Source organism: Pseudomonas aylmerensis (assembly GCF_001702265.1).
Lineage (GTDB): Bacteria > Pseudomonadota > Gammaproteobacteria > Pseudomonadales > Pseudomonadaceae > Aquipseudomonas > Aquipseudomonas aylmerensis.
Genome location: NZ_MAUE01000017.1, coordinates 1 through 115,343 on the forward strand (window position 1 = coordinate 1; position 115,343 = coordinate 115,343).

Annotated in this window: 78 protein-coding genes, 1 tRNA gene and 1 pseudogene (1 of these 80 running past the window's edge); 43 read left to right on the forward strand and 37 right to left on the reverse strand. The window is 61.3% G+C overall.

Annotated features, from left to right (window positions below):
- Nucleotides 1–71: 71 nt before the first annotated feature.
- From BBG20_RS33155 to BBG20_RS13500, 3 genes are all read left to right on the forward strand, one after another.
- The gene (locus BBG20_RS33155) at nt 72–374 is read left to right on the forward strand and encodes an IS3 family transposase (protein WP_065899480.1); all 303 of its coding nucleotides are present in this window, start codon (nt 72–74) and stop codon (nt 372–374) included.
- Nucleotides 371–1,207 carry an IS3 family transposase gene (locus BBG20_RS13495; RefSeq protein WP_065899479.1) on the forward strand — a complete coding sequence of 279 codons (837 nt, stop codon included), beginning with the start codon at nt 371–373 and terminating at the stop codon, nt 1,205–1,207. The genes BBG20_RS33155 and BBG20_RS13495 overlap by 4 nt, the downstream gene beginning before the upstream one ends.
- A gap of 1,043 nt (nt 1,208–2,250) precedes the next feature.
- Nucleotides 2,251–4,338 carry an LTA synthase family protein gene (locus tag BBG20_RS13500; protein ID WP_065904285.1) on the forward strand — a complete coding sequence of 696 codons (2,088 nt, stop codon included), beginning with the start codon at nt 2,251–2,253 and terminating at the stop codon, nt 4,336–4,338.
- A gap of 72 nt (nt 4,339–4,410) precedes the next feature.
- Here the strand turns inward: BBG20_RS13500 and BBG20_RS13505 are convergent, their stop codons facing one another.
- Nucleotides 4,411–4,563 (reverse strand): DUF3309 family protein, encoded by a 153-nt coding sequence (locus BBG20_RS13505; protein WP_015885095.1) that lies wholly within the window; start codon nt 4,561–4,563, stop codon nt 4,411–4,413.
- A 328-nt stretch (nt 4,564–4,891) separates the two neighbouring features.
- Here BBG20_RS13505 and BBG20_RS13510 point away from each other — a divergent pair, with 328 nt between their 5' ends.
- Together BBG20_RS13510 and csrA are read left to right on the forward strand one after the other, a co-directional pair.
- Nucleotides 4,892–5,713: an SDR family oxidoreductase gene (locus BBG20_RS13510; protein WP_065904286.1), complete on the forward strand. Its 822-nt coding sequence runs from the start codon at nt 4,892–4,894 to the stop codon at nt 5,711–5,713.
- A 163-nt stretch (nt 5,714–5,876) separates the two neighbouring features.
- Nucleotides 5,877–6,080, forward strand: a complete 204-nt coding sequence (gene csrA, locus BBG20_RS13515) for a carbon storage regulator CsrA (protein ID WP_065904288.1) — start codon at nt 5,877–5,879, stop codon at nt 6,078–6,080.
- 10 nt (nt 6,081–6,090) lie between these two features.
- Here csrA and BBG20_RS13520 read toward each other — a convergent pair whose 3' ends face one another.
- The 4 genes from BBG20_RS13520 to BBG20_RS13535 form a co-directional block, all read right to left on the reverse strand.
- Nucleotides 6,091–6,318, reverse strand: a complete 228-nt coding sequence (locus tag BBG20_RS13520; protein WP_003192759.1) for a YheU family protein — start codon at nt 6,316–6,318, stop codon at nt 6,091–6,093.
- A 60-nt stretch (nt 6,319–6,378) separates the two neighbouring features.
- Nucleotides 6,379–7,563, reverse strand: coding sequence for an osmoprotectant NAGGN system M42 family peptidase (locus BBG20_RS13525; protein ID WP_065904290.1), 1,185 nt, complete (start codon nt 7,561–7,563; stop codon nt 6,379–6,381).
- Between the two features lie 567 nt (nt 7,564–8,130).
- Nucleotides 8,131–9,879, reverse strand: coding sequence for an N-acetylglutaminylglutamine synthetase (gene ngg / locus BBG20_RS13530; protein WP_065904291.1), 1,749 nt, complete (start codon nt 9,877–9,879; stop codon nt 8,131–8,133).
- Between the two features lie 3 nt (nt 9,880–9,882).
- Nucleotides 9,883–11,655, reverse strand: coding sequence for an N-acetylglutaminylglutamine amidotransferase (locus BBG20_RS13535; RefSeq protein ID WP_065904293.1), 1,773 nt, complete (start codon nt 11,653–11,655; stop codon nt 9,883–9,885).
- Between the two features lie 311 nt (nt 11,656–11,966).
- Between BBG20_RS13535 and BBG20_RS13540 the strand changes: the two genes are divergently transcribed.
- Complete coding sequence (locus tag BBG20_RS13540) at nt 11,967–16,802, forward strand: NEL-type E3 ubiquitin ligase domain-containing protein (protein ID WP_065904295.1); 4,836 nt, start codon at nt 11,967–11,969, stop codon at nt 16,800–16,802.
- 8 nt (nt 16,803–16,810) lie between these two features.
- Here the strand turns inward: BBG20_RS13540 and mnmC are convergent, their stop codons facing one another.
- Nucleotides 16,811–18,808 carry a bifunctional tRNA (5-methylaminomethyl-2-thiouridine)(34)-methyltransferase MnmD/FAD-dependent 5-carboxymethylaminomethyl-2-thiouridine(34) oxidoreductase MnmC gene (gene mnmC, locus BBG20_RS13545; protein ID WP_065904297.1) on the reverse strand — a complete coding sequence of 666 codons (1,998 nt, stop codon included), beginning with the start codon at nt 18,806–18,808 and terminating at the stop codon, nt 16,811–16,813.
- Nucleotides 18,809–18,964: 156 nt separating this feature from the next.
- Between mnmC and pap the strand changes: the two genes are divergently transcribed.
- From pap to BBG20_RS13560, 3 genes are all read left to right on the forward strand, one after another.
- On the forward strand, nt 18,965–20,479 hold the full coding sequence (gene pap / locus BBG20_RS13550) for a polyphosphate:AMP phosphotransferase (protein WP_065904299.1): 1,515 nt from the start codon (nt 18,965–18,967) through the stop codon (nt 20,477–20,479).
- Nucleotides 20,480–21,146: 667 nt separating this feature from the next.
- Complete coding sequence (locus BBG20_RS13555; protein WP_065904301.1) at nt 21,147–22,331, forward strand: thiolase family protein; 1,185 nt, start codon at nt 21,147–21,149, stop codon at nt 22,329–22,331.
- 118 nt (nt 22,332–22,449) lie between these two features.
- On the forward strand, nt 22,450–23,406 hold the full coding sequence (locus BBG20_RS13560) for a DMT family transporter (protein ID WP_065904307.1): 957 nt from the start codon (nt 22,450–22,452) through the stop codon (nt 23,404–23,406).
- Here the strand turns inward: BBG20_RS13560 and BBG20_RS13565 are convergent.
- Nucleotides 23,403–24,785: a class II fumarate hydratase gene (locus BBG20_RS13565; RefSeq protein ID WP_065904309.1), complete on the reverse strand. Its 1,383-nt coding sequence runs from the start codon at nt 24,783–24,785 to the stop codon at nt 23,403–23,405. The two genes, BBG20_RS13560 and BBG20_RS13565, sit on opposite strands and share 4 nt — an antisense overlap.
- Nucleotides 24,786–24,978: 193 nt before the next feature.
- Here BBG20_RS13565 and BBG20_RS13570 point away from each other — a divergent pair, with 193 nt between their 5' ends.
- The 3 genes from BBG20_RS13570 (at nt 24,979) to BBG20_RS33320 (ending at nt 28,664) form a co-directional block, all read left to right on the forward strand.
- Nucleotides 24,979–25,497, forward strand: coding sequence for a DUF2059 domain-containing protein (locus tag BBG20_RS13570; RefSeq protein WP_025855033.1), 519 nt, complete (start codon nt 24,979–24,981; stop codon nt 25,495–25,497).
- 6 nt (nt 25,498–25,503) lie between these two features.
- Nucleotides 25,504–25,797, forward strand: coding sequence for a BolA family protein (locus BBG20_RS13575; protein WP_065904311.1), 294 nt, complete (start codon nt 25,504–25,506; stop codon nt 25,795–25,797).
- A gap of 158 nt (nt 25,798–25,955) precedes the next feature.
- Nucleotides 25,956–28,664 carry an RHS repeat-associated core domain-containing protein gene (locus BBG20_RS33320; RefSeq protein ID WP_083221390.1) on the forward strand — a complete coding sequence of 903 codons (2,709 nt, stop codon included), beginning with the start codon at nt 25,956–25,958 and terminating at the stop codon, nt 28,662–28,664.
- 57 nt (nt 28,665–28,721) lie between these two features.
- Here BBG20_RS33320 and BBG20_RS13585 read toward each other — a convergent pair whose 3' ends face one another.
- From BBG20_RS13585 to BBG20_RS13595, 3 genes are read right to left on the reverse strand one after another with little or no spacing between them, the layout of a single operon-like run.
- On the reverse strand, nt 28,722–33,251 hold the full coding sequence (locus BBG20_RS13585) for a SpvB/TcaC N-terminal domain-containing protein (RefSeq protein ID WP_065904312.1): 4,530 nt from the start codon (nt 33,249–33,251) through the stop codon (nt 28,722–28,724).
- Nucleotides 33,248–38,125, reverse strand: a complete 4,878-nt coding sequence (locus BBG20_RS13590) for a Tc toxin subunit A-related protein (RefSeq protein ID WP_319025201.1) — start codon at nt 38,123–38,125, stop codon at nt 33,248–33,250. Before BBG20_RS13590 ends, BBG20_RS13585 begins: the two co-directional genes overlap by 4 nt.
- A 29-nt stretch (nt 38,126–38,154) precedes the next feature.
- Nucleotides 38,155–40,677 carry a Tc toxin subunit A gene (locus tag BBG20_RS13595; RefSeq protein ID WP_226939938.1) on the reverse strand — a complete coding sequence of 841 codons (2,523 nt, stop codon included), beginning with the start codon at nt 40,675–40,677 and terminating at the stop codon, nt 38,155–38,157.
- A 255-nt stretch (nt 40,678–40,932) separates the two neighbouring features.
- On the opposite strand from BBG20_RS13595, the gene trhO reads away from it, so the two are divergent.
- The 5 genes from trhO (at nt 40,933) to BBG20_RS13620 (ending at nt 47,699) form a co-directional block, all read left to right on the forward strand.
- Entirely contained in the window at nt 40,933–41,874 is a 942-nt protein-coding gene (trhO, locus tag BBG20_RS13600; protein ID WP_028617236.1) for an oxygen-dependent tRNA uridine(34) hydroxylase TrhO, read from the forward strand.
- 36 nt (nt 41,875–41,910) lie between these two features.
- The gene (locus tag BBG20_RS13605) at nt 41,911–42,513 is read left to right on the forward strand and encodes a DsbA family protein (RefSeq protein WP_177343946.1); all 603 of its coding nucleotides are present in this window, start codon (nt 41,911–41,913) and stop codon (nt 42,511–42,513) included.
- On the forward strand, nt 42,506–44,320 hold the full coding sequence (locus tag BBG20_RS13610) for an ABC transporter ATP-binding protein (protein WP_065904319.1): 1,815 nt from the start codon (nt 42,506–42,508) through the stop codon (nt 44,318–44,320). The genes BBG20_RS13605 and BBG20_RS13610 overlap by 8 nt, the downstream gene beginning before the upstream one ends.
- Before the next feature lie 71 nt (nt 44,321–44,391).
- Complete coding sequence (locus BBG20_RS13615) at nt 44,392–46,854, forward strand: EAL domain-containing protein (RefSeq protein WP_065904321.1); 2,463 nt, start codon at nt 44,392–44,394, stop codon at nt 46,852–46,854.
- A 77-nt stretch (nt 46,855–46,931) separates the two neighbouring features.
- A complete protein-coding gene (locus tag BBG20_RS13620; protein WP_207200669.1) occupies nt 46,932–47,699 on the forward strand; it encodes a TenA family transcriptional regulator in 768 nt (255 codons plus the stop codon).
- 20 nt (nt 47,700–47,719) lie between these two features.
- On the opposite strand, the gene BBG20_RS13625 is transcribed toward BBG20_RS13620, so the two are convergent.
- The 4 genes from BBG20_RS13625 to BBG20_RS13640 form a co-directional block, all read right to left on the reverse strand.
- Entirely contained in the window at nt 47,720–48,646 is a 927-nt protein-coding gene (locus tag BBG20_RS13625; protein WP_065904326.1) for a GGDEF domain-containing protein, read from the reverse strand.
- 326 nt (nt 48,647–48,972) lie between these two features.
- A complete protein-coding gene (locus BBG20_RS13630; RefSeq protein WP_065904328.1) occupies nt 48,973–50,247 on the reverse strand; it encodes an MFS transporter in 1,275 nt (424 codons plus the stop codon).
- 55 nt (nt 50,248–50,302) lie between these two features.
- Entirely contained in the window at nt 50,303–51,457 is a 1,155-nt protein-coding gene (locus BBG20_RS13635; RefSeq protein ID WP_065904329.1) for an acyl-CoA dehydrogenase family protein, read from the reverse strand.
- A gap of 69 nt (nt 51,458–51,526) precedes the next feature.
- Nucleotides 51,527–52,396 carry an IclR family transcriptional regulator gene (locus BBG20_RS13640; protein ID WP_065904331.1) on the reverse strand — a complete coding sequence of 290 codons (870 nt, stop codon included), beginning with the start codon at nt 52,394–52,396 and terminating at the stop codon, nt 51,527–51,529.
- Nucleotides 52,397–52,646: 250 nt separating this feature from the next.
- On the opposite strand from BBG20_RS13640, the gene BBG20_RS13645 reads away from it, so the two are divergent.
- Genes BBG20_RS13645 through BBG20_RS13655 form a run of 3 tightly spaced genes read left to right on the forward strand, consistent with a single transcriptional unit; the run spans nt 52,647 to nt 56,223 of the window.
- Nucleotides 52,647–53,432, forward strand: coding sequence for an enoyl-CoA hydratase (locus tag BBG20_RS13645; protein WP_065904333.1), 786 nt, complete (start codon nt 52,647–52,649; stop codon nt 53,430–53,432).
- A gap of 2 nt (nt 53,433–53,434) precedes the next feature.
- Nucleotides 53,435–54,964, forward strand: coding sequence for a 3-hydroxyacyl-CoA dehydrogenase (locus BBG20_RS13650; protein WP_065904335.1), 1,530 nt, complete (start codon nt 53,435–53,437; stop codon nt 54,962–54,964).
- Between the two features lie 26 nt (nt 54,965–54,990).
- The gene (locus BBG20_RS13655; RefSeq protein WP_065904337.1) at nt 54,991–56,223 is read left to right on the forward strand and encodes a CaiB/BaiF CoA transferase family protein; all 1,233 of its coding nucleotides are present in this window, start codon (nt 54,991–54,993) and stop codon (nt 56,221–56,223) included.
- Here BBG20_RS13655 and lldD read toward each other — a convergent pair.
- Entirely contained in the window at nt 56,220–57,350 is a 1,131-nt protein-coding gene (gene lldD / locus BBG20_RS13660) for an FMN-dependent L-lactate dehydrogenase LldD (RefSeq protein WP_065904338.1), read from the reverse strand. The genes BBG20_RS13655 and lldD overlap by 4 nt on opposite strands.
- A 101-nt stretch (nt 57,351–57,451) precedes the next feature.
- Here lldD and BBG20_RS13665 point away from each other — a divergent pair, with 101 nt between their 5' ends.
- The 3 genes and pseudogenes from BBG20_RS13665 to BBG20_RS13675 form a co-directional block, all read left to right on the forward strand.
- Entirely contained in the window at nt 57,452–58,348 is an 897-nt protein-coding gene (locus tag BBG20_RS13665) for a LysR family transcriptional regulator (RefSeq protein WP_065904339.1), read from the forward strand.
- 60 nt (nt 58,349–58,408) lie between these two features.
- Nucleotides 58,409–58,484, forward strand: a tRNA-Asn gene (locus BBG20_RS13670).
- A 124-nt stretch (nt 58,485–58,608) separates the two neighbouring features.
- A pseudogene (locus BBG20_RS13675) lies at nt 58,609–58,896 on the forward strand (ParA family protein); the annotation flags it as partial.
- Between the two features lie 89 nt (nt 58,897–58,985).
- Here the strand turns inward: BBG20_RS13675 and BBG20_RS13680 are convergent.
- The 4 genes from BBG20_RS13680 to BBG20_RS13695 all read right to left on the reverse strand — a co-directional run bounded on the left by BBG20_RS13680 (nt 58,986) and on the right by BBG20_RS13695 (nt 63,862).
- A complete protein-coding gene (locus tag BBG20_RS13680) occupies nt 58,986–59,210 on the reverse strand; it encodes a hypothetical protein (RefSeq protein ID WP_065904340.1) in 225 nt (74 codons plus the stop codon).
- Nucleotides 59,211–59,317: 107 nt separating this feature from the next.
- Nucleotides 59,318–61,735, reverse strand: coding sequence for an ATP-binding protein (locus BBG20_RS13685; RefSeq protein ID WP_083221392.1), 2,418 nt, complete (start codon nt 61,733–61,735; stop codon nt 59,318–59,320).
- Nucleotides 61,736–61,737: 2 nt separating this feature from the next.
- A complete protein-coding gene (locus tag BBG20_RS13690; protein ID WP_065904342.1) occupies nt 61,738–62,397 on the reverse strand; it encodes a response regulator transcription factor in 660 nt (219 codons plus the stop codon).
- A gap of 160 nt (nt 62,398–62,557) precedes the next feature.
- Entirely contained in the window at nt 62,558–63,862 is a 1,305-nt protein-coding gene (locus BBG20_RS13695; RefSeq protein ID WP_065904344.1) for an EAL domain-containing protein, read from the reverse strand.
- A 468-nt stretch (nt 63,863–64,330) separates the two neighbouring features.
- On the opposite strand from BBG20_RS13695, the gene BBG20_RS13700 reads away from it, so the two are divergent.
- Both BBG20_RS13700 and BBG20_RS13705 read left to right on the forward strand, forming a co-directional pair.
- Nucleotides 64,331–69,316, forward strand: a complete 4,986-nt coding sequence (locus tag BBG20_RS13700) for a YadA-like family protein (protein ID WP_065904346.1) — start codon at nt 64,331–64,333, stop codon at nt 69,314–69,316.
- Nucleotides 69,317–69,527: 211 nt separating this feature from the next.
- A complete protein-coding gene (locus BBG20_RS13705) occupies nt 69,528–74,672 on the forward strand; it encodes a YadA-like family protein (protein WP_065904349.1) in 5,145 nt (1,714 codons plus the stop codon).
- Nucleotides 74,673–74,839: 167 nt separating this feature from the next.
- On the opposite strand, the gene BBG20_RS13710 is transcribed toward BBG20_RS13705, so the two are convergent.
- Together BBG20_RS13710 and BBG20_RS33325 are read right to left on the reverse strand one after the other, a co-directional pair.
- The gene (locus BBG20_RS13710; RefSeq protein ID WP_226939939.1) at nt 74,840–75,661 is read right to left on the reverse strand and encodes a helix-turn-helix transcriptional regulator; all 822 of its coding nucleotides are present in this window, start codon (nt 75,659–75,661) and stop codon (nt 74,840–74,842) included.
- A 219-nt stretch (nt 75,662–75,880) separates the two neighbouring features.
- Complete coding sequence (locus BBG20_RS33325; protein ID WP_256595071.1) at nt 75,881–76,015, reverse strand: hypothetical protein; 135 nt, start codon at nt 76,013–76,015, stop codon at nt 75,881–75,883.
- Nucleotides 76,016–76,289: 274 nt separating this feature from the next.
- On the opposite strand from BBG20_RS33325, the gene BBG20_RS13715 reads away from it, so the two are divergent.
- Nucleotides 76,290–76,748 carry an Hsp20 family protein gene (locus BBG20_RS13715; protein ID WP_065904350.1) on the forward strand — a complete coding sequence of 153 codons (459 nt, stop codon included), beginning with the start codon at nt 76,290–76,292 and terminating at the stop codon, nt 76,746–76,748.
- A gap of 81 nt (nt 76,749–76,829) precedes the next feature.
- On the opposite strand, the gene BBG20_RS13720 is transcribed toward BBG20_RS13715, so the two are convergent.
- Nucleotides 76,830–77,534, reverse strand: a complete 705-nt coding sequence (locus BBG20_RS13720) for a 4-carboxy-4-hydroxy-2-oxoadipate aldolase/oxaloacetate decarboxylase (protein WP_319025202.1) — start codon at nt 77,532–77,534, stop codon at nt 76,830–76,832.
- Nucleotides 77,504–78,373: an NAD(P)-dependent oxidoreductase gene (locus BBG20_RS13725; RefSeq protein WP_065904354.1), complete on the reverse strand. Its 870-nt coding sequence runs from the start codon at nt 78,371–78,373 to the stop codon at nt 77,504–77,506. The genes BBG20_RS13720 and BBG20_RS13725 overlap by 31 nt, the downstream gene beginning before the upstream one ends.
- A gap of 172 nt (nt 78,374–78,545) precedes the next feature.
- Between BBG20_RS13725 and BBG20_RS13730 the strand changes: the two genes are divergently transcribed.
- From BBG20_RS13730 to BBG20_RS13760, 7 genes are all read left to right on the forward strand, one after another.
- Nucleotides 78,546–79,199 carry a GntR family transcriptional regulator gene (locus tag BBG20_RS13730; RefSeq protein ID WP_065904355.1) on the forward strand — a complete coding sequence of 218 codons (654 nt, stop codon included), beginning with the start codon at nt 78,546–78,548 and terminating at the stop codon, nt 79,197–79,199.
- Between the two features lie 186 nt (nt 79,200–79,385).
- Complete coding sequence (locus tag BBG20_RS13735) at nt 79,386–80,711, forward strand: MFS transporter (RefSeq protein WP_065904356.1); 1,326 nt, start codon at nt 79,386–79,388, stop codon at nt 80,709–80,711.
- 99 nt (nt 80,712–80,810) lie between these two features.
- Nucleotides 80,811–81,875 carry a hypothetical protein gene (locus BBG20_RS13740; RefSeq protein WP_065904357.1) on the forward strand — a complete coding sequence of 355 codons (1,065 nt, stop codon included), beginning with the start codon at nt 80,811–80,813 and terminating at the stop codon, nt 81,873–81,875.
- 53 nt (nt 81,876–81,928) lie between these two features.
- The gene (locus BBG20_RS13745) at nt 81,929–84,958 is read left to right on the forward strand and encodes a porin (RefSeq protein ID WP_065904360.1); all 3,030 of its coding nucleotides are present in this window, start codon (nt 81,929–81,931) and stop codon (nt 84,956–84,958) included.
- Between the two features lie 10 nt (nt 84,959–84,968).
- The gene (locus BBG20_RS13750) at nt 84,969–87,866 is read left to right on the forward strand and encodes a two-partner secretion domain-containing protein (RefSeq protein ID WP_065904362.1); all 2,898 of its coding nucleotides are present in this window, start codon (nt 84,969–84,971) and stop codon (nt 87,864–87,866) included.
- Nucleotides 87,863–89,695 (forward strand): peptide transporter, encoded by a 1,833-nt coding sequence (locus BBG20_RS13755; RefSeq protein WP_065904364.1) that lies wholly within the window; start codon nt 87,863–87,865, stop codon nt 89,693–89,695. Before BBG20_RS13750 ends, BBG20_RS13755 begins: the two co-directional genes overlap by 4 nt.
- Before the next feature lie 1,113 nt (nt 89,696–90,808).
- A complete protein-coding gene (locus BBG20_RS13760; RefSeq protein WP_065904366.1) occupies nt 90,809–91,732 on the forward strand; it encodes a LysR family transcriptional regulator in 924 nt (307 codons plus the stop codon).
- Here the strand turns inward: BBG20_RS13760 and BBG20_RS31805 are convergent.
- On the reverse strand, nt 91,635–92,339 hold the full coding sequence (locus BBG20_RS31805; protein WP_083221395.1) for a TetR/AcrR family transcriptional regulator: 705 nt from the start codon (nt 92,337–92,339) through the stop codon (nt 91,635–91,637). The genes BBG20_RS13760 and BBG20_RS31805 overlap by 98 nt on opposite strands.
- Before the next feature lie 121 nt (nt 92,340–92,460).
- Between BBG20_RS31805 and BBG20_RS13765 the strand changes: the two genes are divergently transcribed.
- Nucleotides 92,461–93,678, forward strand: a complete 1,218-nt coding sequence (locus BBG20_RS13765) for an MFS transporter (RefSeq protein WP_065904368.1) — start codon at nt 92,461–92,463, stop codon at nt 93,676–93,678.
- Nucleotides 93,679–93,771: 93 nt separating this feature from the next.
- Nucleotides 93,772–94,569, forward strand: a complete 798-nt coding sequence (locus BBG20_RS13770) for a DNA/RNA non-specific endonuclease (RefSeq protein ID WP_065904370.1) — start codon at nt 93,772–93,774, stop codon at nt 94,567–94,569.
- Here the strand turns inward: BBG20_RS13770 and BBG20_RS13775 are convergent.
- From BBG20_RS13775 to BBG20_RS13785, 3 genes are read right to left on the reverse strand one after another with little or no spacing between them, the layout of a single operon-like run.
- Complete coding sequence (locus BBG20_RS13775) at nt 94,520–95,788, reverse strand: MFS transporter (RefSeq protein ID WP_065904372.1); 1,269 nt, start codon at nt 95,786–95,788, stop codon at nt 94,520–94,522. The genes BBG20_RS13770 and BBG20_RS13775 overlap by 50 nt on opposite strands.
- A 4-nt stretch (nt 95,789–95,792) precedes the next feature.
- Complete coding sequence (locus BBG20_RS13780; protein ID WP_065904373.1) at nt 95,793–96,359, reverse strand: isochorismatase family protein; 567 nt, start codon at nt 96,357–96,359, stop codon at nt 95,793–95,795.
- A 28-nt stretch (nt 96,360–96,387) separates the two neighbouring features.
- The gene (locus BBG20_RS13785) at nt 96,388–96,840 is read right to left on the reverse strand and encodes a MarR family winged helix-turn-helix transcriptional regulator (protein WP_065904374.1); all 453 of its coding nucleotides are present in this window, start codon (nt 96,838–96,840) and stop codon (nt 96,388–96,390) included.
- A gap of 1,218 nt (nt 96,841–98,058) precedes the next feature.
- On the opposite strand from BBG20_RS13785, the gene BBG20_RS13790 reads away from it, so the two are divergent.
- Nucleotides 98,059–99,270, forward strand: coding sequence for a YeeE/YedE family protein (locus BBG20_RS13790; RefSeq protein ID WP_065904375.1), 1,212 nt, complete (start codon nt 98,059–98,061; stop codon nt 99,268–99,270).
- 1 nt (nt 99,271) lies between these two features.
- On the opposite strand, the gene BBG20_RS13795 is transcribed toward BBG20_RS13790, so the two are convergent.
- Nucleotides 99,272–99,433 carry a DUF2986 domain-containing protein gene (locus BBG20_RS13795; protein ID WP_065904377.1) on the reverse strand — a complete coding sequence of 54 codons (162 nt, stop codon included), beginning with the start codon at nt 99,431–99,433 and terminating at the stop codon, nt 99,272–99,274.
- 278 nt (nt 99,434–99,711) lie between these two features.
- A complete protein-coding gene (locus BBG20_RS13800) occupies nt 99,712–100,761 on the reverse strand; it encodes an alpha/beta hydrolase family protein (protein WP_065904378.1) in 1,050 nt (349 codons plus the stop codon).
- Between the two features lie 160 nt (nt 100,762–100,921).
- Between BBG20_RS13800 and BBG20_RS13805 the strand changes: the two genes are divergently transcribed.
- The 3 genes from BBG20_RS13805 to msrA all read left to right on the forward strand — a co-directional run bounded on the left by BBG20_RS13805 (nt 100,922) and on the right by msrA (nt 102,253).
- Nucleotides 100,922–101,224 carry a DUF7660 family protein gene (locus BBG20_RS13805; RefSeq protein WP_065904380.1) on the forward strand — a complete coding sequence of 101 codons (303 nt, stop codon included), beginning with the start codon at nt 100,922–100,924 and terminating at the stop codon, nt 101,222–101,224.
- Complete coding sequence (locus BBG20_RS13810) at nt 101,217–101,630, forward strand: hypothetical protein (protein WP_141697283.1); 414 nt, start codon at nt 101,217–101,219, stop codon at nt 101,628–101,630. Before BBG20_RS13805 ends, BBG20_RS13810 begins: the two co-directional genes overlap by 8 nt.
- Before the next feature lie 116 nt (nt 101,631–101,746).
- The gene (msrA, locus tag BBG20_RS13815; RefSeq protein ID WP_065904383.1) at nt 101,747–102,253 is read left to right on the forward strand and encodes a peptide-methionine (S)-S-oxide reductase MsrA; all 507 of its coding nucleotides are present in this window, start codon (nt 101,747–101,749) and stop codon (nt 102,251–102,253) included.
- A 48-nt stretch (nt 102,254–102,301) separates the two neighbouring features.
- Here the strand turns inward: msrA and BBG20_RS13820 are convergent, their stop codons facing one another.
- The gene (locus BBG20_RS13820) at nt 102,302–102,670 is read right to left on the reverse strand and encodes a hypothetical protein (protein ID WP_065904384.1); all 369 of its coding nucleotides are present in this window, start codon (nt 102,668–102,670) and stop codon (nt 102,302–102,304) included.
- Nucleotides 102,671–102,842: 172 nt separating this feature from the next.
- The gene (locus BBG20_RS13825; RefSeq protein ID WP_065904385.1) at nt 102,843–103,343 is read right to left on the reverse strand and encodes a septation protein IspZ; all 501 of its coding nucleotides are present in this window, start codon (nt 103,341–103,343) and stop codon (nt 102,843–102,845) included.
- 351 nt (nt 103,344–103,694) lie between these two features.
- Here BBG20_RS13825 and BBG20_RS13830 point away from each other — a divergent pair, with 351 nt between their 5' ends.
- Both BBG20_RS13830 and BBG20_RS13835 read left to right on the forward strand, forming a co-directional pair.
- Nucleotides 103,695–105,236 (forward strand): AAA family ATPase, encoded by a 1,542-nt coding sequence (locus tag BBG20_RS13830; RefSeq protein WP_065904386.1) that lies wholly within the window; start codon nt 103,695–103,697, stop codon nt 105,234–105,236.
- Between the two features lie 545 nt (nt 105,237–105,781).
- Nucleotides 105,782–107,608, forward strand: coding sequence for an NACHT domain-containing protein (locus tag BBG20_RS13835; RefSeq protein WP_083221396.1), 1,827 nt, complete (start codon nt 105,782–105,784; stop codon nt 107,606–107,608).
- Between the two features lie 718 nt (nt 107,609–108,326).
- On the opposite strand, the gene BBG20_RS13845 is transcribed toward BBG20_RS13835, so the two are convergent.
- The 6 genes from BBG20_RS13845 to BBG20_RS13870 form a co-directional block, all read right to left on the reverse strand.
- Nucleotides 108,327–108,659, reverse strand: coding sequence for a DUF6124 family protein (locus tag BBG20_RS13845; RefSeq protein ID WP_065904389.1), 333 nt, complete (start codon nt 108,657–108,659; stop codon nt 108,327–108,329).
- Between the two features lie 341 nt (nt 108,660–109,000).
- Nucleotides 109,001–109,495 carry a hypothetical protein gene (locus BBG20_RS13850; RefSeq protein WP_065904390.1) on the reverse strand — a complete coding sequence of 165 codons (495 nt, stop codon included), beginning with the start codon at nt 109,493–109,495 and terminating at the stop codon, nt 109,001–109,003.
- Nucleotides 109,496–109,716: 221 nt separating this feature from the next.
- Nucleotides 109,717–110,970 carry a flavin-containing monooxygenase gene (locus BBG20_RS13855; protein WP_065904392.1) on the reverse strand — a complete coding sequence of 418 codons (1,254 nt, stop codon included), beginning with the start codon at nt 110,968–110,970 and terminating at the stop codon, nt 109,717–109,719.
- A 44-nt stretch (nt 110,971–111,014) separates the two neighbouring features.
- Nucleotides 111,015–111,476, reverse strand: a complete 462-nt coding sequence (locus tag BBG20_RS13860) for a type II 3-dehydroquinate dehydratase (protein ID WP_065904393.1) — start codon at nt 111,474–111,476, stop codon at nt 111,015–111,017.
- A gap of 13 nt (nt 111,477–111,489) precedes the next feature.
- Nucleotides 111,490–112,470, reverse strand: a complete 981-nt coding sequence (locus tag BBG20_RS13865) for an NAD(P)H-quinone oxidoreductase (RefSeq protein ID WP_065904395.1) — start codon at nt 112,468–112,470, stop codon at nt 111,490–111,492.
- Nucleotides 112,467–112,889 carry a RidA family protein gene (locus BBG20_RS13870; protein ID WP_065904398.1) on the reverse strand — a complete coding sequence of 141 codons (423 nt, stop codon included), beginning with the start codon at nt 112,887–112,889 and terminating at the stop codon, nt 112,467–112,469. Before BBG20_RS13870 ends, BBG20_RS13865 begins: the two co-directional genes overlap by 4 nt.
- Nucleotides 112,890–113,071: 182 nt before the next feature.
- Here BBG20_RS13870 and BBG20_RS13875 point away from each other — a divergent pair, with 182 nt between their 5' ends.
- Nucleotides 113,072–114,046 (forward strand): LysR family transcriptional regulator, encoded by a 975-nt coding sequence (locus BBG20_RS13875; protein ID WP_065904400.1) that lies wholly within the window; start codon nt 113,072–113,074, stop codon nt 114,044–114,046.
- Nucleotides 114,047–114,358: 312 nt separating this feature from the next.
- Nucleotides 114,359–115,343, forward strand: the 5' portion of a protein-coding gene (locus tag BBG20_RS13880) for an amino acid ABC transporter permease/ATP-binding protein (RefSeq protein WP_065904401.1). Its footprint extends 533 nt past the window's final position; the window shows 985 of its 1,518 coding nt (coding positions 1–985); the start codon lies at nt 114,359–114,361; its stop codon lies off the right edge, out of view.

The window sequence follows — 115,343 nt, forward strand, 5'->3', positions numbered from 1 at the left end:
TGAACTGGCCTAATGATTTTGGACACCTCAATCGGGCGCTATGATGGCGTCCAAATCTGAGGTGTTTGGATATGCGTAAATCTTATTCATGTGAGTTCAAACTCAAGGCTGCCAGCATGGTGCTGGACGAGGGGCAGTCGGTTCCCGAGGTCTGTGCCAGCTTGGATATTGGCCCTACGGCCTTGCGCCGCTGGGTCGATCAAGTTCGCAAGGAACGCTTGGGCTCGACTCCGGTGGGAGCCAAGGCGATTACCGCGGATCAGCGAGAGATCCAGGAACTTAAAGCCTTGCTCAGGCAAAGAGACCGGGATATCGAAATCCTAAAAAAGGCCAGTGCTCTCCTGCTTTTGGACGCCAAAGATCACTCTCGTTGATCTGTGAGCTGGGCGAGCAGTACGGCGTTAACGATTGCTGTCGTGTGTTCGGAATAAACCGCAGTAGCTTTTACGCATGGCGTCAGCGCCAAGGCAAGGTGAGCCCTAAGCGAGAGAAACTCAAGGCTATGCTGGTCAAGCACCACAGGGCGTCGAGAGAGTCTGCGGGCGCTCGTACCTTGGCTAAACAGCTGCAAGCCGGCGGGCATGATGTCGGGCGGTTCATGGCTCGCAGCTTGATGCGAGAAGCAGGCATTGTCAGCCGTCAACGCCGGCGCCATAAGTACAAGTCACCTGGCGTGGAGGCTTTGGTGGCACCGCATGTGCTCAAACGCAAGTTTGATGTTGCGACGGTCAATCAGGTGTGGTGTGGGGACGTGACGTACATCAAAGTCGGCAAGCGTTGGCTGTATTTTGCGGCGGTTCTGGACTTGTTCGCTCGCCGGATTGTGGGCTGGTCGTTTTCGATGATCTCTGATGCCACGCTGACCTGCGAAGCCCTGCGCATGGCGATTGAACTGCGCGGTCGCCCAAAAGACGTACTGTTTCACTCCGACCAAGGTTGCCAGTACACCAGCCATAAATTCAGAAATGAACTGCTGGAACATGGACTCCGACAAAGCATGAGCCGTAAAGGCGAATGCTGGGATAACGCTCCGATGGAGCGTTTCTTTGGAAGTTTGAAATCAGAGTGGGTGCCAGAAGCAGGCTACGGGTCGGAACATGAGGCCCGAGCGGATGTGCAGCGCTATGTATCGCGCTACAACATCACCAGGCCGCATAGCTACAACGACTATCGGTCACCAGTCGCCAGGGAGAAGCTGGTGGCGTGAAACCTTAATCGGTGTCCAAGATTACTTGACCAGTTCAAGCCCGCTCCCACATTTGGGGTGTATTTCAAGGTTGGAACCGAGCTGTACCGTCCGCTCAAATGCCGCAGCACCCCGAATCCCAAGCCCGAGCAGCGATCAAAACTGTGGGAGCGGGCTTGCCCGCGAAAGCGGTGGGTCAGTCGCTGGAGAGGGTGGCTGATCTGGCGCCTTCGCGAGCAAGCCCGCTCCCACATTTGGGGTGTATTTCAAGGTTGGAACCGAGCTGTACCGTCCGCTCAAATGCCGCAGCATCCCGAATCCCAAGCCCGAACAGCGATCAAAACTGTGGGAGCGGGCTTGCTTGCGAAAGCGGTGGGTCAGTCGCTGGAGAGGGCGACTGATCTGGCACGTTCGCGAGCAAGCCCGCTCCCACATTTGGGATGTATTTCAAGGTTGGAACCGAGCTGTACCGTCCGCTCAAATGCCGCAGCACCCCGAATCCTAAGCCCGAACAGCGATCAAAACTGTGGGAGCGGGCTTGCTCGCGAAAGCGGTGGGTCAGTCGCTGCAAAGGGCGACTGATCTGGCACGTTCGCGAGCAAGCCCGCTCCCACATTTAGGGTGTATTTCAAGGCTGGAACCGAGTTGTGCCGTCCGCTTAAATGCCGGTGCAGCACCCCGAATCCCAAGCCCGAGCAGCGATCAAAACTATGGGAGCGGGCTTGCTCGCGAAAGCGGTGGGTCAGTCGCTGAAGAGGGTGGCTGATGTGGCGCCTTCGCGAGCAAGCCCGCTCCCACATTTATGTTTCGAAATATTCTGCGCACACAATTTTCACATCCCATCCAAGACAATTCGCCCGCTCAAACCTCCCAGCCAAAGGCTCTATCTCAACTGCCATTAAAGGCGGGGCAGGGGTGCACGTTCAGTAATTAATAGCCTTGCCGGCTTCGATCGGGCACCATTTGCGCCACCGCGTTAACCGCCTACCCCAGCCAGCCTGGGCGAGGGACGGACGCCACTGCATTATTTCGCAACTTAAACTTCCAATGGGTCCTGAAACGACATGGCAAACCCGGACGCCCTGAGTCAGCAGCGAGCTTCTAATCGCCTGCTGCAACCGACCGTCAAATCCCATCTGGCTTACACGCTGCTCTGCGCACTGGTCATGATGGTGATGTTCTCGCTGCTGCGCCTGGCGCTGCTGGTGTACAACCGCGAGATGATCCTCGACACCCCGGCCTCGACCTTCCTCGAAGCCTTCGCCAACGGCCTGCGTCTGGACCTGCGCCTGGTGGTGTACCTGATCATCCCATTGCTGCTGGCGCTGTTCAGCGTACGGGCGATGGCGGCACGTGGGTTCTTCCGTTTCTGGCTGACCGTAGCGTCCAGCATCGCGCTGTTCCTGGGCCTGATGGAAATGGACTTCTACCGCGAGTTCCACCAGCGCCTCAACGGCCTGGTCTTCCAGTATGTGAAGGAAGACCCGAAAACCGTGATGAGCATGCTCTGGTACGGTTTCCCGGTGGTGCGCTACCTGCTGGCATGGGCCGTGGGCACGTTGATCCTGAGCATCGCGTTCAAGGGCGCCGACCGCGCCACTCGCCCGCGCGGCCCGTTCAGCGGTGGCAGCATCGGCACCCGCCAGGTCGCACCGTGGTACAGCCGCATCGCGGTGTTCGTGGTCTGCCTGCTGATCGCCGTGGTCGCCGCACGTGGCACCCTGCGCCAGGGCCCGCCGCTGCGTTGGGGTGATGTCTACACCACCGAATCGAACTTCGCCAACCAACTGGGCCTCAACGGCACCTTGTCGCTGATCGCGGCCGCGAAGTCGCGCTTCTCCGAAGACCGCTCGAACATCTGGAAGGCCACCCTGGATCAGCCACTGGCGACCCAGACCGTGCGTGACATGCTGGTGCTGCCGCAGGAAAAACTGGTGGATGCCGACATCGCCGCCGTGCGCCGTGACTACACGCCACCGGCCGAGAAGACCCTGCCGATCAAGAACGTGGTCGTGATCCTGATGGAAAGCTTCGCCGGTCACTCGGTCGGCGCGCTGGGGCGTCCGGGCAACATCACGCCGTACTTCGACAAACTGTCCAAGGAAGGCCTGCTGTTCGATCGCTTCTTCTCCAACGGCACCCACACCCACCAGGGCATGTTCGCCACCATGGCGTGCTTCCCGAACCTGCCGGGCTTCGAATACCTGATGCAGACCCCGGAAGGCAGCCACAAGCTGTCGGGCCTGCCGCAGTTGCTCAGTGCGCGCAAGTTTGACGACGTGTATGTCTACAACGGCGACTTCGCCTGGGACAACCAGTCGGGTTTCTTCAGCAACCAGGGCATGACCAACTTCATCGGCCGCAATGACTTCGTCAACCCGGTGTTCTCCGACCCGACCTGGGGCGTGTCCGACCAGGATATGTTCAACCGTGGCCTGGAAGAGTTGAAAGCCCGCGAAGGCGGCAAGCCGTTCTATGCGCTGCTGCAGACCCTGTCCAACCACACCCCGTACGCATTGCCGACGCCGTTGCCGGTCGAGAAAGTCACTGACCGTGGCAGCCTCAACGAGCATTTGACGGCCATGCGCTATTCCGACTGGGCCCTGGGCCAGTTCTTTGAAAAGGCCCGCAAGGAGCCGTACTTCAAGGAAACCCTGTTCGTGATCGTCGGCGACCATGGTTTCGGCAACGAACAGCAAATCACCGAAATGGACCTGGGCCGCTTCAACGTGCCGATGCTGATGATTGCACCCGGCATGCAAGAGAAGTTCGGCGAGCGTGACCACACTGTGGGCACTCAGATCGACATCGTGCCGACCATCATGGGTCGTCTCGGTGGCGACACCCTGCACCAGTGCTGGGGTCGTGACCTGCTCAACCTGCCGGAAGGCGACAAGGGCTTCGGCGTGATCAAGCCGTCTGGCAGCGACCAGACGGTAGCCTTGGTCACCGCCGACCGGATCCTGGTATTGCCCAAGGAAATGCCGCCGAAACTGTGGGAATACGAACTCGGCGCCAACCCTACCGGCAAAGTGATCCCTGAATCGCCGGACGAGGCTGCACTCAAGCAGCGACTCGAGTCGTTCCTGCAAACCGCCACCAAGAGCCTGCTGGATAACACTGCCGGCGTGGTGAATGGTAAGCCGGACTAACTAACCGGCAATAAAAAAGAGGCCTTTTTCAAGGCCTCTTTTTTTTGCATCTTTTTTAATACCGGGTGGCGGTTATATCCGACCCAGCAGCAACAGCACCAACAGCACCACCAGCACTACACCGAGGATGCCCGACGGGCCATAACCCCAGTTACGCGAGTGAGGGAACACTGGCAGACCACCGACCAGCAACAGGATCAGGATAATGATCAGAATGAGGCTCATAGTTTTTTTCCTTATAGGCCTTCTGCAAAGACCGGTTATTTAACGAGAGGCCCGTCATTTAAATTCGGACGCCTTAACAACTCCGACTGCACCACGACGGAGAAAATTCCGTGTTTTTTTAAAGCATTTCGCACACAGGCTTATTTCTTTTAATGCGTTCGCAACTGCAGCTCATTAGTTGAAAAAGATTGAACTTAGGCTATACGCCGGCATCCGACCCGGCCTGCGGTTTGCCTGGGGCATTCATCAATCTGATGGTGCGTGGGTGCGGGAAAAACCTTCGCTACACTGCCGGTCACTTCTTCTGTGAACCACAAGGCTACTTCCTATGCAAAATCGCATGATGATCACTGGCGCCGGGTCCGGCCTGGGTCGTGAAATCGCTCTGCGCTGGGCCCGTGAGGGTTGGCAGTTGGCCTTGTCGGACGTCAGTGAGCCGGGCTTGCAGGAAACCCTCAGGCTGGTGCGAGAGGCCGGTGGCGAGGGTTTTATCCAGCGCTGCGACGTGCGCGACTACAGCCAGCTCACCGCGTTTGCCCAGGCCTGCGAGGTGAAGCTGGGCGGCATTGATGTGATCGTCAACAATGCGGGCGTGGCCTCGGGTGGGTTCTTCGCCGAGCTGTCGCTGGAGGATTGGGATTGGCAGATCGCGATCAACCTGATGGGGGTGGTCAAGGGCTGCAAGGCGTTTCTGCCGCTGCTGGAAAAGAGCAAGGGCCGCATTATCAACATCGCGTCGATGGCGGCGTTGATGCAGGGCCCGGCCATGAGCAACTACAACGTGGCCAAGGCCGGTGTGGTGGCCTTGTCGGAGAGCCTGCTGGTGGAACTCAAGCAGCAAGAGGTCGGGGTGCACGTGGTGTGCCCGTCGTTCTTCCAGACCAACCTGTTGGATTCGTTTCGCGGACCGACCCCGGCAATGAAGGCGCAGGTGGGCAAGTTGCTCGAGAGTTCGCCGATCTCGGCGGCGGACATTGCCGACTACATCTACCAGCGGGTGGCGGCGGGCGAGTTCATGATCCTGCCCCATGAGCAGGGGCGGATGGCGTGGGCGTTGAAGCAGAAGAATCCGCAGTTGCTGTACGACGAGATGACAGTGATGGCCGACAAGATGCGCGCCAAGGCCCAGGGTCAAAGCGCCAAGGCTTGACCCAGGCTGGCCGGTGAGGGCGCTACCGAAGGCAATATTTCGTCAGGTCTGTCAGGCAAATTACCAACGTTTGTAGGTGCTGGCTGATTTGTTTGCAAGCCATTGATGGCGCCCATCCATGCGCGCATGGTCAAGGTCCTGAGACTCAAAAAGGACAACGACCATGCTGGTATTAAGCCGTACTGTCGACGAAATCATTTCCATCGGCGACACCATCGCCGTGCACATCCTCGAGGTGAACGGTACCCAGGTGAAATTCGGGGTAGAGGCACCGACCGGGGTGCATGTTCATCGTGCCGAGGTCTATCAGAAAATCCTCGAGCGCCAAGGCGCTGCCACCCATCCGGTGCTGGTGCCCAACCCCTGAATAACCTCGGTCAGTCGAACAGATGCTTGGGCACATCGTGCTTGAGCATCAACTGGCACTGCTCGCTTTCCGGGTCGAACACGATCAATGCCTGGCCCTTGGTCAGCGCCTGGCGCACACGCAATACACGGGTTTCCAGGGGCGTGTCGTCGCCATTGTCGGTGCCGTCACGGGTGACGAAATCTTCGATGAGGCGGGTCAGGGTGTCGACTTCAAGCGCGTCGTAGGGAATCAGCATACAAGCCTCACATAGAGAATCCCGGCGATGCTACTGCGCCGGGACTCCAGTTGCCAGTCTTCAGGACTTGTTGCCCACCAGGCTGTCCACCGACGGCACGCGGGTATCGCTCTCCATCTGTGTTTCATGCTCGATCTGGTGACTGAACCGATCCAGTGAACCCTGGGCCGGCTGGGCGTCGCTGGCGAACACGGGCGGGCTGAGGATGTAGGCGCTCAACAGCCGGCTCAGGGCGGCGAGGCTGTCGATATGCGTGCGCTCGTAGCCATGGGTAGCATCGCAACCAAACGCCAGCAGCGCGGTGCGGATGTCGTGGCCGGCGGTCACGGCCGAGTGAGCATCACTGAAGTAGTAGCGGAACAGGTCGCGACGCACCGGCAGTTCGTTGTCGGTTGCCAGTCGCAACAGGTGCCGCGACAGGTGATAGTCATACGGCCCGCCGGAATCCTGCATCGCCACGCTCACGGCATGCTCGCTGGAATGCTGGCCGGGGGCGACCGGGGCGATATCGATGCCGACAAACTCGCTCACGTCCCAGGGCAGGGCAGCCGCGGCGCCGCTGCCGGTTTCCTCGGTGATGGTGAAAAGCGGATGGCAGTCGATCAGCAACGGCTCGCCGCTGTCGACGATGGCCTTGAGAGCCGCGAGCAGGGCGGCGACGCCGGCCTTGTCGTCCAGGTGGCGCGCGCTGATATGCCCGCTCTCGGTAAACTCCGGCAGCGGGTCGAACGCCACATAGTCGCCAATGCTGATGCCCAGGGAATCGCAGTCGGCACGGGTCGCGCAGTAGGCGTCCAGGCGCAATTCAACGTGGTCCCAGCTCACTGGCATTTCATCCACGGCGGTGTTGAACGCATGCCCCGAGGCCATCAACGGCAGCACGCTGCCACGGATCACGCCGTTGTCGGTGAACAGGCTGACGCGGCTGCCTTCGGCAAAGCGGCTCGACCAGCAACCTACCGGCGCCAGGGTCAGGCGACCGTTGTCCTTGATCGCGCGCACGGCGGCGCCGATGGTGTCCAGGTGTGCGGAGACGGCGCGGTCAGGGCTGTTTTTCTGGCCCTTGAGGGTGGCGCGAATGGTGCCGCGCCGGGTCATTTCAAACGGAATGCCGAGCTCTTCCAGGCGCTCGGCGACGTAGCGCACGATGGTGTCGGTAAACCCGGTCGGGCTGGGAATGGCGAGCATTTCCAGCAAGACTTTTTGCAGGTAATTGAGGTCCGGTTCGGGGATGGTTCGAGTCATGAAAACTCCTCGTGAGGTGAGCGCGCTATTGGAGCGAGCGGGCTGGTTGTGGCGTGGCGAGCGGGCTAATTGTGGTGACTGGGTTAATTGTGGTGAGCGGGCTTGCCCCGCGTTGGGCTGCGAAGCGGCCCCAAAACCTGCCAATGAGTTCTGGCTGGCAAAACGCGGCGCCTGGATGGGGGCTGCTTCGCAGCCCAACGCGGGGCAAGCCCGGTCGCCACAACAGCCCTGCTTGCCACAACAGTTCTGCCTGTGATGACAGTCCTGCCTGCCACAACAGTTCTGCCTGTCATGACAGCCCTGCCTGCCACAACAGTTCTGCCTGTGATGACAGTCCTGCCTGCCACAACAGTTCTGCCTGTCATGACAGCCCTGCCTGCCACAACAGTTCTGCCTGTCATGACAGTCCTGCTTGCCAAAACAGTTCTGCCTGCCATGACAGCACTGCTTGCCACACCAGTTCTGCCTGTCACAACAGCCCTGCTTGCCAAAACAGCCCTGCCTGCCAGACACAGCCTGCTTGCCACCACGCACATGCTCACCACAACAGCCCGGCTCTCCACTGGGTTATTGGGCGGTCGGCTGGCTATGGGGAAACAACAAATCCACAAACTTCTCCGCCGTCGGCTGCGGCTCATGGTTGGCCAGGCCGGCCCGTTCGTTGGCTTCGATAAATACATAGTCCGGTTGGTCGGCGGCGGGCACCATCAGGTCCAGGCCCACCATGGGGATGTCCAGGGCGCGGGCGGCGCGTACGGCGGCGTCGACCAGCGTGGGGTGCAGGATGGCGGTGACGTCTTCCAGGCAGCCGCCGGTGTGCAGGTTGGCGGTGCGGCGCACGGCCAGGGTCTGGCCCCGGGGTAGAATGCTGCTGTAGTCGTAGCCGGCCGCCTGCAGGGTGCGTTCGGTCTCGGCGTCCACGGGGATTTTGCTTTCGCCGTCGGTGGCCGCCTGGCGCCGCCGACTCTGGGCTTCGATCAATGCCCCGATGGAATGCTGGCCGTCGCCGGTGACTTCGGCAGGGCGGCGGATCGCGGCGGCGACCACCTCGAAGCCGATCACTAGGATGCGCAGATCGAGGCCCTGGTGGAAACTTTCGAGCAACACGCGGCTGTCGAACTGGCGCGCCGCTTCGATGGCCTGCTGCACCTCTTCAATGGTCTGCAGATCCACCGCCACGCCTTGGCCTTGCTCACCATCCAGCGGCTTGACCACGATGCGCTGGTGTTCGTCGAGGAACTCCAGGTTGTCATCGGCGCTGCCCGCAAGTTGCTGCGATGGCAGTTTCAATCCGGCAGCTTTCAACACCTTGTGAGTCAGGCTTTTGTCCTGGCACAGGGTCATGCTGATCGCGCTGGTCAAGTCGCTCAGCGACTCGCGGCAACGCACGCGGCGTCCGCCATGGCTCAGGGTGAACAGGCCGGCATCGGCGTCATCCACCTGCACATCGATGCCGCGTCGGTGCGCCTCTTCGACGATGATCCGCGCGTAGGGGTTGAACCCCGCCTGCGGACCCGGGCCGAGGAACAACGGCTGGTTGATGCCGTTCTTGCGCTTGATCGCAAAGGTCGTCAGCGCGCGAAAGCCGAGCTTGGCGTAGAGGTTCTTGGCCTGGCGGTTATCGTGCAGCACCGACAGGTCGAGGTAACTCAAGCCACGGCTCATGAAGTGCTCGACCAAGTGGCGCACCAATACTTCGCCGACGCCAGGACGCGTACAGTGCGGGTCCACCGCCAGGCACCAGAGGCTGCAGCCATTTTCCGGGTCGTGGAAGGCTTTCTGGTGATTGAGGCCCATCACGCTGCCGATCACCGCGCCGCTGTCTTCATCCTCGGCCAACCAATACACCGGGCCACCTTGATGGCGCGGGGTCAGGCGCTCAGCGTCAACCGGCAACATGCCGCGGCCTTGATAGAGCTGATTGACCGCCGCCCAGTCTGCCTCGGTCTGCACCCGGCGAATGCGGAAACCGCGAAACACCCGGGTGGCCGGACGATAGTCGCTGAACCACAGCCGCAGGGTGTCGGAGGGGTCGAGAAACAACTGCTGCGGATCGATCCCGAGGATCTGCTGCGGCGCGGCCACGTACAGGGCGATGTCGCGTTCACCGGGCTGTTCGTTGAGCAGTTCCTCGGCCAGGCTCGCGGGGTCGGGAAAGGTATGGCCGATCAACAGCCGGCCCCAGCCGCAGTGCACGGCAATCGGCTCGGCGGCCAGCGGGCTGCCATCTTCGGCCAGTCGGGCTTGCAGGCGCTCGTAGGTTGGCGCCTGGCCCTTGAGCAAGCGTTGGCTGTAAGCCGCTGCATGGGGTTTCATCAATCAGATTCCTTGTTCGCTGAGCCACAGGTTCAGCGCCGCCAGTTGCCACAGCTTGGAGCCGCGCAGCGGGGTCAGTTGGCCTTGCGGATCGGTCAGCAGGCGGTCGAGCATGGCCGGATTGAACAGGCCACGGTCCTGGCTCGGGTCGAGCAGCAACTCGCGCACCCAGTTGAGGGTGTCGCCTTGCAAATGCTTGAGGCCGGGGACCGGGAAGTAACCTTTCTTGCGGTCGATGACTTCGCTCGGGATCACCCGGCGCGCCGCTTCCTTCAACACTTGCTTGCCGCCGTCGGGCAGCTTGAATTTGCCGGGCACGCGGGCCGACAGTTCCACCAGGCGGTAGTCCAGGAACGGCGTACGCGCTTCCAGGCCCCAGGCCATGGTCATGTTGTCGACGCGTTTGACCGGGTCGTCCACCAGCATCACGGTGCTGTCCAGGCGCAACGCCTTGTCCACGGCCGCATCGGCACCGGGCATGGCGAAATGTTCGCGCACGAAGTCACCGGCGGCGTCGTTGGCGGTCAGCCATTTCGGCGCGACGGTGGCGGCGTAGTCGTCATAGCTGCGGTCAAAGAATGCTTCGCGATAGGCCGCATACGGATCGCTGGCGCCGTCGACCTGCGGGTACCAGTGGTAACCCGCGAACAGCTCGTCGGCACCCTGGCCGCTCTGCACCACCTTGCAATGCTTGGCCACTTCCCGCGACAGCAGGTAGAAGGCGATGCAGTCGTGGCTGACCATCGGCTCGCTCATGGCGCGGAAGGCCGCCGGCAATTGTTCGATGATCTCGCTTTCGGCGATGCGCAACTGATGGTGGCGCGTGCCGTAGTGCTTGGCGATCAGGTCCGAGTACTGGAATTCGTCGCCACGCTCGCCGCCGGCGTCTTCAAACCCGATGGAGAAGGTCGACAGGTCCTGCACGCCCACTTCACGCAGCAGGCCGACGAGCATGCTCGAGTCGACGCCGCCGGACAGCAGTACACCGACATCCACGGCGGCGCGTTGACGAATTGCCACGGCTTCGCGGGTGCTGTCGAGCACGCGGTCGGTCCAGTCTTCGAGGGTGAGGTTGCGCTCATCCTCGTGCGGGCCGTAGGGGAGGGTCCACCAGGTTTTCTGCTCGGTGGTGCCGTCGGCGTCGATGCGCATCCAGCTGGCCGGCGGCAGTTTTTCGATACCTGCCAGCAAGGTGCGCGGTGCAGGCACCACGGCGTGGAAGTTCAGGTAATGGTTGAGCGCCACCGGATCGAGGATCGGGTTGATATCGCCGCCCTTGAGCAGCGCCGGCAAGGCCGAGGCAAAGCGCAAACGCTGGCCGGTACGCGACAGATACAACGGCTTGACGCCGAGACGGTCGCGGGCGATGAACAGGCGCTGGGCATCGCGCTCCCAGATGGCGAATGCAAACATGCCATTGAGCTTGGGCAGCAGGGCTTCGCCCCAGGCGTGATAGCCCTTGAGCAGCACTTCGGTGTCGCCACCGGAGTAGAAGGCGTAGCCGAGGGCTTCAAGCTCCTGGCGCAATTCCGGGAAGTTATAGATCGCGCCGTTGAACGCCAGGGACAGGCCCAGTTGGGCGTCGACCATCGGTTGGGCGGAGCCGTCCGACAGGTCCATGATTTTCAGGCGTCGATGGCCCAGGGCAATCGGCCCTTGGGCATGGAAGCCCCACGCGTCAGGTCCGCGTGGCGCCAAGTGATGGGTGATTCGTTCCACCGCTGCCAGGTCGGCAGGTTGGTGATCGAAACGTAATTCTCCAGCTAATCCGCACATAGAGTCCTTACCGGTTTTTCCGTTGGGGAGGGATAGAAATGCACGCGCCAATTCAGCGGGTACCTAGGGACTGACCCCACGCCCATGTGCGGAGTTTTAGATCAATAAGTTATATGGCAAACGGCCGCCCCTGCCTGCGAAGTGCCCCCCGGCCCGCGTGGCGTGGGCTAACGTGGCGGTAACCAGATCACGTTCAGGTACAAAAACCAGGGCGCTCCAGTGCTTGAACGCGCAACTATTTGAACCCTTTGACGAGGAGGTTGGGCTTATCGTGCTGCGTCATTGTTCAACGCAATGAAGGAACGTTGTTAATGACGCAAACAGTTGATTTGAGCCAGGCCGTCGCGCCTGTGACTCAGGATGAAACGATGGCCGCGCTGCTGGGAGTCACCGGCGACCTGGACAAGGCGCAAGTGCTGTATGAGCAACTGCCGGCCTGGTTGGTCAAGGCTGATGCCGATGTGCTGCACGGCATCGAGCGGGCGCATGCGCTGAGTGAACGGCCGCGGGAAAAACTGCAGCGGCTGCTGCGCCGCCTCAAGCCCCTGGATCAGTTTTGCCGCGAACGGCTCGGCGCCTTCCTGGCGAGCAAAGGCCTGGCTGGACTGGACATTGATAATGACACCCTGGATCTGCCCCGGCGTTCATTCAGCGGTGTGAGTGCAGACCTTGGCGGCATGCTGATCGAGACCATCAACCTGGAGCGGCACAGCCTGTTGCAGGCCGCCATGCAGAACTTTTCCGACGCCTCGGCCGCGGCTGGCGGGCTACCGATCAACGCGGTCGTGCGTGTCGGGCCAAAGCGCGCGATTGCGCAATACCCCACCGCGCATACCTTTGTCGGTTACTGTCGCGAGTTGAACCTGGGCGCGGCTTATCAGGCGCATATCCGTGAAGTGTTCAACCTGCCTGCTCCCGGTGAGGGCCAACTGGACACTGGCCGGGGCTATAACCCGGCGGTCAGCGAGGTTGGCCAGCCTCGCTGCCTGGACATGCAGATCGACCTGCATGTGGCCTATGGCAAGGGCGATATCGACGCCCCCACCCGTGCGTTGTTGCTCGACGTGGTCAGGCTCGACCTGCCAGCCGCTGAGGTTCCAAACGTGTGGTTCAACCGCCAACCGTTGACCTGGCAGGGCTTGAACATAGACGGGGCTTGCTTGTGGGGCGTGCTGGTGTTTTCCAGCACGGCGGCCGAGGGTCTTTCCCGCGGCCCGATCGTGGTGTACATGCCCAATGAGCCGGTGCGCCCGTGGTACCGCTATGAGTCCCTGGAGCAGTTCAAGGTCTACCTGACGCTCAAACTCCAGGTCGGTTCCTATCGAACGTTTTTCACCGGCTATCTGGATGAGTCCGAGCGCTTCGATTTTTTTCAGCGCTTTGACCAGAACAAAACGTTGATACGGGTGGAGCCGCTGGCGGTAACCAGCAATGTGTCGACGTTTTTTTTCAATGCCTGTGTCGGCAAGATACGCCTCGATGCCCTGGTACTGGCGGTGCCCAACGCCCAGGCCGATGACGATGCGCGCAAGGAGCGCGTCCAGAATTACCTGGATATCGGCCTGACCCTGCTGAATGTCGCGGGGTTGATGGTGCCGGTCATCGGGCAACTGATGATGGGCGTGGCGGTCGGGCAGATTCTTGGGGAGGTCTTCGATGGGGTGGACGATTGGGTCCACCAAGACAAGCACGAAGCGCTCAGGCACCTGACCAACGTCGCTGAAAACCTGGCCGCCATGGCCTTGTTCGCGGCGGGGACGAGCGTGGTGGGGCGGCTGTGGCGATCTACCCCTGCCACGTCGCGGCTGTACGAGAAAGTCGAAGGTGTGCGCATGCCGGACCAATCCACGCGGTTATGGCGTACCCGTCCCGAGCCCTATCAGCAGTCCCTGTCACTGCACGGCCGGGTTGCCGGTCCGCGAGGGGTGTATCAGGTCGACGGCCAGTCCTACGTGAATATCGACGGTGCGGTGTATTCGATCACCTTCGATGCCCGTACCGGCCGGTGGAGAGCCGTGCACCCGCGACGTGCGTCGGCGTATCAGCCGCCGGTGAGCCACAACTTCCAGGGCGGCTGGCAGTTCTCGTTCGAGCGTCCCTATGAGTGGGAAAGTGTCGAATACATCCTGGGGCGGCTCGACCCGAGCCTGAAGTCCTTTACCCCGGAACAGTTGCGCCAAATCGCCGCCATCACCGATATGAACTTGTCCCGCCTGCAGCAACTGGCCAGGGACAACCTGCCATTGCCGGAACGGTTGCGCGATTGTGCGCAGCGCATGCGGCAGAACCAGAGTATTCGCGACCTGATCTGGCAAATGGACCATCAAGCCCCCTTCGACGAGACGACCTCCCACGTGCAGATGCAGGCGCTGCCGTTGATGGACGGCTGGCCCAAAGGGCGGTTTTTCGAACTGCTGGACGACGAAGGCTATGTGCTTGAGCGTCACCCTGACACTGCGCCTTTCGACTACGAAGACCTGAGCATCCACCTGACCACGCAGCAACTGAAAAGCGGGCAGATCCTGCCGACATTGCTGGCCGCCCTGGACGATGAAGAAAAGGTGACACTGCTGGGCGGCGCCTTTCAGCCAGGCGAGGCGCAAGCGATCCTGGCGCGGCGCCTCGCAGCATCGCTCAAGCAGCAACATCGAGCGGTGTATGAACGGCTGCGAGCGCATGCCGACTTCACCGAGCAGGCGGATCATGGGTTGCTCAAGGACCGTCATCCGCAGTTGCCTATTCGGCTCGCCTGGGAAGTCATGAGTGAAGCCTCCACCGCCGAGCGCCTGCGCTTGCGTCATACCCGGCGCGTGCCGCTGCGCCTGCGCCAATCGGCGCGCGCGACCGAGGAGGCGTTGGACGAAGACGAGGCCCTGATGGGCCTGTACGTACCGGAGGTGGCCACCGATGCCACCCGCCGCATCGCCACCGGCCTGCTGCGCGTGGTGCCGGGCTGGCCCGAGGACCTGGTGCTGCAAGTGCGCCGTGAGCGCTTGCGAGGCGACGTTCTCGCCCAGGTGGGCGATACAGAGGCTGCCGCCACGCGTGTGCTGGTTCAGTCGGCCAAGGGCTTTCGCGCCCACGATGGGCAGGGGGTGTCGCTGGGTGCGCTGGCCGGTGGTCCGGAAGGGTTTTACTCGGCCCTGCTCGACTGTCTGTCCGCCGAGCACATCGAGGCAATGGGACTCGACGGAAACGAAATGGCCAGTCGCTTGCGCCACACCCTTATCGGTAAGGCCGAGGATGAGCGCAGCCGGATGGCCCGTTACCTGTGGCCGGAACGGGCGCTGGCTGAGGAACCGGCCCTGTCGTGCGAGCAGGCCACGCCGATGGGGTGGCAGCAATATCCCCATGGCCTGATGCGCAAGGTCAGAAAGCTCTACCCCTTGTTTGATGACTCGCGCATCGCGACTTTCCTGCAAGCCCTGGGCTCCGATCACCTGTCCCGCGCCAAAGCCGTGCGTGCCCTTGAAGAACAATATGAGGCGTTGCATCGGGCCCTGAAGCTGTGGACCAAGGACAAGGTCGCACAATCCGACCAGGCCCTGCTTGACCTGCGCCTGGCGCGCCATCAGGCCGCAGAAGCGATCAAGCGCAGTTGGCAATACGCGACGTTGAGTCGGGATGTGGCGGCTCGCCAGGTCCCGATCCTGAATCTTGACGGCATGGCCGTTGGCGCCTTGCCGACCCTGCCGCCAGGTGTCCATTTCGGGCATGTCCGGCAGTTGTCGTTGAAGCGGATGGGGCTCAACGACGACGTCGGGTATTTCCTCAAGCACTTCAAGGGCCTGAATTTCCTCGAACTGACGGGTAACCGCATCACGCGGCTGCCGGAAGTGCTCCAGCAAATGAAGCAGCTCAGTCACTTGTACCTGGACCACAACCAACTGCAACTGACCGAGTACACCCGCACCAAACTCGCCGACCTCAAGGTGCTGCAAGTGCTGAACCTGAACGACAACCCGCTGCTGGACTCACCGGTGGTCTACAAGATGCTCGATCTGCAGACCCTGGCCTTGCGCAATTGCCGGCTGACAAGCCTGCCGACCGGCATTATGCGCATTCCCCACCTGAACCGACTCGACCTGCGCGCCAACGATATCGTCAGCTTGCCGCCGTGGTTGTTCGACACCGAGCAGCGCAAGCCCGAGAACATCCACCTGGAGCAAAACCCGCTGGATGCCGGCACCCGCCAGCTACTGAACCATTACCGCGACGAGACGGGGGTGGGCATGGGGTTTTTTGAAGATGACATTGGCCGGTTACACGAACAGCGGGCCAAGGCCCTGTGGCTGGGGGATGAACGGCTGGCGGGGCACGCGCAGCAAGCCGAGATCTGGCTGGGGCTTCGCGATGAGCCGGCTTGCGACGGACTGTTCAAGCTGCTGGCAGGGCTGAGTGATACCGCAGACAGCGTGCACGTGCGAGAGGACCTGCACCGGCGCGTCTGGAACGTGTTGGAAGCGACGGCAGAGGATGTCGAGTTGCGCGGCCAAGTGTTCGAACTCGCCGCCACGCCGTTGAACTGTGATGACAGCGCCGCCGACAGTTTCAGTAATGTGGAGGTACTGGTTCTGGTCCGCAAAGCGGTGCGACAGGTCGAAACGGGTGAGGCGCAGACCCGGCCGCTGCTGCGCTTGGGCAGGGGCTTGTTTCGTCTCGATCGGCTGGCGTCCATCGCCCGTCGCCATAGTGTCGCGCATCCGACGGTCGACCCGCTGGAGGTCAGCCTGGCCTATCGGACTGGCCTGGTCGAGCGCCTGCACTTGCCGGGGCAGCCTCGCCACATGCGCTATGCCAGCCTCGGCGGGGTCACCCAGAACATGCTCAGAATGGCCGAAGCGCAGGTCAAGGAGGCTGAGCTTTCGCCGCTGCTTCTGAAGTACCTGGCGAGTCTGCCGTGGTGGCAAAACTACTTGAAAAAGACCCAGAGCGGTTCGTTTGAAACCTTGAACGAACCGTTCATCAGCCGCTCGGACACGCTGTTCGAGCAGCGTGAAGCCCTGGATGACGCCACCTACAAAAAGCGTATCGATCAGATCAGTGACGACCGGCAACGGGCGGAGTCCGCCGAGCTTGAACGCCTGACCCAGGAGGCGTTGAGGCTGGATGACCTGGGTGGCTGTGCATTGCCAACGGTGCACTGAGCCTGCGCTCAGCGCGGATTTTTCACGGCGTTGCTGCGAATCAAGGCCCGCACCGCGAAGCGGTTCGGGTGGCAGGCCTCGGCCACACTGCGCGGCAGGGGCAGCGGCTCGTTGTCCAGCCAGGCTGCCAGTAGCTCGCCGGACAGCGGCGCGGTGATCAGGCCCCGCGAGCCGTGGCCGCTGTTGACGTACAGACCGTCCAGCCACGGGCAGGCGGCTTGCGGGGCGTGGCGGGCGTCCTTGCGCAGCGCATCGTAGGCCAGGTCGAAGGCCTCGGGATCGGCGAGCGGGCCGACAATCGGCAGGTAATCCGGACTGGTGCAGCGAAATGCAGCGCGGCCTTCCAAGGCATCCGGGGCGAGGCTGGCCGCCTGCAGGCGCCGGGCCAGGTCCGGGGAGATTTCCTCCAGCAGCTCGAGATTGCCGGCATGCTCGGCAGCAGTGGGGGCGAGGTCATCGCTGTGGAAATTGAAGCTGGCCCCCAGTGTGTGTTCACCCAGGCGTGGCGGCGCCACATAACCTTCGGCGCACACCACCGTCGCCAAGGCCTGGCTGTCGGCGGTCTGGGGCAACCGGGTGATTTGCCCGCGAATACGCTTGAGGGGCAACGCGGCGCTGGCAGCAAAACGCTTGACCTCGGCGGCACCGGCCAGCACTACCACCGGGGCACTGGCGAGCAACTGCTCACCGTCCCAGGCCTGCCAATGGTCGTCGACTTTGCGCAGCTCCAGCACCTCGTGATGGGCCAGCACATTGATCCCGGAGTGGCGTGCCTGCCACTGGCAGAGAGCGGGCGGGTGCACCCAGCCACCTTCGGGGAAAAACAGCCCGCCATGCTCCAGGCCAACCCCGGCGCGCACCTGGGCCTGATCCCGGTCCAGCAGGTGCAGCAAGTCCGGAGCGAACGCCCCGGCCAGTTGCGCCTGGCGTTCAGCCTCCTTGGCATTGAAGGCCAGTTGCAGCACGCCGCAGCCATCCCAATCCACCCCCCGGTGCAGGTGTTCCAGCAGGCGCCGGGTATGCCCGAAGCCGCTGACAATCATCTGCGACAAGGCGGTGCCGTGGGCGGACAACTTGAGGTACAGCACCCCCTGCGGATTGCCGGAGGCCTCCTGGGCCAGGGCCTCATGCCGCTCCAGCAGGCTGACCCGCCAACCGCGCGCGGCCAGGCTGGCGGCGCTGGCGCAACCGGCCAGGCCACCGCCGATCACCAGGGCGTGGCGCTCGCCATGGAGCGCGGGAGGGCGCGCGAACCAGGGTTTGACCGCAGCCGGCGCGGGCGTCTCGGCGGGCCAGCCGAGAAACTCACCGCGCAGGATTTCCCATTTATGACCGATGCCCGGCGTGCGCTTCATCTTGAAACCGGCGGCGTTGATCAGGCGCCGTACCCAGCCGGTGCTGGTGAAGGTGCTGATGGTCGAGCCGGGGGCTGCCAGGCGTGCCAGTTCGGCGAACAGCTCGGCGGTCCACATCTCGGGGTTTTTCGCCGGGGCGAAGCCGTCGAGAAACCACGCGTCGACCTGGGCGTCCAGTTGCGGCAATTGCTCCATGACATCGCCGACCAGCAGGGTCAGGGTCACCCGGCCGTTATCCAGCACCAGTTGCTGGAAGCCTGGATGAATGGCGATGTACTGGGCCAGCAGTTGCTCGGCGAAGGGCTGCAGTGGCGGCCAGAGGGCGAGGGCGCGCTGCAGGTCGGCGTGGCTCAGCGGGTACTTTTCCACGCTGACAAAATGCAGACGCGCACCGGCCACGGCGTGCTGTTCGAACAACTGCCAGGCGCAGAGAAAATTCAAGCCGGTGCCGAAGCCGGTCTCGCCAATCACCAGCCGCCCGCCCACCGGCAGTGCCGCAAAGCGTTCCTGCAGGCGGTTCTGCTCGAGGAACACATAGCGGGTTTCTTCAAGGCCGGACTTATCGGAGAAGTACACGTCGTCAAACGCCCGCGAGTGCGGGCGACCTTGGTCATCCCAGTCGAGCTGGGCGTTGGGCAATACGGGGGTCATGGGCGGCTCATCATCAACGAAGCAGGCAACGGCAAGGCGGCCATTCTAGCCGATCAACTACCAACGCATTGATCCATGGCAAGCGGCAGTGGAATTTCCTCCCGCGTGTCGTTGCCCAATCCGCTAGTCTTGCTGAATTCTGGAACGGAGCCGCCCATGTTCGAATCTGCCGAAATTGGTCACGCCATCGACAAAGACACCTACGACGCCGAAGTCCCGGCCCTGCGCGAAGCGTTGCTGGAGGTGCAGTACGAGCTGCAGCAGCAAAAGCGTTTTCCGGTGATCATCCTGATCAACGGCATTGAAGGGGCCGGCAAGGGCGAGACGGTCAAACTGCTGAATGAATGGATGGACCCGCGCCTGATCGAGGTGCGCACCTTCGACCAGCAGACCGACGAAGAACTGGCCCGCCCACCGGCCTGGCGCTATTGGCGCCAATTGCCTGCCAAGGGCCGCATGGGCATCTTCTTCGGCAATTGGTACAGCCAGATGCTGCAGGGCCGGGTGCATGGCGAGATCAAGGACGCGCGGCTCGACCAGGCCATCGCCGGGGCCGAGCGCCTGGAGAAAATGCTCTGCGATGAAGGCGCGCTGATCTTCAAGTTCTGGTTCCACCTGTCCAAGAAGCAAATGAAAGCGCGCCTCAAGGCCCTGGCCGACGACCCGTTGCACAGCTGGCGCATCAGCCCGCTGGACTGGCAGCAGTCCGCGACTTACGACAAGTTCGTGCATTTTGGCGAGCGCATCCTGCGCCGCACCAGCCGCGACTACGCGCCGTGGCACGTGATCGAAGGCGTCGATGCGCACTACCGCAGCCTTACCGTGGGCAAGATCCTGCTCGAAAGCCTGCAAAATGCCCTGAAGCAGGCCAAGGGCAAGGCCAGCGGCATGAACCCGGCGCCGCTGCTGGCTTCGGTGGACCAGAAGAGTCTGCTCGACAGCCTCGACATGACGCTGAGCCTGGACAAGGACGATTACGAAGAACAGCTGATTACCGAGCAGGCCCGCTTCTCCGGCCTGATGCGCGACAAGCGCATGCGCAAGCACGCCCTGGTGACCGTATTTGAAGGCAATGACGCGGCGGGCAAGGGCGGCGCGATCCGGCGTGTCGCGGCGGCACTGGACCCGCGTCAGTACCACATCGTGCCGATTGCCGCGCCAAGCGAGGATGAACGCGCCCAGCCTTACCTGTGGCGGTTCTGGCAGAAGATCCCGGCGCGCGGCATGTTCACTGTGTTCGACCGTTCCTGGTACGGCCGCGTGCTGGTGGAGCGCATCGAAGGCTTCTGCACCCCGGCCGACTGGATGCGTGCCTACGGCGAGATCAATGACTTTGAAGAGCAACTGCGCGATGCGGGCGTGATCGTGGTCAAGTTCTGGCTGGCGATCGACAAGCAAACCCAATTGGAACGCTTCCAGGCCCGCGAAGAAATCCCGTTCAAACGCTTCAAGATCACCGAAGACGACTGGCGCAACCGCGAAAAGTGGGACGACTACCGCGCCGCCGTCGGCGACATGGTCGACCGCACCAGCACCGAGGTCTCGCCCTGGACATTGGTGGAAGCCAATGACAAGCGCTGGGCGCGGGTAAAAGTGCTGCGCACCATCAACCGCGCGCTGGAAGAAGCATTCGAGAAAAGCGACAAGCACGACAAGAAGAAAAAGAAATAAGCGCGAGGCAGTCGGCTTGGGGTGGAGAGCTGGCTTGTGGTGGACAGCTATGGTGGACAAAGCTGGTATTTAGTGGAGAGCCCGCTTTTTTGTGGCGAGCGGGCTTGCCCCGCGTTGGGCTGCGCAGCAGCCCCAAACCCTGCCCACCTCTTCTGACTGAAGCCCAGCAGTGCCTGGGGTCAGGGCCGCTTCGCGCCCCAACGCAGGACAAGCCTGCTCACCACAAGGGCTTGGCCGTACAAACTCTCTGCACTACAAACCCGCGTGGTGGAAGCCAGCTTTTAGTGGACAGTGGAGAGCCAGCTTTTTTGTGGCGAGCGGGCTTGCCCCGCGTTGGGCTGCGCAGCAGCCCCAAAACCTGCCCACCCCTTCTAACTGAAGCACCGCACTGCCTGGGGCCGGGGCCGCTTCGCGCCCCAACGCAGGGCAAGCCTGCTCACCACAAGGGCCTGGCCATCCAAACTCTCTGCACTACAAACCCGCTGCACAACAACCTCCCGCACAACTAGACTTCTGCACAACAACCCCACTGCCCAACAACCCCCCCATTACAAACCCGCGCACCACCCCATGCTTTTGTATATGCCAGGTGAATGATCGTCGCGGCCGGGCGGGCGCGGATCTATCCTCGATTGATCTCCCAACAACGACAAGATCGAGGTAGCCCATGCGTGAAGTAGTGATCGTCGACAGTGTGCGAACCGGCCTGGCCAAGTCCTTTCGCGGCAAGTTCAACCAGACCCGCCCGGATGACATGGCGGCCCATTGCGTCAACGCACTGCTGTCCCGTAACGGCATCGACCCGGCCAGTGTCGAGGATTGCATCGTCGGCGCCGGCTCCAACGAAGGCGCCCAGGGCTACAACATCGGTCGCAATGTGGCGGTGCTCTCGCAGCTGGGCACCGGCACGGCGGGCATGACCCTCAACCGATTCTGCTCGTCGGGCCTGCAGGCGATTGCGATTGCGGCCAACCAGATTGCTTCGGGTTGCAGCGACATCATCGTCGCCGGCGGCGTCGAGTCCATCAGCCTGACCATGAAAAGCGTCAACACCGACAACCTGATCAACCCGCTGCTCAAAGAGCAGGTGCCGGGCATCTATTTCCCCATGGGCCAGACCGCCGAAATCGTCGCGCGCCGCTACCACGTCAGCCGCGAAGACCAGGACCTCTATGCGCTGCAAAGCCAGCAGCGCGCGGCCCAGGCGCAGGCCGACGGGTTGTTCGACGATGAAATCGTGTCGATGGCGGTCAAGTACAAGGTCGAGGACAAGAACACCGGCGCGGTGCAGGTCCTTGATGGCGTGGTCGATCGCGATGATTGCAACCGCCCGGACACCACCCTGGCCAGCCTCGCCGGATTGAAGCCGGTGTTTGCCGAAGACGGCTCGGTGACGGCAGGCAACTCCTCGCAGTTGTCCGACGGGGCCTCGATGACCCTGGTGATGAGCCTGGAAAAAGCCCTGGCGCTGGGGCTCAAGCCCAAGGCGTTTTTCCGCGGCTTCACCGTGGCCGGTTGCGAGCCGGACGAAATGGGCATCGGCCCGGTGTTCTCGGTGCCCAAGCTGCTCAAGGCGCGTGGCTTGCAGGTGGCGGACATTGACCTGTGGGAACTCAACGAAGCGTTCGCCTCCCAGTGCCTGTATGCGCGCAATCGCCTGGAAATCGATAACGCCAAGTACAACGTCAACGGCGGCTCGATTTCCATCGGCCATCCGTTCGGCATGACCGGTTCGCGGCAAGTCGGGCACCTGGTGCGGGAACTGCAGCGGCGCAACCTGCGCTACGGCATCGTCACCATGTGCGTGGGCGGCGGCATGGGCGCCACCGGTCTGTTCGAGGCCGTCCGCTAGATCACCCGCCAATGTAGGCGCCGGCTTGCCGGCTCCTACAATTGAATTGCGCCGTAGCCCAATCCTTCTGCTTGCCCCTAGAATGCCCGTTCCACTTCCTCTGGCATCTGGGGCACTCATGCACATCTCTTCCGGCCGCTGGGTCTACGGTTTCTGCCTGACCCTGTTGACCGCGCTGCTCTGGGGCATCCTCCCGGTCAAGCTCAAACAGGTCTTGCAAGTGATGGACCCGGTCACCGTCACCTGGTTTCGCCTCACCGTAGCCGGCAGTTGCCTGTTCCTGTACCTGGCGGCCACCAAGCGCCTGCCCAGCCGCAAAGTGCTCGGCCCCAAGGGCGGCTGGCTGGTGGCGATGGCGGTGTGCGGGCTGGTCGGCAACTACGTGTTGTACCTGGTGGGCCTGAACATGCTCAGCCCCGGCACCGCACAGTTGGTGGTGCAGATGGGGCCGATCTTTCTGATGATCGCCAGCGTGTTTGTGTTCAAGGAGCGTTTCAGCCGGGGGCAGGTGCTTGGGTTGGTGGTGTTGATCGTGGGGTTTGGGCTGTTTTTCAACCAGCGCCTGGAGGAGTTGCTCACGTCTGTCGGCACTTACACCGCCGGCGTGCTGACCATCCTGCTCGCCACCTCGATCTGGGTGTTCTACGCCCTTGGCCAGAAGCAGTTGCTGACGGTGTGGAATTCGCTGCAGGTGATGATGGTGATCTACCTGTCCTGCGCGGTGCTGCTCACCCCCTGGGCGCATCCGCTGGAAGCGCTGGACCTGAGCCCATTGCAAGGCTGGCTGTTACTGGCGTGCTGCATGAATACCTTGGTGGCCTACGGCGCATTTGCCGAAGCCCTGGCCCATTGGGAGGCCTCGCGGGTCAGTGCGACGCTGGCGTTGACGCCGCTGGTGACGTTTGTCGCGGTGGCGCTGGCAGCCTGGCTGTGGCCGGACTACGTGCAGGCAGAAGAAATCAACGCGCTGGGATATTTCGGCGCGCTGGTGGTGATGCTCGGTTCGGCGGCCGTGGCGCTGGCCCCCTCGCTGCTCGCCGGGCTCAAGGCCCGGCGGCTGCGCATGGCGTCTTAGGCGCCCAGCATGTTTTCCGGGCGAACCCACTGGTCGAACTCTGCGTCGGTGAGGTAGCCCAGTTCAAGGGCGGCCTCGCGCAGCGTCAGCCCTTCGGCGTAGGCCTTCTTGGCAATCTCCGCCGACTTGTCGTAGCCGATGTGCGGGTTGAGCGCGGTGACCAGCATCAATCCGCGCTCCAGGTGCTCGGCCATTTGCGTGGCGTCGGGCTCCAGGCCGGCAATGCAGTGCTCCTGGAAGTTGTTGCAGCCGTCGGCCAGCAGGCGGATCGACTCCAGCAGGTTGTGGATGATCACCGGCTTGTACACGTTCAACTGCAAGTGCCCTTGGCTGGCGGCAATGCCGATGGTCACGTCATTGCCCAACACCTGGCAGGCCAGCATCGACAGCGCCTCGCACTGGGTCGGGTTGACCTTGCCGGGCATGATCGAACTGCCGGGCTCGTTCGCCGGCAGCTTGACCTCGGCCAGCCCGGCGCGTGGGCCCGAGCCCAGCAGGCGCAGGTCGTTGGCGATTTTCATCAGGGCCACGGCCAGGGTTTTCAGCGCGCCGTGCAGGGTCACCAGTGGCTCGTGTCCGGAAAGCGCGGCGAATTTGTTGGGCGCCGTGACAAACGGCAGGCCGGACAGCGCGGCCAGCTCGGAGGCAATCGCCTCGCCGAAACCATGCGGCGCATTCAGCCCGGTGCCGACGGCGGTGCCGCCCTGGGCCAGCTCGCACACGGCGGGCAGGGCGCTGCGGATGGCGCGTTCGGCGTAGTCAAGCTGGGCGATAAAGGCTGACAGTTCCTGGCCAAATGTGATCGGCGTGGCGTCCATCATATGGGTGCGGCCGGTCTTCACCAGTTTCATGTGCCGCGCGGCGAGTTCCGCGAGGCCACCGGACAGATTGGCGATGCCCGGCAGCAACTGGGTGTGTACCGCCTGCACGGCCGCAATGCTCATGGCCGTGGGGAAGCAGTCGTTGGAGCTTTGCGAGCGATTGACGTGATCGTTGGGGTGCACCGGGCTCTTGCCGCCGCGGGTCTTGCCCGACAGCTCGTTGGCACGGCCGGCGATCACCTCGTTGGCATTCATGTTGCTCTGGGTGCCGCTGCCGGTCTGCCAGACGACCAGCGGGAATTGGTCATCATGCTGGCCGGCGAGCACTTCGTCGGCGGCCTGTTCGATCAGGCGGGCGATGTCGGCGGGCAAATCGCCATTGCGGTCGTTGACCCGCGCGGCGGCCTTTTTCACCAGGGCCAGGGCGTGCAGCACCGCCAGTGGCATGCGCTGCTCGCCGATGGCGAAATTCACCAGCGAACGTTGGGTCTGGGCGCCCCAGTAAGCGTCATCCGGGACGGCGACTTCTCCCAGGCTGTCGGTTTCGATACGGCTCATCGGGCACACTCCTTCAGGTTCGTTTGCGCAGTTTAGGCCTTGATGGGCCTATGGGGTTCCCTAAAAGACTTTTCATCGGATTCATCCCGTGCCAATCCAGGCCGTACAAGGCCCGGGGTTGAGCCGCAGCGTTTTTTAGGCGCAGAATGGGCGCCCTTGGGGTCTTACCTCGCCTGCTAGAAAAGGAAACTCGATGACTCGTCTTCGTGCCATCTGTACCGCGGTTGCTCTGGTTTGCGCCAGCGGCCAGGTTTTTGCCGATACCGCCAGCCACAACGCCAGTGCCGAAGCCTTCCTTACCCTGGCCCACGCCGACAAGCTGGGTACCCCGGTGTACATGCAAGTGCAGCAAATGTTCGCCCAGCGTTTCGAACAGACCAAGGCGCCTGCCGCCAAGCAGTCCGTACTGGACAGCTACCAGGCCAAGGCCAACGCCGCCCTCGACCAGGCCATCGGCTGGCCGAAGCTGAAACCCGACATGGTCAAGCTCTACACCAGCAACTTCAGCGAATCCGAGCTCAAGGACCTGGTCGCGTTCTACCAGTCGCCACTGGGCAAGAAAGTCCTCGAGAAAATGCCGCAGCTGACCCAGCAATCGGCCCAGATGACCCAGGAAAAACTGGAAAGCGCCGTACCGGTGGTGAACAAGCTGTTGGAAGACATGACCAACGAGCTGACGCCAAAAGCCGCCGCACCGGCCAAGAAGAAGTAAGCAGGAATGAGCATGCAACAGCGTATCGAAACGGCACTTGCCGCCCTGGGCCCGGACCACTTGAGCGTGCTGGATGAAAGCCACATGCACAGCCGTGGGCTGCAAACGCACTTCAAGGCCGTACTGGTCAGCCCGCAGTTCGAGGGGCTCAACCGCGTCAAGCGCCACCAGAAGGTCTACGCCACCCTGGGTGACCTGATGAGCGAGTTTCATGCGCTGGCGCTGCACACCTACACGCCTGAAGAATGGGCGAAAATCGACGCAGCCCCGGCCTCGCCGACCTGCGCCGGCGGGCACTGAGCCCGCAGCCCAAGGCCTGCGGGCGCGGCGCGTTCGCGCTCGCAGGTTGTCATATCCTGTGCCTGCAATTAGACACATAAAACATCCTCGCAGTACCCCCCACGCCCTAAAGGGGTTCCCTAGACTTTTTTGACCTTAGCTGATCAGGTCATGAGTTTATGTCCACTTCTTTGCATCGAAATACACCGACCTTGAAGGCCATGGATCCTCGCGGGCTGGCTGTGCGTGCTGTTCACTATCATCGCGAGAGCGTGACGCAGACTCCGCAGGCACGGGTCACCCGCCAGGTTTTTGGGGCCAATGGTCTTTTGCTCAGCCAGTGGGACCCGCGGCAATTTGCGCGCGGCGCTGCGGGTGTGGCGTCACAATCGACCATTTACAGCCTGTCGGGCGAGCCTGTGCGCACCGAGAGCGCCGATGCCGGCTGGCGCCTGCTGATACATGGTGAAGCAGGGCAGCTGTTGCATCGCTGGGATTCGCGTCTAGCTCATCACGAGCGGCGCTACGACCGCCTGTTACGCCCAGTGGCCGTGTTTGAACAGGCGGCGAATGAGCCACGGCCGCGTTGTGTCGAGCGCTTGACCTATGCGGCCGCCGAACCCGCCGAGGCGGCCGGCAATCGTTGTGGTCGGCTGATTCGCCACGCGGACCCGGCCGGTGTCTTGTTGATGGATGAATACGGGATCGATGGAAGCGTCACCCAGCAGACTCGACGGTTTCGCTTGGATGCGTCGGCAGTTGACTGGCCATCCAGTCATGACGAACAAGCCGAACAGCTGGAGCCCAAGGCCCACACTACGACCTGGCGCTACGATGCCACGGGGGCGCAGCTGGAGCAGGTCGACGCCCAGGGCAATCGCCGACACTGGCTCTATGGGCAGCAAGGCTGGCTGAAGGAGGTTGCGCTGACCCTCCGTGGCGGCTCACGCCAGGTTTTGACGCACCAGCGCGTGTACAACGCCAGCGGTCTGGTGATCTCCGAACGGATGGGCAATGGCGTTACCCAGCTGGCGAAATACGCCGCTGAGGACAATCGTCTGTTGCAACTGACGGTGCATCGCAAGGGCGAGGCCGCCAAGCCTTTACAGGACCTTGTGTACGAGTACGACCCGGTAGGCAACATCCTCAGCCTCAGCGACCAGGCGCAGCCGACGCAATGGCACACTAATGCGCGTATTGATGCGGTCAACCGCTACCAGTACGACAGTCTGTACCAGCTGACCCAGGCCACCGGTCGGGAAAATGCCGGCAACAGCGGTGGCCAGGCTGCGCCGGGACGGGTGACGTTCGGTGCAACTGACACCGGGCTCTGGCGCAATTACACCCAACATTACCGTTACGATGAACATGGCAACTTGACGAGCCTTCGCCATGTGCCGAGTAGCGGAGCCGGTCATACCCGGGAAATGCGTGTCGCTGCGGGCAGCAATCGCGCCTTGCCGGTGACTGACGGTGCACCGCGGCAATGGGCAATGATGTTTGATGCCAATGGCAACCAACACGTGCTCGGCAGCGGCCAACAGTTAGGCTGGGACGTGCGGAATCAGCTCACCCATGTGACTCAGGTGTGGCGTGAGCAGGGTGATCCGGATGTGGAAAGTTACCTCTACGACGGCCAGGGCCAACGGGCAGCCAAAATCAGAAGCCAGCAGGTCGCGGGGAAACCCCATACACAACTGACATGCTACTTGCCGGGTTTGCGCCTGCATGTACAAGCAGGCAAGCGCTTGAACGTGCTGGAGATCAATATCGGCGGCGGTCATGTCACGGTGTTGCAATGGGAGCAGGGTCGCCCCAGCGATATGAAAGACGAGCACGTGCAATTCAGCCTCCTCGATCACCTCAATAGCAGCTTGCTGGAACTGGACGAGCAGGCCCAGTTGCTGAGCCAGGAGCATTATTATCCTTATGGCGCGACGGCGTGGTGGGCTACCAACGATACGCAGCGAGCTCGCTATAAGGTTCGCCGCTATGCAGGTAAGGAGCGCGATGCGACAGGGTTGTATTACTACGGATCGCGGTATTACGCGCCGTGGCTGCAACGCTGGATCAGCCCGGACCCGCTGGGCGACGTGGACGGCCTGAACCTGTATGCGATGACCCTGGGCAACCCCTTGCTGTTCAGGGATGTTGATGGCGGGCAAGTGTCTTTTGGCGAGCAATTCCAACCCAGTCGAGGCGATATCCTTTTCGGCTTGGCCAACACCGTGCGGATCTATCGCAGCTTCTGGTCGAAGCTGACGGCCCGCGGGGACATAATGGCTGCCTATTTCGGCGTCGAGGAGATGGGGGCGGCAACTGCGGCGCTGGCCGTAAGTGTCGACGCGTATATTCGGCGCGGGCTCGACAGGATCGGCGAGTCCGAGTATGAGCAAACGATCGCAGAGCAAGGCGGGCAGGTCGCACGGCAATTCTATGGCGCTATTGTGTCCAAGTATTCGGGCTGCACATCGACCACCGCCAACCGGGAGTTCGCGAAGAAATTCGTCAGTGATTTTTCTTCCAGTGACTATTCCTTCGAACGCACCCTTGAAGGCTACATAGATGTGAACTTGAGTGCGTTTCAGCACAAGCTGGTCAGCCGCGCCAGCAAGTCGGCGTTGAAGACGCTGACGGACCCTCAGAGCCTGCGCCAGGCGCACTTTGCTCTGGATGATCTGGACATGGACGTTGTGATCAATAAGTCCGCGGTTTCTGCCACGGGTTCTGAGCTGCGCTGGCTGTATCGGCATCGACAGCAACTGGCAGGCCGCGTGACGTTCTATCGGCATCAACAACGGGTTGACGCCCCTTGGGAGTCCGACTCCTCCGCGTGGCGTCGCTATAAACCCGCCAGTTCCAGGGCTTCACGGACGGCGGCACGTTGAGTGAACAAAGCAGTTTGGCCGTCTCTCAAAGGTGAGACGGCCACGCTTCCCCAGGCTTCAGTGTTCAGCCGAGAGGTCTACCTGCGCTCCAGACGTATCATTTTCATCTTCGCTGACGGTGTACCAGGCCCAGTAGGTGATTTGCCGTAGTGTTTTCCTGGCGGTGAGGGTGCGGGTGGGGCGGCCGAGGGAGTCATGGAACTGCCTGTCGCCAGGCAGGAACTGCTGCAGGGACTGACCGTCGATGTACCGGTGGCGGTCGGCGTAATAGGTGCGATACACCCGCATGATCCGCCCCGTGGGGCTGTACTCGGTGTGTTCGCTGACACACCAGCGCGGATCAGCCTGAACCGTCTGGATGGCGCCGTCCTTGACCGTCAGGTCCGCGTTGTCGCCCACCGCACAGGCCGGCCCCGGCTCAGCTTGTTGTTTGCTTTGCAAGATGCGCCCGAAGCCGTCATGGGAGACCAGGCTCATGTGGATGAGCTGTTCCTGATCGTGGGTATAGCGATCAGCTGCCAACATCAGGCTTCGTGCCGGTTCGCGCCGGGCCTTCTGGATCAAGTCGGACAAGGCTTTCTCGCTCGCACTCAAGGCGCTGGCCTTTTTTTTCAGGCGCAACCGGGCGGTGGCGCGTATGTGCCCGTCTGGTGAGACATAGCGCTGGGTGACCCAGTGCGCCTGCCTGTCCGTTGAGGCGATCGAACCCATCCAACTGAACGGGTCGTAGAGCCAGGCACGGGCGGCCTCGCCGAGGATCGTTGCGGGTGCTTGAATGGCGGATTCGATGGATGCGTCTACCGGCCGTCGATACGCCGACAATGGCCCGAAGCCGACGGACGTTGCCGATGCTTGCCCGTTGATGCTGGTCGCGAGCAAGCGACCGAACGCATCGTAGAGCGCTTGCTCGGTCGTGCCATTTGGATCGGTGATGCTGATCGGCTGGAGCAGGCGGTAGTCATGCTGGACGCGGGTGATGCAGCCGTCGGGTTGTTTGACCTGGATGACCTGAAGCCCGTAAGGGTCATAGGTCAGCGTGGTTTCGCCCTCGGCCTGAGTCAGGCGCCAAGTGTGTAGACGAAAGAAGTGTTTGGCGTTGAAGTAGCGCGGAAACTGACGGCGAATCGACCAGAGGGGGGACGATTGGCGTTCCTGGTCATTGGCATGAAAAAACAGCGCCATGGGCCGGTAACCGATTCGGCCCAGGCGGCTCGGCAGGTCTTCGGCGGGTTGGCCGGGCATGTCGGGAATTTTCTCCAGCGCCTGGAGCGCGTTGGGGGCCAGTTCAGCGCTTTCTTGATAATCCGCCAGCCCCTGGAAGTTTGCTGTTCCAGGGGGCAAGGTTTGCCCTTTGCCGCCCGGTTCGCGGTAGTGCTGGATCGTCAAGCCGCTCAGCTCGCGCGGTGCTTGTGGCCCCAGTGGACCAGAAAGCCGGTCGATCAAACTCTCGTAGCGGATAGCCGACGCGTTCAGCCCCGCAGGTGGCTGCCCGTCAGGCAGGGTCCAGGCGTTGGTGCGTTGACGATAGGGCAATCCCAATCGCCATTGGTCGTCGTTGGGTTGATGAATCCACTGCGCCAAGGTTTCGCGCAGATAAAACACCTGCTGAGCCGGGTCGTGGGTGTCACGCCACCATTGTCGCTGATGCTCATCCTCGAGCAGTGCCGGTGGTGTATCACTGACCGTCTTTCGCCGCGCGCCATGCACCGTGACGCTGTGGACCAGGCTGGCGTAGGCATCCCAGCGCAAGTTGACCTGGTGTTCGCAGACCGGATCATCGGGCACCTGTTCGTACTGATAATGCACCGACTCCAGCGTCAGCGGCAGCATTCGCGGCCAGGGTTGCGAGCCGGATGCCGGGGGCAAGCGACGGACCAGATAGCGGTACTGCTGCACCGAATAGGGTGTGCTGTTGGCCGGGTCAAGGGCGAACACTTCCACCCGCAGCGGCAAGCCCCTGAGCGCGTAGGTTGCCGCCCGTGTCTCCGGTGGCGTGGGCGACGCGATCACGCGGTCGTGATGGTCGGTCGGTTGCGGCTGTTGGGGGGCATCGTGTGTCGCCAGCAAAGTGCGGCCGAGCGTGATGGCGTCAGGGTCGTGCTGGCTGTAGTCGTCCTTGGGCATATCCAGCGCCTGGCCGGTGTGAAACCAGCGTTTGGTTTGCGTCCCTGCTCCGGGCGCGTCATGGGTGCCGGTCTCGATGTCGGTTTGAAGCAGCAAGCCAAAACCCTGGAAGGCGCGTTCATGGGGGGCGTAAAACCCTTGGCGATAGCTGAAATGCTGGGTCAGTGTGTGATGATTGATCTCATCGCGCTGCCTCTGGCGTTTAACCAGGGTCAGTGCGAAGGGCAATCGGCAGACGGCCTGCCTGCCTTCGGCTTGGTGCTGCCTTTTCTCGTCCAGCCATTCCTGGGCACTGCTGCGGTAGCTCACCTCTACTTGGGCGCCCAGATTGTTGTTGGTAATGCTGAGTAGACAAGGCCTGCTATCAAAAAAATCGTAGCGCCAATGGCGAGGGTGTGGGTGCGTGACGCTGATGATCAGGCTGGCGTAACCGTTGCCTTGCAGGTCCGCCACGCTCACCTGGCATAAGGCGTCGTGCTGAACGCCTGATGGCCAGGGTAAGACCAACGGGGTTTTGGCAAAGCCATTGCCTCCCTTGTTGGTGAAAATGCGTACCTCATGGGTCGTCAGGTACAGCAAGTCGCTGGCACCGCAGCCATCCAGATCCGCCAGCAACACGTTGGAAGCATTGAACGTCGTTTCCCTGAAAGGCAAGGTGGCCAATACTCTCCCTTTACCGAATCGCCCATGGCCCAGGTTGGGCCAGCATTTGATTTCGTTGTGTCGTATACGCACCAGGTGCTGCTGGCCGCTGCCAAGTATGTCGCTGAAGCCAACCCAGTCGGCGGAAGAACCGAGGAAGGACGGTAAGTCGTCGCCGTCGATCGTGTGCGCCTGCTCGATGCCCTGCTGGAAACCGCTATGCCGGTTGGCATACAGGCGCACGCTACGCGGGCCCACCAGTGCGATATCAGCCAAGCCGCTGCTCATCAGGTCGGCAAATATCGCATGGGTGTGTAAGAACTCCACCGGGAACGCATCGAACCGTACGAACCCCGCGTCTTTGCGTTGGGGGGCCAGGCTGAAGAAACCGCTCATGCCCGGTCGGGCCAGGACCCATTCCAGCCGACCGTCGCCGTCGATATCGAGCAAGGCCTGATAGACCGGGCGTGAACCGTCCGCCACGGGAATAGCCGGCAGTTCTTGAGCGGGAGCGTACGTCACCCCATCGCCTGTAGACGCCTCATCTCGCTGGGGTGCCCGGTAGTACCAGGCTTGATCACCGCGGTACAAGATTCCCGGTAAGCCCTCGCCGAATAGATCCACCAGTTGATAGCGCTGGCCGTCATTGAGACCGGGCACGTCCACAAAACGCTGGTAGCGGCGGGCATCCAGTTTCAGGCCTGAGTATTGATACAGATATTCTTGCGGCGGCAGGCTGGTGAGCGTTCCCTGGGCGTCAACGGCCTGCTCGTGTACCGCTAGCAAGGTGTTGAGCCCGTTGGGAAAGGTTTTGTGTTCGAACCGCAGGCGTTTGACCAAGACGGGGGAGGGGCCCATGTCGGGGGCATCTGCAAAGGCGTGAAACATCAGGATTTGCCGACACAGTCGCAGCGTTCGTAGTTCAAAACCGTAGATGAAACTGGAAAACGGGTCTTCGCGTGGAAGCCACGGGGTGAGCGCGTCGTAGGAAGGCAACTTGTCGTTGGCGGTGGTGCGTTGACCGTAGTCGAACAGCAGGTAAAAGTGCCACGCCTGACGGGACAAATCGTCATTCTTGAGCAAATACAGCGTCTCTTTTTCCCTCGCCATGACGTTGCCGTAACACACTTTATGCAGATAACGCTGGGCCCGGCTGTCATGGGGTTCCGTGCGAGTATCGGTCTCGGCCAGGTATTGGTAACCGATATGCTCGCCATGGGCGTTCAGGCTTTCCTCAAGCAGCCATTGCGCCACATGGCTCAGGTTATCGGGATCAGCGATACGCGCCGCAGGCGTTTTGCCGTACACATGCCGGCTGCCGTCAGCCGCCTGGATCAGCCAGAACCCGGCCGCATCGCCCTCTGAACGCCAATGCTCGATGCGCTCGAAGCGCTGTTCGACCCTCGGAAAGTAGCGCGTGACGACGTAGTGGCGGCCTAGCGGCACCTGGTCAAAACTATCGCGTTGTGTCTGGACAAGCGTGCCCGCGGCGGTGCGTTCGGGCATCCATTGCTGTGCATCCGGACCCTGGAATGTATCGGCTGCGGTGTAATCGGGGACGCCCTGCTGGGTACGCCGTGTGACGGCACCCGGATTGACGTCCCAGCCGAAACCGAACGCACTGTTACCCGCCGTGCTGCGATAGATCAGCGACAACGTAGGTGCATAACCACGGCCAAGGGAAATCGGCAACCCAACCTCAAAAGTCGCCGTGCCATCAGCGCCCACGTTGCCCCAGCCTTTGGCGACGCCCTCGATGGCGGAGCTGGCTTTAGGCAGCGATGGCACCTTGAGGGGCGATTCATTCGCCTGAGTGCTCATGTTTCACTCCTGCCAGGCCTGGCCGTGTAGCGCACATGAATGATGATGTCGGTGATGGATTCAAGCAGGTTTTTTTGTTGCAGCGGATTGGGAAAGTTCAAGCGCCAGCACGATACCGCCCCCGTGTATTCAAACGGCAGGTAGCGTGGATCGTTGTCGAAGTTGAGCGTAAACAGGCCGTTGTCGTCCAGGCCGCGTGACAAGGCGATTTGCTGGTGTGCCCTGAAGTCGGTCCTGAGGGTGCCATCGGGCATCTGGAGTTCGTTTCGGGTCTGGGTCAGTGTTGCCTTGATGTCTTCATAAGGTCCCAGCAAGGCGGGTAGTGTGACGCTGACATGCTTGATCCTGCGCAGGGTCTGCCCAGGGTAGTCCTCATCCAGGAGCGCTTGAGTCAGGGCGAAGCTGATGGTGCCGCTGCTGACCAATTGCGCTTTATGTTCAGTCCAGGTTTTGGCAGGCGCGGTGATTTCGAAGGTCTGTTGGCCGGTCGCGACCTGACACTCGATCAGGCGATGGCGCAGTGACATGGTTTTGCTGATTTCCAGCTCGCGAGGTGTGTGTTGCAGGTACGCGGTGTTCATCTTCACCAGGTTCAGTTTCAAGCTTTCCGCGCTCAGCAGTCCTCGGCAGGTGTGATGCCAGGCCCCACCTTGAAAGAACTGCCGGCTGTCGGTGGTTTCGTACTGCCAGCAGGCTTCAGCGGCCAGGCACAGGGAGTGGACGTTGTCATACAGCGCGTAATAGAACGTGCTCAGTTGGGCCGTGAGCCATTGATAGAGCTGGGTCCCGGTAAAGCGCATGCCGAGTAATTGGTAGGCTGACTTGGCCTGGGCCAATGCGGTGTGGGCACTGCGTAGTTGCAGGCGAGTGGCTTTTTCCTGCTCGGCATGCACCAGCAGCAGGGTGTCGATCTGGGCCAGTTCCAGGCGAGCCTGTTGTTCGGCGTGGGCCCATTCTTGAGCGCGACGATTTAACTGTTCAGTGCGCTCCAATTCGTTACCGTTGGCGCGGGCGATGTTGGCTTCGCCCTGGGCGAAGGCCTGATAGGCATGAAACGCCCCCTCCCAACGCATCCCTCCGGACGACGTGCCGAAGATATTCGGCAACAGCATGGCGGCGCCGGCGCCTATACCGGCAATCGCGACTTTTCTCTCCCAGGCGGCGCTCTCCAGATAGTGTTGGCCGGCCGAAATTTCACCGGTGCTGATGCCTTCGCTGAGCTGACGTGTCAGGAAGTCCAGTCGCCCCTCGACGATTGCTCGGCTGCAACGCAGGGCATCTTTATTTTTTTCATCGATGGCAACGGCCTGGGTCTGTTGGGTCAACACCAGTTCGGCCAACTGCCAGGCGTTTTGCTGTTGCACCTCAAGGTAGTGCGCCTGTTCCTTGCGCTCGATCAAGGTGAGCAGCGTGGTGCCGAACTGCGCCAGGCTGTCGACCGCGCTCAAGGCGTGCCCCAGCATGACCTGGAACCGGTAGTGACCCACTTCAGGACGGACCGGTGGCAATGTACTGGCGTCACCCGCAGCGCCCTGTGCATTTCGCGTCAGCAGGGCGGCAGGGGACAAGGGGGGCGCAAAGAGTGTCTGGCGCAATGGCTTGCCGGAAATATCCAGATGATGGCGAAGCCCGTGCAGGCGACTTTCCAATATGTCCCAGCGTGCGACCAGTTGCGTGTTCAGCGGGCGGAACAAATAGGGGCTGTCCATGAGCCAAGTGTGTTGCCCAGTGGTCTTGCAGTGCCGGGACAGTACGGTGGTGTATTCGGGTTGATGTTCCAACTGGCGGATGGCCTGGGAGGACACCGTCGCCAGTGCGTCCAAGGTGCGGGAGGTCCAGGTATCGGCACGTGTGACCGTCGGGCGCATGCCGAGCAGGTTCTGCGCCTGGATGTACCAGAGTTTGGCTTCGGCCAGGCTGTCGGGGCTCACTTGGCGATAAGCTGCGTCGCCCCGGTTGATCAGGATATCCACATTGAAGTGGTACAACGCCTTACGCAGGTATGTCGGAAAGCTGAGAGCCAGGTAATGCGGGCTCTCGGGGTGTTGGCAGGCGAAGCTCAGTTCTACCGGGTTGCCTGGCAGGGCACTGAGGGCCCCGGTGTCTGGGTGGAGTGGGTCGAACAGGGCGTGCAACCAGGTCTGGGCGTGAGCGTATTGCTGCTGCTGGTTGAAGTAATGGGCGATGGTCCAGGGTAAGTAGATAAACAGTTCGCGCAAATTTTTACCGTGCGCGCCCTGGAAATCCAGGGGCGCGGGGGCGGCGTCCGCAGTCAGTGCCGGTTCCGTCCAGTCATCCGGGGAGCGTAAAAATACCGGGTCGAAGCCGAGTGTGGCGTGTTGGGTCAGTTGACTCGCCACCGTGGTGTTGAGTCGGATGGCCGGGACACTCGGGGCGAAGCTTGTGGAAAAATCAATCCACTCGTGGGTCGCTCCGGTGTTTTGCTGGTGGCGCGTAATTCGTGGGGAATGCGCGGGCTTGTCGACGGCAACGGAGGTGGCAAGGGCGCATTTGACGGCCTTGAGCGCATAGCCGAGGACAGTCACCTGGTTCTCTCTGCTCTCAAGCGTGATGACCCCATGGATCAGCGTGATGGCTGATGCGGGTTGCTCATTGGGTAACTTTACCCGCGTACTCGCCAGGTGCCCGGCTGCGAGTTCGGGGGAGGCGCCTACCAGACTCTCGTGATCGAGGTCCGAGTCGTTGAGGATTTGGGCAGTGTTGTTATTAATGGCTTGCGGAGTGGGCACGTCCTTCAGTTTGGATTGCATGATGACGTGCTTGTAGAAACGCAATGTCGGCGTGAAAGTGTTACCCAGCTCCAGCCTCACGTCATTCACGAAGTGCAGTTTTGGGTTGGCGACTTCATCACCTGGCAGGTGGTAGCCGCTGTAACGGTCGAGTATCACCAGGAAGGGATCCTGATGATGGGTATATAAGTGGAGGAATGCATTTTTGTTGAGAAACTTCCCTGCCAGGGAGTATTCGAAGATGGGAAGGTATTGGTCGGTATGCCCGGGTCTCGGGTCCGGCCTTGATTTCATCTCTTTCTCAAGCCTGAACAATATGGAGTCTTTGTCATAAATGGCATTGGAATAGCTTTTTCCGGTCTTGGGGTTTTTAAAGAACATCGAGTGATACGTGGCGTCTGCACTGGGATGTATCGCGCAGTCGATCCTGATGACCGAACCGCTGATGAGTTCAACTTCGGCCAAGGTCGAGTCATGCAACGCCGACTGGGTGCTCAGGGTAATGCTCATCTCGGAGTACCGGGATGCAAGGGTGATGCTGTACGTCTGCAGAAAGGGCTTGACGATTCTTGAGGTGAAGACGAATTCGTTGGTGGCGGGATCAAAGGCGGTGGTGGCTGTATCGGCGGCGACTATGGCTGTGCTTTTGGATTCAAAGTCCCACGTTCGCTGATCTTCGATCTGGGGTGTTTGAGCGTCCAGGACTACCGTTCTTTCGTCTTGTTCCTGCGCCAGGCGTGTCTTGAACTGTAAGTTGTCTTTGTTTATATCGAAAAACAGACGGAAGTATTGGTGAGCGAACGGCGGAAGTAACACGCTGGAAAACAGGTTGTCTTTGTCGACGCCGCCCAACAACGCTTTCTGTAGTGGCGTGTTTTGTGTGGATTCATAGGCTTCCAGCAATCGGAGGGCTTCCTGCGCTACGGCTGAACCTGGCACGATTTTGTAGCGGCCGGGGCTGCCTGCGCTGGCGACGATTTTTATGCTCAATGACTGATCGATACTGATGGCTTGGAAGAATTCGCCCATTTGATCGCTGCCATGATTCAGCGTGTTGGCGCGTATACCCAGGAACAGGGTGTGAGGAGAGCGGCTATCGACTACGGCAATGGTCTGCGTAATACCGATAAGTTGCGCTGGCGTGAGTGCGTTGATGCCCCGCGTGACGCAGTGCTCTTCTAGCCCCGTGTGCGCAAAGCTCCAGGTGCCATCCCGTTTTTTATAGGAAAAGCACAGGCGAAACTTCACGAACTGGCTGTTCAGCCATTCAGCCTGGCGTTGTTTTTCATCCCCGTCCTCTTCGTTGTCGCCATTGCCATTGCCCTGTGCCTTGAAGGAGTGGTGCGGGGCCGGCTTGATGATCTCGGCCCAAACCATAAATAGCCGCTGATTGAACAGGACGGGACGGATACTGTGGGCCGGTGTATCGGCGCCAAACGTCAGGTTGATGGGTTTCCAGTCTGTCCAGGCCAGAGGTGCAGGCGCGTCGGGGTTGGCGGTCGAGCGTTTGGACAGGTCCAGCGAACGCCAATAATAGATGCTGTCGGTGGCGGACTTGCCGACGAAATAATAAGTGCTGGTCTCCAACTGTCCGACATTGCCATCAATGTAGCCATTGAGCGTTTGAATGCTGGCGACCTCTTCGAACCGTGACAGGAAGCCTTGCACGGCCTTCAGTGCGGTGTCGGGTTGGAGTCGATGCTGTTGGAGTTCGTTTTCCAGTTGCGCAAAGCTGTCGCTCTTGTCTTCGCGCAGCGTGGGGTCGAGGAAATTTTGCGGGTGATAGCGCAGTTGCTGGCTGGCGCTCCAGAGGGGGTAAGTGTGCAGGGAGTTCTGCCAGGCCAGGGTCTCGTGTGGCGACATGCCCGGGGTCTCATAACCCGGTTCGAGGCCTGAGTGGATCCGGTTTATGTAGTGTTGCAGGCTGGTGATCGCACTGGCGACCGGGCTGGTCGGCACTGCTTCGCTGACTTGTACGTCCAGTAGCCAGTAGTCGTACAGGTCGTTGGGTGTCTGCAACGCGTCTTTAAGGTCGGCGCTGATGCAGTGAGCCAGATAGTAGCTCAGCATGGCATCACGCCTGGCTTCATTAAGCCGTTGGTCGAGGTTCTCAGACATAGTCATTCCTTGAGTCTGCTGATTGAGATGCAGCGTTATTGACGTGCGGCGACGACGGCTTCACCCACGGACTGCCAACTGCTGAAGTCGCTTTGGATATCCAGTTCGCTGGTGTCGAGCAGGGTCTGGCTGGAGAGTCGGGTGAGGGTGCAGGCTTGCCGGCAGCGCATGATCCAATCCAGTTGGTCCATGGACCTGACCATGCCTGAGGGCAAAGTCGCCGTGAGCACGCGCAGCTCGCGTTCGTCCCAGCCCAACCATTGACTCAGCTGGGCGTTGGGGTTTTGCGGACCGTTGTTGTTGGCACCCTGGAAAAACGCCAGGAGGCTGTCCTGTGCCAGGCCATACGTATCGCAGCAGTCTCTGAAACGCTGTAATAGGTAAAGCGTGCCCAGGTTCAGCTCGACCAGCGCCCCTTTCGTCATCTCGCTGTCCAGCCAATGAGGGTTGAGCAGCAATTGACGTAGCGACGTGCCGTTAACCGGCAAGGACAACAATGTGGTGATGTCTGGAACCAGCAGGATCAGGTGTATCGGTGCCGGCTCAGGCTCAGGCAAGGGCATAAAATGTTGGCCGTAGTAGAGTTTCAGCTCATTGCTGTAGACGGCCGGCTCCGGGCTTTCCAGGAACTGTTGGATGCATGAGTGCGGCCCCTGTCTCAACAGGTCGACCCCGCGTTGTAGTGCCGGGCTGTCAGTAATGGGTTCCAGCAGCAATTGCTGGCGCAGCTGCGTCACGCTGGTACCGCAGGCCTTGAGCCACGTGACGGCCCAGTCCATTTGCATCAGCACATCGAGAAAATCCATCGGAGCGGCTTTCTTGATGCGTAATGTGGGGGTGACCAGCGACGCCCAGGTCGACGGGCCGAGCACGTCAGCCAGTTGTTTGCAGTGCAGGACAGAAAGGCCGAAGACTTGAGCGATCCGCGCTTGCCGATAGATCGCGGAGTACGTGGCAAGGTTTCGGGCGACAGGGGCCGGCGTGGCCTCGATGAGCAATTGCAGTGAATCCGGCGTGTCCCTCAACGTCAGCGCGGCGCAGAGTTGCTGGCGGGTGTGTGAATCGAAGGCCTGGTCGTCCAGCGGCAGTGGTTGCGAGGACACCGCTGTGCGGTTGAACACTTGATCGAACAGCGGCTGCTCATTGGCGCTGGCCTGAACGGGCAAACGATGCAGCCACGCGGAAAACTCCAATGGCTTAAGGGCGTAGTGCCGACTCAGGTAGCGGTAGACGCCTTGTGCGCGCAGGGTATTGGGGCTGATGCGCAGGCTCGAGTTGGCTGTGCCCTCACACTCCATGGCGCTGACGATCAAAGTGTCCAGCTCGGCGAAAGGCAGATTGACCCACTGTTGCAGGCGGATCATCCGTTGCATGCGATCAAACCGGTCGTGCGAGGTATTCAGCAGTTGCGCGGTTTGCCTGCTGGTGGAGATGCCCTCCACAGTCATGGGCGGGTCACCAGTACCGTTGACGTAGCGCGCCCCAAAGGTCGGCAGTGTCTGGCCCTTGGTCGAGAGAGAGGCGTGGGGAGCGAAACTGTTTTGCGCCAACAGTGCCTGCAATTGGAGGCTGTTCAACGCCGTACTTTTCAAGAAGACGTCGAGGTTTTCCAGTGGGGTTGCCATCTGGGTCGGCGGTTTCCGAGGCCGGCCGTAGTAGATTTCATACAATGTGTCTTCCGGGACGAGTGATTGCGCCAAGAGCTTTTGCTGCTCCGGGCTCAGTTCACCCAGCAGCCGCTGGGTATTGGCATTGGGCTTTGTGACCGTGGCATAGCGTGCGCTGCTGGCGTCGTCAAACGGCACGCGTTTGCTGATTCGATAATTCAACTCACCCAGGGAATACCGGGTTCCCGAGAGTGCCAGCTGGCACTGGCGATGATGATGGTGGTAAGGCAACGCCATGGGGTAGCGCGCTCTGCTGAGTTGTTGATGCAGGTCCTTATCCGGATGGTGGAGCTGGATCTGCATGTGCAACATCTCATCAATGAGTGTCAGCAGGGGGCGTTGAGAAAAGGTTGTGTCGTGGTCGATCAATAAGCGTCCCAGGTCCGGACGCCGTTGGCTCAACAGGATTTTTTTTTTACTGGTTGCCGCGGTTTTTTTTTCCAGTTGAGTTGCAAAAAGAAACAGCGTGCGCAGGTAGGCAACCGGTGAGTCGATAGCGGCGATGGCCTCCGGGTGGCAGACATTCCCCCAGTCCTCGTTGAGCGGGCTGGGCGCCTTTGAACCCAGGTCGCGCTTGCTGTGAGAGGGGGCAGGGCGCGGGCTCAATGATTGTTGGTCGTGCAGCCATTGCAACTGGGTGGCGTAGGACAGCGCATTTTCGTAGGCCTGGGCGCCATCGTCATCAGTGTATTGAGCCAATTGACGGATGAATTCGGCCTTGGGCTGGTCGACAATGTCGAAGACGCTGGTGAGGTTGAGTCTATTCAAGGCGGTACTCAAATCGACCCTCCCTGCGCCAGGAGTGACGGGGTGTTCCACCAGTTGCGCCAATAGCGGACTGCTTGGATTTGAGGTGTCCATATCAATCGATCTTCCAATAAAACTGTCCAAAGGCGGGTCCCATGGGCGACGCAAGACGCTATCACGCAGGTGGTCTGGGCCGAGGTCAGCCAATGCCGTGAGGGCGTCAAGGAAATATCGGTGATTGAGTGTCGATGCAGTCGCATCGGGGTTTTGCTAGAATCCGCAACGCGCCGCCCAGTCGGCGCGTTTTTTTTGCGTTTACTGGCAGCTTGCGGCTCAAAGCCCGCAGCTGCCGACATCCGGTTCACCCCTTACGAGGGTAGCCACCTGGAGAGAACACCCATGACTCAACCGATTGTCGTGGCGGCACTGTATAAGTTCGTCACCCTGGAAGATTACGTCGCCCTGCGCGAGCCATTGCTGCAGGCAATGGTCGACAATGGCATCAAAGGCACCTTGCTGATCGCCGAAGAAGGCATCAACGGCACCGTTTCCGGCAGCCGCGAAGGCATTGACGGGCTGATGGCGTGGCTGAAGAAAGATCCACGCATGGTCGACATCGACCACAAGGAATCGTACTGCGACGACCAGCCGTTCTATCGCACCAAGGTCAAGCTCAAGAAAGAGATCGTGACCCTGGGTGTCGAAGGCGTCGACCCGAACAAAAAAGTCGGTACCTACGTTGATCCACAAGACTGGAACGCGCTGATCAGCGATCCGGAAGTGCTGTTGATCGACACGCGTAACGACTACGAAGTATCGATTGGCACCTTTGAAGGCGCAATCGATCCGAAAACCACCAGTTTTCGCGAATTTCCCGACTACATCAAAGCCAACTTCGACCCTGCCAAGCACAAGAAAGTCGCGATGTTCTGCACCGGCGGCATTCGTTGCGAGAAGGCCTCGAGCTATATGCTCAGCGAAGGGTTCGATGAGGTCTACCATCTCAAGGGCGGCATCCTGAAGTACCTCGAAGAGGTGCCCCAGGCAGAAACCAAATGGCAGGGCGACTGCTTTGTGTTCGACAATCGCGTGACTGTGCGCCACGACTTGAGCGAAGGCGACTACGATCAATGTCATGCCTGCCGCACACCGGTGAGCGTAGAAGACCGCGCGTCCGAGCACTATGTGGCCGGCATCAGTTGTCCACATTGCTGGGATAAGCTGCCGGAGAAGACCCGTCGCAGCGCGATCGACCGGCAAAAGCAGATCGAGCTGGCCAAGGCCCGCAACATGCCGCACCCGATTGGCTTCAACTATAAGCAAACCCCTTCCGAGGCCTGACCCATGTCCGCGCGCCTGCTCTATGTAATGGACCCGATGTGTTCCTGGTGCTGGGGCTTTGCCCCGGTGGCGCAGGCGTTGGTAGAGCAGGCCCAGGCGGCCGGGGTGGAACTGCACCTGGTGGTGGGCGGCTTGCGCACCGGCAGCGGCGCGGCGCTGGAACCGACCACCCGGCGCTACATCCTGGAGCACTGGCAGGCCGTCACCGATGCCACCGGCCAGCCGTTCAAGCGCGAAGGTGCGTTGCCCGACGGTTTTGTCTATGACACCGAGCCCGCCTGTCGCGCCATCGTCACCGCGCGCAGCCTGGCGCCGGATTGCGCGTGGACACTGCTGGGGCTGATCCAGCGCGCGTTTTATGTCGAGGGTCGCGATGTGACCCTCGCCAGCGTGCTGGTGGAGCTGGCCGAGCAGGCCGGCATCCCGCGCATCGAGTTTGCCGGTGCGTTCGACCGTGCCGAGCAGCACGCCGCGACCGCCGCCGATTTCACCTGGGTCCAGGATTTGGGCATCGCCGGTTTCCCGACGCTGCTGGCCGAACGCAATGGCCAGCTCGCGTTGCTGACCAACGGCTACCAGCCGCTGTCGGAACTGTCGCCCTTGCTCGCCCGTTGGCTGGAGCGAGCTGCCTGTGTATGACCGGCCCGATGAGCAACCCAAACGCGTCGACCGACTGACCTGGGCGGAAATTCGCCGCCTGGCCTTGCGGCACCGTAAATCCCTGTGGATCGCCAATGGCGTTGCCGTGCTGGCGACCCTGTGCAGCGTGCCCATTCCCTTGCTGTTGCCGTTGCTGGTGGACGAAGTGTTGCTGGGCCACGGCGATGCCGCGCTCAAGGTGATGAACCATGCGCTGCCCCTGGGCTGGCAGAAAGCAGCCGGTTATATCGGCCTGATGCTGCTGGTGACGCTGACGCTGCGGTGCGGCGCCCTGGTGTTCAACGTGGTGCAGGCGCGCTTGTTTGCGCGGCTGGCCAAGGACATCGTGTACCGCATCCGCGTGCGCCTGATCGAACGCCTCAAGCGCATCTCCCTGGGCGAGTACGAAAGCCTGGGCAGCGGCACGGTGACCACGCACCTGGTCACCGACCTGGACACCCTGGACAAGTTCGTCGGCGAAACCCTCAGCCGCTTCCTGGTGGCCATGCTCACGCTGGTCGGCACCTCGGCCATCCTGGTGTGGATGCATTGGCAACTGGCCTTGCTGATCCTGCTGTTCAACCCGCTGGTGATCTACGCCACGGTGCAATTGGGCAAGCGCGTCAAACACCTGAAGAAGCTCGAAAACGACAGCACCTCGCGCTTCACCCAGGCGCTGACCGAAACCCTGGACGCGATCCAGGAAGTACGCGCCGGCAACCGCCAGGGCTTCTTCCTCGGACGCCTTGGCCAGCGCGCCCAGGAAGTGCGTGACTACGCGATCAATTCGCAATGGAAAAGCGACGCGTCCAGCCGCGCCAGTGGCTTGCTGTTCCAGTTCGGTATCGACATCTTCCGGGCGGCGGCGATGCTGACGGTGCTGTTTTCCGACCTTTCCATCGGCCAGATGCTCGCGGTATTCAGCTACTTGTGGTTCATGATCGGCCCGGTGGAGCAACTGCTCAACCTGCAATACGCCTACTACGCTGCGGGTGGCGCGCTGACGCGGATCAACGAGCTGCTGGCGCGTGCCGACGAGCCGCAATATGCGGGCGGCGAAGACCCGTTCAGCGGCCGCGAAACCGTCGGCATCGAAGTCCGCGGCCTGGACTTCGGCTATGGCGATGACCTGGTGCTCAACCAGTTGAACCTTGCCATCGCTCCCGGTGAAAAGGTCGCGATTGTCGGTGCCAGCGGCGGCGGCAAAAGTACCCTGGTGCAGTTGCTGCTCGGGCTGTACACGCCGCAGGCCGGCAGTATCCGTTTCGGCGGAGCGACCCAGCAGGCCATCGGCCTGGAGACCATTCGCGAGAACGTCGCGGTGGTGCTGCAACACCCGGCGCTGTTCAACGACACCGTTCGGGCCAACCTGACGATGGGGCGTGAGCGCACTGACCAGGCCTGCTGGCAGGCGCTGGAAATTGCCCAGTTGGACGCCACCGTCAAAGCCCTGCCGCAGGGTCTGGACAGTGTGGTGGGGCGCTCTGGCGTGCGCTTTTCCGGCGGACAGCGCCAGCGCCTGGCGATCGCGCGCATGGTCCTCGCCGAGCCGAAAGTGGTGATCCTCGACGAAGCGACCTCCGCCCTCGATGCCGCCACCGAATACAACCTGCACCAGGCGCTGGCGCGGTTTCTCAGCGGCCGTACTACACTGATCATTGCTCACCGTTTGTCGGCGGTTAAGCAAGCGGATCGAGTATTAGTGTTCGACGGCGGTCATATTGCTGAGGACGGCGATCATCAGCAGTTGATTGCCGATGGCGGCCTGTACGCCAAGCTATATGGACACTTGCAGCAAGTGCGTTGATTTAGCCTAGGCTTAGCTATCGGAAGCGGATTTTCGCGTGCGTATTGGGCAGTGCATGTGTAAGGGACTTCATGAAGCAAAAGCGGACTCTCGGAACGCCTCGGCTGTTGGGCATTGTGTGGCCCTTCATCGCCGTCGTTCTGTTTCAGGCATTGTTGGGCTGCGTCAGTCTCTACGTGCTTTCGGCGGTACGCGGCTACGTGGCCGGTGAAAGCCTGTGGTCGAAGGGCCAGAAAGACGCGATCTACTACCTGACGCTCTACGCCGACAACCGTGACGAATCCACCTATCTCAAGTATCAGCAGGCGATTGCCGTGCCCCAGGGCGGGCATGAGCTGCGCATCGCCCTGGATCGGCCCACGCCCGATCTTGCTGCCGCCCGCCTGGGCATCCTCAAGGGCGGCAACCATCCCGATGACGTCTCCAGCCTGATCTGGCTGTACCTCAATTTCCGGCATTTCAGCTACCTGGAAAAAGCCATCGAGCTGTGGACGGTGGGCGATGGCTACCTGATGCAGCTCGATGACCTGGCCCGGGAGATGCATCAGGCGATCCGCCGTGACCAGGTCAACGCCAATGATGTGCGCCAATGGAAGGCGCACATCATTGCCATCAACGAAGGCGTGACACCCGCCGCCAAGGCGTTCAGCGACGCGTTGGGCGAAGGCTCGCGGATGATCCTGCGGCTGCTGCTGATCACCAACCTGACCACGGCCCTGGGCTTGATCGTGCTGGCGCTGTTGCGTACCCACAAGCTCCTGGCCCAGCGCCATGCCTTTGCCGATGCGCTGCAGGAAGAGAAGGAGCGGGCGCAGATCACCCTGGAGTCGATTGGCGATGGCGTGATCACCACCGACGTCGAAGGCAGCATCACCTACCTGAACCCGGCGGCCGAGGCGCTGACCCATTGGAACACGGCGCAGGCTCAGGGCCTGCCGCTGGCGGCGTTGTTCAACCTGCTGGATGACAATGCCCAGCCCGACGGTTTCACCTTGATCGAGCACATCGTCAAGGGCCAGCTCAGCAGCGGCAGCGAGCATTCGAAAACAATCCAGCGCCTGGACGGCAGCACCGTTTCGGTCAACCTGGTGGGCGCGCCGATCCGCAGCGCGAGCAAGGTCACGGGCGCGGTGCTGGTGCTGCACGACATGACCCAGGAGCGCCAGTACATCGCCAACCTGTCGTGGCAGGCAACCCATGACGCCCTGACCGGCCTGGCCAACCGCCGCGAGTTCGAGTTCCGCCTGGAGCAGGTGCTGCACCCTGCCGGGGGCGCGCAGAGCGGGCGGCATGCGTTGATGTTTCTCGACCTGGACCAGTTCAAACTGGTCAACGACACCTGCGGCCATGCGGCGGGTGACGAGCTGTTGCGGCATATCTGCGCACTGTTGCAGTCGGACCTGCGCGAAGGCGACACCCTGGCCCGCCTGGGCGGCGATGAGTTCGGCATCCTGCTGGAGAACTGCCCGGCACCGGTGGCGGAAAAAATCGCCGAGAGCCTGCGTCATACCGTGCAAAGCCTGCATTTCGTCTGGAAGGGCCGGCCGTTCATGACCACCGTCAGCATCGGCCTGGTGCACATCGGGCACACGCCGACCACCCTTGAAACGTCGCTGCGGGCGGCTGACATGGCGTGCTACATGGCCAAGGAAAAAGGCCGCAATCGCGTGCAGGTGTACCACGCCGATGACTCGGAACTGTCGGTGCGCTTTGGCGAAATGGCCTGGGTGCAGCGGCTGCACATGGCGTTGGAAGAAAACCGCTTCTGCCTGTACGCCCAGGAAATCATGCCGCTGGGGCAAACTGACGGCGGCAACGGGCATATAGAAATCCTGCTGCGCCTGCACGATGAGGGCGGGCGCATCATCCTGCCGGACAGCTTTATCCCGGCGGCCGAGCGCTACGGTCTGATGACTTCCCTGGACCGCTGGGTGGTCGAGAATGTCTTCAAGCTGATTGCCGCCTGCATGCATGAACGTCCGGGGCGTCCGATGGCCATGTGTGCGATCAATCTGTCAGGCATTACTATCGGTGATGATGACTTCCTCGGATTCTTGCGTGAGAAATTTCATACTTACAGTATTCCGCCCAGCATGATCTGTTTTGAAATTACTGAAACCAGTGCAATTGCAAACTTGGGCAGTGCGATCCGCTTTATTAATGAACTCAAGGCCTTAGGCTGTCATTTCTCGCTGGATGACTTCTGCGCCGGAATGTCCTCATTCGCTTATCTCAAACATTTACCTGTAGACTTCCTGAAGATCGATGGAAGTTTCGTAAAGGATATGCTGGACGACCCGATTAACCGCGCGATGGTTGAAGTGATCAATCACATTGGCCACGTCATGGGTAAGCGCACAATTGCAGAGTTTGTTGAAACACCGCACATCGAACAGGCGTTGCTCGAGATCGGGGTGGATTACGCTCAGGGTTACCTGATCGAACGACCGCAGTTGTTTACCTTTGATAGTCTGCAGTGTCGACCTTCGCGGCCGCAGCCCCTGTTATTCAAGGCGCCCGGCACATTCCGCTGAAACCTTTGCTGGTCTGTACATCACACTTAAAAAGGAGCCCGACAGTGATCGACACATTCAACAGAACCGGCCCGCTTATGGAAGCCTCGAGTTACCCCGCCTGGGCGCAACAACTGATCCAGGACTGTAGCGAGAGCAAGCGGCGCGTTGTCGAACACGAACTGTACCAGCGCATGCGCGATAACACGCTCAGCGCCAAGACCCTGCGTCACTACCTGATCGGTGGCTGGCCCGTGGTAGAACAGTTTGCCTTGTACATGGCACAGAACCTCACCAAGACCAAGTTTGCCCGCCATCCTGGGGAGGATATGGCGCGACGCTGGCTGATGCGCAACATTCGCGTGGAACTGAACCACGCCGATTATTGGGTGCATTGGGCCCGTGCGCATGGCGTCAGCCTCGAAGAACTGCAGGCGCAGAACGTGCCGCCGGAGCTGCACGCGCTCAGCCATTGGTGCTGGCACACCAGCTCGGCCGATTCGCTGATCGTGGCCATCGCCGCGACCAACTACGCGATCGAGGGGGCGACCGGGGAGTGGTCGGCGGTGGTGTGTTCCACCGGTGTCTACGCGGCGGCTTTCCCCGAGGAAGACCGCAAGCGCGCGATGAAGTGGCTGAAGATGCATGCCCAGTACGATGACGCCCACCCGTGGGAGGCGCTGGAAATCATCTGCACCCTGGCCGGCATGAACCCCAGCAAAGCCTTGCAGGTTGAGCTGCGCCAGGCCGTGTGCAAGAGCTACGACTACATGTACCTGTTCCTGGAAAGCTGCATGCGCCTGGAGAAGGAAAAGCCGGCGGTGCTGGTGCGTGAGCGCCCGGCGCGGGTGGCCAGCGAAGCCTGATGTAACGGCGGTGGTGGGGGTTACCCTGCCATCGCCAGGCGGTTGCGGCCTTCGCGCTTGGCCACGTACAAAGCGTTATCGGCCCGGCGCAGCAGGCTTTCGGCTGACTCTGCGGCCAGCAAGGTCGAGCAGCCGAGGCTCACCGTCAATTCGATCCGTTTACCCTCCGCCGAATAATCCTGGGCCTGTGCCGCCTGGCGCAGGCGTTCGCCGACCATTGCGGCTGCATCCCGGCCGGTGTTCGACAGCAGGATCAGAAACTCTTCCCCACCAAACCTGAAGACCATGTCGACATTGCGCAACTGGGCCTTGATCGCTCCGGCGACGGCGCGCAGGACGTTATCGCCGGCGGCGTGGCCGTAGGTGTCGTTGATGTTCTTGAAGTGGTCGATGTCCAGCATCAGCAGCGACAGCGGGTTCAGGTGACGACGTGCCATGTCGATTTCGCGTTGCAGGGTCTGGTCCATGGCAATCCGGTTGCCGGTCTCGGTCAGTGGGTCACGCAGCGCGCTGCGGGTGGCGGCGCGGTAGAGCAGGGCGTTGCGCATCGGGTAGAGCAAAGTGGCCAGTAGCGATTCCAGCTGGCCGAGTTCCTCTTCCAGCAGGCGCTGGTTGCGCCGGAAAATCAGCTCGCCCAGGTGCTCGCCTTCGTGGCTCAGGCTATAGCTCATCGAATGGTGGCCGCGATGACCGAACTCCAGGCGCAAATCGCTGGCAGCGTGGCGATATTGCAGGGCGTCCAGCGGCACCAGGCGCTGGATCTCGCGGAAAAACGTCGCGAGGATGCGCTCCGGTTCCAGGCTGGTCTGCAGTTGCATGCCCAGTTGCTGGCGAAGTTGCAGAAGGGTGATGGGACGGCGCGGCAGGAGGGACGGCTGACCAAAGCCCAGGCGTTGCAATTTGGCACTGTCGAAGTCAATTGCGTTGGTCTGGGTGGGTGTTTTCATAAACGATCGGCCTCTAAGCACTTGGCAGTCTTACAGGCTCGATGAGAGTGGCGAGTGCCAAGCGTCTTACTGTTCCTTCAGTTCCGTAAAACATGGGAATAGTTTAAACCGCTTTACAGTGGGTTATAACCCCTGGGCACTGCCGCACGTCTTGTCATCGCGTAACCTGCTTGAAAGAGGTTAGAGCCAGATCCATGCCAATTGGTTTTAACTAAATTAAAACCCTTATAAATCAATCGCCTTCTTTTGGGGTTAAACCGGCAAGCAAAGACTGACGCCAGTTATTTGGCAAACAAGGGCCGGCGCTGCCACCGGCCCGCTCGGCGTTACTGTTTTTGTGGATCGAACTGTTTATCGCGGATAAACAGTGCCGGGATCACCCCGCAGATAAAGTACGCGCCGCCCATCACCAGAAAGCCCACGCCGATGGAGCCGTGGGATGCCAGGAAACCAATGGCGGCTGGCGCCACGGCAGCACCGATGCGGCCGATGTTGTAGGCCCCACCCACTGCCGAACCGCGAAACTTGGCTTCGAAGCTTTCAGTCATGTAGGTGGCGTTGACGCCATAGGGAATCCCGTACAGGAAGCCGAACACCACCAACATCCACAAGATATTCTCGGGGCTTTGGAACAGTACGATCACCGGCAGGAAGATCGCGGTGCCCAACGCACCCACGGCAAACACCGTACGCCGACCCAGGCGGTCCGCCGCCAGGCCGGCGAGGATCTTGCCGAAGATCATCGCCGCGTAGGTGCCGACCATGTAGCTGGTCATCGACTTGAAGTTCATCCCCAGCTCGCTTTCCAGGTACGACGGCATCCAGTTGTTCACGCCGTAGTAGCCGAACTGCAGGAAGCCTGCGGTGAGGGCCCAGAGCAGGAACATGCGGCTGGCTTTTGGATCGCTGAAAATCAGTTTGAACATGCCGTCGGGCTTGCTCTTCTGCGCGAGTCGGGTGCCATCGGCTTTCTGCCGCGCGCGTTCGGCGCGGGCCGTCAGCCAGGCCTGGGGTTCCGGAACCAGGCGTTGCATCAGGACTGCGAGGACCACCGGGATGATCGCCACGTAGAACAGCCAGCGCCAGCCGTGTTCAGGCAAGATCCAGCCGGCCAGCAAGGTGGCGACGATATACCCCACCGACCAGCCCGCCTGCAGCGTGCCGAGGACGGTGGTGCGATAGCGCGTCGGCACGTATTCGGCCATCAGGGTGTTGCACGCCACGTACAGCGCGCCTAGGCCGAGGGAGGCGAAAAACCGCGTGCTCGCAAACTGCCAATAGCTGTGGGTCATGCCCAGGATGGCGGTGCCGACAGAGAACAGCACGATGCTCCACACCACGGTTTTCACCCGGCCAAAGCGATCGCAGGCCCAGCCGCCGTAGATCCCGCCGATGGCCATGCCGGCCAGGGTGAAACTGCCCAGGCTGCCGGCTTCGACGCTGCTCAGGCCGAACTCGGCTTTGAGGCTGCTGAGGCTGTAGGACAGCAGCATCAGGTCGGCACCATCGATCAGCAGGCCGAGGAAGCAAAAGATGAATACGATGATCCACAGGTGGTTTTTGGCAGGCGACAACGCGCCCGCCGATGCGGCGACTTCCATAGCGATACCTTGTTTGTAGTTGTTAGGGCATTGGGTATGGGTATTGCGGTGAGTCCTAGCGCTGCGCCGCGCGAATCATGTTGCGGGCGATCACCAGTTGCTGGATTTGCGTAGTGCCTTCATATAGGCGGAACAGGCGCACATCCCGGTAAAACCGTTCGATGGCGTACTCGCTGATATAGCCGGCACCCCCATGGATCTGCACACAACGGTCGGCTACCCGCCCGCACATTTCCGTGGCGAACATCTTCGAGCACGAGGCTTCTGTACCGATGTCCTGGCCTTCGTCGCGTCTGCGCGCGGCGTCGAGCACCATGCAACGGGCGGCGTAGATCTCGGCCTTGCTGTCGGCGAGCATGGCCTGGATCAGTTGGAATTCGGCAATCGGCTGGCCGAATTGCTTGCGTTCGATGGCGTAGTTCAGCGCGTCGTTGAGCATGCGCTCAGCCGCTCCCACGCTGACGGCCGCGATGTGCAGGCGCCCCTTGTCGAGGACCTTCATCGCGGTCTTGAAGCCCACGCCTTCGACGCCGCCGATCAATTGGCTGGCCGGAACGCGCACGTTGTCGAAGATCACATCGCTGGTGTGCGCACCTTGCTGGCCCATCTTGTGGTCGCGCTTGCCCAGCGACAGTCCCGGTGTTTCACGTTCGACGATAAACGCGCTGATACCGCCCGAGCCGCGAATCGCCGTGTCAGTGCGGGCCATCACCGTGAAAATCCCGGCGTGGGGCGCGTTGGTGATAAAGCGCTTGGTGCCGTTGATCACATAGTGATCGCCGTCGCGCACTGCGGTGGTTTTCAGCGAGGCGGCATCCGAGCCCGAGTCCGGTTCGGTGAGGCAGAACGAACTGAGCAGCTCGCCGCTGGCCAGCAACGGCAGGTAATGCGCCTTCTGCGCTTCGGTGCCATCGAGCAGTATGCCGATGGAGCCGATGCCGTTGTTGGTGCCGAAGTAGGAGCGGAAGGCGGGGGAGGTGCGCCCCAGCTCAAAGGCGATGGTCACCTCTTCTTCCATGGTCAGCCCCAGGCCGCCGTAGGCTTCGGGAATGGTCAGGCCGAACAGGCCCATTTCCTGGAATTGGCTGACGATGTCCGCCGGGATTTCATCGGTCTCGGCGACTTCGTTTTCCCGTGGGATCAGCGCTTCGTTGACGAACTGCGCAATGGCGTCCACCAGGATATGAAGTGTTTGCGGGTCTCGGATCATGTGCATTCCTCAGCGGCCCGTTCAGCGGGCCTGTTATCGTCAATCTGCCGAGGCCGCACACCGATCCAGCTAGCGGGTGGCGGCCACGATATTGTTCACCATGTGCTTGAGGCGCGGTCCGATGTCGTCTTCGAGTTTCTCCCGGGAAAGGTGAAAGCTCGGTCCGCCACAGTTGAACGCCAGCAAGCCATGTTGTGGGTGCAGCAGCGGTACGGCGATGGCGTTTACATCGCGGTGCCACTCTCCGATCGACATGCAATAGCCGAAGTCGGTGTAGTCCCTGAACGCGCGTTCCAGCCCCTTGCGCAGTGTCGGCCAGTCCTCCAGATGACGCTGGCGGATATGGTCGAGCATGAACTCGCGCTCGTTTTCCGGCATCGCCGCCAGGCAGGCGCGGCCTGCCGAACTCAAGTGCAATGGCAGGCGCGTACCGACCTGGCGGCGCATCGTCATGTTCGCTTCGCCCTGGACCACGTCCAGGTAGACCATGTCCAGGCGGTCCCGGGTGGCCATGGCAACGGCCGCCTGGGCGTACTTGGCCATCGTCTCCATCAACGGGTGGGCCACGGCCCGGATCGACAGGTTCGACAGCATCGCGTAACCGAAGGCCATCACGCCCACATCCAACTGGTACCGGCCTGACTGCGGCAGGTGCTTGAGGTAACCCAAGCGGGTCAACGTGTGGGTCATGCGGGTGATCGTCGGTTTCGGCAGCCCGGTCTTGCGCGCCAGTTCCTGGTTGCCCAGCACACTTTCGCTGGGCGTGAAGCAGCGCAGCAGTTCCAGGCCACGGGCCAGCGCAGTGACGAACTGGCGGTCCTTGTCTTCCTCCTCATCGTTGTTCATCGGATCAATCAACACATGCTCGAAAGCGTGGTTGCCAGCCGGGACTTCTGAGCTATCCGGGTCCGCGTTTTGACGGCGCATGTTAAGCCTCATTTTTTTATAAAATCAACAAAACAAAATTCTATTCCGCACAGCGAAACAAAGCAAGATATTGAGGTTTTCCGATGCTTGCTTATAAAAGCTGTGTAAACAGCGGGTTAGCGGCTATTTTCAAATGGATTGGGGTTTTTACGTTTACACCTGCAGGGTCGATACTTATGATCATGGCTAAATACGGAATGTTATTTCGCACAGCGAAACAAGTGACAGGCCGACTAACAAGAACGTTGCAGCAGGAGTGAATGTGACCAGCGCAGACCAACCCGTGGTAACCCTCGACGTCCACGACAACGGCGTGGCCGTGGTCCGTATTCATCGCCCCGAGGTCAAGAACGCCCTGAATGCCCAGGTGCGTGAGGCCCTTGCCGAGCATTTTCGGGCACTCGCCAAGCGCCGCGAGGTGCGTGCGATTGTGCTGACCGGTGGCGCGCAGTTTTTTGTCGCCGGAGCCGATATCAAAGAGTTCGCCAGCGCAGGCGCAATCGATATGTATCGACGCCACACCGAGTACCTGTGGGAAGCCATCAGCCGTTGCCCCAAACCGGTGATTGCCGCGGTCAACGGGTTTGCCCTGGGCGGCGGTTGCGAGTTGGCGATGCATTGCGACCTGATCGTCGCCGGCGAATCGGCGCGGTTTGCCCAGCCGGAGGTCAAGCTGGGCTTGATGCCGGGGGCGGGCGGCACCCAGCGGTTGATCCGCGCGGTGGGTAAGTTCCAGGCGATGCGCATCGCGCTCACCGGATGCATGGTCGGCGCACGAGAAGCCTTGGCGATGGGCATGCTCAGCGAAGTCGTCAGCGACGACCAGGCCCTGCCTCGGGCGCTGGAGCTGGCGGCGCAGATTGCCGCACTGCCGCCCCTGGCAGTCGAGCAGATCAAGGAAGTGATGCTGGCCGGTGCCGACCTGCCGCTGGAAAGTGCGCTGGTACTGGAGCGCAAGGCCTTCCAGTTGTTGTTCGATTCAAAGGACCAGAAGGAGGGCGCTGCGGCGTTCTTCGAGAAACGCACGCCTGAATACCGGGGGGAATAAGCATGACCGACACCCTTAATACGTTGGGCCTGGTGGGCACCGGTGTGATGGGCGCGGGCATTGCGCAGATCGCCGCTCAAGCCGGTGTGGCGGTGCGCCTGTTCGATGCCCGCGACGGCGCTGCGCAAGCGGCCCGCGACAACCTCGGCGCCACGTTTGCCAAGTTGGTGGGCAAGGGCAAGATCAGCCAGGCGGCGATGGATGCGGCGTGGGCCAACGTGCAGGTGGTTGAGCTTATCGATGACCTGCAGCATTGCGATCTGGTGGTCGAAGCCATCGTCGAAAATCTCGACGCCAAGCGCGGCCTGCTGCAACAGCTGGAAGGCATTGTCAGCCCGCATTGCATCCTCGCCACTAACACGTCCTCGCTGTCCGTGACCGCCATCGCCACCGGCTGTCGCTACCCGGAACGCGTGGCGGGCCTGCACTTTTTCAACCCGGTGCCGTTGATGCGCGTCGTGGAAGTCATCGACGGGCTGGCCACGGCGCCGCACGTCGCCACCGCGCTGCTCGCATTGGTTGCACGCATGGGCCATCGCGGCGTGCGCGCCAAGGACACCCCGGGCTTCATCGTCAACCACGCCGGGCGCGCCTATGGCACTGAAGCCCTGAAGATGCTCGACGAAGGCATTGCCGCGCGGGGCGATATCGACCGCATCCTGCGTGACGGCGCCGGCTTCCGCATGGGGCCGCTGGAACTGCTCGACCTCACCGGCCTGGACGTGTCACACCCGGTGATGGAATCGATCTACACCCAGTTCTACCAGGAGCCGCGCTACCGGCCGTCACCGCTGACCCGGCAGATGCTGGTGGGCGGGCGCCTCGGGCGCAAGACCGGACAGGGTTTCTACCGCTATGAAAACGGTCAGGTGGTGGACGCCCCGCAGCCTCAGCCCGTACCGACGGTGCGGCAACAGCCACCGGTGTGGATCGCCACCGAAAACAGCGAAGACCATGCGCGCCTCAGTGCCTTGTTGATCGACCTCGGCGCCCAGCTGGAAAACACCCCACAACCGTCGGCAGAGGCGCTGTGCCTGCTGGCACCTTATGGGCGGGACGCGACCAGCGCGTCGGTGCACTTCGGCACCGACCCGGCGCGCACCGTGTGCATCGATGTGCTGACGGACCTGTCGCGCCAGCGCACCCTGATGCAAACCCCCCTGACCTCTGCCGCCATGCGTGATGCCGCGCATGCCTTGCTCGCGGCGGATGGCGTCGGGGTGACCGTGATCGGTGACAGTGTCGGTTTTGTCGCCCAGCGCACCCTGGCGATGGTGGTCAACCTCGGCTGCGACATCGCCCAGCAACGGATCGCCACCCCCGCCGATATCGACCAGGCGGTGCAATTGGGCCTGGGCTATCCCAACGGCCCGCTGGCCTGGGGCGATGCACTTGGCCCGCAGAGAATACTGACAATTTTGCAGCGCATGAGCGAGCTCACCCATGACCCGCGCTACCGCCCCAGTCCCTGGTTGCGGCGGCGGGCGTTGCTGGGGATTTCCCTGCGCCATGAAGAGCCGGCAGTCGGCTGATTTCCCAACCTCACAGGATAAGAACAATGGGTGCATTGACAGGTTTGCGGGTACTGGATTTAAGCCGTGTGTTGGCCGGCCCGTGGTGTGGGCAAGTGCTGGCGGACCTCGGCGCGGAAGTGATCAAGATCGAACGGCCGCAAAGCGGTGACGACACACGCGGCTGGGGCCCGCCGTGGATGAAGACCGACACCGGCGAGTCGTCCGGGCAGGCGTCTTATTACCAGTCCACCAATCGCGGCAAATTGTCGGTGGCTATCGATCTGGCCAGCACGGAGGGGCAAGAGTTGGTACGGGCGCTGGCGGCGAGTTCCGATGTGTTGATCGAGAATTATAAGGCCGGTTCCCTGGCCCGCTACGGCCTGGATTACGCGACCCTGGCAGAGATCAATCCACGCCTGGTGTATTGCTCCATCACCGGTTTTGGCCAGACCGGCCCGCGTGCCGAAGAACCGGGCTACGACTTCATCATCCAGGGCATCGGTGGCCTGATGAGCATCACCGGCGAGCGTGACGATCTGCCGGGCGGCGGCCCGCAAAAAGTCGGCGTGGCCTTTTCCGACCTGATGACCGGCCTGTATTCCACGGTGGCGATCCAGGCCGCGCTGCTCAGCCGCGAGCGCACAGGCGTCGGCCAGCATATCGACATGGCCTTGCTCGACGTGCAGGTCGCGACTTTGGCCAACCAGAGCATGAACTACCTGGCCTCGGGCAAGGTGCCGCAGCGCTATGGCAACGCCCACGCCAATATCGTGCCTTACCAGGTGTTCCGGGCAGCCGACCGCGACTTCATCATTGCCTGTGGCAACGACAGCCAGTTCGTCGCGTTGTGCCAGAGCATCGGCTTGCCGCACCTGCCGGATGACCCGCGCTTTCGCCGCAATGCCGACCGCGTGGCCCATCGCGCCGAGATCGTCGAGTTGCTCTCGGCGCACTTTCTCGAGCGTACGGCCGATGAGTGGGTGGCGTGCATTCACGCCTCGAAGGTGCCGGTGGGGGCGATCAACTCCATCGCGCAATCGCTGGAAGAGCCGCAAGTGATCGCGCGCAACTTGATGGTGAAAATCCCCCACCCGCAGAATCCCGATTTCGCCATGGTCGGCAGCCCGATCAAGATGTCCGGGACGCCGGTGGAATATGTGCGGCCGGCGCCGATGCTGGGGCAACACACCGATGATATTCTCGGGCAGCGGCTGGGCCTGTCGGCTGAGCAACTGGCACACCTCAAGGCGCGCGGTATCGTCGAGCAGCAGGGCTAGACCAGGGTGGTGCGGTCGATCTGGTCGATCGAAGTGACGCCGGTCAGGGTCATGGCCACGCGCATTTCCTTGGCGAAGATATCCAGCAGGTTCTCCACCCCGTGCTGGCCATCGGCGGCCAGTGCATAGGCAGTCGCGCGGCCCAGCAGGCACGCCTTGGCGCCCAGGGCGAGCATGCGCACCACGTCCAGTCCGGAACGGATGCCGGAGTCGACCAGCACCGTGAGGTCATCGCCGACCGCATCGGCAATCGGTGGCAGCGCCTTGGCGGTGGACAGCACGCCGTCGAGCTGGCGGCCACCATGGTTGGAGACCACGATGCCATCGGCGCCAAAACTCACAGCGTCCTTAGCGTCCTGCGGGTCGAGGATGCCCTTGATGATCATCGGGCCCTTCCAGAACTCGCGGATCCACTCCAGGTCTTTCCAACTGATCGACGGGTCGAAGTTGTTGGCCAGCCAGCCAATGTAGTCTTCCAGGTGCGTCGGTTTGCCGAGGTATCTGGAGATATTGCCGAGGTCGTGCGGACGTCCCATCAGGCCCACATCGAAGGCCCATTGTGGCTTGGTGACGGCCTGCAGCATGCGCCGCTGTGCCGCGAACGGACCCGACATGCCCGAATGCGCATCGCGATAGCGCGCGCCAGGTGTGGGCATGTCGACCGTGAATACCAGCGTGGTGACCCCGGCCGCCTGGGCGCGCTCCAGCGCATTGCGCATGAAGCCACGGTCCTTGAGCACATATAGCTGGAACCAGATCGACTGCGGGCTCTGCGACGCCACTTCTTCAATCGAACACACCGACACCGTCGACAGGCAGAAGGGAATGCCCTGCTTGGCCGCCGCCTTAGCCGCCTGCACTTCACCGCGTCGCGCGTACATGCCGGTCAGGCCGACGGGGCTGAGGATCACCGGCATCGCCAATTCCTGGCCGAACACGCTGGTTTTCAGGCTCAGGTTGTCGACATTGCGCAGGACGCGCTGGCGCAGGCTGATCTCGGCCAGGTCCGAACTGTTCGCGCGCATCGTGTGCTCGGCGTAGGCGCCGCCATCGATGTAGTCGAACAGAAAGCGCGGCAGCTTGCGTTTGGCGGCGGCGCGGTAATCGGAAGCGGACGAGATGATCATCAACAGTGTCTCCACAAGGCAAGGTGGCTTGAGGATAAGGAAATTTATGGTATGATAAAAACAACTTTTATCACTGGCATCCAGTCGCAAAGGGAATACCGATGAACCTCAGAACACTGCGCGCCTTTGTCGAAGTGGTCCGCCAGGGCGGTTTCTCCCAGGCGGCCGAGGTGGTCTCCCTGACCCAGTCCACCGTGAGCAAGGCGGTCAAGACCCTGGAGGACGAACTGGGCACGCCGCTGCTCAACCGCCTGGGCCACCGCAACGAACTCACCGCCGCCGGCGAAATCGCCTATCGCCGGGCCCTGGTGCTGCTCGCCGAACGCAACGACCTGGTGGCCGAGATCAACGACCTGCGCGGCCTCAAGCGCGGTGTATTGCGCATTGGCCTGCCACCGGTGGGCTGCGGCGTGCTGTTCGCGACCATGTTCGCCACCTACCGCAGCCGCTACCCGGACATCGACATCGAACTCACCGAATACGGCAGCAAACGCCTGCGCGAATGCCTGGAAGCGGGGGAGGTCGACCTCGCCGCCTTGCTGCTGCCGGTGGATGAAGCGTTCGACTACCAGCCCGTGCGCAATGAACCGCTGATGGCGGTGTTGCCCATCAGCCACCCGCTGGCGCGGCGCTCACGCATCGACTTTACCGACCTCGCCGATTCACCGTTCATCCTCTTCGAAGCCGGCTTCGCCCTCAACGCCAAGATCCTCGCCGCCTGCGAGCGCAAAGGCGTCACGCCGCGGGTCACCGCACGCAGCGGGCAGATCGACTTCATCGTCGACCTGGTCGCCGCCGGCCTCGGCGTCGCCTTCCTGCCGCGTATGCTGGCGCACAAACACCAACACCCCGGCATCGCCCTGATCCCCCTGGACGAACCCCACACCGACTGGCACATCGCCCTGGCCTGGCGCACCAACGCCCACCTGCCACCGGCAGCCCTGGCCTGGCTGGAACTGGCAAAGGAGCACCGGCTCGCAACCGGTCATCCGGTTTAATCACTTGAAATACCAGAGAAAGCTTGACTTCTCCTTTTCAATCAGTAACATACGGCGCATTCCGCGATAGCTCAGTTGGTAGAGCAAATGACTGTTAATCATTGGGTCCCTGGTTCGAGTCCAGGTCGTGGAGCCAGACATTGAGAAAAGCCTGCAGAGATGCAGGCTTTTTTTTGCCTTGGATTTTTCCGGGGTGATCAAAGCGCACAGCGTGGCCAGCATGAAGCCGTCTCAAATCTTACGATTCAGAGGGAAGCTCCATGAAAGTCGCTGCAGTCGTTTCAACCAAAGGCGGGCCGGGTAAGACCACGGTTGGCGCCAATTTAGGTGCGTCCTGCGCCGATGCAGGTCTTCGAACCCTACTTATTGATCTTGATAACCAGCCATCGCTGTCGTCGTTCTACGCGCTATCGCATGAAGCGCCAGGGGGCACCTATCAACTGATCGCGAATAATGAGACCCGGGCCGACCAGATCATCTCCCAAACCTGCATTCCCAATCTCTCGCTGATTCACTCCAATGATCCTTTCAACCGGTTGAGCAATCTGAATCGCCCTGGCAGTTCCAACATCTACCTTCAGTACGAGCGACAAAGCTGAACAGCTTCTCTGCCGGGATGGAGAAATTTGGCAGGGGTTTAACTGATCAGTGCCTCATATTCTCGCGTGGCCATTTCCTTTGAAAGTTCGCGCAAAAATTCCGCCTCGCTTTGCAGCAGCGTGACGATATTTAGGACATTACTGGCTTCAGCCGCGGTCAACTTGCGCAATAGACTCAGCAAGTCAACGGCGCAAGCTTCGTTAACGGAGGCGGACTCTATCAGCCTTAGTTGCCGTCTTTGAATCTCGTGCAAAGGATCCATCATTCAAGCCTTGGGAGTGGTTGAGTTGTCTTTAGCTGACAAGACCGATTTTCGGAGGGGAGGGCGGTGAATTAAATCAGACTGCTCTTAATTCACAGACCAGAATCTCAATCTGCCGGAGGGGAGGCGGGCGGGTCGAAAACGGGGTGACTGAAGCTGGTGGAGCGAAACCCAAGAAGCAGTTCCTGTAAGGTCGTGGCGTAGGTTGGGTCGCTCCACGGCGTGGCAGTCCTGAGAAGGGCCTCCAGCTGTCCCGCTTGGCGGGCCACATCTGGCCATTCGACACTGAGTGCTGCGCCGTGAAGACGGTGGGCTGCGTGGAGGGCCGGTTCCAGATTGCGCAGAACCATCCCTTCAAGCAGCGCCAGTAGATCCCGTTCCAATGCTTCAAGGATCTGCTGGTGGCCCACAGGTTGCCGTTGGGCGAAGGGGTGTGGCAGTAACGTCAGGGTCACGCCGCACCATAACTCGATTGCATCCTGCAACTTGCCAAGGCTGATCGGCTTGCTGAGGATGCCATCCATGCCGGCATCAAAGCACCGGGCGACATGCTGGTTGCCCGTAGAGGCGGAGATCGCAATGATGGGGCAGCGCGTTTGCGCGGCATCCTGTTCGATCATGCGGAACAGGCGCGTCAGCGAGTAGCCGTCCTGGTCCGGCAGGTCACAGTCCATCAAGATCAGGTCATAGGTGCCTTGTTCGAAGCAATCCACGGCCTGGGCGCCGTCCCTGGCGATCACCGGCGTGCAGCCGAAGCCCTCGATCTGTGCCTGCAATACCGCCTGGTTGGCGACGGTGTCCTCCACGACCAGAATGCGCAAGGCCTTTGGTGCGGATGCCTCTGACCGGATCGTGGCGGGGAGCACGGTTTCAGCCTCCGTCGCGTCGGGCGGCGCCAACTCTGCGGTCATCGACAGTTCAAAGCGCGTTCCCTTTCCTTGCGAACTGTCCAGTGTGAGGGTACCACCCATAAGTTTGAGCAGGTCGCGACAGATGACCAGCCCCAGGCCGGTGCCACCTGAGCGCTTATAGGATTGTGCTGCCTGGCTGTAAGGCTGGAACAGGCGCACCTGGCTTTCCGGGCTCAGGCCGATACCGGTATCGGTGACGGTCAATCGCAGCTGCTTGTCGCGCGACGAAGGCAGGTCACTGATCGCATAAGCAACTTCCACGCCGCCGATTTCGGTGAACTTGATGGCATTGGACAGCAGATTGTGCAGCACCTGGCCAAGGCGGGTACTGTCGAGCATCAAGAGTGGCAGGTGGGATTCGCCATTGACGCTGATCGATAAATGCTTCTCCCGGGCCCGCAAGCGATGCAGGTCAACGACGTTATGCACCAGGGTGCCGATGTTCATCGGCTCATATTCAAGCTTGACTTGCCCCGCATCAAGCTTGGAAATATCCAGTACGTCATTGAGCAACCTCAGTAACGACTGTGCGCCATGGTTGGCTAGGTCGGCAAAGTGCTGTTGTTGCTTGTCCAACGGCGTGTTGCACAACAGTTCGACGGCAGCCACCACCGCGTTCATAGGCGAGCGTATTTCATGGCTCATGACTGCCAGGAACATCGCCTTTTCCCGCTCATTTCGCTCGGCGCGCTGACGCATCCGCTGGGTTTGGTAAATTGTGATGAGCAATAGCAATACCACCAGGACAACTAACGCGATCTCATGAGGGTAGTGGGACATAACTTCCTTCAGCGGCAGGTCCTGCGTGGCATGTTCGAGCAGCCAATTGGCGTGCAAAGCGCGAACTTCGTCAGGGGTGACCGAGTCGAGCGTCTTCTGAATGATTGAGTGCAGTAAAGGCTCATCTTTTAGAGTGCTCATGCCAATTTGCGAGGCCATACCGGTGATCACTCCGGATATCTGCAACTGGCCCTGGAACTGTCGATACAGATATGGCAGCAGATAGGCTTCGGTGGCAACCGCAGCATCAGCAGTCCCTTCTGCAACTTGCTGCAGCATGGTCAGGGCGCTGCCGCCGATGATCAATTTCGCCCCAGGTGCCTTCGTCGCGAGGAAATCACTGTAGCGATCGAAGAACGGCAGAGTCACGGTCAGCCCGTCCAGCTGTTCGGCCTCGAAAAGAGGCCGGCTTCCGATGCGGGTGACGATAATCGTGGTGGTATTTAAATAGGCTGAAGTCAGCAGCAGCCGGGGGTCTTTACCACCTGGTCCATTAAGCCTGATGGTGGAGATAAGGTTCGCCTGACCGGTTATCAACAGCTCTATGCGCTCCTGGATTGAGTGGGCGGAAACATAGTCGATCTTCATGCCGGTCTTTTGGGAAATCAGCTGCAGGTATTCAGCCGACAACCCCTTGAGTCGGTCGTTCTCCACGTATTCGATTGGCGAAAGGTTGCCGACGACGGCAACTCGCAATACCGGGTGGCGTAGGATCCAGGCGCGCTCTTCATCGCTTAGATCCGGCCTGGGAGGCAGCACGCCGGCGCTTGCCGATGTTGCTGCCAGCAGCAGGCACAGGCTGGCGATCCAACGAACGCGGCTCCTGATCATCATGGCTAGTCCAGGGTTTTCATGATCTTGAACAAGCCGTTATTAGAGGTGACCCCAAGCTTGCGAAAAGCCATGGCCTTCTGCGTACTGATGGTCTTGATGCTGCGATTGAACTTCTCGGCGATCTCCGTCACCGTCATGCCTTCCAGATAGCAGCGGATCACTTCCTGCTCCCGAGCCGACAATGCCGCTCGCTGCAAAGCGTTGTCACTGATCGGCGTTTGCTCTGATTCACCGGACCTGGCTGCGTCTGCCACTTGGTAAGACATGTCGGCACTCAGATAGATGGCGCCCGAGGCAACGGTACGAATCGCCTTCACCAGGCTTCCCAGCCCTTCATCTTTACCTACAAAGCCTCGCGCGCCGACACGCAAGGCAAGCGACACGGTGGCCGACTCGTGATGGCTCGACAGCACCAGGATACGACAGTCAGGGAAGCGGCTTCGCAAGGCGCGAATTAGGGAGACGCCGTCCAGTTCATCCCGTCCCAGAGCAAAGTCCAGCAGCAAGACGTTGGCAGGTATTGTCGCCATGCCGCGTATCAATTCACGGCTGGTTTCATATACGCCAACAATCTCGATGGATGACTCTTCGACGAGGTGGCTGACAAGGCCGTGGCGTACCACTGCATGATCATCAAGGATCGCTATGCGTATGGTTTTCATGGTTGCCAATGGACACTCGAAAGTAGCCGGGTAACTAATCGATTAAAGACCATCTATCAACTCGTCTCCAGCAAAGGTATAAATATCGTTGAACCGTACCGTGATAGTGTCCGGCACGCGCGCGGTGACGTTTACAGGTTCAATGGACGCGAACGCATTCCTATGCGGTGATCATGCTCAGGAAGACATCGCTCTCCATGGGCCGGGCCAGGGCGAAGCCCTGCCCGGTGTTGCAGCCCAGCTTGCTCAGCAACTCGATAGTCTCGGTATCTTCAATACCCTCGGTGATCAGGTTGATATTGAATAACTGGGCCAGACCGACGATACCCGAGATGATTTCCGACGATTGCGCGAACTGGCCCACCGCACGCACCAAGGCACCGTCAATCTTCATCTCATCGAATGGCATTCGTGACAGCAGGGACAGCGTCGCGGCGCCGGCACCGAAGTCGTCCAGGGACACCGGAAAGCCTTTGGCGCGCAAAGCAGTGATCGAGGCTGAGAGGGCCAGCTCGCTATCGGGCGCCAGGTCTTCGGTCAGCTCGATTTTGAGACGTTTACAGGGCAACCCCGCCCGATGCATTTTTTGCGCAAGCCGTGTGGCCAGGCCATAGGCGCAGAGCGTTCGCGCTGAAGCGTTAATGGCGATGGGGATTTCAATGCCTGCACGGCTCAACTTACCCAGGGTGTCGATCACGGTCTTCTCGATAAAGCTGAACAACAATAGATCCAGCCCGAGCTGATTGATTATCGGGATCAGGACCGAGGGTGGCACATCCCCATGACGTGGGTGGTGCCAGCGGATCAGGGCTTCCGCGCCGACGATCGTTCGTGTCGCCAGGTCGTATTGGGGCTGGTAGACCACCCTTAATCCTTCGCCGGTAGCGAGGGCTGCTACCACCTCATCGTCATTCAGCAGTTGCTCCAGTTTTTCCTCGTGTGGACTGCGCGGCGACGGATGAGCGGTATGTGCCAGTTGACTGATTACCGCCAGGAATTGCTCGGGTTGTTGCTCCACAGCAATCTCTACCCGAATACCTGAAGCCCTGGCCAGGCGTGCATGGGAAGCCAGGGCTGCCTTCGAGACGCCATTAAGGGTGTGGGTCCAGCCCTGCTCAACACCAGCGGTCAGTAAACCGGGGGTGAGCGCAAGCTCGGATTGTTGCTGGGCGGTCCAGACGATATGCGGAATGCTGCAAAGCAGCCCGGAAGCATTCAGGTCGCTGACACAGCACGGCAGCATCAAGCTGTCGACATGGTCGGCGTGAACCTGCGCGACGATGATGTCGACAGGCTGCTTGCGCAAGCGTGTCATTAACTCGCTCAACGAATCGATGTGTTCGATATGAAAAAGGGGGCTCCCGTTGAGCTGCGTGGCTACGCGATGGGCGTACTGCTCGTCACTGGCCAGGATGACCAGGCTTTGCAGGGCGCGCTCGGAGGGAACGATGACTTGGGCTGCCATCTGTTGATGCTCGGTGGTTGTAGTGAGGCCACATTTGAGCAAAGGCGGTGTGAGAGAAATATAAGACTGGGACTAAATCGTGGCTGAACCCTGTCCGGGTTCCGGTCTGCGCTGATCCGAAATTTAAGAGCAGTCCGATATCGGTATTTGCGAGCGCTCTACAGAATTCACCCCGATTCATGGCGGCTCGCAGCATGTGCGGGCATTACAGAACGAGTGCATGCACGCTGTCGCCGACAGCTGTTGTTTCTGCGCTTCAATGTCACTTCGTGAGGCCTCATACCTGACGATGTGTGTGCTACAGGGTGAGTTATTGTGAAAGTCACGTCGCGTTCAGTCTTGCCGTTTGCGTTCCTGCTATCAGCTCCGTTAAATCCGATTCGCTACTGGGTTCGCATGCGTTATTGCCATGCACCTGGTGCTTGTCAGTCACCACGCCCTCAACTGGATTGGGCGATATGGGGGGTCATGACCCTGACCGGCATAACGGCATTGCTGAGTGCACCAGCCCATGCCGGGAATGGTGTGCACATCAACGCGAATGCGGACGGCCAGTGCGTAAGTTTGAATGATCCGCAGAACAACGATGGCAATGCCACGACGTATCTGGCGCAAAACCTGATCTTCAAGGATCAGGCCTCGGGCAAGTGTAATTCCGCGACTAAGGGTTCGCAGACCGATTCGGTACTGTTTTACCGTCCAGGGGGCGTTTCTGGCGTAGGGGCGACCTCTCTGACCCTGGGCGGCGAACTGTTCGTCAACAGCGGTCGGGTGATCCTCGGGCAGCCCGGCGGCAATATGGCGATTGGTAACGAGAGTACTCAAGCCAGCGCCGACGGGGCTGCCATTGGTCATGGGGCCCAAGGCCTCGGCCGCTGGGGCATGGCGGCGGGGTTCCAGGCCAAGTCCCTGGCTGACTATGCCCACGCATTCGGCTATAACGCCCAGGCCTCGAATCAGTACGCCACGGCTATCGGCGCAAATACGACGGCGGCGGGAGAGCGGGCCACGGCTGTGGGCGCCGGTGCATCGGCCAGTGGCGGCGGGGCTTTTGCCGCGAGTCGCGACGCCAAAGCGGACGGCACCCACAGCGTTGCGGTGGGCTCCGAGGCCAGCGTTACGGCCAGCAGTAATGAAGGGGTTGCCTTGGGCAACAAGGCCAGCGCGCAACATAATTACGGCGTTGCACTGGGCAGTGGCTCAACGACGCAAAACCTGAAGGCGGTTGCGCCGGTGACGATCAATGGCACTGCCTACAGTGTCGATAGTACGTCGGCCATGGGCGTGGTCAGCCTTGGTAATGCCAGCCAGACTCGCCAACTGATCAACATGGCCCCCGGGGCGGTAAGCAACACCAGCACCGATGGCGTCAATGGCGCCCAGTTATTCGTTGCATACGATGCGATCCAGAAGCTCGGGGATCGAGAGTTGGTGGCCACTCAGTCCGTGGCGGATGCCCTCGGTGAGGGTACTGCGGTCAAGGACGGCAAAGTGGTGCTGCCGGCCTTTTCCCTGACCAGCCTGGGTACTGGCGTGGCACAGCCCACATCGGTGGTGGGGGCGATCAAGGCCCTGGATCAGGCCCATAAAGGTACGCAGGAAGCCTTGAATGATGTCGATCAACTGGCCAACGAAACGGCAGAGCAAGTCCGCTTGGCGATGGCCGAGAAATACCTGCGTTGGAGCGAGGACCAGCAGGCTTACACGGCCAGCGAAGGCACCCGCCCTGAGAACCGGATTGCCAATGTGGCTGCAGGTGTGGTTGCAACTGACGCGGTAAATAAGGGCCAGTTGGACGCAGTGGAAAGTACCGCCAACAATGCGAACAGCCTTGCCGGTAGCGCGCTGGCTGGTGCCAGCGCGGCGCAGGCCACCGCCGACGAAGCCCGCAAAACGGCAAATACAGCGCAACAGGGGGCCGACGCGGCCCTGCAAACGGCGGCGGGAGCACGGGCAACTGCAGATAATGCGCAGAGCACCGCCAAGGATGCCGCCAGCTCGGCCGATGCAGCACAGAAAACCGCAGACACCGCGCAAGGCTCTGCTACTGCCGCGCTGGGAGCCGCATCAACCGCACAGGCGACAGCTGATGCCGCCCAAGGCACTGCCAGCTCGGCACTGGGGTCGGCAAGCGGCGCGCAGCAAATGGCTCAGGCCGCACAGGCGGCAGCGGACGTGGCGGCGAATTCCGCAACGACGGCGCAGCGAACTGCAGAGGCAGCAGAGGGCAAGGCGAGCTCGGCGTTGGCCGGTGCCGATGATGCCCGTAAGGCGGCAGACGGTGTGCGAGCAGCTGCCGATGCCGCTTTGGCCAAGGCCGACAGCGCCGAAAAGAGCGCAGGCGCGGCGCAAGGGACGGCCAGTACAGCGCTGGACTCCGCGGCTGACGCCCAGAAAACTGCAGACTCTGCCCGGAGAACCGCCGAACAGGCGCAAGAGGCCGTTGCGACTGCACAACAGACGGCCGAAACCGCACAGGGTGTCGCCAACACGGCCCTGGGCTCGGCAGTCACTGCCCAGACGACGGCCGAAGCCGCACAAGGGGCAGCCACCACGGCACTGAGTTCGGCGTCTGAAGCGCAAAAAAGCGCCGCGACGGCCCAAGGCACTGCCGATACCGCGCTGACCACGGCCTCCAGCGCCCAACAAGCCGCGAATGCTGCGCAGGGTTCTGCCGATACGGCGTTGGGCACGGCTGTTCGAGCCGGCGAAACCGCTACGGCCGCCCAGGGCTCCGCCGATGCCGCCTTGGCTGCAGCCGCCAGCTCTCACAAGGCTGCCGACGTGGCCCAAGGCACCGCTAAGACGGCGCTGGACAAGGCCGCCGTGGTGCAGAAAAGCGCCGATGCCGCGCAGCTTACAGCCAATCAGGCGCTCAGCGCCTCCGAGGGTGCCGGGCAATCCGCCAACGCGGCCCAAAGCGCGGCGGATTCGGCATTGGCAACGGCGACAGGGGCGCAGACTGCCGCTCAATCGGCTCAGGATCGCGCGGATACCGCCGTCAGTTCGGCGGCTGGTGCACAACAGGCCGCAAATGCCGCGCAAGGCACGGCGGACACCGCCCTTGGTGCTGCCTCCACGGCACAGCGCACGGCCGACGCCGCCAAATCCACCGCAGACCAGGCGCTGAGCACGGCCTCCACGGCGCATCAGGCGGTCGAGAAGGCCCAAGGCACGGCCGATGCAGCGCTGATCGCTGCAGCCAGCGCGCAAAGCGCGGCCGGTAACGCCCAGGGTACCGCTGACGGCGCATTGGCTTCGGCGGCCCGGGCACAGCACGCCGCAGATGCTGCCCAAGGCACGGCGGATACGGCATTAAGTTCGGCTTCCGGCGCGCAGAAAACCGCTGAAGCCGCCCAGGGTTCCGCCGATACCGCCCTGGCTTCGGCCTCGTCTGCGCGCAACGCGGCAGACAAGGCCCAGAGCACGGCGGACGCCGCCGGTCGCTCGGCAAACGATGCTCTGCAGGCCGCGACAACGTCACAGGCCAGCGCCGACAACGCTTTGGACGCCGCAAGCAATGCCCAGAACGGGGCGGTCGCCGCCCAACACACCGCTGATGCGGCCAAGGCCACCGCCGATATCACCACCGGCCAGCTCAAGGGCCTGGACGACGGCCAGACGGTCGTCCAGCGCATTGACGCGGCTATCCGAAGCGCCGCAGGTGTAGCCAGTGAGTTCGTTGCCAAGGCTCTGGGAGGAGGTTCCACCGTGGGTAGCGATGGCCAGCCGACGTCGCCGGCCTATGCCATCAGTCAGATCAATGCCGATGGCAGCATCCAGCCCGCTCCTCAACTCCATGACAACGTGGGCGCTGCCCTAACGGCTTTGGACCACAATGCCGGCACAGTCAACGCCGCCGTGAACCGCCAGGGCGCGGCACTCAGCGCCTTGGGTGAGGACGTCCGGGCCCTGCGTGACGATAGCGTTGTGTGGGACGAGGCCAGCGGCGCTTATACCGCGGGGCGTGGCGCGGACCGCAGTGAGCCGGCACGCATCGGTAACCTGGCGGCCGGTGTTGCACCAAGCGATGCCGTCAACAAGGGGCAGCTCGATACCGTCGCGACCACCGCATCGCAGGCCGGCAGCGCCGCTGACGCAGCCCGGGCGGCAGCGGTTCGGGCCCAGGGGACGGCGGATGGCGCGATGGTTGCTGCTGCCTTCGCCCAGACCGCCGCTGATGCCGCGCAATATGCTGCCGATACCGCTGGCGGCACTGCTGCTGACGCACGTGAGGCCGCAAACGCTGCTCACACATTCGCCAGTCAGGTTGGCCAGGTGGCGGAGCGCGCAGCAGCGCAATTGCAGGGGCTGGAGGAGGGTGAAACCGTGCTTGATCGCATACAGTCAGCGAACCACGCAGGCCGACAGGCATTGGCTGATGCGCTGGGCGGTGGCGCTGCTGTCAACGCGGATGGTTCCATGAAACCACCGGCCTACGCTGTGACCCGGATCGACTCTGAGGGTGGCCCGGTTGGTCAGGTCCAGGCCGGCAACGTCGGGCAGGCGATCGAAACACTCGACGCGTCGCTGAATGCAGTCAACGCCAAGGCCGACAAGGCCACAGCGAACATGGGCAGCTTGCGCGAGCAGGTGAACAACGGTCAGGTCGGCCTGGTTCGCCAGGACTCCCTCAACCGGGAAATTCAGGTGGCGCGCGACACTGACGGCGTTCGTGTCGATCTCACGGGTACGCAGGGACCTCGTGTTCTGACGGGTGTGAAGGAGGGTGCCTTGAGCGTCGACAGCACCGATGTCGTCAATGGCCGACAACTCCACGCCGTCGACCGGCAGGTCAAGCAGTTGATGCAACGAGCCTCCGGCATCGCCGTTGACACCCAAGGCAATGAAAAGGCAACGGTGTCGCCGGGTAGCAAGGCCGTGGCTATCGGGGCCAACGCCCAGGCCGGCAGTGAGCGCAGCGTTGCGGTGGGGGCAGGTGCTGTGGCCCAAGCGCCTCGCAGCACTGCACTGGGGGCTGGTGCCAAGGCCGATGCGCCGAGCAGCGTCGCGCTTGGCGCCGGCTCCCAGGCCCAGCGGGCGAATACCGTCTCAGTGGGTGCGGCGGGTGCGGAGCGGCAAATCACCAACGTAGCAGCCGCCAGCGAGGCGACCGATGTCGTCAATCTCGGCCAGGCCACGCAGATCTCCAACCAGGCCGCTGACCGTACCCTACGACAGGCCAATGCCTATACCGACAGCCAGATCAGTGCAGTGCGTCAGGATGCCTACGCCGGCATCGCGTCAGCGATGGCCATGGCAGCCTTACCTGTGGCGTCGACACCGGGCAGGAGCATGGTGGCCATGGGAACGTCGGTCTACGAGGGGCAATCAGCCTTGGCCGTCGGCCTCTCGGGGCGCACCGAGGATGGTCGTTGGGCGTACAAGGCCAATGGTTCGGGCAGTGCCCAAGGAAGTGTCGGGCTGGCGGTTGGCGTGGGTTACGAATGGTAGGTCCTGATATCGGCAGGTCGAGGGTCTGACCCTCCCTGCCGATTTAGGAGCAGTCCGATGTTCTCCACCAGCCTCACTGTCCACAATAACCCTCAGTAATCATTGCCCGCTGTCGTAGCGGCTACCATTCGTGGAACCCGTCTCAGCCATCGGATTGCCGTGGTGCCTTGTTTCGGTTCGACGCATCCGTCAATGTCTCAGGTAAGTCATCGTGAAAGTCACATTGCGTTTCGATTCGCAGGTCGCTTGTCCGCATGCTGTTCCTCTCAACTCACTTCGCTCCCTCATTCGCGGCTTCTACTGCCCCGAGTTTGCGGTCACATCACGCGGTTGGCCGACTCTCGGCCTGCTGACCCTTACCGGGGTTTCGGCGCTGCTGGGCGTGTCTGATGCCCGTGCAGGCAACGGTGTACACATCAATGCGAATGACAGCGGCGAATGCGTCAGTCTCAATGACCCCCAAAATACTTATACTGCAGGCACCGGGGCCGACAGAGCCTATTTGAACGAAAACTTGAATTTCAAGGATGGTCAGTCGGGGCAGTGCGACTCGAACGCCAAGGGTGGTCAAACCGAGAGCGTGATGTTCTATCGGCCGTCAGAAACGCCGGGTGTTGGTGCAACCTCGCTTTCCTTGGGCGGGGAGCTGTATATCAACAGTGGGCGGCTGATGTTGGGAGGTGTCAACGGCAGCATCGCGATTGGCCATTCCGGCATCGAAGTTGGCGCCCCGGTTGTCACTGATAACGGCTTTGCCTTCGGCCGCGGTGCCCAGAGTACGGCCGCCTGGACCATGGCCTTAGGTCTTACCGCCAGGGCCCGGAACCCCTATGCGCTGTCGTTCGGCAATACCGCTACGGCCTCCAATACGTTCAGTACTGCATTCGGTTCGGCATCCACTGCTTCAGGTGAGTATGCCACTACACTCGGCGCGAGCGCGCAGGCGGGCGGTGCGAGTTCGTTCGCCGGCGGGCGATTCGCAGTATCACGAGGGGACAACTCGGTAGCGATCGGCAGGAGCGCGAGCGCATCCAACTTGGAAAGCCTGGCACTTGGTTACAGCGCCCAGGCCCCCCAGAGGGCGAGTGTCGCGCTCGGCAGCTTCTCGGCCACTGACGATCTGCGCGAAGTTGCGGCCGTGACCCTCAATGGACGCGTCTACTCCTTCGATCGCAACAGCGCGGTCGGCACGGTCAGCGGCGGCAGTGCGGCGCGATTGCGCCAATGGATTTTTGTAGCTCCAGGGGCGGTGAACGCCACGAGTACAGATGCCATTAATGGTACCCAGTTGTTCTCGGGATATGAGGCGATCCGCCGTCTCGGCACACGTGAGACCACGGCCGCTGAGTCGGTGGCTCAGGCCTTGGGGGGCGGCCCGTTGGCCCAGGGCAACCGGATAGTGTCGGCACCGCTTGCGCTGACCAGCCTCGCCCAGGGAACACCGCCACCCACCACGCTGCTGGGGTCGCTGGCGGCCTTGGATAAGGCGCACAAAGTCACTGATGGGCGCATGGGGGAAGTGTTCGATTCCGTCATGGATATCTCGGAAAAAGCCCAAGTGTTGAGGGCGACCAAGAGGTTCTACTGGAACCCACAGACCGGTGCGTATGACGCCGACAGGGACGCCGGCGTGCCCACCTCGATTATCAATATGGCTGCCGGCGTAGCGGCAACCGACGCCGTCAACAAAGGTCAGTTGGACGCTGTTGAAAGCAGCGCGATGCGCGCACAACAAGCGGCCGACACCGCCTATGCTGCCGTGGACAACGCTCGTCAGGTGTCGTTGGCGGTAAAGGATGCCGCCGACTCATCGTTGGCGCGGGCCAACAATGCATCCCAGGAGGCAACTGGCGCACTCGCCGCCGCCAATCTGGCCCAGGTCAGCGCCGGTGCGGCGGCAAGCGCCGCCAGCAAGGCCGGTACGACCGCCGCCAACGCGCAGGCGGTAGCTGAGCGTGCCGACGTTGCTGCCGCAAGCGCTCAGCATTCGGCCCAGACCGCCCAAGGCGCCGCCACGCAGGCACACGCCAGCGCTACGACGGCGCAGGCTCTGGCCAGCGCGGCGCAAACCCGTGTCAAGGAAGTGGGAGATGTCGTGGACAAGGCTGCAGCTGCCGCGACAGCTGCCCTGCGCTCGGCTGATGCCGTCTCGGATGCGGTCACTTCGGCGCAGGCCGCTGCAGCGGATGCACAAGACCGGACGGACCAGGCTGCCACTGCGGCTTCAAGTGCACAGGAGAGGGCCGATGGTGCACAGCGCGCTGCGGATGCGGCCTTGCTCGTGGGCAGGGAGGCCGACGTGGCCGCTGAAACCGCGCAAGCCACTGCCGACCAGACACTGAGCGCCGCGAACGCGGTACAGGATGCAGCGGCTGCCGCTCGTGAAATCGCCGATCGGGCCGCGGGGGTCGCGTCGACCGCCCAGGGTGCCGGTGAGGTTGCTAAGGACATGGCTGACAGAGCCCAGGACACGGCTGCTGGCGTACTCAGCGCGGTCGACTCGGCGCAGGTTTCAGCCAACGCCGCACTGAACGCGGCGATCGCCGCCCAGACAACGGCAGCCACCGCCCGGCAGACAGCTGACACGGCAGGTGTAGCGGCCGTCACAGCGCAAACCGATGCGCAGAATGCCCAAGGGACCGCAAAAAACGCTCACGACACCGCCGTTTCTGCTCAAGACCTGGCCGACGTCGCACAGCGTGGTGCAGACAGCGCGTTGGGCGCGCTGGAAAACGCAAAGGCCACCACCGACGGGGCACAAGGCACTGCCGACCTCGCGTTGTCTTCAGCCTTGCAGGCGCAGCGGTCTGCGGATGCCGCGCAAAACACTGCAGGCGCTGCGCAGGGCTCGGCTGCCAGTGCGAATATCACTGCCATGGCCGCACGCAACAGCGCCGATACCGCATTGGGCGTCGCGTCGACAGCACAAGAAGCAGCCAGCGCTGCCGACACTACCGCCAGCCGGGCGCTAGGCGTCGCCACCGTCGCGCAGGCTTCTGCCCGGGCGGCCCAAAGCAGTGCCGACACCGCTTCCGCCGCGGCGTCCGGCACACAGCATGCCGCGCTGGAGACTCAAGCCAACGCTGAAGCTGCGTTGGGTGCGGCATCCACTGCTCAAACGGCTGCGCAGACCGCGCAGAGCGCCGCCGACCATGCGTTGCTGAGCGCCTCGCAGGTCAATCAGAAGGCCCTGGCTGCCCAGAGCCGCGCCAACGCGTCTCTGGATGCGGCAAACACGGCACAGCGTATGGCCGACACCGCCCACACCACAGCACAGCAAGCGAACAGCGCCAGCATCGATGCGATGAGTGTCGCCGTCGTAGCGCAGTCAGACGCCGACCAGGCGCAAGGCGTCGCGACGCAGGCAAGTCATCGTGCCGCTGCTGCACAAACGACAGCCGACACGGCGTTGGGCGTCGCTTCGGTCGCTCAGCGCACGGCCGATAATGCCCAGAGTACTGCCAACGCCGCTCGGTCCACCGCTGATGTGGCTGCGGTTCAGCTCGGCGGCCTGGACGGCGGGCAAACGGTGGTAGAGCGCCTGGACTCGGCGGTAAAAGCAGCTGCGGGCCTGAGTCGCGAGACCATCACTCGGCTGCTTGGAGGTGGCGCTACCGTGGACGCTGAAGGCCAGCCCACGGCACCTGGCTATAACATCCCCATGATCGCAGCCGCTGGCAGTGCTCAGCCTGCAACCAGCCACGACAATGCAGGTGAGGCGCTGCACGCGGTGGCGGGCAATCTCTCCACGCTCAACGATGCCGTGCGTACCCAGGCCACTGAGCTGGACGCGTTGGTGGATAACATCCAGGGCCTGCGCGATGACACCTTGCAGTGGAGTGGTATTGACGGGGTCTACAACGCAGGCCGCAGTTCAGCCAGCGAGCCGGCTCGCATCGCCCGGTTGGCTTCCGGTAGCGCACAGGCTGATGCGGTGAACAAGGGCCAGTTGGATGACGTTGATCGTACGGCGGTGGCAGCCCAGAGTGTTGCCCAGGCTGGGAAAACCATGGCTGACCAGGCGCAAAGCGTGGCCGTCGGTGCGACTGGCGTCGCTGCCATTGCACAGAGCCGCGCGGAGGCGGCCAAGGGCAGTGCCGAGGCCGCACAATCCGCCGCTGCAACTGCCCATGATGGCGCCGTCGCAGCACACGCCAGTGCGACTCTTGCCGGCCAGGTCGCGGACCAGTCAGCCGCCAGGCTGCAAGGTATCGCCCAAGGCGAAACGGTTCTCGGGCACATCCAGAGCGCCGCTAAAGTACATGACGAGTTCCTGGCTACTGCCATGGGCGGCGCCGCGAATGTGAACGCCGACGGTTCGACGAGTCCTTCCACCTACGCAGTGACGCAGTCTGGCGAGAACGGTGCCGAGGCTCAGTCGATCAAGGTCGACTCCATTGGGCAGGCATTCGGTCTACTCGATGACCGTATGGTGGCTACCGACAACCAATCGAATGCCGTCAGTGCGCAAGCTGAAACACTGCGCAAGCAAATGGACAGCGGTGAGGTGGGGCATGCCCGCCAGGATCCGGTCAGTCGTGACATACAGTTGGCCGGCATTGCTGATGGGACCCACGTCGACATCAGTGGCAGCCAAGGCTCGCGCATGGTTGGTGGCGTTGAGGACGGCGAGGTCAGTTCCACCAGCCTTGATGCCGTCAACGGGCGCCAACTGGAGGCAGTGAATCAGCAGACCAAGCAATTGGGCCAGCAGTCTTCCGGCATTGCCGTGGATGCGAGCGAAGCCGGCGACAATGTATCCACGCGTCCGGATAGCCAATCGGTTGCGCTCGGGGCACAGACTCAAGCCGAAGGCGAGCGCAGTGTCGCCACCGGTGCTGGCGCCACTGCTCAGGTGAAACACAGTACTGCGCTGGGTTCGCAAGCAGGCGCCAACGCGACAAATAGCGTGGCGCTGGGGGCGGGTTCCCAAGCCACACGTGCTAGTAGCGTGGCAGTCGGTGCGTATGGCGCCGAGCGTCAGATCAGTCATGCAGCCGAGGCTGCGCAAGGCACGGACGCTGTCAATTTCCGCCAGGCAACGCGGCTTTCGAACCAAGCTACCAATCGGTCGCTAACTGAGGCAAACGCCTATACCGACCGTAGCGTCAGCAGCCTGCGGCAGGACGTGTACGCCGGTATTGCGGCGGTGATGGCCACCGCCGGGTTACCGGTCGCGTCCTCGCCGGGCAAGTCGATGGTGGCAATGGCAACGGCTGTGTACGAGGGTGAGCCCGCTTTGGCCATCGGATTGACGGCGCGCTCCAGGGGTGGGAAGTGGACCTATCGTGCGACAGGTGCGGGCACCGCGCAGGGAGATTTCGGACTTACGTTGGGGCTTGGTTATCATTGGTAGTGCACTAGCTGCCGATAGGGCACAGCGGTAGCTTCCGGCCCGTAGTAGCTACCCGTCACGACGGGTGCTATCGACCCTGAGCTGCCCTTCGCGAAAGGCAGCTATCGGCCAGAAGCAGACACTCAAAAAGCGCTCTGAACGATCAGGCTCTCATGTCATGAAATCATTCAGCTGTCGTACCATAGACACATCGGTACGCGGGCCTGCAACCGTTGCCAATCAGTTCCTGGCAGGGGTGTAAGAGTTTGTTCGGCGCTCAGCGGCGTCTCTTTCAGCAGCCAGGCAATTGTCGGGGCTACGTCGGCAATCATTGAGTGTTGCGCGACCGGGCCGGTGCTGTTAAAGCTGCCGCCGTGGAGGTAATGATCGATTTCGAAGCCAGGCTGATCTTGTGCCGCTACTTCCAGGCACGTCGCTTGTTGGATGCGATGCAAGGCAAATTGGCGCACGTCGCTGTAACCCACGACCGTGCCCAGGAGATAGCTCACCGAATGTCGTGAAACCATCCCGGCGGGATGGATGCGCAAACATTTGTCATTGCCCTTGCTGCGGCTCTGGTACACGATTTCAAGTTGTCGTGCTTCGAGCAGCGCTGTGGCGACCTGGGACCACACGGCATCGTTCACTGTTGCCGGTTGCAGTGCTTTGCCATTGGGCAGGGCACGTACGCGCTTTGCCCAGTGCGCCAGGGTGTTGTGCTGCAAGCTCTGAAGTTGACGTTGTGCCAACTCGAAATGGGGGGCTAGCAATTTCAATACACAGGGTGGCAGTAGTTTGCCCAAGTGGCTTTCGGCCAGGGCAAACGCCAGTGCTGTTGGCGTATCGAGAGCTGGCAGATCGAATTGCGGCGTATCCTTGGGAAAACTCCAGCGATAGGGACGTTGGCTTTCGTCACAGAGCAAAGGAAAGTCCAGGCCTAGCCGCCCGGTCAGGTCACGTTGCAGGGTGCGCAGGTCGAGGTCGAATTGTTCGGCCTTGAGTTTTTGCAACAGCTGCGCGGTGGAGATACTGCGCGGTTCGCGTGGGATCAGGCGTAGCAGGGCCAAGTGCCTGAACAGCCGGTCTTTTGGATCTGACATAGGACGACAATGCTCGAATCAACCTTGATGGCTCGCAGGCGCTGGGCAACTTGCAAGCAATTCCATTGATGGCGTTTTAACACTAACCGCCTGTCTAGCCAAGGGCAGTCTGCCATCACTGTGTTTGCATCACGCGACGCCTGAGGGAGGGTTGCGATGCTTTTCGCGCTCAAGTTCTTTCTTCAATTCCTCAAACGCTTGGTTATTTTTCATCACGACCACACCGACAACTACGCCGATGGCAAAGCAGGCTAGAGCCTTCATAGATGACACCCCACGCTGGAAAATAGACGTTGAAGTTATCCTCTATAGGTGAAGCGACAGGCAGTGTCGTGTGCCTGTTCCGAGGGAGAAAATCTTTTGAATGGCGTCGGCTTGGCGTGTCGGCGTTAACGTTATGACCCCCCCCTGCAATCACGCTAAAAAAAGTATCGTTTCGCCGCTTGAAATTTTCCCCCCTGAACCTATTTAGGTTTTACGCGATGCCGAAGACGGGTCGCGGCTCAAATCACTTGGAGAAAACTCAGGAGATTTTGCAATGGCTACTACGCTTTCGTTGGCCCCACTGTTCCGCCACTCCGTTGGCTTTGATCGTTTCAACGACCTTTTTGAATCGGCGCTTCGCAGCGAGGCCGGTACGACCTACCCACCGCACAATGTCGAGAAGCACGGTGATGATCACTATCGCATTGTCATCGCGGCTGCCGGCCTGGTGGAGGACGACCTGGACATCCAGGTGGAAAAAGGTGTGTTGACCGTCGCCGGCGGCAAGCGCGAACACAATGAGGGCATCACTTACCTGCACCAGGGTATTGCCCAGCGGGCATTCCGTTTGTCGTTCCGCCTGGTCGACCACATCGAAGTGCAGGGCGCGCAGCTCGCCAATGGCCTGCTGAGCATCGACCTGCTCAGGGTGGTGCCGGAGGAAGCCAAGCCGAAACGCATCGCGATTGGCGGTGCTGCCAAGGCCGATGTGAAATCCATCGGCGAGCAGTAAGGTGAAATGAATGAAGGCGCTCCTTGGAGCGCCTTTATTCTGCCTGGCGATTGACCGTCATTAGCGGCGAATCGGCCGACCTCAACGCATGCCGAATTTTTCCAGCGTCGGTGCCAGCCCCAGCAGATCCACGGTGCTTTTGCCGGCTTCCAGCCCCGCACGAATGCCATCTTCCTTGTCCTCGCGATTGCGGCTCAGGCGAATCACTTCCTCGACCCGAGACTGCTCCACCACCACCAGGCCGTCGCGGTCGCCGACAATAATGTCGCCTGGATTGATGTGCACGCCGCCGATCACGATAGGTACGTTGACCTTGCCCGGTTGGCACTTGTTGGTGCCCTTGATGCTCAGGCCGCGCGAGAAGGTCGGGAAGCCCATTTCGATGATGGCGTTGGCGTCACGCACGGCGCCGTTCATCACCAGGCCGACGATGCCGAGTTTCTGCGAGGCCAGGGTCAACAGATCGCCCCAGGGCCCCGCTTCCATGAAGCCCTTCGCGTCCACCACCAGCACGTCGCCGGGCTTGGCCTTGGTCAGGGCGTAGTGGATGGCCAGGTTGTCGTCGGGGCGGCAATCCACCGTCAGGGCCGGGCCGGCCAGGCGCAGGCTCGGGTCGACCGGGCGCAGTCCGCTGTCCAGCGCGCCTGTCTGGCCCTGGGCTTCGTGGATGGTGGCGGTGCCCAATTGCTTGAGGGTGTCGAGTTGGTCTTGGGTGATAGGCATGATGCTTTCCGTTTTTATTGAAGGTCGGTTTTTCAGGCGGCAGGGGTGTGGCGGCCCAGCCAGGCGAGTGCCTGGTCGAGGCTGGGTTTTTCTTCGCTGATCGGCTCAACCGCCAGGCCCTGGCTGCTGTGGCTGAAGCGCTGGCGCACGCCACCGAGCACGCTGCTGGCGATGCCCAGCGAGGCGAGCTGGCGCTCGGCGTCTTCGACTTCGTGCAGGCGCCGCGTGGCATGCACCACATGGGTCGACACCAGCATTTCGAGGAAGGCGGGCAGGGGCGCCTGGTCGATATCGGCCAGCACTTCGTACAGCGCCCCCCGCAATTGCTGGCGCTCGGCGGCCAGCAGCACTTCCACGGCCAGGGCCTCCATGCCTTTGGTGAACACGCTGCGCAGGATCTTCAGGGTGATCGCATCCCCCGGCTGGCTGGCCGGCAGGGCGCGTGCACGGGCACCGGCCGCGTTCAACAATTCGACCAGCGCATCGGCCTTGGCGCCGGCACACAGCAGCGGGGTCTGTTCGCGCAGGTAGGCAATGGCGCCCATGATCGCCACGTCGACGTAATCGATCTGTTGCTGTGCGGCTTCCTCTGCAGCGATCCGTTTGCGTTCGGGCGCGGCGGTGGTGAGGTCGGCGAACAGGGCGCCGGGCTTGAGGTGCGCCAGGCATTCGCGGGTGACCTCCAGCGACTGGGTGCCCACCACGCAGGACAGGACGCAGTCCGAGTCAGCCAGCCACGCGCCGATGGATGAGTGGATCGGCACGCCGATGTTATCCGCCAGTGTCTGCGCTGCCGGGGCAATGCGTTGCTCACACAGCAGCAATTGCGCCGTGGTGGTATTGGCCAGGGCCTGGGCATAGCAACGGCCCACTTCGCCGAGCCCTACGATTGTTATTTTCATGTCGCCTCCGGATTCAGGTGGCAATACAATTAAAATACAATTTGTTCGATTGCAAACGATTTTTGTACAAAGTGCCAGGAGGGTGCCCAGGCGCAGGTGACGAAATCGACTGCTTGCATGGCAGGGGCGTCCACGGTAGAACCGCTGAAATTCAAATGATCAGAAGGGAAAAATGGCCAACGATCTCATCTACGAGACCTTGCGCAACCGCATCATTGCCGGCCAGTACGAGCCCGGCACGCAGCTCAAGGAAGAACCGCTGGGCAAGGAGTTCGGCCTGAGCCGCACGCCGGTGCGCGCGTCGCTGAAGAAGCTGGTGGACGACGGGCTGGCCGTGATCGAGGCCAATCGTGGTGTGTTCGTGGCCGGCTGGACCCAATGGGATCTGGAAGAGATGTTCAGCTTTCGCGAGCTGCTCGAGCCCCATGCGGCAATGCTCGCGGCCCAGCGTGCGACGCCACAGGACGTGGCCGAGTTGCAGCGTATCAACGAGCAGATGGCAGCTGCCATCGCCGGCAAAGGTGCGGATGTGACCCTGCGTGTGCAGGAAGCCAATCGGGCGTTTCATGGCCAGGTGCTGGAGATCGCGCGCTCGCAACGGCTCAAGTCGATGCTCGCCACGCTGATCGACATGCCGGTGATCACCCGCTCGTTTTTCCTCTACCGTCCGGCGGACCTGGAGCGCAGCCTGCAGCAGCACCTGGACATCACCTACGCCATCGAGCAGAACGACGGCGAACTGGCCCGGCACGCCATGCAGACCCATATTCGCATGGCCTACCTGCGCTTTATGGCACGCCGCAACGAGTCGCCCGTTCGTCGATAAAAAAATACAAAACTAAAACAATATGCGTTAGAGTCGGCGCCACGAGACCGGGCAATGACTCCTGCCTGAGATTCACCAGGACCCGAAGAAACACCTGACGTGAGGCTTTCAACACGCCTCAGCGGGAGCCTGCACCCCGGATTCGGCACACACGGCACATTCCAATAATAAAATCAGGTATTCCGTATGAGTATTCAGGACTCCACCACTGAAAAACCGTCGCGTTTTCGCTGGATCGTCGCTGGGCTGTTTTTCCTCGTGTACACCGTGGCGTCGGCCGACCGCGCCAACCTCGGCGTGGCCTTGCCGTTTATCCGCGAGGAATACCCCATGACCAACGCCGAGGCCGGGGCGCTGCTGAGTGTGTTTCTGCTGGCCTACGCCCTGGCGCAGATTCCCTCTGGCTTTGCCTCCAGCCGCTTCGGGGTGCGCAAGATTTTCTCGTTTTCGATGATTGCCACGTCGGTGTTCACTGCGCTGATGGGCACGGTCAATTCGGTGCTGGCGCTGAAGATCTATCGCTTTGCCCTCGGCGTTGCCGAAGGTCCGCTGCCGATTGGCATCGCCTCGACGATCAACCAGTGGTTCCCGGCGAAAGAGAAGGGCACGGCCACCGGTATCTTCCTTGCGGCGGTCAAGTTCGGCCCGGTGATCGTGCCGCCGTTGTGCGTGGCGATCGTGGCGATGTGGGGCTGGCGCGAAATTTTCTACATCTTCGCCATACCGGGGATTTTGCTGTCCATCGCCTGGTATTTCCTGGTGGCCAACCAGCCCGCGCAAAGCCGTTTCGTCAACGCCGGCGAGCTGGCGTATATCACCGATGAAAGCAACAACGTCATCACCCAGAAAACCGCAGGCGCCCAGCGCCACTTCAAGCGCCTGGATACGTTTATCCGGGTCCGGCCGGTGGCGCCGATCGCCACCAGTCGTGGCCTGTTTCGCTCCTGGAACGTGGTCGGTTGCGCGCTGAGCTACAGCTTCCAGGTGGGCATCACCATGGTGCTGTTGTCGTGGATTCCCACCTACCTGATGACGGTCAAGCAGTTCTCGATCATGCACATGGGCTTTGTCTCGGCCGCGCCGTGGGTGGGCGCCATTTGCGGCAACCTGCTCGGCGGGATCCTGTCCGACCGCGTGCTGGGCAAGCGGCGCAAGCCGGGGATGATGCTCTCGGCGCTGGCCACGGTCGGCACCATGTACGCCCTGATCAATTCACCGAATGACCCCACGCTGTATGCCGCGCTGTTGTTCCTCACCGGCACGCTGATCAGCATCGGCTACTCCTCCTACATGGTTTACCCGATGGGCCTGGCGACCAAGAAGACCTTCCCGATTGCCAGCTCCATCGTCAACATGGGCGGGCAGTTGGGCGGCGCGGCAGCACCGTTCCTGGTGGGTTTGCTGCTCGACAGTTATGGCTGGTCCCAAGTGTTCCTGTTCATGGCCATCGGCTCGTTCGCCAGCTTCCTGGTGCTGCTGACCATCGCCGAGCCGGTGCCGGTGAGCGAGTGACTGTCATATTTTTAAAGTATCCAAACCCCGTTATTTAGATATTTTTCATAGGTGGACGGCACTGATAGGCTCGTAAAAAAACAAGAGAAGTGCCCGGTCATGTTCATACGCCTGTCCACCTCCATGAAACCCTTCACCACCCTGCTGGGCACCCTGGCCCTGATGGGCACGCTGACCAGCTGCGCCAAGGTCGATGTGCACACCGAAAGCGTCGACAAGCCCGAGGCCGATGCGCGCCAGGTGCTGCGCCTGGGCCATGACGGCAATGCCTACCCGTTCCTGGTCTACGCCAACGCCGACCTGTACAACCCGCCCAGTTCCATCGAACGCGCGGTGGTGATCCTGCATGGCGTGCAGCGTGACGGCGACGAGTACTTCAAGACCGGCCGCAAGCTGCTCGGCAATGCGCGCCTGCAGAACACCAGCACGCTGCTGCTGGCGCCGAATTTCCTCACGCCGACCGACTCGGGCATCAGCGATGACATGCCGCTGTGGCCACGCGACAAGTGGATGCACGGCATCGAATCGCAATACGGCCACAAGGGCATCCCGGCGTTCCAGGTGCTGGACGATCTGGCCGCCTATTTGTCCGATCGCCAGCGTTATCCTGCGCTCAAGGAAATCGTGATGGTCAGCCACTCGGCGGGCGCGCAGTTGATGCAGCGCTACGCGGTGATGAATGACCTCGACGGCGGCCTCAAGGCCCGTGGCCTGAGCATTCGCTACGTGGTCGCCAGCCCGTCGAGCTACGTGTATTTCGAAGACAGTCGCTTGCAGGACGGCGCGTTCAAGCCGGTCGTGACCATCATGTGCCCCAGCTACAGCCGCTACCGCTATGGCCTCGACGGCGCGCCGGCGTACCTGCTCAAGCAGCAACTGACCAGCCGCCAGGTGTTTGCCCGCTATGCCGCGCGCGACATCACCTATCTGGTCGGCGCCCAGGACAACAACCCTACCAGCCGTGTGCTGGACAGCTCCTGCGGGGCCAGCTTCCAGGGCGCGACACGGCTGGATCGCCAGTTGAACTACGTGAGCTACGAGCAGTTCCTGGCCAGCCAATGGCAGATTCCCTTGCGCCACCCCCAGCACACGATCCCGGGGATCGGCCACAACGCGGCACGCCTGCTGGGTGACAAAGCCGTCGCGCGGATGCTGTTTCCCTGAGTTCAACGCTGCTGCCTGACGCCGCGTCTCGATAAAAACAATAAGAGCATTGTATGAGCCAACCTCTCCCGAATACCCGGGCGCCCCGCGCCTGGGGGCCTGGCGCGTTGTCGCTGCTGGCCGCTGCCCTGATCGCCGCCCATGCCCAGGCCGATACGCTGCCATCGTCCGGCACCCTGTTCGATAACAGCCGCTCGGTGCTGCGTCCCACGGACAACGCCCAGCCGGCAGCGCCCGGCAGTGTGCACATCGAAAGCCAGCGCGATGAGCCGGCGCCCACAGCCAGCGCCTCGACCTTGCAGCTGCAGGTCAAGCGCTTCGTGGTGAACGGCAATCGCGAACTCAGCGATGCCCAGTTGCAGGCCGTGCTGCAACCCTATGTGGGCAAGACCCTCGGCCTCGACGGCCTGCGCGAAGCCGCGGCGCAAGTCACCGCGCTGTACCGGGCGCGGGGTTACCTGGTGGCGCGGGCGTATCTGCCGGCCCAGGACATCCAGGACGGCCAGGTCATCGTGGGCGTTTCCGAAGGAGTGATCGGCCAGGTCAGCGCCTTGCCGGACGCGAATGTGCGCCTGCGCCCCGGTGTGCAGCAGCAGTTCGTCAACGCATTGCCGACCGGCACGATCATCCGCGAGCAGGACCTGGAGCGCGTGCTGCTGCGCCTGTCCGACATCACCGGAGTGTCGGTGCACGGCATCTTGCGTCCCTCGCAACAGCCGGGCGCGGCCGACATCGTGCTCAAGCTCAGCGAAATGACCGCCTGGACCGCCCGCGCCGCCATCGACAACTACGGCAACTACTACACCGGCACCAACCGCCTCACGTCGAGCGTCAGCCTCAATGATGCACTGGGGATTGGCGACAGTTTTACCGTCACCTCGCAGAACTCCTTCGAAGGCCTGGACATCAAGGGCGTCGGCTACCAGCAGCCGCTCGGTGCTACCGGGATCTCGGTGGGCGCCAACTACGCCGAGCTGGAATACAGCATCGGCAAGAACCTCAAGGGCCTGGACGCGGACGGCACCGCCGAGGTGTCCTCGGTGTTTATCAACAGCGCGCTGCTGCGCTCGCGCGACAGCAACATCAGCTTAAACCTGGCCGAGGATCACCGGCGTTTCGAAGACTCGGCCGGCGGGTTTACCGTGAACAAATCCGCGGTGTTTCGCAGCGCCACGCTGTACGGCAACTGGCGCGATGACTGGCAGGGCAACAATGCCTGGAGCCTGGCGTATGGCATTGGCGACCTGGATAAAAACACCCCAGCCGACGCCGCGCTGGATGCGCTCACCGCCAATGCCGCTGGGCGCTACAAGAAGGCCAATGCGAATTTCAGCCGCCTGCAGTACCTGGGCAACGGCTACTCCTTGTTCGGTTCGTTGACCGGCCAGTGGGCCGACAAGAACCTCGATTCTTCGGAAAAACTCAGCCTCGGTGGCCCCAACGGCGTGCGCGCGTACCCGGTCGGAGAAGTGGCGGGCGACGAAGGGCTGCTGGGCCGCCTGGAGCTACGCAAATACTTGGGGCGTGTGTCCGGGGCGATTGCCGAGGGCACGCTGTTTGCCGATGCGGGCAAGGTCACGGTCAACAAGAACCCGTGGGACAACAGCGAAAATACCCTCACGCGCTACGGCTATGGCGTGGGCCTGAACCTCTATCACCGCGACCTGGTGATGAACGCCAGCCTGGCGTTTTCGCCGGGTGAAGACCCCACCAGCGACGACCGCGCGGCCAAGCGCCTGTGGTTCTCGATCTCCGGTTCGCCGCAGGCGTTTGCCGGCTTGGCCAGCGACATCGGCTCCAAGGGCGAAGACTTCGAGGTGGCCGAGACCGACACGGTGTTCTACGGCAGCATCGGCATCGTCCCCGAATACGTCGACCGGCGTGGCGCGACCTCGGCCGGGCCGAACGACCAAAGCCGCCTGGCCACGCCCAACGGGCGCAACATGGCGAGCTTCTGGCGCGCCCGCGACAACGTGTCGGCCATCGGTGTGCACGGCGGCTACGGCCTGAGTGAAGACTGGAAGCTGCTGTGGCAGCTCGAATACGGCATCTCGATGAACTACACCGAGAGCAACGATGATTCGGTGGTGAAATCCGCGTCGCCCAGCACCAAGTTGCGCAACACCGGCGCGGCCTTCAATAACGGCGACTACGGCACCTTGCTCTACGGCGTGTGGGACATGCCGATGAAAGAAGCCACCACCAGCCTCGACCCGTTCAACGGCAAGACCAGCGCCGCGTACTTCAACATCATCGGCTCGCCGGGCTTCAGCGCCGGCTTGTCCACCAACGTCAACGGCCCGCAAAGCTACAACGACACCTCGGTGAATGGCGACGCTGCGTTCAACCGGCGCCAGGCCGGCGTGGTGCAGTACTGGACACCGGAGTGGAACGGCCTGCAGCTCAAGCTGGCCTACTCGAACAACGGCATGAGCGCCGCCAGCGACGTCGACAAGGGCTACATCTACGGCAGCAGCCTGGTCTGGAACTACCGGGGCTTCACCGCCGTGGTGGCGGCCGAACGGCACATCAACTACTTCGGCATCACCAACCTGAGCCGCAACGCGCGGGGCGTGGGCAGCAGCACGCATGTCACCGACGGTACCTCCTCGGATGACTTCAGCTTCCGCTACGGCCTGGCCTATACCTTCGGCAACACCACGGTGTCGGCGATTGCCGATGACCTGTCGTACTCCGAAGACGGCGTGATCAATAACAGCACCACCTCCAGCGATCTCTCCGAGTACCGGCGCCGTGCCTACCTGCTCGGCGTGTCACACAAGATCGGCGCCTGGCGCCTGAAGGCCAGCTACGGCAAGGCGCTGGCCGGCAAGTGCGAAATGATCCGCGCCACCGCCGTCGACTGCGACACCCATGGCATGGGCGCCACCCAGTACGCCATCGGCGCCAACTACAAGCTGACCAAGAACATCGATGTGTTCAGCCAGTACGTGCTGCTGAAAAACAACTCCCTGGCCAACTACAACTTCGCCCTGACCGGGGTCTACGCGGCCAGCGGTTACTCGCCGGGCGCGGGCACCACCATCAGCGCCATCGGCACTGGCATCAACTATTCGTTCTGAGGAGCAGGCCATGAGCAAACAACACCGTCACACCGCACTGCCTGTACTCAAGCCCCTGAGTTTTGCCGTGCTCTGCGCCTTGTACGGCCTGGTGCCGATGCCTGCGCTGGCCCTGGACAACAATGCCTTGCCCACCAACGGCCAGGTGGTCGCAGGCAGCGGCACCATCACCAGCAACGGCAATGTCCTCACGGTGAACCAGGGCAGCGACCGCCTGATCGCCACGTGGGACACGTTCAATATCGGCAAGAACGCCCAGGTCAATTTCCTCCAGCCTGGCGCGTCGTCAGTGGCGCTCAATCGGGTGACCGGCAGCGACGGCTCGCAGATCCTCGGCCACCTGAATGCCAACGGCCAGGTGTTCTTGATCAACCCCCAGGGCGTGCTGTTTGGCGCCGGCTCCATGGTGGATGTCGGTGGGCTGGTCGCCAGTTCGCTGAATATTTCCAACAGCGATTTCATGGCCGGCAAGCAGGTGTTTGCCGGCCAGGGCGGCGGTGCAGTGGTCAACCAGGGCACTATCCGCGCGCGGGACGGCGGCAGCGTGGCGCTGCTCGGCAGCCAGGTGCGCAACGAAGGCACGGTGGTTGCGCGGCTGGGCTCGGTGGTGCTCGGCGGCGGTGAAAAAATCACCCTGGATTTCACCGGCGACGGCTTGATCAATGTCGAGGTCAACGACCCGGCCATCGGCGCCAGCGTGATCAATCGCGGGCTGCTCAGCGCCAACGGCGGTGCGGTGACCATGACCGCCCGCGACTCCCAGGCCATGCTCAGCAATGTGGTGAACAACCAGGGCGTGATCGAGGCGCGCAGCCTGCAACAGCGCAACGGCAGGATCATCCTCGATGGCGGCGACAGTGGCGTGGTGGTCAACGGCGGCGTGCTCGATGTCTCGGGCAAGCAGCTGGGTGCGCGCGGCGGCAACGTGACCATGACCGGGCAGTATGTCGGCCTGTTCGACAGCGGCCGCATCGATGCCGACGGCGACCTCGGCGGCGGCACGGTGTTGATGGGCGGCGATTACCAGGGCAGCGGCAACCTGCACCAGGCCGACAGCACCTTCATGGGCAGTGACGCGCGCATCAGTGCGAATGCCTTGAGCAGCGGCGACGGTGGCAAAGTCATCTTGTGGTCCAAGGACAACACTCAATTTTACGGCGACATCAGCGTGCGCGGCGCCGGCCGCCAGGGCCGTGGCGGGCTGGTGGAAACCTCCGGGCACGCGCTGGACATCGCCGGCATCGTCGACCTGAGTGCGGTGTCGGGGCAGGGCGGTACGTGGCTGATCGACCCGTTCAACATCAACATCACCAGCGGCGCCAGCAGCGGCACGTCGACCAGCTCTCCGTTCACGCCGAATGCCGGCGCCAGTTCCAACCTGAGTTCGGCGACGCTCAATGCGTCGTTGTCCGAGGGTGCGAATATCCTGGTGACCACCTCATCGGGCGCCGGCACCTCGGGGGACATCAACGTGCTGTCCAACGTCAAGGGCGTGGGCAACGCGACGCTGACCCTGCAGGCCCACCGCAATATCGTGATGACCAACACCAGCATCAGCAATGGCACCGGCAAGACCCTGAATGTGTCGCTGGTGTCCAACTTCAACAACAGCGGCAACGGCTCGGTGGCCCTGAGCAACGCGAGCATCAGCACCAACGGCGGCAACCTCACCATCAGTGGGGCGGTCGACCCGGCGACGTCCTGGGCCAGCACCAACGTCAGCAATGGCGTGGGTATTTCCTTGACCAACGGTACGCGCATCAGCACCAGCGGCGGCGACATCACTTTGCGCGGCGCCACCTCGTCGAGCCTGGCCGCAGGCTCCACGGCGACCGCGATCAATATCAGCCGCAGCACCCTGGATGCGGGTGGCGGCAATATCAGTATCACCGCCGTGCAGGCCAGCACCACCGGCACTGGCGATGCCTTCGTGCTCACTGGCGGCAGCACACTCCAGACCTCGGGTGTCGGCAATATCAACATCGACAGCAGCAACCTCGGCAGCGGCAATGGCACGCGCATCTTCAGCACCAGCAACACCATCGCCACCACCGGCAGCGGCAACCTCACCTTGCGCGGCAGCGCCGTATCGGGCAGCGGCGTGCTGGTGTGCTCGACGGCGACAACGTCGACGCAAACCCTGAGCGTCGGCAGCGGCACCTTGACGGTGCAGGGCGCGGCGGATTCGGGCCGAGGTGTGTTCCTCGCGGCTTCGACCACCGGCGTAGTGACGCTGAACGCGGGCGCGGGCGGCGATATCTTCATCGAGGGCCGCAGTGCCGGTGACTCCGGCACGGTGGTCAACTCCACCGGCACCGGCTCGGTGATCAACCTGACCACCCAGGACGGCGACCTGACCTTGAGCGGCACCTCGGGACCGGCCTCCAGCGCACCGGGCCTGAGCATTCGCAGCGGCGCCTCGGGTGCGGGCAATGGGGTCAATGTGCTTTCCAGCAGCGGCGATATTCGCCTGCAAGGCACCGCACAAGGGGCGGGGCCGGGGCTGTCGTTCAACGCCACCAACGCGCGCGGCTTCAACAACGTGATGACCGGCGGCAGTGGCAACCTTACCGTCACCGCGCGCAGTGCCAGTGGCGCCGCCTTGAGCTTCGACAACGGCACCAACACCCTGCAAGTGGTGGACGGCACCCTGCGCCTGGACCTCGATACGCCGTCAGGCAACTACCTCAACCAAGGCAACGGCACCGCGTCGATCACCGCCACCGGCAACGGCGCGGTGCTGATCAGTCGCGGCGGCTTGATCCACAACAACCTGCTGGAGACCCGTACCGAACCGACGCGCCAATACCACCAGAGCCAGATGGTCGGCGGCACCTGGAGCCAGCCGCTCACCGCTCGCAGCCGGGACGCCGATGAGGTGCAGATCGACGTGGAGCGACCGCTATGACCGAGCCGCTGTTCTCCCTGGAGGGCTTCGAATACCTGTGCTACACCCGCGACCATGAAGGCGGCGCGCGTGAACTGGTGCGTTTGCTGCAACTGATCGACCGCAACTACGGCAAATTCTCCGAGCAGTTTTCCCTCAGTGTGTCGCCGGCAATCAGTCCTGGCGAGCTGGAAAGTCACGTGCTGACGCGCATTACCTGCGCGATCACCGCACTGTTTTCCGACCCCGGATTCAGCCTCAGCCCGGGGGGCTTTGGGCAGTTGATCAACCTGCAACGCTGGCTGTCCTCGCTGTTTGCCGCGAGTGCCTTTATCAATGCGGATCACATCCTGCGCGCGCTGAACCTGCTGGGGCCCGACGATGGTGACTACCGCCTGGCCGAGCAGGACCTGGTGAAGTTCTGCCTGTTGTATTCGCCGGAATCCCAGTTGCCGCTGGACGTGGACCTGCTGTGGGCGCAGAACCCGACGCTGGCGGCGGCGCTGTGCATGGCGCTGCTGTCGCCGCGCTTTCTCGGCACCCCGGCCGCGCACTCCAAGCGCGAGGCCTTGCTGGCCTGGCTGCCGGGGCGCCTGGAGCAACTGGACAGCCTGGACACGCTGCCGCTCAACGTACTGCACGACGTGTACATGCACTGCAGCTACGCCGACTTGCCCGAGCGCCATCGCATCAAGGCCTCGATCAATACGCTGATCGAACGCAAGCTCGCCAGCGTGGGCATCACTAGCGTGCCCCCGGCTGCCGCGCCGGTGCGTGACAAACCGCTGATGCTGGTGCTGCTCGAATGGTTCTCCGGCGGGCATTCGATCTACCGCACGCATTCGCTGACGTTGCAGGCAGCGCGGCGGGATTTCCACGTGGTGGCGCTGGGGTATGCGGCGAACGTGGATGAACTCGGACGGGCAGTGTTCGATGAGTTTATCGAGCTGTCGGAGCCGGATGACCTGTTTGCCTGCCTGCGGCAGATCTCGGCCATCGCCCGTGCACGCCGGCCCGAGGTGTTCTACATGCCCAGTGTCGGCATGTTCCAGATCACCCTGTTCGCCAGCAACCTGCGCTTCGCGCCGCTGCAGGTGGCTGCCCTCGGGCACCCGGCGACCACGGCGTCGCGGCATATCGACCTGATCAGCGTCGAAGCGGATTTTGTCGGCGACCCCACGTGCTTTACCGAACGCCTGCTGCAACTGCCGGCGAACGGGCAGCCGTATCGGCCCTCGGCGATCCCGGTGCAGTTGCCACGGCTGGCGCGCGAGGACGCGCCGTGGGTCAACGTCGCCATCGCCGCCACCACCATGAAACTCAACCCGACCTTCCTGCGCGCGTGCGAGGCGATTGCCGTGCGCACGTTGCACACCTGCGGCAAGCGCGTGCGTTTTCACTTTCTGGTGGGGCAGGCGCAAGGGCTGCTGTTCCCGCAACTGGTGCGGCTGATCGAGCGGTATGTCGGCGATGCCACGGTGTACCCGCATCAGCCCTATGCCGATTACATGGCCACGTTGAACCGCTGCGACCTGTTCCTCAGCCCGTTTCCGTTCGGTAACACCAACGGCATCATCGACGCGCTGACCGTCGGCCTGCCGGGCGTCTGCAAGACCGGTCCGCAAGTGTTCGAGCATATCGACGAAGGGCTGTTTCGCCGAGTCGGCCTGGCGCCGTGGTGCATTGCACAGACCCATGAAGAGTACATAGCGGCCGCTGTGCGACTGGCAGGCGACTTCGCCGAGCGCAGCGCGCAGTATCGGCACCTGGACACCAGCGCGCCGCTGGAGATTCTGTTCAAGGGCGAGCCTCATGCGTTGAGTGAGGCGTTGTTGGCAGAACTGGGCTGAATCGCGGTATGAGGCCGAGCCTATTGTGGCAAGCGGGCTTTTTTGTGGTGAGCGGGCTTGCCCCGCGTTGGGGGGCGAAGCCCCCCTAAAACCTGAGTACCGGATCTACCTGAACAACCGCAGCGGTCTTATTGGGGCTGCTGCGCAGCCCAACGCGGGGCAAGCCCGCTCACCACAAAAACAGGCCTGCTCACTCGTGGGTCTGCTCACCACAACAATTGCTGCTGCCATAAACAAGCACGCAGGCCGTGGGAGATTTTGTTCGAGGGCGAGCCTCATGGGTTGAGTGAGGCGCTGTTGGCAGAGCTGGGCTGAATCGCGGTATGAGGCCGAGCTTATTGTGATGAGCACACTTCCTTTGTGGTGAGCGGGCTTGCCCCGCGTTGGGGGGCGAAGCCCCCCTAAAACCTGAGTACCGGATCTACCTGAAAGACCGCAGCGGTCTTATTGGGGCTGCTGCGCAGCCCAACGCGGGGCAAGCCCGCTCACCACAAAAACAGGCCTGCTCACCACAAAAAACAGGTCTGCTCACCACAAAAAAGCAAACCTGCTCACCACAAAAACAGGCCTGTTCACCACAAAAAAAGACCTGCTCACTCGTGGGACTGCTCACCACAACCATTGCTGCTGCCATAAACAAGCACACAGGCCGTGGGAGATTTTGTTCGAGGGCGAGCCTCGGGGGTGAGTGAGGCGTTGTTGGTAGGGCTGGGCTGAATCGCGGTACGAGGCCGAGCCTATTGTGATGAGCACACTTCCTTTTGTGGTGAGCGGGCTTGCCCCGCGTTGGGGGGCGAAGCCCCCCTAAAACCTGAGTACCGGATCTACCTGAAAGACCGCAGCGGTCTTATTAGGGCCGCTGCGCAGCCAGCCGAACAGCCATCCATGGTGCTCGGCGTAGAGCGCATGGACCGCCTGTTTCAAGGGACGGTTGCTGGCCGACATGGAAAGATACGTGCGCGGTTAAGAATTGTTCGCAAAATTAGCGGTGTGCCATCAGCGAAAGCAAGCGTGGCCGGTGCCGAACGCTGTATTTATCCTGGCACTGCTGATAAACAGGGCGTGTCATCCATCAAACCGCTACTCGCTGCCGTTGAGTCAGAAGCCTCCCTCATGAAGCGTCATTTCGAAGATTTGCAGCTGGGCAGTATCGAGCTGTTTTGCCTGGCAGCCGAAGCCAGCAGTTTCACCGCCGCCGCGCAGGTCGCCGGCGTCACCCCGGCTGCTGTGAGCCGCAGCGTCTCGCGCCTGGAAGAACGCCTGGGCTCGCGGCTGTTTGTGCGCACCACCCGCAGCATTCGCCTGACGGACAGCGGCCGAACGTTCTTCGAACAATGCCGCCAAGCCCTGACCCAACTGGTGGAAGCCCAACAGGAAGTGATGGGCGCGCAGTCCGTGCCTTCCGGCCTGCTGCGCATCAGCATTCCGACCACCTACGGCCATCATCGCCTGCTGCCGCTGCTGCCGAAGTTTCGCGCGCTGTACCCGCAGGTCACGGTGGATATCCACATCAGCAACCGCAATATCGACTTCGTCGCCGAGGGCTATGACCTGGCCGTGCGCGTACGCGCGCAACCCGATTCGTCGTTGATCGCACGCCTGCTGGAAGATGCCGAACTGGTGGTGGTGGCCGCGCCGTCCTACCTGCAACGCGCCGGTACCCCACAGACGCTGGAAGATTTGCCTACCCACGAATGCATCCAGTACGAACTGCCGAGCAATGGGCGCCGCATCCCGTGGTTGTTCCAGGTGGACGGCAAGGCGCACGAGTTCGCGGGGGAGGCGGGGTACAGCTGTTCCGACGATGTCCTCGGCGGCGTGACCCTGGCCAAGCATGGTGCGGGGTTGTTCCAGACCTACAAGTTCATCGTCGAGCAGGAATTGGCGGACGGCAGCCTGGTGCAAGTGCTGCAGGCGTATGGCGGCCGTTCGCGACCGTTTACCCTGCTGTATCCCCATGGTCGCTATGTGCCGCACCGGGTGCGCGCGTTTGTGGATTTTCTGATGCAGCACCGGGATGAAAGGGCGGCGCGATAGAGGCGGCGACATCCCAGCCCAGCATGAGCTGGCTGATCGCCGCGTCGAGGGTCGCATGGGGCACGTTGTCCCGGGCCAAGATCGACACCCCCTGCAGAAAACTGTCAAACACGCTCGCCATTACCGCCGGCTGAGTGTGCTGCGGCAACTGGCCGAGCCGCATCGCCCGCTCCACACACGCGACGATCCCCGCCCGCGTGCGCAGCCGTGACTGGGTCAACGCATTAGCCACGCGTGCATTCTCCGGGCTCGGCGCGCTCATCACGCCCAACGCGACCATGCAGCCCTTGGGGTGCCCGTCTTCACACTGCATGCGCACCGACTGGCGCAGCGCGCTTTCCACCGCCTTGCGCGGCAACAGGGTTTCGTCCCACAGGCATTCGGTGACCTGGGCGTAGGTCGCCAGGTAGCGCTGCACGCACTCATCGAACAATGCTTCCTTGGAGCCAAACGCCGCATAGAAACTCGGCGCGGAGATACCACCACCCAAGCCCGCCTTGAGCTGGGCCAAAGACGTGGCGTCGTAGCCGTGCTGCCAGAACAGGTGCAAGGCCTGTTCCACAGCCTGTTCACGGTCGAAAGTGCGGGGGCGGCCCATTTGTGCCATGTCGGGTCTCCGGTGGGGAATGAGATAAATACTAGTCGATACATAAGTCGTTGACAACGCGCAGCGACTGCCCGCAACATTTATATCGATCAGTATCTAAGTCTTGCCCAAGGAGTATCCCGTGACGCCCTCACTGACCCTATCGGCCTCGTCCGAACGTTTGCCCATCGGCGCCTTGCTCGCGCTGGCCATGACCGGCTTCATCTGCATCGTCACCGAAACCCTGCCTGCCGGACTGTTGCCGCTGATCAGCGAAGGCCTGGCGATTTCGCCGTCGATGGCCGGGCAAATGGTCACCGCCTACGCGCTGGGCTCGGTGCTGGCGGTGATCCCCATGACCATCGCCACCCGTGGCTGGCGCCGGCGCAATGTGTTGCTGCTGACCATCGTCGGCTTCCTGCTGTTCAACTCCATCACCGCGTGGTCGTCGCACTATGGCGTGACGCTGGTGGCGCGCTTCTTCGCCGGTGTCGCAGCGGGGCTGGCCTGGAGCCTGCTGGCCGGTTACGCCCGGCGCATGGTCGCGCCGCACCAACAAGGCAAGGCACTCGCACTGGCGATGGTCGGCACGCCGATTGCGCTGTCGCTGGGTGTGCCGCTGGGCACCTGGCTCGGCGGCCTGGTGGGCTGGCGCACCACGTTCGGCCTGATGTCCGGCGTGAGCCTGGTGCTGATTGCCTGGGTGCTGGTGAAAGTCCCGGACTTCGCGCCCCAGCCCGCGCATCAACGCGTGTCGCTGGGCAAGGTGCTGACCACGCCGGGCGTGCGGCCGGTGCTGGCGGTGGTGATCAGTTGGATGCTCGCTCACAACATCCTCTACACCTACATCGCCCCGTTCGTGGCGCCGGCCGGCCTGGCCGAGCGCGTGGACCTGGTGTTGCTGGTGTTCGGCATCGCCGCGTTGGCCGGCATCTGGATCACCGCCCGGCTGGTCGAGCCGCTGTTGCGCAACACGGTGCTGGCGAGCCTGCTGATGTTTGCGGGCGTGAGCGTGGTGTTCGGCCTGCTGGGCAATCTGCCGTCGGTGATCTACCTCGGCGTGGCAGTCTGGGGCCTGAGCTTCGGCGGCGCCGCGACCTTGCTGCAGACCGCCCTGGCCGATGCGGCGGGAGATGGCGCGGATGTGGCGCTGTCACTCAACGTGGTGGCCTGGAACAGCGCGATTGCCGGCAGCGGCGTGGTCGGGGGTGTGTTGCTGGAGAGCTGGGGCGTGGCGGCGTTTCCGTGGGCGATGCTGGGGTTGATCGGGGTGGCGCTGGTGCTGACTTGGGCGGCCCGTGCCCATTCCTTCAAACCGGGGGCGCGGGGAGCGGGTAAACCTGCGGCGGTCGGGCACTAATTTGACTTTAGCTAGTCCATAATCCTCGAAATATCATCCACTTGGCTCCGCGCGCCGGAGCCTGCCGCTTTATTCCCTTTCGAAGATTTACCCATGCACCTACGCAATATTGCAGTCGGACTGTCTGCCCTGTTTTTGTTCTCCACCACCGTTGATGCCCGCACCCCCGCAAACCCCTACACGCCTTCGGAACAACACGCCTCGTTTGATGGTTGCGCAGAACTTTTCCCGGCGAAAAATCCGATCAACACGGCGACTGTCCCGGCGGCGATGAAACCGCTGGCGCTGTGTTCGGACACCTTTGCGGTGCTGTACTCGCAAACCAGCAAGACCCCGCTGGTGGTGGTCGAGCGCCTCAACGCCGCGCAATTGCAGGAGGCCAAGGGCGAGGAACGCACTAACCAGTTCTACCCCGATCCGCGTATTCCCAAAGGTGGCCGTGCGGAGTTGAGCGACTACCGCAGCCAGCACCCGGCCGTCGACCGTGGCCACCAGGCGCCGGCCGCCGACGCGCCGAACGCGCATGCCATGGCGCAATCCTTCGCGCTGTCGAACATGGTCCCGCAGGACCCGACCAACAACCGCAAGATCTGGAGCAAGGTCGAAGCCGACGTGCGCAAATTCGCCAAGCGCGCCGGCGGCGATGTGTATGTGTTCACCGGTCCACTGTTTGACCCAGGCTACGGCACCATCGGCGACAACCGGGTGTGGGTGCCGACGCGCCTGTTCAAGCTGGTGTATGACGCTTCCAGCCAGCGTGCCTGGGCCTACGTACTGCCCAACACCGAAACCCGCATCCAGAAGCCGATGGACTACGACACGTTCGTGAAGAGCACCGGGCTCAAGTTGTTGGGGAATCTCCCGGTGTCGGGCTCGGTGGGGCGGACGTAATCGAGGCAGGCCGATCCAGCTGGCGCTTGATCGTGTAGACCGCCACCCCCACCGCCAGGATGCCTGACACCGCGCCGACCACCAGCGCCCAGCGCGGCCCCAGGTGGTCGGCGACCCAGCCGACAATGGGCGCGCCGATGGGCGTGCCGCCCAGGGCCACGCCGACGCGCAGGGCGATCACGCGGCCGCGCATCGCCGGTTCGGTGGTGAGTTGCATCAGGCTGTTGGTGGTGTTGCTGAAGGTCATCGCGCCGACGCCGATGATCACCAGCGCGACCGCGAATAACCAGTAGTTCGGCGCCAGGGCCGCCAGGGTGCAGCCCACGCCGAAGATCGCGGCGCCATTGAGCAGGGACTTGAACTGCGGCCGTTCGCGACCGGCGGCCAGCAGTGCGCCGGCGATGGTGCCGATGGCCAGGGTCGAGGTCAGCAGGCCGTAGCCGCGTGCATCGGTATGAAACGCGGTCACGGCCATGGTCGAGATGAAAATCGGGAAGTTCATGCCGAAGGTGCCGATCAGAAACAGCATCAGCAGGATCGCCTTCAAGTCCGGCCGCGCCCACACATAGCGCAGGCCTTCGGTGAGGCTGCCTTTGGTGCGCAAGGCTCGCACCTTGGCGTGCTGCCCCGACACCCGCAGGAAGAACAGCGAGGCCAGCACCGCAAAAAAACTGCTGCCATTGAGCAGGAACGCCCAGCCGGTGCCCACCGATGCGATGGTCAGGCCGGCCACCGCCGGGCCGATCATGCGTGCCATATTGAACGAGGTGGAATTGAGCGCGATGGCGTTGGACAAGTCCTTCTCGCCCACCAGCTCCGCGACGAAAATCTGCCGCACGGGCGCGTCGAACGCCGAGGCGCAGCCGGATAGGAACGCAAACACGTACACGTGCCACAGCTCGACAAACCCGGTGATGGTGAACATCCCCAGCGTCAGTGCCAGCAGGCCCATCACCGCCTGGGTGACGATCAGCAGCTTGCGCTGGTCGTAGTGGTCGGCGGCAAACCCGGTCCATGGCAGCAACAACAATTGCGGCCCGAATTGCAGCGACATGACGATGCCGACAGCGGCGGCGTTGTGCGGGGTGAGCTGGGTGAGCACCAGCCAGTCCTGGGCGGTGCGCTGCATCCAGGTGCCGATGTTGGAGACCAGCGCACCGGCGGCCCAGATGCGGTAGTTGGGGCTGCGCAGGGAGCGGAAGGTGCCGAGGAAACTCATGGCGTTATTCGTTCCCCCGCGTGTCGAGCAGATCAATGATGGCCTGCGTGGTGCCCGACTCGCCCAGGCGCGGGAACACGTGCTGGAGGCTGTAGGCGTGGGCCTCGGGGTTGGCATCGGTCATTGCATCGATGGCGAGCGTCACGTTGAAACCCAACTCATAGGCCTGGCGCGCGGTGGCTTCGACCCCGGTGCCGGTGGCCACGCCGGTGACCACCACCTGCGTGACGCCGAGGGCCTTGAGCCGGGCCTCGAGGTCAGTGTTGGCGAACGCGCCCCAGCTGCGTTTGGTCACTCGCAGGTCAGTGGGTTGTGGGTTGAGTTCGGGGATCAGCTCGGCCCAGTCGGGCGCCAAGGCTTCGCTGCGCCGTGGTCGCTCGGTGCGTCCCGGCGCAAAGCCTGTGACGTTGACCAGTACCACCGGCAAATCGCGCGCGCGGAAGGCATCGAGCAGTGTGCGCGAGCGCTGCACCACCTCGCCGATCGGGTGCATGAAGGGATAGCCGATGATGCCGTGTTGCAGGTCCACGATGATCAGTGCGGTTGTTGCATCCAGCGAGGTGACAGCCATGCTATTTCCTCAAGCGGGTAGGGGAGAGTCAAAAGTCGGCGAGGCGCTCCAGCAGTTTCACCGCGGCGGCGAGTTCGTCTTGTTCCTGGGGCGACAGTTGTTCCTGCAGCGCGCGCAGCAGCCAATCGTCTTTGGCCGCGCGGTTTTCGCTCAGGTGCTTGCGAAAGCTCGGCGTGAGACTGATCAGCGTCTGCCGGCCGTCGCTTGGGTCCTGCTTGCCGCTCACGGCCTGCATCACTTCCAGCCCGGCCACGGTGATGCGCATCGACTGCGGCTTGACGCTTTCGGCGCGGGCGAGGGCAGAAACAGTGCTCGGGCCATCGCGATCCAGGCGCAGCAGCACGGACTTTTGCGCGGTGGTGAAATCATCCGGATGGGTTTGCTCGCGCAGGCGGCGGATCAGCTTGCCCAGGGAGATACGCAGCTCGGCGGCCAGGGTGGCGGCGGAATGCGATGAGGGGGTGGAGGGTGGTTTAGTCATGCTGAAACCGTAGCATGGGTACAGGAAAACTGTACAGTTTAGCTGTATTAAATTTTTTTCATGTGGGGTGGGGGAGGGCGAGCAGTTTCTCTGTGGGGACTGGATTTGTTCTGGCGCGCAAGCTTCCTGTGGTGAGCGGGCTTGCCCCGCGTTGGGCTGCGTAGCGGCCCCAAAGCCATCCCCTGAGTCGTAACTGACACACCGCATTCTGCTGGATTGGGGCTGCTGCGCAGCCCAACGCGGGGCAAGCCCGCTCACCACAAGGGATGATCGTTCGTCACAAAAAAGTCGGCTGGGGACGGGAAGTCGGGCAGGCACGATACGGCCACCTTGATAATCCAACGCGTTCCGTGTGTACGCCTGGAGCGTGGGCCAGTAGCAGTGCCTTTGTGACGAATGGATTCGTTCTGGCGAGCAAGCTTCCTGTGGTGAGCGGGCTTGCCCCGCGTTGGGCTGCGTAGCGGCCCCAAAGCCATTCCCTGAGTAGTTCCTGACACACCGCATTCTGCTGGATTGGGGCTGCTGCGCAGCCCAACGCGGGGCGAGCCCGCTCACCACAAGGGATGATCGTTCGCCACAAAAAGTCGGCTGGGGAATGGAAGTCGGGCAGGCACAGCACGGACACCTTGATAATCCAATGTGTCCCGTGCGTGGGCCTGCTAAATTTTTTTGTGGGGCGTGGACCGGGTAGCAGTGTCTTTGTGGCGAATGGATTCGTTGTGGCGAGCAAGCTTCCTGTGGTGAGCGGGCTTGCCCCGCGTTGGGCTGCGTAGCGTCCCCAAAGCCATTCCCTGAGTAGTTCCTGACACACCGCATTCTGCTGGATTGGGGCTGCTGCGCAACCCAACGCGGGTGCAAGCCCGCTCACCACAAAGGATGACCGCTTGCCACAGAAGGTCGGCTGGGGACTCTTGGTTCCAGGGCATGATCAGTTACCTCCTGATCATGCGTATTAGCCTGTAAACCATGTCCCCGGTTAGAAATGTAAACGATGTCCCCGGTTTGTACCGGGGCAAGCCCGCTCGCCACAAAGGATGATCACTCACCACAAGGGATGACCACTCACCACAAAAGATGATCACTCACCACAACAAGCCCGCTCACCACAGAAGACGATCGCTCCTCACAAAAAAGTCTGTCAGGCACAACGCGCCCCCCGCGTGCCCTGGGTTTATACTCGTCCCCCTCGCATTCAACCCCTTCACACCGAGATACCCCATGAGCAGTTCTCTCCCTCTCGCCCCCGCGCGCACGCCTGTTGCGCCGTTGGTGGCTTTTATCATCCTGGTGCTTGGCGCCCTGTTCCTGCAAAACAGCGTGGGCTCGCGCCAGGTGTTGTTGCTGGTGGTCGGCGCGGCGCTGGGCCTGACCCTCTACCACGCCGCCTTTGGTTTCACCTCGGCCTGGCGGGTGTTCATCAATGATCGGCGCGGCGCCGGCCTGCGTGCGCAAATGGTGATGCTTGCGGTGGCGGTGCTGCTGTTCTTCCCGGCGCTGGGGGCGGGCACGTTGTTCGGGCAGCCGGTGGCCGGGCTGGTAGCACCGGCGGGCGTTTCCGTGGTGTTCGGTGCGTTTATTTTCGGCATCGGCATGCAGTTGGGCGGCGGGTGTGCGTCCGGCACGCTGTTGACCGTGGGCGGCGGGAATGCGCGCATGCTGGTGACGCTGTTCTTCTTTATTTGTGGCTCGTTGATCGCCACGCACCATGTCGACTGGTGGTTTGCACTGCCGGCGTTCCCGGCCGTGTCCATCGTCAAGAGCTTCGGCGTGGTGCCGGCCTTGATCCTCAGCCTGGCCGTGTTCGGCCTGATTGCAGCTGTCACCGTGCGCTTGGAAAAACGCCGTCATGGCCAACTCGAAGCCGGCGTGACCAGCGAGCACCAGGGCCTGCGCCGCTTCCTGCGCGGGCCGTGGCCATTGGTGTGGGGCGCGATTGGCCTGGCGCTGCTCAACTACGCGACCCTGGCACTGGCCGGGCGGCCGTGGGGGATTACCTCGGCGTTCGCACTGTGGGGCGCCAAGGTGGCAAGCGGATTGGGCGTGGATGTGGCCAGCTGGGCGTTCTGGCAGATGCCGGGCAACGCCAAGGCGCTGGCCGCGCCGGTGTGGGAAGACATCACCAGCGTCATGGACATCGGCATCGTCCTCGGTGCGCTGCTGGCTGCCGGCCTGGCCGGGCGTTTTGCCCCCAGCCTGAAAATCCCGGCGCGCTCGCTGGTCGCGGCAGTGATCGGCGGCCTGCTGCTCGGCTACGGTTCGCGCCTGGCCTACGGCTGCAACATCGGCGCGTACTTCAGCGGCATCGCCTCGGGCAGTCTGCATGGCTGGGTGTGGCTTGTAGCGGCGTTTATCGGCAATAGCGTGGGCGTGCGCCTGCGGCCGTTTTTCTTTGCCGGCGAGCGGCCGCAGGTGGCGTTGAGCGGTTGCTGAGTCACGCCTCGGGGGAAAGGCTGGGCTCCTGGGCCGCTTCGGCCGCCAGCTTTTCCCGATCCGCCTTGCTGATATAGCGGTCCTTGCTTTTCGGCGCCAATTTGGCGCTGGCCTTCTTGGCCTTGGCCTTGAACAGCTGCTGGAGTTTTTTCTGGCGATTCATCGGTTTTTACCTGGTGGATACAGGCCGCGATGATACCAGTTTAAAAATCGCCAGCCGCTGCCTGGGTCGCTTTTTAGCGCCGATCCGTGCATTGAATCACCGTGTCTTTCGCCAGTAATCGGGCCCTGAATCACCGACTATTGAACGCCACAGGGAAGACACGATAAGCCTCCACACCCGCACCAAACGCTTGGCCTGCCTCATCGCCGACCTACCATTTGGCAGCTATCAGCAAAGGCTCGGATCAAGCATGCAGCGCATTTGATGCAATTATTTTTTCAGAGGCTTTTTTGCGGCGCTGTACGTCCCAAAAACTCACTGATCAACGCCACCACCTGCTGCTGAATCTGCGCCCGAGGCCGTGCGCCCTCGCCGTCGCGGCAGATCATGCCATCCCCCGGGGAATCCTCTTCAATCAACGCCATGCCGCCCGGCTTGCAGATCGTCATGAAGCTGAAGTGCGTGGCGTCGCCGATTTCCACGTACTGCGTCGATGCTTTTGGCAGGCGCTTGACCATGGCGGCGGACTCCAGGTTGGGGTCCATATCCTCTGACGGCACGCCCCCCGCGATCACCAGCGCCGGCACCGGCAGCGCGGCCAGGCTGGCGTCGGTCAAGCCGCGTGACAGGCCCAGGTCCAAGGACACAATGGCGCTGACGCGAGTGTCGCTCAAGTCCGCCGCCAGTTGGGCTTTGCCGGCAGGCGTACCGGCGGGGTTCATCTGCTGGTAGCCAATGCAGCCGCCGAGCTTGGGGTGTGCGCTGCAGTCGCGGCTGAACAGGTCGGGGTCGAAGCGTGCGCCGGCGATTTCCAGCACGGTCCAGCCGCCGAGGGAATGGCCCACTGCGGCAATCCGCGTCTTTGCCACCGCGCCAAACTGCGTCGGTTGAGCCAGCACCGCATCGATAGCACGGCTCAGGTCGGCCGGGCGTTGCCACAACTGCGCGGCGGCCTGCGGGCTGCGGTCCTTGCTGGTGGTGCCAGGGTGGTTGACCGCCGCCACGATGAAGCCCCGATGCGCCAACGCACTCGCCAGCCATACCTGATTGAGCCAGTTGCCACCGTACCCGTGGGACAGCACCACCAGCGGATGCTCACCGGCAGCGGGCGGCGCGTCGGGGACGGCGAGCGCGCCGACGAACACCGCGTTGTCGGCGATCAGCTCAGGTGTGGCCGAGGTGCTGGCGGGGTACCAGACGACCAGCTCGAGTGGGCGAGTGTTTTTCGCATCCGCGAGGGTGGCAGTCCGCAAGCCCACAGGGCTTTCGGCGGCCACGGCGGGAGTGGCCAGGCACAGCAGGAACAGGGCGCGCAGGGCAGTTTTCATTGTTGTTATCGTCCTTGATTCGGGTGGCGCATCATTACCTGAAACCAGCCGCAATGCATCCCCAGCTGGCCACAAAAAAGCGGCCAACACCGCCGAAGTTGACCATTGACGATACCGTGCGGCAGCATGCGTCGACTCGTTACACCTAGCCTGGAACCCTATGCCTAGCCCTGTGGACCTTCATGAGTTGTTGACGCACGTCAGCGATGAACCGTCGTTCATCCGTTTTATCGAGGCGCTCGGTACCGATTTCGCCCATGAACGCGAGATCGAAAAGACCTCGCCTTCATCGCCCTATGGGCCCGGTGCGCTAGGTTGGGAAAACCGCTCTGTCGATGCGTTTTTCGAGGCGGCAACCGCGTGGGCAGAGGCCAGCGCCGGGCTTGCCCAAACGCAAGCAACGGCACCCAACGTGTGGCAACGCTGCGCGGCGATTTTATTCGCCGGCAAATTTTATGAGTGAGCCCCGTACACCCCCTCGCCGCCGCGGTGTATTACCGGAGACCGAACTCAACAGGCTCTTGGCACAAGCCGAAGCCAGCGGCTTGACCCTGGATGACCTGGCCGACCCATGCGAGAAATTCGGCGTGACACCGCAAGCGCTGCTGAACGCCCTGTCCATCAGCCTTGCCGAGTGCTATCTCCAGGGCACTTTGACCTATGCGTTCTGCGACGGCGTGCTCAACGGGCTCATCGACGCCATCGTTGACGTGGGCATGTCCCGTGACCTGCCGCAGCCGGCGTTTTCGCTGTATCAGGCGTTCGATCAGGGCGAGTGGCGGCGCAGCGACGACCCGCCCGAAACGGACCCCGGTGAGAAATATGTGAAACCGTTGGTCTTGCAGATAATGCGCAAGCTTCGGGATTAGTGGTTGTCTGTCAGTGCCAGGCGCGCGGGCTGATTCGGGCAATCCACCGTTCAACTTGCTATTGGCCAACCCAGCCCCATAACTATCCCTGTATCCATTGAGCGGAAGGACAGACCATGACCAACCCAACCGAAACCGCCATCCTTGCCGGCGGCTGCTTCTGGGGCATGCAAGACCTGTTGCGACGCTACCCCGGCGTGCTGCAGACACGCGTCGGCTACACCGGCGGCGACGTGCCGAACGCCACCTACCGCAACCACGGTAACCATGCCGAAGCGATTGAAATCGTGTTTGACCCGGCGGTGATCAGTTACCGGCAGATCCTGGAATTCTTTTTCCAGATCCACGACCCGAGCACGCCTAACCGGCAGGGCAATGACCTCGGCCCGAGCTATCGGTCGGCGATTTATTACCTGAGCGAGCAGCAGCGCGATATTGCGGAAGATACGGCGGCGGATGTAGACGCGTCGAAGCTGTGGCCGGGAAGGGTGGTGACAGAGATCGAGCCAGCAGGCCCGTTTTGGGAGGCGGAGCCCGAGCATCAGGATTACCTGGAGCGGATTCCCAATGGCTATACCTGCCATTTCATTCGACCGAATTGGAAGCTGCCGAAGCGGGGCTGAGAGGGCGTCGCGGCAGAGAAGCCCGAGCGGAGCCTGATTCAGGGTCCGCTAGGTGGCTTCTTTCTGGACCGCGAACACCCAGCGCCCCAGTGGCCGAAAATACACCCAATCAAAAACATCAAAGAATACCCAACTGCGGGTCTTTACCGAAAAAGCCTGAACCTGTGGGCTCGGGGAAATACTGATGCCCTGACTGACGGAGAAAACGCCCTCAGGAACATCCCCACTGCGAGACGGTTTCCTGTCGTCAAGGAGACCGACTTGCAACGTGCCGACCACATCCGCCAGTGTCAGCGCTAAGACTTCACCGGTTGCAACACGGCCGACAACCGCGCCGTTAAAGAGCACCAGCAGGGGGACGCGTCGTCCATGGGCGCTATCAAAAAAACCACGCTTGCGACAAATCGTAATGTCCATAGGCCGTTCTCGATTGAGTCATCACATCAAGTTTCTTTCGTTGCCACTGCCAACTATCCCGCTCACCGGGGAAGTGAATGTGGAAAAGCGTAGCCGAGAACGGGCCAGGCGCAGGTATGAAAAATCGGCGAAGGGATTCGGGGTCAGGCCCTGAAGCTCAGAGCCCCTCAGCTTATGGCCACTTAGGTGCAGCACTTGTTGCTGATGACTCTTCTGTGTGTGCCGCGATCGTTTCAGCGGTGGACGGCGTTTGGGCCCAACCCAGCACAAAGATGCCAACGGCAAACAGCAACGGAGCGCCATAGACTTTGTAGTAGACCCAAACCTCAAACGGAGCGAAGAGGGCAAACAAGGCATTCAAGAGTGCCAGGGCAATCAGTAGCAATGACAACTGAAGCACATAGGTCCGCCAGTGAGCCTGTGTACGCTTCAACCGCGCACCGAACACGGCCTGCAGCACATTGACGCGACCTCCGAGTTCCAGGACGGCGATCAACAGCGCAAACAAACCGAGCGTGAACGGCGGCCCGAACCGCAGAAAATCCCGGCTGGCAAGCAATCCAGCACCGATCGTGAACCCCAGCGCCATGCTGAATAGTACGGAGTAGATGAAATACGCCAGGTAGGTGCGCCATAGGAGGCTGAGGGCTAGGGAGAAGCGTTGTTTTATCATGCTGCCTACGTCCTTGTGGTTGGGGAGGGCCGCATTCTAATGTTTTGGGTGTCTGTTTGGTGTAGTCGATTGGGTTTAGGCTTAGATGAATCGTGCTTTACGGGCTTTCCGCTACCAGGGCGGCTAGGGGCGGTGTTGCTTGCTTGTGACTGGCTGCTTTCGGCCAATAGCCGACGCTCATCTGAGACTACTGCTGCTCAATAGCGGGCATTCGATATGTCTACCTTTGCCACCCCATATACGTCATAGAAAATTTTCGTCGCTGGCTCGATAGTCTCCACAATTTGTGCTAGGAATAGCAAATGGCCACGTAGCACTTAAGCCGTTGTGAATTAATTATGGGGAGAGTCAATGAAGTACAGGGAAAGTAATTTAGATAAGAAGTTACGAAATTGGTTTTGCAAGGATAACACCAAAGCCTTACTTCGGAGCATCCAAATCTCAACGGGCGGCATTCGTGGGCTAACGTCATTCAAGGTGAATCTCAACTATCCGATAACTGCGTTTGCTGGAGTTAATGGGTCCGGAAAGTCAACTATGCTAGCGCTCGCCGCTTGTGCCTATCATAACAAATTGAATGGATTCAAACTTCCAAAGCGTACTCGGAGTTATTACACCTTTTCTGATTTTTTTGTGCAGCACTCGGAGGAAATCGCTCCTCCAGGAGTAGAGATTTGGTATAGTTTTTCTCACAATAATTGGAAAAGTGCACCTGAAGGAATCGCGTCGCAAGTAAGGAAAAAAAAGGCAGGTGGGAAGTGGAATGACTATGACACCAGAATAAAGCGGACGGTGGTTTTTTTGGGGATTGAGCGTATTGTCCCTCACGCTGAACGCAGTCAATCAAGATCTTATTCACGAGCCTTCAAAGATTTGAGAGTTCACGGCTGGGAGCAGAAGGTTAAAGACGCTGTTGGTTATGTCCTTGGTAAACGTTACGATGATTATCGGCAACTGGAATACAGAAAGTACGGTCTTCCGATTGTTAAAGTTGGTGATGTAATTTACTCTGGTTTCAATATGGGGGCAGGTGAAAACGCGCTATTTGATATTTTCTCTACCATATATGCTTCTGGCGAGGGAGCTTTGTTGGTTCTCGATGAAATTGAGCTTGGTCTGCATGCAAGAGCTCAAAGGTTATTTATGGAGCGCCTTAAAGAAGTATGTATGAGTACGGGGACTCAGGTTGTATGCACGACACACTCAAAACAAATATTTCAATGTTTGCCTGACGATGCAAGGTTTTTTATCGAGAGAACCGGATCTAAGACAAAAATAACTCCAGGTGTGTCAGCAGAGTTTGCGTTCTCAAAAATGGGAGCTGTTGGCGAGAAGGAACTTGAGATATTCGTTGAGGATCCAGTCGCAAAAGTTATTATTGAAACTGTTCTAAATGGAAGTGTGCGCAGTCGGATAAATATCACTCGAATAGGCTCCGCCGCCGCAGTAGCTCGCCAGTTAGCAGCAAATTTTTTGAGAGATGAGCACGCGAATATATTAGCTGTGTACGATGCTGATCAGAGAAAACTGCAGGCGAAGAATATAGAGCACGCCAAAAACATGGCAGAGAGGAAAGATGTTGAAATTAATAATTGGTTACTTGCACGCTCAAGTTATCTTCCAGGCGACACATGGCCCGAAGCCTGGCTTTTACAAAAGTGCAGCGAAATTCCGCACGAACTAGGAGTTGAGCTGGGCGTTGAGCCTCAGCGCGCTACCGAAATCGTCGAATACGCATTACAGGCAGGCAAACATGAAGAGTTTGTCGAAGTGGGTGAGCAAGTAAACCTGGATCCTGAACGGTGTTTAATACTTGTGTGTAGTATCGTTTATAAAAACTTCCCTGAAGAATTCGACGACTTAAAAAATACGATATCAAGCATGTTGCCTTAACTTCGCGGAGCTCAAAAAAGTCGATTGGCAATACGTCCGCTTTTGGCCGATTGCTGCCCCTCGCGAAGGGCTGCAATCGGTCTAAATCGGCCCTGGTTCTTCCCTAGTCTAGAACGGAACACGTTGTTGATGAACGCAAAAATAGCGAAACCGATGATGGACTGGATTGCCTAACCCAGCAGCCCTTGCTTAATGGGCTATAACATACACATTCCGCACCGCTCGTACCACTTGATACCAACACATTTGTAGCTTTGGTATCCTATTCGAAAGCTGTGATATAAATGCTATCCTTCGACACTAGAATCGTCGGGTTCATCCAAAAAATGTTCTCGAACTGAGTGAAAAATTGCGTAGCTCTTTTCGCATTTACTGATGAAGCAGCTTACAACACGCTAGATTTTGCAAATTAAGAAATCGACCATAACTAAGTTTGGCGCCCTTTAAGAATTTTCAGGAAAACAGCTTTACCGCTTAAAAATTCTCTGGCTCCTCTCCATCGGGCCTCATTGCTACCGTTACGATTAGAAAATAGGGATATTAAAATGACTGGTACCTCGATAACCGTTGTCGCACTTTCTAGAGCGCTAACACCTTTAATTTCCGATATATATAAAGGTGCAAGAGATCAAGTTCGGAGTGCTCTTTCAAAATGGAAAACAGACTCAGGTATTAAAGGTATAGCTTCAACGCTAAATAGAATAGATAAAGTGAAAACAATTTGGTCTGCAGAAAAGGAAATTTCTTTAAGCAAGTTTTATTATCCGTCAAAAGTATGGCGTGATGGAGTAACGATTCATGTCGATAACATCGATTCGCTTCCGGGAGGCAATGTTGTAATTGAGGGTATTGTTGGGCAGGGTAAGTCTATCTTCATGAGATATCTTGCGGCTTCTATGATCTCCGCTCTATCCCCTACGACCATCCCTATCTTCATTGAACTACGGACTATTACAGATAAGCGGAGCCTGTCAGATGCAATATCAATGTTTCTACTATCAATCGGAATAAAGGATGATGGAGAAATATTCGATTACTTGGCACATTCCAAAAAAATCGTATTGCTCCTAGATGGTTTTGACGAAGTGCCTAGCGGATGCGTCAAGGAAACCATACTACAGCTAGACTACCTGCAAACAAAACATCCAAGCTTAAGAATAATAGTTTCTAGCCGTCCGCGCAGTCACATCCAAAATGCACCAGGCTTTGAAGTAATTAAACTTGAGCCTTTAAAGACGGCTGATTACGACTTGTTTGTATCAAGGTTGATAGCTTCTAAAACCAAGCGGGCAGATGTGATTTCTGCTTTGAACGACTGCGAGGAAAATATTAAGGGGGTAATTCACACGCCGTTAATGCTCACGCTTGTTGTAATGATCTACCAAACAGAAAAAGAAATCCCAACAACACTCGCGGATTTTTTCGATAAATTATTCGGCACTGTTTTTAGTAAGCATGACAAACTCAAGGCAGGTTTTAATCGACAGCATCACACCGAACTATCGGAAAGCAGTCTCAAAGAGCTATTTGAGACATTTTGCTTTATGACGATTCAGCAGGGCGTTGGTCGTTCTATGTCAAGTGCAAAATTCGACAAAATATTTAGGGAGGCTATAAGCTATGCTAGTGATCTAAAATGTAGGAATGAGGACTTCCGTGAAGACATTATAAAGGTAGCTTGCTTAATGCTGGAGGAGGGTCTTGATATGATTACCTTCTTACACAAAAGCATCCTTGATTATCATGCAGCTGCCTTCGTGCGTGATCTATCTGATGAGCAAATCATCGATTTCTATCTGGTTTCTTTCGAAAATTACGGCCAGTGGGAACACGTCTTACAATTTTTAAAAACAATAGACCCTGTGCGCTATGCTCGGGAGTACACATTGAAGAATCTTCCCGTTGCACTTGAAGAGCTCAATGCGATAATTAATAAGAAGAATACTAACGACTTAATTACTTACCTCGAAAAACTACTTCCTAATGCAGTTATCACTGTTAGTTCAGGAGGGAAGAAGGAGTTTTCTAGGACCACTATATCTTCATGTGAACTGCATTTGGAAATAATCAACTCCTTTTCCACTGCGATCTTCAAAATTCTAAATCGCTCATCAAAAGATGAATTAATTAGGGCTGCTACTCTCAGCAGGTCAGAGCCTCCTAGACGAGGCTACCCTTATGAGCTCTCATTAAGAAGCGTTGTAACTGAACTCGGCGATGATGAAATATGGGAGCTTTTAAATATCGCTGCTTTTTCATCCCAGCTGTTACTTGACTCAGCTAAAGAAAGTGTTGAAAAAGAGAACCAAAAGAGTAGGACTCTTAAAGGGATGTTACTTAAGAAGCCTCAAGTAAGACTGTCGGGTGCATGACGCTGGGGAATTATTAGGTGGAATATGCGCTGTCGCACAAAGGAGCTTAGGTATCGACGCACTCCACTTCTAAACCTATCATCAGGCGTACTGTAGTTTTCCATCGGGTTAAGTCTCTGGGCCCATAGCTCGCGGCAGCATGACTGAATCGCTTCTGAGTTCCTAAGCGCCTTAGACCGACTCCTTTTGGCCGATTGCTGCCTGTCGTGTAGAGCAGCAATCGGCCGAGCCCCGACCTCAACGAGGCTAAAATCGGTGCCCCCTTTAGCCTCAGGCCCGCAGCACTCAATGAGCAGACTCCCAACACTACTCACGCAAGCCCGATCAGCCCTTTCCATCCAACAGCAAATCCCACATGAAAAATGGGCAGCGATCGCGTCGCAATGCGGGCCGGCGGAAATTGCGGAGATCGAGAGGCACATCGGATCCCTCAGGGCCGAGTTGGAAACGGTCGAGGCGTGGGATGGTGATACGAGGGATGACATCCACCTCGCGATCTACCAGTTCTCTCAGTTACTGAGAATGGCGGGTGTTGCGCCCTGATCATTCACGGGCCGGGGGAGGGATCGGAAGCCATCGGGCATGACTGACTGCTCGGCCAATACAGACCTTGTCTGTTCATGCCTTCCACAAAGCCGCTCAGTCGCACAATCGCCGATTCGTCATGTAGAAATCACGACGACTCGGCGATTTTTTTTGGGGTAATAAAGCTGAACGCTTACCCGCCTGCTACAGCCGACTCCCGCTCCATCAGCCTGTCCATCAACAGCACCCCCAACTCACTCAGCTGGTGAATCGCCAGGACCACATCCCGCTGTTTGCCGGTCAAGTCCTCTGACAGGTCGAGCAGCAATGCGGTTACCGAGGAGAAGGTTTCGTAGCTGTTGGTGATCAGGGTTTCGTTGCTGGCGTTGGCGGCGACGGTGAATAGGCTGAGGGGCGCCACAGGTGGGGCAGTTTTTGGATTGAGGTAGTGATCGATTGCACGATGCGCAGCCTGGTTAAATTTCAGGTCCGGCTCGTTCGGAGGGTTGGGCGTGACTTTGAACATGTGTGTTGTACCTGATTAGGGCCAACACCTTTTCGCTACTAAACGAGAGGGTTGCGGCTGTACGCAGGTTAGTAGACCGGGGAAACACACAAAGCCGGCGCGCCCGAGGGCGCCCTGCGTACAGCCACCATCAAGCACAGACAAGAACATCTGATTGATGAGGCTCATGCACTTTATGTTGTCACGCGGGCTACTAAACCCGATCACTGAGTAAACCCGATCACTGAGTTTTCAGCGACCGAACTACCTTAGAGACGCCCACTCAAGCGCACAAGCCGGCGGATTCTGACGTAACTGTAGGCAATGGGGCAAGCTGCTGAAGCTTGCTGTAGGACATGTCCTCACTGCGTGTCGGGTGTATCAGTGAGGGGCATCGCCGACAGTGCTTTGAGTTTGTTGGCGGGGCCGGTGAAGTGCGTTTTACCGTTCAGGGTCGTCACTGTGATTCTTTCCGAATCGCAGCGATGCAACAGCGTGAACATGGGCTTTTTGGGGCCGTACACACCTGGCTGTCGCTCGGAATACTTCAAGCTGAGCATGGCGTTTTGCAGCGCGATGGGGCTGACGGGGGCGGCGAAGGTCCACTCCGACAGGGCGGCTTCGCGGTACATATTGAACGCCATGCCGATGGATGCGCCGAAGGTGCCGCTGTAGAGGAGGGCGCTCTTGAAGGTGTCGGTAATACCGACACGGTGTGCGACGAACAGCACCAGGGCCATCACGGCAAAAAACAGCAGGAGTGTTTCCAGCAGTGCCAAGGCCTTGTAGGGGTCAACCGTCAGTTGGTCTTTGAGCGTGAGTCGGGTGATGGGTGTGTCGGTGTTGAGCAGTTTCAAGCGTTACCCCTCCTGGGTGGTGTTGTCCTGATCGAGTAGGGGGCGCAGTTTACGCAAAGTGGGGGGCTGGAAGCGTGAGATTTTTATTGTCGGTGCGGGCCTCTTCGCAGCCTCGCTGGGGCTCGGCAGCTCCTACAGGGGGAGCGGCGGTGGTTGTGGGCGGTGTGGTTTTTCGGCGCGTCCCAGGGGCGCGCCGAGGTGTGTGAAAGTAGTCGGCCGCCTCACTCGGGTTTCTTGTAGGACTTGTAGTCGTTTTGCAGCACGATGTGGTCGGCGACGTATTTCGCGTCGTGCCACACGCCGTAGATGAACGATGACGCACGGTTGACCAGGTTGGGCAGGCCCAGGAAGTAGATGCCGCTTTCCGCCGAGATCCCACGTTTGTGGAAGGGCTCGCCTTTTTCGTCGAACGCATCGACCTTCAGCCAGCTGAAATCAAACCTGAAACCGGTGGCCCAGAGGATGGTGGTGATGCCGGCCTTCGCCAGATCCAGGCTGAGGATGGGGTTCACCAAGCACTCAGGGTCGGGCAGCAGTTCCCAGGCTTCAGGCTCCATGGGGAACGGCAACCCGTTCGCCTCGATGTAGGCATCCGCGTCGCGCAGTACATCGAAGTAGGCGCGGTCGCCTTCGGCGACGTTTTCGGCGAGCCCAGGTTGAAAGGTCATGACGCCGTCCTGCCAATCCTGGGTGACGCCGACCAACCGGATGCCTTGGTGCGCGAGGCGGCGGAAGTCGACGGTCTTGCCGCCTTCATAGCCACTGACGGCAAAGGCCACGTGCTTTTTCTTCGGCTGGATTTTGACTTCGTCCCACAAGCCCAACGCACCCAGCCACCAGCAATAGTCGCGGCTGCGGTAGGCGCGCGGCGGGCGGTAATGTTCGCCGACCGAGAGGTATACGGTTTTGCCGGCCTTTTGCAGTTCTTCGGCGATTTGCGAACCGGAGGCGCCAGCGCCGACCACCAGGACGCCACCTTCGGGCAGTTGGCCGGGGTTCTTGTAGGTGGAGGAGTGCAGTTGGTGAACCGGTGCGCTGGCAGGCACGATGTTGGGGATAGAGGGGCGCTGGAACGGGCCGGTGGCGGCGACCACGTTGGCGGCTTCAAACACGCCGGCCGAGGTGGTGACTTTGAAGCCGGGGCGGCCGATGTGGCGTTCCACTTGCTGGACTTCTACACCGGTGCGCACGGGGGCCTGCAGCTTATCCACGTAGGCTTCGAAGTAGTCGGCCATGCGCTCTTTGGGCGGGAAGGCTTCAGGGGAGAGGCCTTCGAAGGTGAGGCCAGGAAACCGGTCGTGCCAGGCGGGGCCGTTGGCGACGAGAGAATCCCAGCGCTCGGAGCGCCAGCGTTCGGCGACGCGGTGGCGTTCGAGGACAATGTGGGGGACGCCCATGAGGGACAGGTGTTCGCTCATGGCGACGCCGGCCTGGCCTGCGCCGACGACCAGGGTGTTGATGGTTTCTACTGACATGGTCGGTTCCTGGGAGGTAAGAGGTGTGTAGGCATCACCGAATTTCAGCTGTGGGCGCTGGTGGTGGTTTCTTGTAGCAATGCCGCCACGGCGGTGAGTGCCAGTTCGTAACCGAGTGCGCCAAGCCCTGCGACCACGCCGGTGGCGGCTTTGGAGACGTAGGAGTGGTGCCGGAAGCTCTCGCGCTTCCAGAGGTTGCTCATGTGCGCTTCGATGATCGGGCCGTCGAAGGCCAGCAGCGCGTCGAGGATCGGCACCGAGCTGTAGCTGAGCCCGGCGGCGTTGATTACCACGGCGTCGGCGTCAAGGCGTGCCGCTTGAATCCAGTCCACCAGCACGCCTTCGTGGTTGCTCTGGCGAAAGTCCAGGCTCAGTCCCAGCCCGGCGGCGTGGCGTTCGCAGCGCGCCTGGATGCTGGCGAAGCTCTCGCGGCCGTAGGTGCCGTTTTTATCCAGCCCGTAGAGGTTGGCGTTGGGCCCATTGAGGAAAAACACGCGGTGGGTCATGAAGGGCTCCAGGTTATTCAGCGACGGTCAGCACGACTTTGCCGACATTGGCGTTGGCTTCCAGCAGGCGGTGCGCCTCGGCGGCTTGAGCCAGCGGCACGCGCGCATGGATCTGCGGGCGCACCACGCCGGCCGCCAGCCACGGCAACAAGCGTGAGCGGATGCACGCCGCCAGGCGGGCTTTTTCGGCGTGGCTTTTCGGGCGCAGGGTGGAGGACGTCAGGCTGAGGTTCTTGCGCATCAGCACCTGCAAATCCAAGTCGATATGGGCGCCTTGCAGGAACGCCAAACTCACGTGCCGCCCGCCCATGGCCATGGCCGCCAGGTTGCGCGCCACATAGGGCCCGCCGACGTTATCCAGCACCACGTCGACCCCACGGCCGTCGGTGCAGTCGTGCACGGCCTCGACGAAGTCTTCAAGGTGTCGGTCAACCGCGCGCCACACGCCGAGCGTTTGCAGCATCGCGACCTTGTGCGGGCCGCCGGCCGTGGCGATCACCCGCGCACCGGCGGCATGCGCGCACTGCACGGCGAAGCTGCCGACACCGCTGGCGGCGCCGTGGATCAGCACGCTGTCGCCGCTGCGCAAGCGCCCCAGTTCAAACAGGTTGTGCCACACGACAAAGGCCGCTTCCGGCACCCCGGCGGCATCGAGCAGCGACAACCCCGCAGGCACCGGCAAGCAGTGCGCCGCGTGGGCCACGCAGTACTCGGCGTAGCCGCCGCCGTTGAGCAAGGCCATCACGCGATCGCCGCTCGCGAACTCATCCACGCCACTGCCTACCGCGACCACGATGCCTGCCGCCTCGAGGCCCAGCACATCGGTGACGCCTGCCGGAATTGGCGCGCCGCTGCGTTGCATCAGGTCGGGCCGATTGACCCCGGCAGCCGTGACGCGAATCAGCACTTCACCGGCTTGCACATCCGGCATCGGGCGCTCGACGGATTGCAGCACCTGCGGTCCGCCGGGCTCGCGGGCGATCACCGCTTTCATACGGTCCAGTCATCCGGCACGACGGCGATCACGTCGATTTCCATCAACCATTCCGGCTGGCCCAACCCGGAAATCACCAGCCCGGTGGAAATCGGGAACACGCCTTTGAGCCACTTGCCGACCTCCTGGTACACCGGCTCGCGATAGCGCGGGTCGATCAAATAGGTGGTGGTCTTGACGATGTGCGAGAGGTCGGAGCCTGCCTCTTCCAGCAGTTGCTTGACGTTTTTCATCGCCTGCTCGGCCTGGGCGCGCGGGTCGCCGAGGCCGACCAGGTTGCCGTCGAAGTCGGTGCCGATCTGGCCGCGCACATAAATGGTGTTGCCGGCGCGGACCGCCTGGCACAGGTCGTTGTCCAGGGCCTGGTTGGGGTAGGTCTGCCGGGTGTTGAACATGCGGATGCGGGTGTGGGTAGGCATAACGGCAACTCATGGGAAGCGGGATGAATCCAGCTTCACACCGCCCCGGTTCCGGCGAAACCAGCATTTGCGCGGGGTAGTGCTTAGGAAAAACCGAAGCCTGTGCCCCTCATCGGTTCGTGGCGGACCCGGCACGAACCCTGCAACGCTGCCCGTACAGTCATTGTTGAGGGGCAGGCGCAATGCTCAGTCGTATTACTCAGCGTCAACTGGAGTATTTCGTCGCGTCGGGAGAGGCGGGCAGCATCAGTGCTGCAGCTGAACGCATTCACGTGTCGTCGCCGTCGATCTCGGCGGCGATCACCCATATGGAGGCCGAGTTGGGCATCCAGCTGTTTGTCAGGCATCACGCCCAGGGCATTTCGCTGACGGCGGTGGGGCGCCTGGTGATGCAGGAGGCCAAGCTGATCCTGGAGCAGATGACCAACCTCTACACCATCGCCTCGGAGTCACTGAACACGGTGCGCGGGCCGTTGCGGGTGGGCTGCCTGGAGTCGCTGGCGCCGATGATCACGCCGGAACTGGTGTTTGGTTTTGGCCGTGCGTTTCCCGGCGTGCGCCTGACCCAGGCCGAAGGCAACCATGAAGAATTGCTGGAGAAACTGCGCAGCGGCGAGCTGGACATTGCCCTGACCTATGACCTGGTGACCAGCCCGGATATCGATTTCCAACCCCTGGCGCAGCTGCCGCCGTATGTGATGGTCGGCGAGTATCACCCGCTGGCGAGCTTGCCGGCCGTGAGCATGCAGGACCTTGAGGCGTACCCGGTGGTGCTGCTGGATACGCCGTGGAGCCGCGACTATTTCCTCAGCCTGTTTATCCAGGCGGGCACCACGCCGAACATCATCATGCGCTCCACCAACCTCGAAACGGTGCGCGCCATGGTCGGCAACGGGATCGGCTATTCCTTCGCGAATGCGCGGCCCAAATCCAATATGTCCCAGGACGGCAAGCGCGTGATCCGCCTGCGCCTGGCCGGTGCACATCGGCCGATGCGGCTGGGCTATGCCACGGCCAGCAACACCCAGCTGTCGCGCGTGGTGTCGGCGTTTGCCGAGCGCTGCCGCATGTTTGTCTCCGACCAATACATCCCCGGCATGGCCCCGCCGAGCTTTTTTGACCCACACGCGGTGCGGGTGCTGAGTGGCGTGAGCTGAGGTTGCACCAAAAGGTAGCGTGTGCCGCGCCCTGCATTCAGGCGTGCACCGTTTTGGCCAGTGCCTGGGCAGCGCGCACCTGCAGGCGCTGGCTTGCCCGGGAGGGCGGTGCGCAGCTGTCCAGTCATTGACTGACAGATCGCTATCGCCGGCAAGCCGCCTCCTGCAGCTGATCTTGGGGGCTTGCGGGGCTGCATAGGCTCTGCCTACCCAGTGCCCCGGCTTTTACGAATTGACCCTGACCACCTCCCGCCACGACTCTCATCCCATCGATGCAGATCAACTTCTTTTTTTTTGCAGGGCACAGCGACGATGACATTCGACTGGAATTACATGTTTGGTTTGCTGGGCGATGCCGAGTTCTGGCGCGCGACGTGGACGGTGATCAAGCTGAGTACCCTGACGTGGGTCTTGAGTATCGCACTGGGCTTTCTGCTGGCGCTGGCCAAGCAATCCCGGCACCCGTTGCTGAGTGTTCCCGCGCGTGGCTATATCTGGCTGTTCCGCAGCTTGCCGCTGCTGGTGCTGCTGATCTTCATCTACAACCTGCCCCAGGCGCTGCCGGGCACCTCGGCGATTCTGGCCGATCCGTTCTGGTCCGGCCTGCTGGCGCTGGTGATCTGCGAAACGGCGTATGTGGCCGAGATCCATCGCGGCGGTTTGCTCTCGATTCCCAAGGGCCAGGGCGAAGCGGCGCGGGCGCTGGGCTTGAGGTTTTTCGGCACGCAATGGCGCGTGGTCATCCCGCAGGCGCTGCGGGTGGCGTTGCCGTCGCTGGCCAACGAATACATCTCCATCGTCAAGCTCACTTCGCTGGTGTCGGTGATCTCGCTGACCGAAATCCTGATGGTCGGCCAGCGCCTGTATTCGCAGAACTTCCTGGTGATCGAGACCATGGCGGCGGTGGCATTCTTCTATGTGTTTATCGTCACGGTGTTCGACTTCCTGCTCAAACGCCTGGAGCGTTTTCTCGACGTCAACCAACGCAATGTCTCCCGCGTGCCGGATGCGGCGGTGCTGGCCCTGGCCACGCAACAACGCGTCGCCTTGCAGCGCCCGGCCAGCACCGGCGCCGCCGCGCTGCAAGCCACGCGGTTGCACAAGGCCTACAACGACATCGAGGTGCTGGGCTCGGTCAACCTGCAGATCCAGCCGGGTGAAGTGGTGTCGGTGATCGGGCCGTCCGGCTCCGGCAAGACCACGCTGATCCGCCTGCTCAACGGCCTGGAGCAACTGGACAACGGCGAGATCCAGATCAATGGCCAGCCGTTCATTCACTTGAACAAAGTCGGCGCGC

Bases quoted from the DNA above. Each gene is read 5' to 3' on its own strand.
- BBG20_RS33155 (WP_065899480.1), top strand. From the start codon at position 72: ATGCGTAAATCTTATTCATGTGAGTTCAAACTCAAGGCTGCCAGCATG.
- BBG20_RS13500 (WP_065904285.1), top strand. From the start codon at position 2,251: ATGGCAAACCCGGACGCCCTGAGTCAGCAGCGAGCTTCTAATCGCCTG.
- BBG20_RS13505 (WP_015885095.1), bottom strand. From the start codon at position 4,563: ATGAGCCTCATTCTGATCATTATCCTGATCCTGTTGCTGGTCGGTGGT.
- BBG20_RS13510 (WP_065904286.1), top strand. From the start codon at position 4,892: ATGCAAAATCGCATGATGATCACTGGCGCCGGGTCCGGCCTGGGTCGT.
- csrA (WP_065904288.1), top strand. From the start codon at position 5,877: ATGCTGGTATTAAGCCGTACTGTCGACGAAATCATTTCCATCGGCGAC.
- BBG20_RS13520 (WP_003192759.1), bottom strand. From the start codon at position 6,318: ATGCTGATTCCCTACGACGCGCTTGAAGTCGACACCCTGACCCGCCTC.
- BBG20_RS13525 (WP_065904290.1), bottom strand. From the start codon at position 7,563: ATGACTCGAACCATCCCCGAACCGGACCTCAATTACCTGCAAAAAGTC.
- ngg (WP_065904291.1), bottom strand. From the start codon at position 9,879: ATGAAACCCCATGCAGCGGCTTACAGCCAACGCTTGCTCAAGGGCCAG.
- BBG20_RS13535 (WP_065904293.1), bottom strand. From the start codon at position 11,655: ATGTGCGGATTAGCTGGAGAATTACGTTTCGATCACCAACCTGCCGAC.
- BBG20_RS13540 (WP_065904295.1), top strand. From the start codon at position 11,967: ATGACGCAAACAGTTGATTTGAGCCAGGCCGTCGCGCCTGTGACTCAG.
- mnmC (WP_065904297.1), bottom strand. From the start codon at position 18,808: ATGACCCCCGTATTGCCCAACGCCCAGCTCGACTGGGATGACCAAGGT.
- pap (WP_065904299.1), top strand. From the start codon at position 18,965: ATGTTCGAATCTGCCGAAATTGGTCACGCCATCGACAAAGACACCTAC.
- BBG20_RS13555 (WP_065904301.1), top strand. From the start codon at position 21,147: ATGCGTGAAGTAGTGATCGTCGACAGTGTGCGAACCGGCCTGGCCAAG.
- BBG20_RS13560 (WP_065904307.1), top strand. From the start codon at position 22,450: ATGCACATCTCTTCCGGCCGCTGGGTCTACGGTTTCTGCCTGACCCTG.
- BBG20_RS13565 (WP_065904309.1), bottom strand. From the start codon at position 24,785: ATGAGCCGTATCGAAACCGACAGCCTGGGAGAAGTCGCCGTCCCGGAT.
- BBG20_RS13570 (WP_025855033.1), top strand. From the start codon at position 24,979: ATGACTCGTCTTCGTGCCATCTGTACCGCGGTTGCTCTGGTTTGCGCC.
- BBG20_RS13575 (WP_065904311.1), top strand. From the start codon at position 25,504: ATGAGCATGCAACAGCGTATCGAAACGGCACTTGCCGCCCTGGGCCCG.
- BBG20_RS33320 (WP_083221390.1), top strand. From the start codon at position 25,956: ATGTCCACTTCTTTGCATCGAAATACACCGACCTTGAAGGCCATGGAT.
- BBG20_RS13585 (WP_065904312.1), bottom strand. From the start codon at position 33,251: ATGAGCACTCAGGCGAATGAATCGCCCCTCAAGGTGCCATCGCTGCCT.
- BBG20_RS13590 (WP_319025201.1), bottom strand. From the start codon at position 38,125: ATGACTATGTCTGAGAACCTCGACCAACGGCTTAATGAAGCCAGGCGT.
- trhO (WP_028617236.1), top strand. From the start codon at position 40,933: ATGACTCAACCGATTGTCGTGGCGGCACTGTATAAGTTCGTCACCCTG.
- BBG20_RS13605 (WP_177343946.1), top strand. From the start codon at position 41,911: ATGTGTTCCTGGTGCTGGGGCTTTGCCCCGGTGGCGCAGGCGTTGGTA.
- BBG20_RS13615 (WP_065904321.1), top strand. From the start codon at position 44,392: ATGAAGCAAAAGCGGACTCTCGGAACGCCTCGGCTGTTGGGCATTGTG.
- BBG20_RS13620 (WP_207200669.1), top strand. From the start codon at position 46,932: ATGGAAGCCTCGAGTTACCCCGCCTGGGCGCAACAACTGATCCAGGAC.
- BBG20_RS13625 (WP_065904326.1), bottom strand. From the start codon at position 48,646: ATGAAAACACCCACCCAGACCAACGCAATTGACTTCGACAGTGCCAAA.
- BBG20_RS13630 (WP_065904328.1), bottom strand. From the start codon at position 50,247: ATGGAAGTCGCCGCATCGGCGGGCGCGTTGTCGCCTGCCAAAAACCAC.
- BBG20_RS13635 (WP_065904329.1), bottom strand. From the start codon at position 51,457: ATGATCCGAGACCCGCAAACACTTCATATCCTGGTGGACGCCATTGCG.
- BBG20_RS13640 (WP_065904331.1), bottom strand. From the start codon at position 52,396: ATGAGGCTTAACATGCGCCGTCAAAACGCGGACCCGGATAGCTCAGAA.
- BBG20_RS13650 (WP_065904335.1), top strand. From the start codon at position 53,435: ATGACCGACACCCTTAATACGTTGGGCCTGGTGGGCACCGGTGTGATG.
- BBG20_RS13655 (WP_065904337.1), top strand. From the start codon at position 54,991: ATGGGTGCATTGACAGGTTTGCGGGTACTGGATTTAAGCCGTGTGTTG.
- lldD (WP_065904338.1), bottom strand. From the start codon at position 57,350: ATGATCATCTCGTCCGCTTCCGATTACCGCGCCGCCGCCAAACGCAAG.
- BBG20_RS13665 (WP_065904339.1), top strand. From the start codon at position 57,452: ATGAACCTCAGAACACTGCGCGCCTTTGTCGAAGTGGTCCGCCAGGGC.
- BBG20_RS13680 (WP_065904340.1), bottom strand. From the start codon at position 59,210: ATGGATCCTTTGCACGAGATTCAAAGACGGCAACTAAGGCTGATAGAG.
- BBG20_RS13685 (WP_083221392.1), bottom strand. From the start codon at position 61,735: ATGATGATCAGGAGCCGCGTTCGTTGGATCGCCAGCCTGTGCCTGCTG.
- BBG20_RS13690 (WP_065904342.1), bottom strand. From the start codon at position 62,397: ATGAAAACCATACGCATAGCGATCCTTGATGATCATGCAGTGGTACGC.
- BBG20_RS13695 (WP_065904344.1), bottom strand. From the start codon at position 63,862: ATGGCAGCCCAAGTCATCGTTCCCTCCGAGCGCGCCCTGCAAAGCCTG.
- BBG20_RS13700 (WP_065904346.1), top strand. From the start codon at position 64,331: ATGACCCTGACCGGCATAACGGCATTGCTGAGTGCACCAGCCCATGCC.
- BBG20_RS33325 (WP_256595071.1), bottom strand. From the start codon at position 76,015: ATGAAGGCTCTAGCCTGCTTTGCCATCGGCGTAGTTGTCGGTGTGGTC.
- BBG20_RS13715 (WP_065904350.1), top strand. From the start codon at position 76,290: ATGGCTACTACGCTTTCGTTGGCCCCACTGTTCCGCCACTCCGTTGGC.
- BBG20_RS13725 (WP_065904354.1), bottom strand. From the start codon at position 78,373: ATGAAAATAACAATCGTAGGGCTCGGCGAAGTGGGCCGTTGCTATGCC.
- BBG20_RS13730 (WP_065904355.1), top strand. From the start codon at position 78,546: ATGGCCAACGATCTCATCTACGAGACCTTGCGCAACCGCATCATTGCC.
- BBG20_RS13735 (WP_065904356.1), top strand. From the start codon at position 79,386: ATGAGTATTCAGGACTCCACCACTGAAAAACCGTCGCGTTTTCGCTGG.
- BBG20_RS13740 (WP_065904357.1), top strand. From the start codon at position 80,811: ATGTTCATACGCCTGTCCACCTCCATGAAACCCTTCACCACCCTGCTG.
- BBG20_RS13745 (WP_065904360.1), top strand. From the start codon at position 81,929: ATGAGCCAACCTCTCCCGAATACCCGGGCGCCCCGCGCCTGGGGGCCT.
- BBG20_RS13750 (WP_065904362.1), top strand. From the start codon at position 84,969: ATGAGCAAACAACACCGTCACACCGCACTGCCTGTACTCAAGCCCCTG.
- BBG20_RS13755 (WP_065904364.1), top strand. From the start codon at position 87,863: ATGACCGAGCCGCTGTTCTCCCTGGAGGGCTTCGAATACCTGTGCTAC.
- BBG20_RS13760 (WP_065904366.1), top strand. From the start codon at position 90,809: ATGAAGCGTCATTTCGAAGATTTGCAGCTGGGCAGTATCGAGCTGTTT.
- BBG20_RS31805 (WP_083221395.1), bottom strand. From the start codon at position 92,339: ATGGCACAAATGGGCCGCCCCCGCACTTTCGACCGTGAACAGGCTGTG.
- BBG20_RS13770 (WP_065904370.1), top strand. From the start codon at position 93,772: ATGCACCTACGCAATATTGCAGTCGGACTGTCTGCCCTGTTTTTGTTC.
- BBG20_RS13775 (WP_065904372.1), bottom strand. From the start codon at position 95,788: ATGAGTTTCCTCGGCACCTTCCGCTCCCTGCGCAGCCCCAACTACCGC.
- BBG20_RS13780 (WP_065904373.1), bottom strand. From the start codon at position 96,359: ATGGCTGTCACCTCGCTGGATGCAACAACCGCACTGATCATCGTGGAC.
- BBG20_RS13785 (WP_065904374.1), bottom strand. From the start codon at position 96,840: ATGACTAAACCACCCTCCACCCCCTCATCGCATTCCGCCGCCACCCTG.
- BBG20_RS13790 (WP_065904375.1), top strand. From the start codon at position 98,059: ATGAGCAGTTCTCTCCCTCTCGCCCCCGCGCGCACGCCTGTTGCGCCG.
- BBG20_RS13795 (WP_065904377.1), bottom strand. From the start codon at position 99,433: ATGAATCGCCAGAAAAAACTCCAGCAGCTGTTCAAGGCCAAGGCCAAG.
- BBG20_RS13800 (WP_065904378.1), bottom strand. From the start codon at position 100,761: ATGAAAACTGCCCTGCGCGCCCTGTTCCTGCTGTGCCTGGCCACTCCC.
- BBG20_RS13805 (WP_065904380.1), top strand. From the start codon at position 100,922: ATGCCTAGCCCTGTGGACCTTCATGAGTTGTTGACGCACGTCAGCGAT.
- BBG20_RS13810 (WP_141697283.1), top strand. From the start codon at position 101,217: ATGAGTGAGCCCCGTACACCCCCTCGCCGCCGCGGTGTATTACCGGAG.
- msrA (WP_065904383.1), top strand. From the start codon at position 101,747: ATGACCAACCCAACCGAAACCGCCATCCTTGCCGGCGGCTGCTTCTGG.
- BBG20_RS13820 (WP_065904384.1), bottom strand. From the start codon at position 102,670: ATGGACATTACGATTTGTCGCAAGCGTGGTTTTTTTGATAGCGCCCAT.
- BBG20_RS13825 (WP_065904385.1), bottom strand. From the start codon at position 103,343: ATGATAAAACAACGCTTCTCCCTAGCCCTCAGCCTCCTATGGCGCACC.
- BBG20_RS13830 (WP_065904386.1), top strand. From the start codon at position 103,695: ATGAAGTACAGGGAAAGTAATTTAGATAAGAAGTTACGAAATTGGTTT.
- BBG20_RS13835 (WP_083221396.1), top strand. From the start codon at position 105,782: ATGACTGGTACCTCGATAACCGTTGTCGCACTTTCTAGAGCGCTAACA.
- BBG20_RS13845 (WP_065904389.1), bottom strand. From the start codon at position 108,659: ATGTTCAAAGTCACGCCCAACCCTCCGAACGAGCCGGACCTGAAATTT.
- BBG20_RS13855 (WP_065904392.1), bottom strand. From the start codon at position 110,970: ATGTCAGTAGAAACCATCAACACCCTGGTCGTCGGCGCAGGCCAGGCC.
- BBG20_RS13860 (WP_065904393.1), bottom strand. From the start codon at position 111,476: ATGACCCACCGCGTGTTTTTCCTCAATGGGCCCAACGCCAACCTCTAC.
- BBG20_RS13865 (WP_065904395.1), bottom strand. From the start codon at position 112,470: ATGAAAGCGGTGATCGCCCGCGAGCCCGGCGGACCGCAGGTGCTGCAA.
- BBG20_RS13870 (WP_065904398.1), bottom strand. From the start codon at position 112,889: ATGCCTACCCACACCCGCATCCGCATGTTCAACACCCGGCAGACCTAC.
- BBG20_RS13875 (WP_065904400.1), top strand. From the start codon at position 113,072: ATGCTCAGTCGTATTACTCAGCGTCAACTGGAGTATTTCGTCGCGTCG.